General features: G+C 42.4%; 112 protein-coding genes and 1 riboswitch (1 of these 113 cut by a window edge). Of the genes, 82 read left to right on the top strand and 30 right to left on the bottom strand.

Annotation, left to right across the window (positions count from 1 at the left end; genetic code table 11):
• From MHZ95_RS11835 to paaX, 15 genes are all read left to right on the top strand, one after another.
• Positions 1-884 carry the 3' portion of a phenylacetate--CoA ligase family protein gene (locus MHZ95_RS11835; RefSeq protein ID WP_239390839.1) on the top strand. 448 nt of this gene lie to the left of the window's left edge, so the window shows 884 of its 1332 coding nt (coding positions 449-1332); its start codon lies off the left edge, out of view; the stop codon is at positions 882-884.
• A 26-nt stretch (positions 885-910) separates the two neighbouring features.
• Positions 911-1936 carry an NAD(P)/FAD-dependent oxidoreductase gene (locus MHZ95_RS11830; protein ID WP_239390838.1) on the top strand — a complete coding sequence of 342 codons (1026 nt, stop codon included), beginning with the start codon at positions 911-913 and terminating at the stop codon, positions 1934-1936.
• 32 nt (positions 1937-1968) lie between these two features.
• Positions 1969-2211 carry a ferredoxin gene (locus MHZ95_RS11825; protein ID WP_239390837.1) on the top strand — a complete coding sequence of 81 codons (243 nt, stop codon included), beginning with the start codon at positions 1969-1971 and terminating at the stop codon, positions 2209-2211.
• A gap of 121 nt (positions 2212-2332) precedes the next feature.
• Entirely contained in the window at positions 2333-3286 is a 954-nt protein-coding gene (paaA, locus tag MHZ95_RS11820) for a 1,2-phenylacetyl-CoA epoxidase subunit PaaA (RefSeq protein ID WP_239390836.1), read from the top strand.
• A 20-nt stretch (positions 3287-3306) separates the two neighbouring features.
• Entirely contained in the window at positions 3307-3654 is a 348-nt protein-coding gene (gene paaB / locus MHZ95_RS11815) for a 1,2-phenylacetyl-CoA epoxidase subunit PaaB (protein WP_239390835.1), read from the top strand.
• Complete coding sequence (gene paaC, locus MHZ95_RS11810) at positions 3651-4436, top strand: 1,2-phenylacetyl-CoA epoxidase subunit PaaC (RefSeq protein WP_239390834.1); 786 nt, start codon at positions 3651-3653, stop codon at positions 4434-4436. Before paaB ends, paaC begins: the two co-directional genes overlap by 4 nt.
• A 26-nt stretch (positions 4437-4462) precedes the next feature.
• A complete protein-coding gene (gene paaD / locus MHZ95_RS11805; RefSeq protein ID WP_239390833.1) occupies positions 4463-4963 on the top strand; it encodes a 1,2-phenylacetyl-CoA epoxidase subunit PaaD in 501 nt (166 codons plus the stop codon).
• Positions 4964-4979: 16 nt separating this feature from the next.
• Positions 4980-5282 (top strand): EthD family reductase, encoded by a 303-nt coding sequence (locus MHZ95_RS11800; protein ID WP_239390832.1) that lies wholly within the window; start codon positions 4980-4982, stop codon positions 5280-5282.
• A 1-nt stretch (position 5283) separates the two neighbouring features.
• Positions 5284-6060 (top strand): enoyl-CoA hydratase/isomerase family protein, encoded by a 777-nt coding sequence (locus MHZ95_RS11795; RefSeq protein ID WP_239390831.1) that lies wholly within the window; start codon positions 5284-5286, stop codon positions 6058-6060.
• Between the two features lie 14 nt (positions 6061-6074).
• A complete protein-coding gene (locus tag MHZ95_RS11790) occupies positions 6075-6848 on the top strand; it encodes an enoyl-CoA hydratase-related protein (RefSeq protein WP_239390830.1) in 774 nt (257 codons plus the stop codon).
• 14 nt (positions 6849-6862) lie between these two features.
• Positions 6863-8374, top strand: coding sequence for an aldehyde dehydrogenase family protein (locus MHZ95_RS11785; RefSeq protein WP_239390829.1), 1512 nt, complete (start codon positions 6863-6865; stop codon positions 8372-8374).
• 259 nt (positions 8375-8633) lie between these two features.
• Entirely contained in the window at positions 8634-9515 is an 882-nt protein-coding gene (locus MHZ95_RS11780) for a 3-hydroxyacyl-CoA dehydrogenase (RefSeq protein WP_239390828.1), read from the top strand.
• Positions 9512-10717, top strand: a complete 1206-nt coding sequence (locus MHZ95_RS11775) for a thiolase family protein (RefSeq protein ID WP_239390827.1) — start codon at positions 9512-9514, stop codon at positions 10715-10717. The genes MHZ95_RS11780 and MHZ95_RS11775 overlap by 4 nt, the downstream gene beginning before the upstream one ends.
• A 107-nt stretch (positions 10718-10824) precedes the next feature.
• A complete protein-coding gene (locus MHZ95_RS11770) occupies positions 10825-11601 on the top strand; it encodes an enoyl-CoA hydratase-related protein (RefSeq protein WP_239390826.1) in 777 nt (258 codons plus the stop codon).
• 77 nt (positions 11602-11678) lie between these two features.
• Positions 11679-12557, top strand: coding sequence for a phenylacetic acid degradation operon negative regulatory protein PaaX (gene paaX / locus MHZ95_RS11765; RefSeq protein WP_239390825.1), 879 nt, complete (start codon positions 11679-11681; stop codon positions 12555-12557).
• A gap of 106 nt (positions 12558-12663) precedes the next feature.
• On the opposite strand, the gene MHZ95_RS11760 is transcribed toward paaX, so the two are convergent.
• A complete protein-coding gene (locus MHZ95_RS11760) occupies positions 12664-13194 on the bottom strand; it encodes a gamma carbonic anhydrase family protein (protein WP_239390824.1) in 531 nt (176 codons plus the stop codon).
• A gap of 74 nt (positions 13195-13268) precedes the next feature.
• Between MHZ95_RS11760 and MHZ95_RS11755 the strand changes: the two genes are divergently transcribed.
• Positions 13269-14234 carry an NAD(P)H-dependent flavin oxidoreductase gene (locus MHZ95_RS11755; protein ID WP_239390823.1) on the top strand — a complete coding sequence of 322 codons (966 nt, stop codon included), beginning with the start codon at positions 13269-13271 and terminating at the stop codon, positions 14232-14234.
• 138 nt (positions 14235-14372) lie between these two features.
• Here MHZ95_RS11755 and yidD read toward each other — a convergent pair whose 3' ends face one another.
• Positions 14373-14603, bottom strand: coding sequence for a membrane protein insertion efficiency factor YidD (gene yidD, locus MHZ95_RS11750; RefSeq protein ID WP_239390822.1), 231 nt, complete (start codon positions 14601-14603; stop codon positions 14373-14375).
• Between the two features lie 100 nt (positions 14604-14703).
• Between yidD and MHZ95_RS11745 the strand changes: the two genes are divergently transcribed.
• The 5 genes from MHZ95_RS11745 to MHZ95_RS11725 all read left to right on the top strand — a co-directional run bounded on the left by MHZ95_RS11745 (position 14704) and on the right by MHZ95_RS11725 (position 17089).
• Positions 14704-15153 (top strand): Dps family protein, encoded by a 450-nt coding sequence (locus tag MHZ95_RS11745; protein WP_239390821.1) that lies wholly within the window; start codon positions 14704-14706, stop codon positions 15151-15153.
• Positions 15154-15214: 61 nt separating this feature from the next.
• The gene (locus MHZ95_RS11740) at positions 15215-15397 is read left to right on the top strand and encodes a putative motility protein (RefSeq protein ID WP_239390820.1); all 183 of its coding nucleotides are present in this window, start codon (positions 15215-15217) and stop codon (positions 15395-15397) included.
• An 85-nt stretch (positions 15398-15482) separates the two neighbouring features.
• Complete coding sequence (locus MHZ95_RS11735) at positions 15483-15791, top strand: transposase (protein ID WP_239390819.1); 309 nt, start codon at positions 15483-15485, stop codon at positions 15789-15791.
• A gap of 46 nt (positions 15792-15837) precedes the next feature.
• Positions 15838-16299, top strand: a complete 462-nt coding sequence (locus tag MHZ95_RS11730) for an NUDIX hydrolase (protein ID WP_239390818.1) — start codon at positions 15838-15840, stop codon at positions 16297-16299.
• Positions 16289-17089 carry an alpha/beta hydrolase family protein gene (locus tag MHZ95_RS11725; protein ID WP_239390817.1) on the top strand — a complete coding sequence of 267 codons (801 nt, stop codon included), beginning with the start codon at positions 16289-16291 and terminating at the stop codon, positions 17087-17089. The genes MHZ95_RS11730 and MHZ95_RS11725 overlap by 11 nt, the downstream gene beginning before the upstream one ends.
• 52 nt (positions 17090-17141) lie before the next feature.
• Here the strand turns inward: MHZ95_RS11725 and pckA are convergent, their stop codons facing one another.
• Positions 17142-18728: a phosphoenolpyruvate carboxykinase (ATP) gene (pckA, locus tag MHZ95_RS11720; protein WP_239390816.1), complete on the bottom strand. Its 1587-nt coding sequence runs from the start codon at positions 18726-18728 to the stop codon at positions 17142-17144.
• A 185-nt stretch (positions 18729-18913) separates the two neighbouring features.
• A riboswitch (SAM riboswitch) is annotated at positions 18914-19035 on the top strand.
• A gap of 185 nt (positions 19036-19220) precedes the next feature.
• Between pckA and metK the strand changes: the two genes are divergently transcribed.
• Positions 19221-20417 carry a methionine adenosyltransferase gene (gene metK / locus MHZ95_RS11715; protein ID WP_239390815.1) on the top strand — a complete coding sequence of 399 codons (1197 nt, stop codon included), beginning with the start codon at positions 19221-19223 and terminating at the stop codon, positions 20415-20417.
• A gap of 177 nt (positions 20418-20594) precedes the next feature.
• Here metK and MHZ95_RS11710 read toward each other — a convergent pair whose 3' ends face one another.
• From MHZ95_RS11710 to MHZ95_RS11700, 3 genes are all read right to left on the bottom strand, one after another.
• Positions 20595-22043: a CoA-acylating methylmalonate-semialdehyde dehydrogenase gene (locus MHZ95_RS11710; protein ID WP_239390814.1), complete on the bottom strand. Its 1449-nt coding sequence runs from the start codon at positions 22041-22043 to the stop codon at positions 20595-20597.
• 29 nt (positions 22044-22072) lie between these two features.
• Entirely contained in the window at positions 22073-23266 is a 1194-nt protein-coding gene (locus tag MHZ95_RS11705) for an iron-containing alcohol dehydrogenase (protein WP_239390813.1), read from the bottom strand.
• 329 nt (positions 23267-23595) lie between these two features.
• Complete coding sequence (locus MHZ95_RS11700; protein ID WP_239390812.1) at positions 23596-25395, bottom strand: sigma 54-interacting transcriptional regulator; 1800 nt, start codon at positions 25393-25395, stop codon at positions 23596-23598.
• A 304-nt stretch (positions 25396-25699) separates the two neighbouring features.
• Between MHZ95_RS11700 and MHZ95_RS11695 the strand changes: the two genes are divergently transcribed.
• Complete coding sequence (locus MHZ95_RS11695) at positions 25700-26854, top strand: iron-containing alcohol dehydrogenase (protein ID WP_239390811.1); 1155 nt, start codon at positions 25700-25702, stop codon at positions 26852-26854.
• A 146-nt stretch (positions 26855-27000) separates the two neighbouring features.
• Here the strand turns inward: MHZ95_RS11695 and MHZ95_RS11690 are convergent, their stop codons facing one another.
• Positions 27001-27513 (bottom strand): gamma carbonic anhydrase, encoded by a 513-nt coding sequence (locus MHZ95_RS11690; RefSeq protein WP_239390810.1) that lies wholly within the window; start codon positions 27511-27513, stop codon positions 27001-27003.
• Between the two features lie 118 nt (positions 27514-27631).
• On the opposite strand from MHZ95_RS11690, the gene MHZ95_RS11685 reads away from it, so the two are divergent.
• The 9 genes from MHZ95_RS11685 to MHZ95_RS11645 all read left to right on the top strand — a co-directional run bounded on the left by MHZ95_RS11685 (position 27632) and on the right by MHZ95_RS11645 (position 38399).
• Entirely contained in the window at positions 27632-28420 is a 789-nt protein-coding gene (locus MHZ95_RS11685; RefSeq protein ID WP_239390809.1) for an alpha/beta hydrolase, read from the top strand.
• A 139-nt stretch (positions 28421-28559) separates the two neighbouring features.
• Positions 28560-29144: a histidine phosphatase family protein gene (locus tag MHZ95_RS11680; RefSeq protein WP_239390808.1), complete on the top strand. Its 585-nt coding sequence runs from the start codon at positions 28560-28562 to the stop codon at positions 29142-29144.
• Between the two features lie 160 nt (positions 29145-29304).
• Positions 29305-31305 (top strand): methyl-accepting chemotaxis protein, encoded by a 2001-nt coding sequence (locus tag MHZ95_RS11675; protein WP_239390807.1) that lies wholly within the window; start codon positions 29305-29307, stop codon positions 31303-31305.
• A 163-nt stretch (positions 31306-31468) separates the two neighbouring features.
• Positions 31469-31996 (top strand): signal peptidase I, encoded by a 528-nt coding sequence (lepB, locus tag MHZ95_RS11670; protein WP_239390806.1) that lies wholly within the window; start codon positions 31469-31471, stop codon positions 31994-31996.
• Between the two features lie 126 nt (positions 31997-32122).
• Positions 32123-34279 carry an ATP-dependent helicase gene (locus MHZ95_RS11665; protein ID WP_239390805.1) on the top strand — a complete coding sequence of 719 codons (2157 nt, stop codon included), beginning with the start codon at positions 32123-32125 and terminating at the stop codon, positions 34277-34279.
• A gap of 52 nt (positions 34280-34331) precedes the next feature.
• Positions 34332-34709, top strand: coding sequence for a fluoride efflux transporter CrcB (crcB, locus tag MHZ95_RS11660; RefSeq protein ID WP_239390804.1), 378 nt, complete (start codon positions 34332-34334; stop codon positions 34707-34709).
• Entirely contained in the window at positions 34706-35065 is a 360-nt protein-coding gene (crcB, locus tag MHZ95_RS11655; RefSeq protein ID WP_239390803.1) for a fluoride efflux transporter CrcB, read from the top strand. The genes crcB (MHZ95_RS11660) and crcB (MHZ95_RS11655) overlap by 4 nt, the downstream gene beginning before the upstream one ends.
• 415 nt (positions 35066-35480) lie before the next feature.
• Positions 35481-37550: a catalase gene (locus tag MHZ95_RS11650; RefSeq protein WP_239390802.1), complete on the top strand. Its 2070-nt coding sequence runs from the start codon at positions 35481-35483 to the stop codon at positions 37548-37550.
• 108 nt (positions 37551-37658) lie between these two features.
• Positions 37659-38399, top strand: a complete 741-nt coding sequence (locus tag MHZ95_RS11645) for a thermonuclease family protein (RefSeq protein WP_239390801.1) — start codon at positions 37659-37661, stop codon at positions 38397-38399.
• A gap of 110 nt (positions 38400-38509) precedes the next feature.
• On the opposite strand, the gene MHZ95_RS11640 is transcribed toward MHZ95_RS11645, so the two are convergent.
• From MHZ95_RS11640 to MHZ95_RS11625, 4 genes are read right to left on the bottom strand one after another with little or no spacing between them, the layout of a single operon-like run.
• A complete protein-coding gene (locus MHZ95_RS11640) occupies positions 38510-39703 on the bottom strand; it encodes a hypothetical protein (RefSeq protein WP_239390800.1) in 1194 nt (397 codons plus the stop codon).
• Positions 39704-39718: 15 nt separating this feature from the next.
• Positions 39719-40549: a hypothetical protein gene (locus MHZ95_RS11635; RefSeq protein ID WP_239390799.1), complete on the bottom strand. Its 831-nt coding sequence runs from the start codon at positions 40547-40549 to the stop codon at positions 39719-39721.
• Positions 40546-41235 (bottom strand): ABC transporter ATP-binding protein, encoded by a 690-nt coding sequence (locus MHZ95_RS11630; protein WP_239390798.1) that lies wholly within the window; start codon positions 41233-41235, stop codon positions 40546-40548. Before MHZ95_RS11630 ends, MHZ95_RS11635 begins: the two co-directional genes overlap by 4 nt.
• A 13-nt stretch (positions 41236-41248) precedes the next feature.
• Positions 41249-41620 (bottom strand): GntR family transcriptional regulator, encoded by a 372-nt coding sequence (locus tag MHZ95_RS11625; protein WP_239390797.1) that lies wholly within the window; start codon positions 41618-41620, stop codon positions 41249-41251.
• A 567-nt stretch (positions 41621-42187) separates the two neighbouring features.
• On the opposite strand from MHZ95_RS11625, the gene MHZ95_RS11620 reads away from it, so the two are divergent.
• The 4 genes from MHZ95_RS11620 to MHZ95_RS11605 all read left to right on the top strand — a co-directional run bounded on the left by MHZ95_RS11620 (position 42188) and on the right by MHZ95_RS11605 (position 45955).
• Positions 42188-42436 carry a hypothetical protein gene (locus MHZ95_RS11620; protein ID WP_239390796.1) on the top strand — a complete coding sequence of 83 codons (249 nt, stop codon included), beginning with the start codon at positions 42188-42190 and terminating at the stop codon, positions 42434-42436.
• Positions 42423-42788 (top strand): type II toxin-antitoxin system VapC family toxin, encoded by a 366-nt coding sequence (locus MHZ95_RS11615; protein ID WP_239390795.1) that lies wholly within the window; start codon positions 42423-42425, stop codon positions 42786-42788. Before MHZ95_RS11620 ends, MHZ95_RS11615 begins: the two co-directional genes overlap by 14 nt.
• 417 nt (positions 42789-43205) lie before the next feature.
• The gene (gene nhaC, locus MHZ95_RS11610; RefSeq protein ID WP_239390794.1) at positions 43206-44603 is read left to right on the top strand and encodes a Na+/H+ antiporter NhaC; all 1398 of its coding nucleotides are present in this window, start codon (positions 43206-43208) and stop codon (positions 44601-44603) included.
• A gap of 242 nt (positions 44604-44845) precedes the next feature.
• The gene (locus tag MHZ95_RS11605; protein ID WP_239390793.1) at positions 44846-45955 is read left to right on the top strand and encodes a citrate synthase; all 1110 of its coding nucleotides are present in this window, start codon (positions 44846-44848) and stop codon (positions 45953-45955) included.
• 63 nt (positions 45956-46018) lie between these two features.
• On the opposite strand, the gene MHZ95_RS11600 is transcribed toward MHZ95_RS11605, so the two are convergent.
• The 4 genes from MHZ95_RS11600 to MHZ95_RS11585 all read right to left on the bottom strand — a co-directional run bounded on the left by MHZ95_RS11600 (position 46019) and on the right by MHZ95_RS11585 (position 49769).
• Positions 46019-46549 carry an isoprenylcysteine carboxyl methyltransferase family protein gene (locus MHZ95_RS11600; protein ID WP_239390792.1) on the bottom strand — a complete coding sequence of 177 codons (531 nt, stop codon included), beginning with the start codon at positions 46547-46549 and terminating at the stop codon, positions 46019-46021.
• 12 nt (positions 46550-46561) lie between these two features.
• Entirely contained in the window at positions 46562-47641 is a 1080-nt protein-coding gene (locus MHZ95_RS11595) for a type III polyketide synthase (protein ID WP_239390791.1), read from the bottom strand.
• A 300-nt stretch (positions 47642-47941) separates the two neighbouring features.
• Positions 47942-48388, bottom strand: coding sequence for a YaiI/YqxD family protein (locus MHZ95_RS11590; protein WP_239390790.1), 447 nt, complete (start codon positions 48386-48388; stop codon positions 47942-47944).
• 52 nt (positions 48389-48440) lie between these two features.
• Positions 48441-49769 carry a M28 family metallopeptidase gene (locus MHZ95_RS11585; protein WP_239390789.1) on the bottom strand — a complete coding sequence of 443 codons (1329 nt, stop codon included), beginning with the start codon at positions 49767-49769 and terminating at the stop codon, positions 48441-48443.
• A 110-nt stretch (positions 49770-49879) separates the two neighbouring features.
• Between MHZ95_RS11585 and MHZ95_RS11580 the strand changes: the two genes are divergently transcribed.
• Positions 49880-50113 carry a hypothetical protein gene (locus tag MHZ95_RS11580; protein WP_239390788.1) on the top strand — a complete coding sequence of 78 codons (234 nt, stop codon included), beginning with the start codon at positions 49880-49882 and terminating at the stop codon, positions 50111-50113.
• A 351-nt stretch (positions 50114-50464) separates the two neighbouring features.
• Positions 50465-51364 carry an Rpn family recombination-promoting nuclease/putative transposase gene (locus MHZ95_RS11575; protein WP_239390787.1) on the top strand — a complete coding sequence of 300 codons (900 nt, stop codon included), beginning with the start codon at positions 50465-50467 and terminating at the stop codon, positions 51362-51364.
• Positions 51365-51516: 152 nt separating this feature from the next.
• On the opposite strand, the gene MHZ95_RS11570 is transcribed toward MHZ95_RS11575, so the two are convergent.
• Positions 51517-52191 carry a DNA alkylation repair protein gene (locus MHZ95_RS11570; protein WP_239390786.1) on the bottom strand — a complete coding sequence of 225 codons (675 nt, stop codon included), beginning with the start codon at positions 52189-52191 and terminating at the stop codon, positions 51517-51519.
• A 110-nt stretch (positions 52192-52301) separates the two neighbouring features.
• Between MHZ95_RS11570 and MHZ95_RS11565 the strand changes: the two genes are divergently transcribed.
• From MHZ95_RS11565 to MHZ95_RS11555, 3 genes are all read left to right on the top strand, one after another.
• Positions 52302-52457, top strand: coding sequence for a hypothetical protein (locus MHZ95_RS11565; RefSeq protein WP_239390785.1), 156 nt, complete (start codon positions 52302-52304; stop codon positions 52455-52457).
• A 389-nt stretch (positions 52458-52846) separates the two neighbouring features.
• Positions 52847-54121: an RNA-guided endonuclease IscB gene (gene iscB / locus MHZ95_RS11560; RefSeq protein ID WP_239390784.1), complete on the top strand. Its 1275-nt coding sequence runs from the start codon at positions 52847-52849 to the stop codon at positions 54119-54121.
• 216 nt (positions 54122-54337) lie between these two features.
• Positions 54338-55879: a sensor domain-containing diguanylate cyclase gene (locus MHZ95_RS11555; RefSeq protein WP_239390783.1), complete on the top strand. Its 1542-nt coding sequence runs from the start codon at positions 54338-54340 to the stop codon at positions 55877-55879.
• A gap of 49 nt (positions 55880-55928) precedes the next feature.
• On the opposite strand, the gene MHZ95_RS11550 is transcribed toward MHZ95_RS11555, so the two are convergent.
• Both MHZ95_RS11550 and MHZ95_RS11545 read right to left on the bottom strand, forming a co-directional pair.
• Positions 55929-56870: a TRM11 family SAM-dependent methyltransferase gene (locus MHZ95_RS11550; RefSeq protein WP_239390782.1), complete on the bottom strand. Its 942-nt coding sequence runs from the start codon at positions 56868-56870 to the stop codon at positions 55929-55931.
• A gap of 14 nt (positions 56871-56884) precedes the next feature.
• The gene (locus MHZ95_RS11545; protein WP_239390781.1) at positions 56885-57343 is read right to left on the bottom strand and encodes a hypothetical protein; all 459 of its coding nucleotides are present in this window, start codon (positions 57341-57343) and stop codon (positions 56885-56887) included.
• Between the two features lie 174 nt (positions 57344-57517).
• On the opposite strand from MHZ95_RS11545, the gene MHZ95_RS11540 reads away from it, so the two are divergent.
• Complete coding sequence (locus tag MHZ95_RS11540) at positions 57518-58486, top strand: LCP family protein (RefSeq protein WP_239390780.1); 969 nt, start codon at positions 57518-57520, stop codon at positions 58484-58486.
• Between the two features lie 41 nt (positions 58487-58527).
• Here MHZ95_RS11540 and MHZ95_RS11535 read toward each other — a convergent pair whose 3' ends face one another.
• The 4 genes from MHZ95_RS11535 to MHZ95_RS11520 form a co-directional block, all read right to left on the bottom strand.
• Positions 58528-59427: a cation diffusion facilitator family transporter gene (locus tag MHZ95_RS11535; RefSeq protein ID WP_239390779.1), complete on the bottom strand. Its 900-nt coding sequence runs from the start codon at positions 59425-59427 to the stop codon at positions 58528-58530.
• A gap of 469 nt (positions 59428-59896) precedes the next feature.
• The gene (locus MHZ95_RS11530) at positions 59897-61486 is read right to left on the bottom strand and encodes a YndJ family protein (protein WP_239390778.1); all 1590 of its coding nucleotides are present in this window, start codon (positions 61484-61486) and stop codon (positions 59897-59899) included.
• On the bottom strand, positions 61473-62087 hold the full coding sequence (locus tag MHZ95_RS11525; protein ID WP_239390777.1) for a DUF4166 domain-containing protein: 615 nt from the start codon (positions 62085-62087) through the stop codon (positions 61473-61475). The genes MHZ95_RS11530 and MHZ95_RS11525 overlap by 14 nt, the downstream gene beginning before the upstream one ends.
• An 8-nt stretch (positions 62088-62095) precedes the next feature.
• Complete coding sequence (locus MHZ95_RS11520; protein WP_239390776.1) at positions 62096-62998, bottom strand: DoxX-like family protein; 903 nt, start codon at positions 62996-62998, stop codon at positions 62096-62098.
• A 202-nt stretch (positions 62999-63200) separates the two neighbouring features.
• Here MHZ95_RS11520 and MHZ95_RS11515 point away from each other — a divergent pair, with 202 nt between their 5' ends.
• From MHZ95_RS11515 to MHZ95_RS11505, 3 genes are read left to right on the top strand one after another with little or no spacing between them, the layout of a single operon-like run.
• Complete coding sequence (locus tag MHZ95_RS11515; protein WP_239390775.1) at positions 63201-64649, top strand: spore germination protein; 1449 nt, start codon at positions 63201-63203, stop codon at positions 64647-64649.
• 3 nt (positions 64650-64652) lie between these two features.
• Complete coding sequence (locus MHZ95_RS11510; RefSeq protein ID WP_239390774.1) at positions 64653-65735, top strand: GerAB/ArcD/ProY family transporter; 1083 nt, start codon at positions 64653-64655, stop codon at positions 65733-65735.
• A complete protein-coding gene (locus tag MHZ95_RS11505) occupies positions 65732-66835 on the top strand; it encodes a Ger(x)C family spore germination protein (protein WP_239390773.1) in 1104 nt (367 codons plus the stop codon). Before MHZ95_RS11510 ends, MHZ95_RS11505 begins: the two co-directional genes overlap by 4 nt.
• Positions 66836-66897: 62 nt before the next feature.
• On the opposite strand, the gene MHZ95_RS11500 is transcribed toward MHZ95_RS11505, so the two are convergent.
• A complete protein-coding gene (locus tag MHZ95_RS11500) occupies positions 66898-67677 on the bottom strand; it encodes an enoyl-ACP reductase FabI (protein WP_239390772.1) in 780 nt (259 codons plus the stop codon).
• Positions 67678-67908: 231 nt separating this feature from the next.
• Here MHZ95_RS11500 and MHZ95_RS11495 point away from each other — a divergent pair, with 231 nt between their 5' ends.
• The 12 genes from MHZ95_RS11495 (at position 67909) to MHZ95_RS20870 (ending at position 78539) form a co-directional block, all read left to right on the top strand.
• Positions 67909-68358, top strand: coding sequence for a MaoC family dehydratase N-terminal domain-containing protein (locus MHZ95_RS11495; RefSeq protein WP_239390771.1), 450 nt, complete (start codon positions 67909-67911; stop codon positions 68356-68358).
• The gene (locus MHZ95_RS11490; RefSeq protein ID WP_239390770.1) at positions 68355-68762 is read left to right on the top strand and encodes a MaoC/PaaZ C-terminal domain-containing protein; all 408 of its coding nucleotides are present in this window, start codon (positions 68355-68357) and stop codon (positions 68760-68762) included. The genes MHZ95_RS11495 and MHZ95_RS11490 overlap by 4 nt, the downstream gene beginning before the upstream one ends.
• A gap of 216 nt (positions 68763-68978) precedes the next feature.
• Complete coding sequence (gene argC / locus MHZ95_RS11485) at positions 68979-70013, top strand: N-acetyl-gamma-glutamyl-phosphate reductase (RefSeq protein WP_239390769.1); 1035 nt, start codon at positions 68979-68981, stop codon at positions 70011-70013.
• Positions 70014-70028: 15 nt separating this feature from the next.
• Complete coding sequence (gene argJ / locus MHZ95_RS11480) at positions 70029-71255, top strand: bifunctional ornithine acetyltransferase/N-acetylglutamate synthase (RefSeq protein ID WP_239390768.1); 1227 nt, start codon at positions 70029-70031, stop codon at positions 71253-71255.
• Complete coding sequence (argB, locus tag MHZ95_RS11475) at positions 71218-71997, top strand: acetylglutamate kinase (protein WP_239390767.1); 780 nt, start codon at positions 71218-71220, stop codon at positions 71995-71997. Before argJ ends, argB begins: the two co-directional genes overlap by 38 nt.
• Positions 71994-73145 (top strand): acetylornithine transaminase, encoded by a 1152-nt coding sequence (locus tag MHZ95_RS11470; protein ID WP_239390766.1) that lies wholly within the window; start codon positions 71994-71996, stop codon positions 73143-73145. The genes argB and MHZ95_RS11470 overlap by 4 nt, the downstream gene beginning before the upstream one ends.
• 248 nt (positions 73146-73393) lie before the next feature.
• Entirely contained in the window at positions 73394-74041 is a 648-nt protein-coding gene (locus MHZ95_RS11465) for a hypothetical protein (protein WP_239390765.1), read from the top strand.
• 16 nt (positions 74042-74057) lie between these two features.
• On the top strand, positions 74058-75053 hold the full coding sequence (locus MHZ95_RS11460) for a hypothetical protein (RefSeq protein ID WP_239390764.1): 996 nt from the start codon (positions 74058-74060) through the stop codon (positions 75051-75053).
• Between the two features lie 245 nt (positions 75054-75298).
• Positions 75299-76210 carry a stalk domain-containing protein gene (locus MHZ95_RS11455; RefSeq protein ID WP_239390763.1) on the top strand — a complete coding sequence of 304 codons (912 nt, stop codon included), beginning with the start codon at positions 75299-75301 and terminating at the stop codon, positions 76208-76210.
• A gap of 198 nt (positions 76211-76408) precedes the next feature.
• A complete protein-coding gene (locus tag MHZ95_RS11450; protein WP_239390762.1) occupies positions 76409-77959 on the top strand; it encodes an S-layer homology domain-containing protein in 1551 nt (516 codons plus the stop codon).
• 147 nt (positions 77960-78106) lie between these two features.
• Entirely contained in the window at positions 78107-78427 is a 321-nt protein-coding gene (locus MHZ95_RS11445) for a hypothetical protein (protein WP_239390761.1), read from the top strand.
• Positions 78411-78539 carry a hypothetical protein gene (locus MHZ95_RS20870; RefSeq protein WP_255726737.1) on the top strand — a complete coding sequence of 43 codons (129 nt, stop codon included), beginning with the start codon at positions 78411-78413 and terminating at the stop codon, positions 78537-78539. The genes MHZ95_RS11445 and MHZ95_RS20870 overlap by 17 nt, the downstream gene beginning before the upstream one ends.
• Before the next feature lie 31 nt (positions 78540-78570).
• Here the strand turns inward: MHZ95_RS20870 and MHZ95_RS11440 are convergent, their stop codons facing one another.
• The 4 genes from MHZ95_RS11440 to MHZ95_RS11425 all read right to left on the bottom strand — a co-directional run bounded on the left by MHZ95_RS11440 (position 78571) and on the right by MHZ95_RS11425 (position 83232).
• On the bottom strand, positions 78571-79233 hold the full coding sequence (locus MHZ95_RS11440; protein WP_239390760.1) for a 3'-5' exonuclease: 663 nt from the start codon (positions 79231-79233) through the stop codon (positions 78571-78573).
• Positions 79234-79255: 22 nt separating this feature from the next.
• Complete coding sequence (locus tag MHZ95_RS11435) at positions 79256-81178, bottom strand: DUF294 nucleotidyltransferase-like domain-containing protein (RefSeq protein WP_239390759.1); 1923 nt, start codon at positions 81176-81178, stop codon at positions 79256-79258.
• An 85-nt stretch (positions 81179-81263) separates the two neighbouring features.
• Entirely contained in the window at positions 81264-82805 is a 1542-nt protein-coding gene (locus MHZ95_RS11430) for a solute symporter family protein (RefSeq protein WP_239390758.1), read from the bottom strand.
• Positions 82806-82851: 46 nt separating this feature from the next.
• Entirely contained in the window at positions 82852-83232 is a 381-nt protein-coding gene (locus tag MHZ95_RS11425) for a DUF485 domain-containing protein (protein ID WP_239390757.1), read from the bottom strand.
• Positions 83233-83929: 697 nt separating this feature from the next.
• Between MHZ95_RS11425 and MHZ95_RS11420 the strand changes: the two genes are divergently transcribed.
• The 6 genes from MHZ95_RS11420 (at position 83930) to MHZ95_RS11395 (ending at position 91129) form a co-directional block, all read left to right on the top strand.
• A complete protein-coding gene (locus MHZ95_RS11420) occupies positions 83930-85177 on the top strand; it encodes a mechanosensitive ion channel family protein (protein ID WP_239390756.1) in 1248 nt (415 codons plus the stop codon).
• 215 nt (positions 85178-85392) lie between these two features.
• Positions 85393-85980, top strand: coding sequence for a LemA family protein (locus MHZ95_RS11415; RefSeq protein ID WP_239390755.1), 588 nt, complete (start codon positions 85393-85395; stop codon positions 85978-85980).
• 4 nt (positions 85981-85984) lie between these two features.
• Positions 85985-86968, top strand: coding sequence for a DUF3137 domain-containing protein (locus tag MHZ95_RS11410; RefSeq protein ID WP_239390754.1), 984 nt, complete (start codon positions 85985-85987; stop codon positions 86966-86968).
• A 232-nt stretch (positions 86969-87200) separates the two neighbouring features.
• Positions 87201-88832 carry an ATP-binding protein gene (locus MHZ95_RS11405; protein WP_370643017.1) on the top strand — a complete coding sequence of 544 codons (1632 nt, stop codon included), beginning with the start codon at positions 87201-87203 and terminating at the stop codon, positions 88830-88832.
• Between the two features lie 13 nt (positions 88833-88845).
• Complete coding sequence (locus MHZ95_RS11400; protein WP_239390753.1) at positions 88846-89550, top strand: response regulator; 705 nt, start codon at positions 88846-88848, stop codon at positions 89548-89550.
• Between the two features lie 265 nt (positions 89551-89815).
• Positions 89816-91129 carry a CitMHS family transporter gene (locus tag MHZ95_RS11395; protein ID WP_239390752.1) on the top strand — a complete coding sequence of 438 codons (1314 nt, stop codon included), beginning with the start codon at positions 89816-89818 and terminating at the stop codon, positions 91127-91129.
• Positions 91130-91150: 21 nt separating this feature from the next.
• Here the strand turns inward: MHZ95_RS11395 and yyaC are convergent, their stop codons facing one another.
• Entirely contained in the window at positions 91151-91759 is a 609-nt protein-coding gene (gene yyaC, locus MHZ95_RS11390) for a spore protease YyaC (RefSeq protein ID WP_239390751.1), read from the bottom strand.
• Positions 91760-92105: 346 nt separating this feature from the next.
• Positions 92106-92615: a ferritin gene (locus MHZ95_RS11385; protein WP_239390750.1), complete on the bottom strand. Its 510-nt coding sequence runs from the start codon at positions 92613-92615 to the stop codon at positions 92106-92108.
• A gap of 291 nt (positions 92616-92906) precedes the next feature.
• Between MHZ95_RS11385 and MHZ95_RS11380 the strand changes: the two genes are divergently transcribed.
• The 7 genes from MHZ95_RS11380 to MHZ95_RS11350 all read left to right on the top strand — a co-directional run bounded on the left by MHZ95_RS11380 (position 92907) and on the right by MHZ95_RS11350 (position 99907).
• Positions 92907-94535 carry a sensor domain-containing diguanylate cyclase gene (locus MHZ95_RS11380; RefSeq protein ID WP_239390749.1) on the top strand — a complete coding sequence of 543 codons (1629 nt, stop codon included), beginning with the start codon at positions 92907-92909 and terminating at the stop codon, positions 94533-94535.
• Between the two features lie 44 nt (positions 94536-94579).
• On the top strand, positions 94580-95356 hold the full coding sequence (locus MHZ95_RS11375) for an NRDE family protein (protein WP_239390748.1): 777 nt from the start codon (positions 94580-94582) through the stop codon (positions 95354-95356).
• Positions 95357-95457: 101 nt separating this feature from the next.
• On the top strand, positions 95458-95970 hold the full coding sequence (locus MHZ95_RS11370) for a ferritin family protein (protein WP_239390747.1): 513 nt from the start codon (positions 95458-95460) through the stop codon (positions 95968-95970).
• Positions 95970-96287: a spore coat protein gene (locus MHZ95_RS11365; protein ID WP_239390746.1), complete on the top strand. Its 318-nt coding sequence runs from the start codon at positions 95970-95972 to the stop codon at positions 96285-96287. Before MHZ95_RS11370 ends, MHZ95_RS11365 begins: the two co-directional genes overlap by 1 nt.
• Positions 96288-96410: 123 nt before the next feature.
• Complete coding sequence (locus MHZ95_RS11360) at positions 96411-97847, top strand: DEAD/DEAH box helicase (RefSeq protein ID WP_370643014.1); 1437 nt, start codon at positions 96411-96413, stop codon at positions 97845-97847.
• A gap of 53 nt (positions 97848-97900) precedes the next feature.
• Complete coding sequence (locus MHZ95_RS11355; protein ID WP_239390860.1) at positions 97901-98830, top strand: AEC family transporter; 930 nt, start codon at positions 97901-97903, stop codon at positions 98828-98830.
• Positions 98831-99142: 312 nt separating this feature from the next.
• Entirely contained in the window at positions 99143-99907 is a 765-nt protein-coding gene (locus MHZ95_RS11350) for an arylamine N-acetyltransferase family protein (protein ID WP_239390744.1), read from the top strand.
• A gap of 393 nt (positions 99908-100300) precedes the next feature.
• On the opposite strand, the gene MHZ95_RS11345 is transcribed toward MHZ95_RS11350, so the two are convergent.
• Positions 100301-100945 carry a Crp/Fnr family transcriptional regulator gene (locus MHZ95_RS11345; RefSeq protein WP_239390743.1) on the bottom strand — a complete coding sequence of 215 codons (645 nt, stop codon included), beginning with the start codon at positions 100943-100945 and terminating at the stop codon, positions 100301-100303.
• Positions 100946-101252: 307 nt separating this feature from the next.
• On the opposite strand from MHZ95_RS11345, the gene MHZ95_RS11340 reads away from it, so the two are divergent.
• The 12 genes from MHZ95_RS11340 to MHZ95_RS11285 all read left to right on the top strand — a co-directional run bounded on the left by MHZ95_RS11340 (position 101253) and on the right by MHZ95_RS11285 (position 115318).
• Complete coding sequence (locus MHZ95_RS11340; protein ID WP_239390742.1) at positions 101253-101855, top strand: Crp/Fnr family transcriptional regulator; 603 nt, start codon at positions 101253-101255, stop codon at positions 101853-101855.
• A gap of 1043 nt (positions 101856-102898) precedes the next feature.
• Positions 102899-104143, top strand: coding sequence for an acyl-CoA dehydrogenase family protein (locus MHZ95_RS11335; protein ID WP_239390741.1), 1245 nt, complete (start codon positions 102899-102901; stop codon positions 104141-104143).
• 160 nt (positions 104144-104303) lie between these two features.
• Positions 104304-105095 (top strand): SDR family NAD(P)-dependent oxidoreductase, encoded by a 792-nt coding sequence (locus tag MHZ95_RS11330; protein WP_239390740.1) that lies wholly within the window; start codon positions 104304-104306, stop codon positions 105093-105095.
• Between the two features lie 81 nt (positions 105096-105176).
• The gene (locus MHZ95_RS11325) at positions 105177-105479 is read left to right on the top strand and encodes a hypothetical protein (RefSeq protein WP_239390739.1); all 303 of its coding nucleotides are present in this window, start codon (positions 105177-105179) and stop codon (positions 105477-105479) included.
• Positions 105480-105518: 39 nt separating this feature from the next.
• Positions 105519-106559 carry a TRAP transporter substrate-binding protein gene (locus MHZ95_RS11320; protein WP_239390738.1) on the top strand — a complete coding sequence of 347 codons (1041 nt, stop codon included), beginning with the start codon at positions 105519-105521 and terminating at the stop codon, positions 106557-106559.
• A gap of 60 nt (positions 106560-106619) precedes the next feature.
• Positions 106620-107147, top strand: a complete 528-nt coding sequence (locus tag MHZ95_RS11315) for a TRAP transporter small permease (protein ID WP_239390737.1) — start codon at positions 106620-106622, stop codon at positions 107145-107147.
• A complete protein-coding gene (locus MHZ95_RS11310; RefSeq protein WP_239390736.1) occupies positions 107144-108433 on the top strand; it encodes a TRAP transporter large permease in 1290 nt (429 codons plus the stop codon). The genes MHZ95_RS11315 and MHZ95_RS11310 overlap by 4 nt, the downstream gene beginning before the upstream one ends.
• 89 nt (positions 108434-108522) lie before the next feature.
• Positions 108523-109959 (top strand): UbiD family decarboxylase, encoded by a 1437-nt coding sequence (locus MHZ95_RS11305; RefSeq protein WP_239390735.1) that lies wholly within the window; start codon positions 108523-108525, stop codon positions 109957-109959.
• A 39-nt stretch (positions 109960-109998) separates the two neighbouring features.
• Positions 109999-110583, top strand: a complete 585-nt coding sequence (locus tag MHZ95_RS11300) for a UbiX family flavin prenyltransferase (RefSeq protein WP_239390734.1) — start codon at positions 109999-110001, stop codon at positions 110581-110583.
• Positions 110584-110984: 401 nt separating this feature from the next.
• Entirely contained in the window at positions 110985-111476 is a 492-nt protein-coding gene (locus MHZ95_RS11295) for a VOC family protein (RefSeq protein WP_239390733.1), read from the top strand.
• A 242-nt stretch (positions 111477-111718) separates the two neighbouring features.
• The gene (locus MHZ95_RS11290; RefSeq protein WP_239390732.1) at positions 111719-113884 is read left to right on the top strand and encodes an arylsulfatase; all 2166 of its coding nucleotides are present in this window, start codon (positions 111719-111721) and stop codon (positions 113882-113884) included.
• Positions 113885-114073: 189 nt separating this feature from the next.
• Positions 114074-115318 carry an acyl-CoA dehydrogenase family protein gene (locus MHZ95_RS11285; protein WP_239390731.1) on the top strand — a complete coding sequence of 415 codons (1245 nt, stop codon included), beginning with the start codon at positions 114074-114076 and terminating at the stop codon, positions 115316-115318.
• Positions 115319-115343 lie beyond the last annotated feature (25 nt).

Raw genomic sequence — 115343 nt, 5'->3', positions numbered from 1 at the left:
TAGGCGCAGCTGTTGTTCCGATTTCAGGGGGAAATACGGAAAGACAAATTATGCTTATCAATGATTTCAAACCAAGAGGAATCTCAGGAACACCATCATATATTATGACGATTGCCGAAAAGATGAAGGAGATGGGCATTGACCCAAGAGAAACGTCCATTGAATACGGCATTTTTGGAGCGGAACCTTGGTCAGAAGAAATGCGCAAGAAGCTCGAAAAAACATTCAATTTGAAAGCGATTGATATTTATGGATTGAGCGAAATTATGGGACCGGGTGTTTCCATTGAGTGTCATGAAGCACAAGATGGCTTGCATATTCAAGAAGACCACTTCTATGTTGAAGTTATTGACCCAAAAACACTTGAACCAGTTGCAGAAGGGGAAGAAGGAGAACTTGTATTTACAAGTTTAACGAAAGAAGCATTCCCGATTATTCGTTACCGAACGGGTGACATCGCTTCCATTACAAGTGAAAAGTGTAAATGTGGTCGAACGACGACCAGAATGTCACGTATTAAAGGGCGTACGGATGACATGATTATTCTCCGCGGAGTAAACGTTTTTCCATCGGAAATCGAGCGTGTTCTCCTACAAGTCGAAGGACTTGTACCGAATTACCAAATTCATCGTTTGCAAAAAGGAACAATGGAAAGCGTAGAGCTACACGTTGAAATTACAGATGAATTATATAAAGAAATTGCTGGTGATCTTCGCCATCAAAAAATACAGACTTTATCTAAGGGAATTGTGAAAGCGATCTCATCCAATTGTTTAGTATCGATGGGTGTTATTTTTAATAAACCGAAAACGCTTCCAAGGTCGGAAGGAAAGGCGATTCGAATCCTTGATCTACGGGGAAAAAAAGTATTAGTAGAAGTTTGAAATGCTAATTATAAGGAGGAAAGTATATGTCTGAAAATCAGAAAACTTATGACGTAACCATTATCGGTGGAGGACCTGTCGGCTTATTTACCGCTTTTTACGCTGGACTGCGAAACATGACCTGTAATATTATCGAAAGCTTACCGCAACTAGGCGGTCAGTTATCCGCTTTATATCCGGAAAAATTTATTTATGACGTGGCTGGATTTCCAAAAATTACAGCACAAGATTTAATCAATCGCTTAAAAGAACAATTGGAACAGTTTGAACAGACGGTTAGTCTTGGTCAAATGGTTCAGCAGATTGAACGACAAGCAGACGGAACGTTTAAACTTACGACGGACAAAGCTACGCATTATTCGAAAGCAATCATTATCACTGCTGGAAATGGGTCTTTCCAACCAAGAAGACTTGAGCTTGAAGAAGCAACGAAGTTTGAAGACTCGAATTTGCACTATTTAATAACAGATTTAAATAGTTTTGGAGGAAAGAAAGTCCAATTATTCGGCGGCGGCGACTCTGCTGTGGATTGGGCACTTATGCTTGAACCGATTGCAGAAAAAGTGACAATCGCTCACCGCCGCGATCGATTCCGTGCACATGAAGCGACCGTTGAAGAAATGCATAACTCTTCCATAGAAGTATTGACGCCATACGTGCCAACGAAATTTATCGGAGATAACAAAATCGAGCAGGTTGTTCTTCAACAAGTAAAAGGAGATGAAGTGAAAGTGATTGATGTAGATGATGTCATCGTCAATTACGGATTCGTCTCTTCACTTGGACCGATTAAGGATTGGGAGCTTGAGCTAGACAAGAACTGTATTGTCGTCAATTCAAAAATGGAAACAAATATCCCAGGTATTTACGCGGCTGGCGATATTTGCACATATGAAGGAAAAGTTAAATTAATCGCCAGCGGGTTTGGGGAAGGCCCAACTGCTATAAGTAACGCGAAAGTATACATCGATCCGACATCGAAAGTCCAGCCAATTCATAGCACAACAGTGATGGCTAAAACGGAAGACTCAAAGGAAAAAGTTACCTTGTAACAATTAATAACACGAAAGAGAGGTAAATCGATATGTCAGCATACACAATTGTGAACCAAGAAACTTGCATTGCATGTGGGGCTTGCGGTGCAAGTGCCCCTGATATTTTTGCGTACAACGATGAGGGTTTTGCTTATGTTATTTTGGATGATAATGAAGGCTCTGCAGTAGTACCGGAAGATTTACTAGATGATCTTGAAGACGCATGTGATGGTTGCCCAACAGATTCTATTAAGATGAGTGAAGAACCATTGTTAGTGGAGTCATTCGATTGAAACACCTTATTTTTTTGATCGGAGTATTCGGAAAAAGGCTTGCTTTCCAATGTAACAATAATGTATGCTATCGTTATATAATCGTTACATAAGAGATGGGATAAGAAGGAGGAGTTAGAAAATGGTTTTGGCAGCTACAAGAACGGAAGAAGAAATGCAGACAGAATTTCTTGCACGTATTGAAGCAGGCGAGAAAATCGAAGCAGATGATTGGATGCCGGAAGAATATCGTGTGGCACTTATTAAATTGATTTCCATGCATGGCATTAGTGAGATTATGGGGGCACTTCCCGAAAAGGAATGGGTTCCGAAAGCCCCTTCACTACGCCGAAAGCTTGGCATTATGTCAAAAGTGCAAGATGAGATGGGACATGGACAGCTACTCTTGCGTGTTGCGGAAGATTTATTGAAGCCTTATGACAGGAATCGTGGCGACTTGATGCAAGATTTATTCAATGGAGATTTGAAGTTCCACAACGTGTTCCATATGGAAACAAAAACATGGGCGGATGCGGGGCTGATCGGCTGGCTCGTCGATGGAGCAGCGATCATCACACAAACAAACATGCTAGGTGCTTCATACGGTCCATATGCAAGAGCATTGCAACGAATTTGTGCAGAGGAAGTATTCCACGCACAGCACGGGGAATCAATCATCCTTGCTTTAGCAGAAGGAACGGCTGAGCAAAGAGCAATGATTCAAGAATCACTGAACGGTTGGTGGGAATCTCTACTTATGTTCTTCGGACCGGCAAGTAGTAATACAACGGGCTCTTCAAAACAAGATGTAACGATTAAATACAGAATCCGTACGAAAACAAATGAACAATTACGTCAAGATTTCTTTGATAAATACATTCCACGCATTCAGTCGCTCGGCCTGACAATCCCAGATCCAACTCTTCGTTATAACGATGAGGAAAAACTATGGGAATATGCACAGCCGGACTGGTCTAAATTTAAGAAAATCATTAAAAACGAAGGGCCGCGTTCACAGGCACGCCTGAACTTACGCCGTACTTCTTATGAATATAACGCATGGGTACGTGATGCATTGAGTGCAGTCATTGACTAACAGAAAGGAGACGTTAACAGATGGGAAAAGAAGCAACATTTTATCAAGAGTTTGAAGTTTTCAGCAAACGAACACCGTCAGCATCGTTCCAGCACCAGTTTAGCTTACTTGCTCCAAATAAGGAAATGGCACTGGTCATGGCACAGGAAAACTTCATGCGACGTGAACCGGTCGTTGATATCTGGATTGTGAACCGGAAAGATATACGTGGCCTGGAAGGTGAAGAGAAACTGATCCTTGGGCGTTTGAATAATAAGGATTATCGAGAGACAAAAGGTTACGGCTACTTGAAGAAGAAGTGGCGTCATTATGAACAGCAAATGTTGGATGAAAAAGAGATCTTATCTTGGGCAGGTGATAAAAAATGACAACTCATACTGAAGCATTGAAAGAGCTTTTATTCCAATTAGCGGATGATGACTTCTTGATCTCTTACCGTGGATCTGAATGGCTCGGCTTGGCTCCACACATCGAGGAGGACGTCGCTTCCTCTTCGATCACGCAGGATACGATGGGGCATGCGACGATGTACTATAACTTGCTTGAGGAACTCGGGGCAGGAAATGCAGACGCGCTTGCACATTTGCGCCCGTCAGCGGAAAGAAGAAATAGTATTTTGGCTGAGCGTGTAAATGGTGAAGGCTACTACATGGAAACCCCGATTTACGACTGGGCTTACGCGGTTGTACGAAACTACTTCTATACACAGGCGAAACGCGTGAAAATCGATTCACTTCGTGAAAGCTCATACGCGCCGCTCGCGGAAGGAGCTGTGAAAGTGAGCATGGAGCTTCACTATCACCTCATGCACTGGAGAACATGGTTCACACAGTTATTGAGTTCTACGGATGAAGCGAAAGAGCGGATGAACAAGGCAATTCAACTTGTGATGGAAGACTTTGGCGACATCTTCTCATATGGACAATATAAGGAAGCAATTGAAAGTGAAGGCCTCATAGCGAGCGAAGACGAACTGACAAAGAGTTGGCTTGCCGCGTTGACACCTGTTTTTGCATCACTTGGCTTGGAAGTACCCAAAATCCCGGCACCGACGAAAAACGGACGAAACGGCGAACATACGGAGGAACTAGATGCAGCGATTGCAACACTTTCCGAAGTGTACCGATTAGATACAGAAGCTGTTTGGTAATCGATAATTAAAGGAGGATTCCCCTGATGACATTACTTACACAACCAACGAACGAGAGCGTATACGGTGCGCTGATGAATGTGAAAGACCCGGAGATTGATACGGTGAGCATCCTTGATCTTGGGATGGTGGAGAATGTCACGGTAGAAGGGAACGATGTGAAAGTTGTTCTTCTGCCGACGTTCCTCGGCTGTCCAGCGCTAGAAATCATCAAGAAAAATACAGTCGAGGCCGTGCAGGAACTTCCGGATGTGTCGGAGGTGGAAGTAGAATTCATTTTCAGTCCACCGTGGACATCCGATCGAATTTCGGAACAGGGGCATGCAGGGCTACGGAAGTTTGGTATTGCACCGCCGCCACGCCATTTTGAGGAAGATGGCTCGTGGCACGTCGACTGTGCCTATTGCGGTTCTACCTATGTGACGATGGATAATATATTCGGGCCGACAGCTTGCAGAAGTATTCTTTACTGTAAAAGTTGCAAAAACGTTTTTGAGGCAATGAAGCCGGTTTCAACATTAATGTAAAGTGAGGAGATTTATGATGGCAAAACTTGTAGCGTTGTATAAACACCCGGAAGATGAAAAAGCATTCGATGAACATTACTTTAATGTCCACGGCCCAATAACAGCAAAGATTCCGGGCCTGCGTGAAATGAAAGTAACAAAATTCACAAACTCTGTAATGGGCGGAAAACCACCTTATTATTTGATGTGTGAAATGATTTATGATGATGCGGAAGCATTGAAAAACGGCATGCGTTCAGAAGAAGGGAAAGCATCCGGTAAAGACTTGATGAGCTTTGCGGGCGACCTCGTCACATTGATCATCGGTGAGGATGCGTAAAATGGATGGTTTTGAATTCATTGAAACATCCTTAGCGGACGGGATTGCAAGTGTCGTTTTGAATCGTCCACGTCAGCTAAATTCGCTGAACCGAAAAATGATCGGTGAAATTCTTACGGCAATGGAAGAATTTGATCGGAATTCAGATGCACGAGTCATCGTGCTTTCAGGAAAAGGCCGTGCCTTTTCGGCTGGCGCAGACATCGACGAAATGTCCGAAGATGATCCAATCCGCTTGGAATTGTTGAATCAGTTCGCGGATTGGGATCGAATTTCTAACATTAAAAAACCAATTATTGGTGCTGTGCAAGGCTTTGTTTTCGGCGGTGGGTTTGAACTTGCTCTTTGTTGTGACTCGCTCGTTGCGGCAAGTGGAACTGAATTTTCATTTCCGGAAGTGAATCTTGGTGTGATGCCGGGGGCAGGAGGTACACAACGGTTGACGAAACTCGTCGGACGAACAAAAGCGCTTGAATGGATTTGGACAGGAGAACGGATCACCTCAGAGACAGCCCTTCATCATGGCGTTATCAATCGGATTGTTGCACCTGAGCTCTTACTGGAAGAAACCATGAAGTATGCAGCAAAAATTGCTCAACAGCCACCACTTGCCGTACGCCTTATCAAAGATTCAGTGAACAAAGCTGTTGATTATACATTATATGAAGGCATGCAATATGAGCGTAAAAACTTCTACCTTTTATTTGCTTCCGAAGACCAGAAAGAGGGCATGAGCGCTTTCGTTGAAAAAAGGAAGCCGCAGTACAAAGGGAAGTAAAGGAGAATTGCTGTATGTACGAGACGATTCGATATGAAGTAACAGACGGAGTTGCTTGGCTTCGACTGAACCGCCCCGACAAACTGAATGCGTTTACGGAGCAAATGAACAAAGAAATAACGACTGCGATAAAATCCGCAGCGGCGGATGAACAAGTGCGTTGTATCGTCCTAACCGGTGTAGGAAGAGCGTTTTGTGCCGGCCAAGATTTGGCGAGTGTGGATGAACAGATGGATCATGGTGAAGTGTTACGTAACCAGTACGGTCCAATGTTGAAAGCGATTCGGCAACTTGAAAAACCGATTGTTGCAGCTGTGAATGGGGTTGCGGCTGGCGCAGGATTCAGCCTCGCATTGGCGTGTGATTTCAGACTTGTCTCAGAGCGTGCCAGTTTCTTAAATGCTTTCATACATGTCGGACTCATCCCGGATTCAGGGAATTTACATGTCCTTACAAAGCTCGTTGGACAGGCGAAGGCAGCTGAACTTTCGATACTTGGTGAGAAGGTTCAAGCGGCCGAAGCAGTACAATTGGGGCTCGCGAATCGCTTGATTGCGGTCGATGAGTGGGAAGCTGAAGTGTCGGCGTTTGCGGAACGTTTAGCTGCTCTGCCAACAAAGGCAATCGGATTGATTAAACGTTCATTGAATGTGGCTACTGAACTATCTTATGAAGAATTTCTTGAACAAGAAGCACAAGGGCAGCGCATAGCGGGTTTGACTGCTGACCATCGGGAAGGTGTCACAGCGTTCATGGAAAAAAGAAAGCCTGTTTTTATAGGTAAATAAAAGGAGTGTTCGATATGTCGACAATTATAGAGGAAACGAAATTAGAAGTTAAACGGGATTTTTATTCGCTACTCATTAATGGAGAACAAGTGAAAAGCAGTACAGGTGAAACGATTAAAGTTTATAATCCGGCAACAGGAGAGCTCGTTGCAGAAGTGGCAAAAGCTTCACAAGAAGATGCGGAACGCGCAGTTCAAGCAGCACGCGATGCATTTGATCATGGTAAGTGGAAAAAACTACCTGTAGGCTATCGGGCACGCACGCTGAACAAAATTGCAGAAATTATGCGCTCGCGTTTCAAGGAGCTTGTTGAACTCGAAGTGCTCAATACAGGGAAGACAGTAGATGCAGCACAAGGGCAAATTAACCAAGCCATTGAAGATTTCGAATTTTACGCGGGTGCAATTGTTGGCCACAGAGGTGTTGTAAATAACCTTCCTGGTCAGTTCCAAAACTACACAGAAAAAGAGCCAGTAGGCGTTTGTGCGCAAATCATTCCGTGGAACTATCCACTGATGATGGCGGCATGGAAAATTGCACCTGCCATTGCAGTAGGTTGTTCAATTGTTGTCAAGCCAGCATCATTGACACCGCTTACGGCAATTGTTCTCGGTGAAATCTGTCTTGAAGCGGGCGTTCCTGCCGGCGTGGTCAACATTGTCCCAGGATCAGGTGCGGACGTTGGAAATTACTTAGTTGAACACCCGAATGTAGACAAAGTGGCATTCACAGGATCTACACCAATCGGTAAAGACATTATGGGCAAAGCATCTCAAACATTGAAACGTGTAACACTCGAACTTGGTGGAAAGTCTCCGAATCTCGTATTTGAAGATGCGGACGTGGATGCAGCTGTTGATGGCTCTCTTTACGGTATTTTCTATAACTCTGGCCAATCCTGTGAAGCACGTTCAAGACTGTATATCCATGAAGCCATTTATGATGAGTTTATGGAAAAATTCGTGTCGAAAGCAAAACAAATCGTTTTGGGCAATCCGTTTGATAAAGGAACACATATGGGTGCCATCATCGACCAAGGTCAACTAGATACGATTGATGGGTATGTCCAGCGCGCGGTAAAAGAAGGTGCAGAAGTGTTGGTGGGCGGCAAAGAAGCGAAGCCTGAAGGATTTGAAAACGGATTCTGGTACGAGCCGACCATTATTGGAAATGTAACTCAAGATATGGAAATTGTTCAGGAAGAAATTTTTGGACCTGTTGTGACGGTCATGAAATTCAAAGACGAAAAAGAAGCAATCGCTTTAGCAAATGATACAATCTACGGTCTAGGATCCGCGGTTTGGTCAAAAGACGGTGCACGTGCGACACGTGTAGCGAACCAAATTCAAGCTGGAATTGTGATGGTCAACTGCCCGTTTTCCGCAATGCCGGGAACACCGTTCGGCGGCTATAAGCAATCCGGTTTTGGGCGCGAATTGTCCATCGAAACATTGGATCTTTACACGGAAACGAAGAGTATCGTCTCCTACTTCGGTAGCCGCCCATTGAACCCACTCGGCCTCTAAGATACCGATTCATTACGACGCGGACGGGGATGTTCTCTGTCCGCATTTTTACCTTTATTCAGCAGGAGTCTGCTACCTCTATAAGTAGTGGGATCAATGTTAAATAGGTATGCATTTCAGTGTGGTTCAAACAGCTGCTGAATAAAGGTAGCCTCCGGCGGATGTCACAGATTTTGAAGGGATATAATTGCGCAAGCGCAATTCAAAATCTGGACGCAAATACGCCGAGGCGTATTTGATTTATTAAGGAGGAATAAACATGATTGAACGTATCGTTGTCGTCGGTTCCGGCGTCATGGGAAGAGGGATCGCCTACGTTGGGGCATTGGGAGGTTATGCTGTTTCCATCGTTGACATTAACCCTGATGCACTGAAAAACGCAGAAAATGAAATTTCTGTAATTTTTGAAAAGGGAGTCGAAAGAGGAAAAGTAACAGCAGAAACAGCTACCACTGCCAAAGAAAAATTATCATATGTGACAGATTTAGCGCAGGCGGCAGCTAATGCAGATCTCATTATCGAAGCGGTGCCTGAGATAGCTGCAATTAAACAGCAAGTATTCGAAACGATTGAAGCACATGCTCCAGAAGCATGTTATTTTGCAACGAATACATCTACGATGAGCCCGACAGAAATCGCGTCATATGGGAAACGACCAGAAAAAACAATTGCCATGCATTTCTTTAACCCTGTACATAAAATGCCGCTCGTTGAAATTATTCGCGGGTTGGAGACGAATGATGAAACGGCTAAAGTCATCCGAGAAGTTGCTGAAAGAATGGGCAAAGAAACGGTTGTGATTAATGAATTCCCGGGATTTGTAACGAGTCGTATGAGTGCACTTGTAGGAAATGAAGCATTCCACATGTTACAAGAAGGACTCGGTACGCCAGAAGAAATTGATAAGGCTATTAAGCTAGGACTGGGCTATCCGATGGGACCATTTGAGCTCGTTGACCTTGTCGGGTTAGATGCACGGTTGAATAACTTGCGCTATATGCATGAAAAACTGGGTGAAAGATTCCGTCCGGCTCCTCTTTTGGAGCAGTATGTTCAAGCAGGACGTCTTGGAAGAAAGAGCGGTAAAGGTGTTTATGAGTATGCACAGCATGAAACAGAGAAAGAGTTGGTGAAAAAATGAAAGAAGTAGTGATTGTTGATGCCGTTCGAACACCGATCGGAAGGTACAACGGCGCGTTAAAGGACATTAGACCGGACGATTTGGGCGCTGTCGTTCTAAAAGCACTTGTTGAGCGGAACCCGGGTGTTCCAGTTAATCAGATTGAAGAAGTTATTTTTGGTAATGCAAACCAGGCAGGAGAAGATAATCGTAACGTTGCAAGAATGTCGACATTACTTGCGGGGTTGCCGATCGAAATTGGAGGGACAACGCTGAACCGACTATGCGGTTCGGGGCTAGATGCGGTCATTTACGCCGCGAGATCAATTGCAGTAGGCGAAGGAGATATTTACATCGCAGGTGGAACAGAAAGTATGACACGCGCACCTTTTGTTATGGCAAAACCAGAACGTGCAAATCCACGCGGCGATATGAAAATGTATGATACGACAATCGGTTGGCGTTTCACCAATAAAAAGCTTGAGGAAATGTACGGCGCCGATACAATGCCAAAGACGGCTGAAAATGTTGCCCAGCGTTTCGATATTAGCCGCGAAGCACAAGATCGTTTTGCACTTGAAAGCCAAGAACGTGCGAAAAAAGCAATGGAAGCAAACCGCTTTGCAGAGGAAATTGTTCCGGTCGTTTACAAAGACCGCAAAGGGAATGAAATCGTTGTCGACACGGACGAACATCCACGTCCCGAATCGACACTTGAAGGACTCGGTAAACTGCGCCCAATTTTTGAAAATGGTACGGTAACAGCAGGAAATGCTTCCGGCGTCAATGATGGAGCTTCTGCACTATTATTAATGAGCGCCGAAAAAGCGAAAGAACTTGGTTTGAAGCCATTAGCAAAGTACGTGGCGGGAGCAACAGCAGGACTTGAGCCAGCTGTGATGGGGCTTGGTCCGATCTATGCGTCCAGAAAGGCACTTGATCGTGCAGGTTTGAACAAAGACGACCTTGGTTTAATTGAATTGAACGAAGCATTCGCTTCACAATCACTTGAATGCATAAAACAGCTTGAACTTGATCAGGAAAAAGTAAATGTTAACGGTGGAGCAATTGCATTTGGACATCCACTTGGCGCGAGTGGAGCACGTATTTTGACAACGCTCATCCATGAAATGAAGAAGCGGGATGAGAAATACGGCCTTGCGACAATGTGTATCGGTGTCGGACAAGGCATTGCGGCTATTGTCGAAAATATCCGGGAATGATCGTCAACAAAAAGCTGTCCAGTAAATGTTGGACAGCTTTTTGGACTTTATTCTAACGGAGTATGCTAAATAAACCAAGCTATAAATTTGATAAAGGGGAGAGAAAAATGACAAATATTTTATTGACAAAAAAGAATGGAATTGCCACTGTCACAATCAATCGGGAAGAAGCGTTGAATTGTTTCAACTATGATACGCTACGGGAGTTACAAGAAGTAACAGACATAATCGCATTGGATACAGAAGTGAACGTTGTCATTTTCACTGGAGCGGGGGACAAAGCATTCAGTGCAGGTGCCGATTTGAAAGAACGAAAAACATTAACGGAGACTGAAACAAGACGGAATGTGCGGGCAATCCGGGATGTGTTCAACAGCATCGCCGATTTACCGCAACCAACAATTGCTGCTGTGAACGGATATGCGCTTGGCGGCGGTTTTGAATTGATGCTTGCGTGTGATTTTTCAATCGCGGTACAAGGAGTTCTTATGGGGCTGACCGAAACAAGTTGGGCGATTATCCCGGGCGCGGGTGGAACCCAGCGACTTCCTCGACTCGTCGGTGAGATGAAAGCGAAAGAACTGATCTTTACGGCAAAAAGATTCACAGCTGAAGAAGGACTTGAGCTTGGCGTCGTACTGAAGATTGTAGAAAAAGATCAGCTGTTGGGAGCATGTGAGGAGTTTGCATCCAATATAACGAAAAATGGACCGATAGCGATCAGACAAGCAAAGTATGCGATTATACAAGGGATGAATACCGATTTACAAACAGGACTTGCGATTGAGTCGAAAGCATATGAGCTTGTGATCCCAACGGAAGACCGTATTGAGGCGCTAAAAGCCTTTAGTGAAAAAAGAAATCCAGAATTTACAGGTAAATAAGTTCCCATTTAAACATATAACGATATAATGGAAAGGAAAGTGGTTCTTGAAATGCTGTAAGGAAAGAGTGATAAACTATGTCAAATACGCAATCGATGATTTTTACGATTTTTGGGGATTATATCCGGCATTACGGTAACAAAATTTGGATCGGTAGTCTCATTCGTTTGCTCAAAGAGTTCGGTCACAATGAACAGGCCGTTCGTGTAGCCGTTTCAAGAATGATGAAACTTGGCTGGTTTCAATCAGAAAAACAAGGAAATAAAAGTTATTACTTCTTGACAGACCGTGGTGAAAAACGGATTGAAGAAGCTGCTCGCCGTATTTACCAAGTGCAACCGCATGAATGGGATGGCAAATGGCGCATGTTGATGTATACGATCCCAGAGGACAAGCGGCACATTCGTGATGAGTTGCGCAATGAGTTGATGTGGAGTGGATTTGGCAGTTTCTCTAATGGCTGTTGGATCTCTCCAAATGACTTGGCGATTGAGGCTAGATTACTTGTGGAAAAATACGCGATAGATGACTACGTCGATTATTTCTTGGTTGAGTACCGGGGACCGCAATCGGATAAAGCGCTTGTTGAGAGAAGTTGGCCACTTGAGAAAATCGAAGCGAAATACGAAGAATTCGTTTCTGTGTACAGTAAAAAGTATATCATCCATGAAAGTATGATTAATGAAGGAAGCATGACGGATGCAGAATGTTTCGTCGAACGAACAAACCTTGTCCATGAATACCGAAAATTTCTATTCGATGATCCAGGTCTGCCAAAAGAACTGTTACCGGAAATGTGGAGTGGGACGCATGCGACTCTTTTATTCGAAAAGTATTATAAATTACTTGCCGAACCAGCGAGCCGATTTTTCGAAGAAGTTTTTGCAAAAGATAATGATTTGGGGCGAAAAGACAAAGGATATGACGCTAACGAGCATCCGCTAATCATCTCATAGTCCAGTAAAACAGAACACGCCCCTATTGGTCATAAAAAAACCTCGATGAGAAAAAGGGGCTGCTTTGCAAGTCGATTCAATTTACGACTTTTCAAGCAGCCTCACTTCATTTTACCGTAACGATGTCCGGGAAGATTTCACGGTATTCATATCCTTTTTGAACGTAAGAATCGATTGATAATTGAATAAGCTCCAAGTCTTTGTCCGTCAGTTCCCGGACGACTTTACCGGGTGAACCGATAACAAGTGAGCGAGGCGGAATTTTTTTGCCTTGCGGAATGAGTGTATTGGCACCGATGATGCACTCCTCTCCAATTTCTGCATGGTCTAGTATGGTTGAACCCATGCCGATAATGGATCGTCTACCGATCGTACATCCGTGCAAAACGACATTGTGCCCAATGGTCACCTCGTCCCCTACGGTAACTGGTGCGCCTTCGGATTGATGGATAGTAGAATTATCTTGGATGCTACATCGTTTACCGATAGTGATATTGTCTTCATCACCACGTAACACCGCGCTAAACCAAATTGTCGATTCTGCTCCGATTTGAACATCTCCGATCACTTTGGCACCCGGCGCAACGAACACGGTTGAATCGAGTACAGGTGTGTGATTGTTATGCTTAATAATCATGTAAATGTCCCCCAGTAAAGTTGATTATTTTTCTTGTTTTAACTATAACATAATTTCGTTAGGAGGATGAATAAATGTTACATATATGCGAAATACTTCAGATTAATTACCCGATCGTTCAAGGCGGAATGGGAAATATAAGCAACGCCCAATTGACAGCTGCTGTATCGGAAGCAGGGGGACTAGGAACAATCGGTTGCGGTACGATGACACCAAAAGAAGTGGAAAACATTATTTTGGAGACGAAAGGAAGCACAACAAAAAACTTTGCACTTAATATTGCGATCGGCGTGTCGCCCTATACGAATGAATTAATCGATTTAGCCATTCTACATAAAATTCCAGTCGTATCACTTTCTGCTGGTAACCCAGCACCGTTCATCCCCAAGTTACAGGAACACGGTATCAAGGTACTGGCGCTTGTCGCTTCCGTAAAGCACGCTCAAAAAGCGGAAGCGGCTGGAGCGGATATTTTAGTCGCGGAAGGATTCGAAGCAGCCGGTATCAATTCGCACTTGGAGTTGACAACGTTTACCCTCATTCCACAAATTGTGGCAAACGTCCAAGTGCCTGTCATTGCAGCAGGCGGTATAGGGGACGGTAAAGGACTTGCCGCTGCCTTCATGCTCGGTGCGAGCGGCGTCCAAATCGGTACCCGATTAATCGCAACCAAGGAAGCACCGTTTCATAAGACGTACAAGCAATCTGTTGTCGAAGCGGAAGATACGTCGACTGTTATCCTCGGTCGGAGTATAGGTCGTACGAGAAGAGTGCTAACGAATGCTTATGCGAAAAAGATTGTAGAGCGTGAAAAGGCAGGGATGACACTTGATCAATACATGAACTGGACAACTGAAGACCAACATATCAAAGGCGCCATCGAAGGGGATATGGACAACGGTTTTATCAATAGTGGTCTTATTGCGGGTTTGATCGATGACATGCCAAGTGTCGAAGAGTTGCTGCAGGCCATGATAGTCGAGGCGGAAGAAAGGATTCAATTAACCGCCGACAGGTTTCGAAAAATTAGCGGTAAGTAATAGACGGAAAGAATAGAGAAAAATGTTCATAATACAAGTGAACTGTTCGAGAAAATGAATTTAAAAGTACAGATCGATTCAAACAATAAGGCAGCTCAGCTCTCGGGATGATTTTGGATAAGCAAAACAGCTTTTCTATTATTTTTCCTTCTCACCCTTTTCCGGCACCGGATCAAAGCCGCCTTCATGAAAGGGATGACACTTCAAAATCCGACGTATTGTAAGCCACGAACCTTTTAACGCACCGTGTTTTTCAAGTGCTTCCAGTCCGTAATGAGAACAGGTCGGGTAGAAACGGCAAGAAGGCGGTGTCAGTGGCGAGATAATCTTTTGATAGATTTTGATGAATCCCATTAATATTTTTTTCATAACGATGACTCCCTATTTTCCTGAATATGTTTATTGTAGTGGCTTATGTGGTAAATGAACAGTGGGACGAATTAGATCAATATATTAGGGAGCGATTTTTATGTCAAAAGAACTTATTCAAGAATTGAACACGCAAGTATCCACATGGTCTGTTATGTATACAAAGCTTCACAATTACCATTGGTATATAAAAGGCCATCATTTTTTCACCTTACATGCTAAATTTGAAGAGCTTTATAATGAAGCGACTGCCCATATGGACGAGATTGCCGAAAGGATTTTGACATTAGGCGGAAACCCGGTTGCGACGCTGAAAGAGCATTTGGAACAATCGGTTGTCAAAGAAGCGTCAGGTGAAGAGAAGGAAGATCAAATGGTGAAGACGGTCGTCGATGATTTCGGGGAAATCATGAAATCGCTGAAAAAAGGGATGGAACTGGCCGCGAAGGATGGCGATGATATGACAGAGGACTTACTGAATGCCACTTATCAAAGCATTGAGAAACACCAATGGATGCTGAACGCATTCCTTGGTGAGGACAATAAATAATCGATTCCGCTTAAAATCGATAAGATACTGCCGATAGGAAGGGTATGGAGGGAGATGCGAAGTGGATATCAATTCCATCATGGCCAGCCAGCTGAGAAGTCTTCAATCGACAGTTCAGTTGAGCGTGTTGAACAATGCCCTTTCAATGAGCAGTACCGCCGCGACGGACATGCTGAAAAGCTTACCGGATCAGCCTGTCGCTGCCCATCCTCATAAAGGGGCTTCGATTGACGTCAAAGCATAATCATGAAAACATGCACTTCCATTTCTTTGGAGGTGCATGTTTTCATTCGAACGGACCATCCTAAAATGAAAAAGGATGTGTCCACATGCAAACGTATAAAATGTATGTATCCGTCGCTAATCAGCAAGTGTATCATCGCCCGCATGATTCGCCTTGGGAATATGAAGTCGAAGTGCCGAATGCTTATGTACCGATTTTCCATCGGTTGTTTGAGCAGATGTATGAGCTTGAAATCCGTAATTTTTATAGGGCTCATCTACCGTACATCCCTTATCATTACGATAAGGATAACCATGATATCGATTTGCGGACGATGAAAGTGTATGCGCTCATCCATGAATTTACCAATGACGAGTCAAAACGATTCATTGAGAAACTGCCGTATTTCCGTTGATTGGTTGGCCGTCCTTCGTTACACTTAGTGTAAGGACGTGATAACAATGTACCTCTTTGAGGATATAAATGGGGGACGTGTCGAGCTGACTTTCGGTGAAAATCGAATGGGCATGCCGGCTAGACACGTCCTTGTCATATTAAAACATAATGGGAAATGGTTACTTACCCGTCACTCTACCCGCGGCATCGAGTTTCCTGGCGGTAAAGCGGAAAAAGGGGAATCCATCGAAGAGGCAGCGATACGTGAGACATTTGAAGAAACAGGTGTGATCATTTCAGAACCTGCCCGGTTTGCGCAATATGTTGTACATAATGAACAGACATTTTGTAAGGCGGTCTTTACCGCAAAAGTGGTGGACATTGAGGAGCATCCGACATTGCATGAGACGGAAGGTGCTTTATGGCTGACAGACGAAGAACTGGAACGTTGCGAGACGTTAAGCTTTCATATGAAGGGAACTGGAATGGAACAGCTAAGAAAGTGGGTGGAGGACAATGACGCATAATGGAGTCATCGTTCATCGCAGACCGTATCCTTCCCCAAATCCGCATGTTGTTTTGGAGGAAATCACTTATTGGTCGGACGGCATAAAGGTCAAAGGGATGATGGCGGAACCGATTGCTGCAGGCAACTATGAAGGAATCATTTATTTGCGCGGCGGGATGCAGCATATCGGCATGGTCCGTCCAGCAAGGATTGCGCAGTTTGCTACTCAAGGGTTTGTTGTTTTTGCACCGTATTATCGGGGAAACCGTGGTGGCGAAGGACGGGACGAATTCGCTGGGGCCGATCGGCAAGATGCGATCTATGCCATTGATGTGCTTAAACAGAATCCGAAGACGAATCGGGAAAAAATCCACTTATTCGCATTTTCAAGAGGCGGCATCATGGCGCTTTGGACCGCCATTTTACGGGATGATATCACCTCTGTCGTCACATGGGCAGGCGTCTCGGATGTTGTATTTACGTATCAGGAACGGAAAGATATGCGGCGCATGATGAAACGTGTCATCGGTGGAACGCCGAATAATATGCCGGAAGGTTATCGAGAGCGGACGGCATTATTTCGGGTCGATGAAATCGATGCACCTGTCTTGATCATTCATGGCATGCTTGATACGAATGTTTCTTTTCAACAGGCTGTGTTACTGGAGAATGCCTTGCGTGAACATCAAAAGGATTATGAAACATGGTATTTTCCGCAATATACCCATTACTTCCCGCCGGTCCAAAATGCAGAGCTCGTCCGTGATTTATGTGACTGGATGAGAAAGCAGGGGGAACAAAGAGGTTGAAAATTAAAAATCGTGTAGCACATTTGATATGTGCTACACGATTGTTTGTTGATTAAGCGATTGGTCCGCCTTTAAGAACGATATCTTCAGAAACCGTTCCGAATTTCTTGAAGTTTTCACGGAACAGGTCTGCTAATTCTTTTGCTTTTTCGTCATAAGCTGCACCATCAGCCCATGCATTGCGTGGATTCAATACTTCTGTTGGAACACCTGCGATGGATGTTGGCATTTGAAGTCCGAATACAGCGTTCACTTCTGTTTCAACATCATTTAGTTGTCCTGCAAGTGCTGCACGTACCATTGCGCGCGTGTATTTCAGATCCATACGTTTTCCAACGCCGTATTCGCCGCCAGTCCAGCCAGTATTGACAAGGAACACTTGCGCGTTATGCTCATCGATTTTCTTGCCGAGCATTTCCGCGTATACTGTTGCATGGAGCGGTAAAAATGGCGAACCGAAGCAAGTTGAGAATGTAGCTTCCGGTGATGTGATGCCACGCTCAGTTCCAGCGAGTTTCGACGTGAAGCCGCTTAGGAAATGATACATTGCCTGCTCTTTCGTTAACTTTGAAATCGGAGGCAAGACGCCGAACGCATCTGCTGTCAAGAATACGATTGTTTTCGGATGACCGGCAACAGAAGGGTCAACGATGTTGTCAATCGCTTGAATCGGGTATGCTGCGCGTGTGTTTTCAGTCAAGGAGCCATCGTCATAATCAGGGATACGTGTTTCCGGATCGATAACAACGTTTTCCAAAACGGAACCAAATCGGATTGCACCGAAGATTTCAGGCTCTTTTTCTTGAGAAAGGTTGATGCATTTCGCATAGCAGCCCCCTTCAATATTGAAAACGCCATTATCAGACCAACCGTGCTCGTCGTCACCGATCAATTTGCGGTTTGCATCAGCAGAGAGCGTCGTTTTTCCAGTTCCTGATAGACCGAAGAACAAAGCGACGTCCCCATCCTCGCCGACGTTTGCCGAACAGTGCATTGGCATAATGCCATTTTCAGGAAGCAAGTAGTTCATGATGGAGAAGATGGATTTCTTCATTTCACCTGCATACTCTGTTCCACCAATCAAGACGATTCGTTTTTCCATGGAAACGATGATGAATGTCTCGGAATCCGTTCCATCGATTGCAGGATCCGCTTTAAAGGAAGGAGCTGAAACGATAGTGAACTGCGGGACATGCGTTTTCAATTCTTCTTCGTTCGGGCGGATGAATAACTGATGGACAAATAGATTATGCCATGCAAATTCATTGACGACCCGGATGGATAGACGTGAAGCGGGATCTGCACCTGCGAAACCATCGAAGACGAACAGTTCATCTCTCTCTTTTAAGTGGCGGATTACTTTTGTATATAAGGACTCGAAAATATCGGAAGAGATGGGACGGTTCACTTTACCCCAATCGATTTTATCTTTCGTTGACTCTTCCTCGACGATATACTTATCTTTAGGAGAACGGCCTGTATATTTACCGGTTTGAGCTGTGATTGCTCCATCCGCAGTCAGTTTAGCTTCGCCGCGTGATGTCGCCTTTTCTACAAGCTGTGGTACCGAAAGCTGCATATTCACATTTTTACCAGACAACAGTTCTTGAAGCTCATCGCCAATTTTCGCAGATATCATAATTTATTACCTTCCTTTACGTATAATCCCAATCTTCTTTGGGTAACATCACATTATGGAAATAGTATAACACATTTAACGGATTAGTCTATACTAATTCAAAGAACAATTACTTTGTACGCGAAAATTGAAAAAAGATTTGACATCAGTGACAATTTTCCGTAGGATGTATAGTTGAACGGATACTCTTATCCCGAGCTGGTGGAGGGGTCAGGCCCTATGAAGCCCGGCAACCTGCAATGACTTTTTTGTCAGCGCAAAGGTGCCAAACCTGTAGCAAGGCGTTTTTTGTCTTGTATGATAAGAGTGAAAGGTGCATTTAAAATCATGCCTTTCCTCATGTATTGACGTGAGCGAAAGGCTTTTTATATGAAATCGCCCTTAATCCTCGTGTATAGAGCTCGAAATGGCTTGAAGTCCGTTCTTCTGGAGGGCTTTACATGGGACATATGAGTACCGTATCAATCTCGTAGGATATAAGGAGGAACTGGAATGACAAACCGCCGACTGTTTACATCAGAATCGGTAACAGAAGGGCATCCGGACAAAATGTGTGACCAAATTTCGGACGCTATTTTGGATGCCATATTAGAAGAAGATCCCAATGCGCGTGTAGCGTGTGAAACGACGATTACAACTGGACTTGTCCTGATTGCAGGGGAAATCACGACGTCCACTTATGTCGATATTCCGAAAGTGGTTCGCGAAACTGTGAAAGGAATTGGCTATACACGTGCTAAATACGGATTCGATTGGGAGACCTCTGCAGTGCTAACTGCAATCGATGAGCAATCTCCTGATATCGCTGCAGGGGTTGACGAAGCGTTGGAGTCGCGTGAAGGCTCCATGACGGACGACGAGCTTGAAGCGATCGGAGCGGGCGACCAAGGGCTGATGTTCGGCTATGCTTGTAACGAAACACCTGAACTGATGCCATTACCGATCAGCTTATCCCATAAGCTTTCCCGTCGCCTTGCACAAGTGCGGAAGGACGAAACACTCGACTACTTGCGTCCCGATGGAAAAACGCAAGTGACTGTGGAATATGATGAAAACAATGTGCCAGTACGGATCGATACAATTGTCATCTCTACACAACATCATCCGGAAATCACACTTGAACAAATTCAACGCGATATTAAGGAAGTTGTTATTAACCCGGTCGTACCGGCTGAGCTGATCGATGACAACACGAAATACTTCATTAACCCGACAGGCCGCTTTGTCATCGGTGGACCTCAAGGGGATGCCGGTTTGACAGGCCGTAAAATCATTGTCGACACATACGGTGGGTATGCTCGCCATGGCGGCGGCGCGTTCTCGGGGAAAGATCCGACAAAAGTGGACCGTTCCGCTTCATACGCTGCACGCTATGTTGCTAAAAACATCGTCGCTGCAGGACTTGCAGATCGTTGTGAAGTTCAACTAGCATACGCGATCGGCGTTGCCCAACCCGTGTCGATTTCAATTGATACATTTGGGACAGGCACAGTTGCTGAAAGCGAACTAGTGGAATTCGTTCGTGAACTGTTTGACCTTCGTCCCGCAGGCATCATTCAAATGCTCGACTTACGTCGTCCAATTTACAAAGCGACAGCGGCTTATGGCCATTTCGGTCGCACGGATGTCGAATTGCCATGGGAACAAACGAACAAAGCAGAAGCATTAAAAAAACTAGCTGGACAATAATATATGAAGCCGGAAGAGCAGACGTGCATCTTCCGGTTTTTTTTCTGTGAAAAAACCTAATTGGGGGACCCCCTCATTCGTATTTTGCGGCTAGCGAGTGAAACAGAATAATGCATAAAAACAAGAAGTCACCCAATTCAAAGGATGACTTCCTGTTTTACTTTCCTATAAAAACACTTACCAACGCGCAGTTAACATTTTCCTTCTTGTATAAAATTCTATTCCGTCCGTTCCGTTCGCATGTAGATCTCCGTAAAATGAATTTTTCCATCCGGAGAATGGGAAGAATGCCATCGGGGCAGGTACTCCTAAATTCACTCCTAACATACCTACTTGGATATGTTCACGGAAGTAACGAACGTTGTGACCGCTTGCTGTAAACAAGCAAGCGCCATTGCCGAAATCGGATTTATTGGTCAACTCAATGGCCTCTTCAAGAGTTTCCACTCGGACGATTGAAAGGACAGGCGCAAAAATCTCTTCCTTCCAAATCCGCATATCTGTTGTGACATGATCAAAGATGGTTGGGCCGATGAAGTAGCCATCAGCTGTCATGCATGCGTCTTGACGTCCATCCCGAAGGAGAACCGCACCTTCTTCTTGCCCGGTTGCGATATAATCAACTGTTCGTGCCTTATGTTCCGGACGAATGACTGGCCCAAGGAAAGCCCCTTCATCTAAACCATTCCCGATAGTGATCGAATCTGCGGCTTCTTGAAGTTTTTCAATCAGGGGTTCTGCAACTTCACCGACCGCAATCACAACGGCACATGCCATACATCTTTCTCCTGCTGAGCCGTAAGCTGCACCAATAATTTCTTTGACGGAAGCATCCAAGTTTGCATCCGGCATGACGATGGAGTGATTTTTGGCACCGGCTAATGCTTGAACACGTTTCCCATACCCAGCACCTGTTTTATAAACATATTCCGCAACAGGCTGTGATCCTACGAATGAAATAGCAGGTATATCTTCATGGGAGAGAATTCCGTTCACCACATCATGTGCACCATGGACAATGTTGAAAACCCCATCTGGAAGTCCGGCCTCTTTAAAAAGTTCTGCTAAACGGTTCGCAAGCAGGGGTGTTCTTTCCGACGGTTTTAAGATAAATGTATTTCCGCATGCTATTGCGAGAGGGAACATCCAGCAAGGTACCATCATTGGAAAGTTGAAAGGAGTAATCCCGCCAATGACACCTACAGGATATCGATACATTCCGGATTCGATGTTTGTTGCAATATCAGGTAATTGTTTTCCCATCATAAGGGAAGGCGCGCCAGCAGCGAATTCTACACATTCAATTCCTCTTAGCACTTCGCCTTGAGCTTCCGTGAGGTTTTTCCCATTTTCGATGGTAATTAACTTTGCAAGTTCCTCACTCTGTTCAATGAGCAATTGTTGAAATTTGAATAGGATTCTAGCGCGTCTTGGAACGGGAGTTTGGCTCCAAGTGGAAAAAGCTTCCTTAGCTACTTTGGTAGCATCATTGACATCCTCGATTGTGGAGATGGGTACTTCAGCTAAAATCTCTCCGGTCGCAGGGTTTGGAACTGGAATATAATTGGTTGTTTTTGCTTCTACCCATTGGCCGTTAATGAAGTTTTTTAATCTATTTTCTGTCATCTATAGTTCCTCCTAGTTGTTCGTGGTTTTTAAGGACTGGTAATCTGAGTTGCAAACTGGTAATTATAAATAAGTTGGTACAGCTCTTCGATTTCTTTCTTAGACGGGACGCGAGGATTATTGGCAGGACTTCCACTACGAATTGCGTCCGTAGCCATTCTTTCAATATTTTTCAGATAGGTTTGTTGTTCAATTCCCAAGTCTTTCATATTCGGGATACCTAGTTCATAGCAAAGGCTTTTAATTTGTTTCACTGCAAGATCAGCCATTTCCCTGTCGCTGAACGATTGGGATTTTGAAAATATCCTTCCAATTGTCGCAAGCCTTTCTACGCACGAGTCTTTACTAAATTCCAGAACAGCGGGTAATAGCATGGCATTCGACTCGCCGTGTGCGACATGGAAAAGGGCGCCGATCGGACGGGACATCCCATGCACCAAGCAAACGGATGCATTTGAAAATGCCATTCCTGCGTACATGGATGCGGTGGACATCGCTTCTCGGGCAGCGAGATGAGTAGGCTCTTCATAGACGGTCTTGATATTTGAAACAATTAGCTCAATGGCCGATAATGCTAGCGAATCCGTCATCGGTTGGGCCCGTTTCGATAAATAGGCTTCAATTGCATGACTAAGTGCATCGATCCCTGTGGCAGCCGTCACTTTTTTAGGTGAGGATAAGGTCAGCACCGGATCCACAATAGCGACGGAAGGCATGAATAAGGGCTGCTTAATCATCATTTTTTCTTCATTTTGTGTGTTTGTAATAACAGTGACATCTGTCACTTCAGATCCTGTTCCGGCTGTTGTTGGAATGGCGATATGAGGAACCGGCAATTGTTCCACCTGTTTAGCGCTCCCCATATAGTCGCCGATGTAGCCGCTATTTGTAGCGAGAACAGCGACCGCCTTTGCAGTATCGATACAACTGCCGCCCCCAAGTGAAATAATCAGATCACATTTGCTTTTTTGGAATAAAGATAAAGCTTCCTGAACATATACATCCGTTGGCTCCGATATAACTCCCGTATAAATTTCTGCCTGAATCTGTTCATCTAGAAGATATTCGATACATTGATTGATATTCCCTAGACTTTCCATTATGGGATCGCTAACAATCAATGCTTTTCTTCCTCTTTGAACAGCTTCAGTTGCAACACGGTGAAATGATCCGCTTCCGTACAATACAACTTGCGGAGCTCTGAACACGTTGATGTTTACCAAACGACTCCCCCCTTTAGTTGATACACTACTACGTATATGCAAGAAACTTGCCATAAAAAAGACCATCCCGAATGTAACGGATGGTCCCAGATTGTAGACAAAGTTGTTTTTTACTTTGTCTACAATCTTTTTTAAAGTATATGCTGTAAATTAGGAATTCCCTCAGCCTGATTGAAAACGCTTGTCAGCCTAGGCGCGAAGTCGAGCGAAGACGCGAATCGAACTAGAGTTCATGAGTGGACGAGCGAGACGAGCAACAACGGATGCGAGCGTTTGTCAACAGGCTGAGACCATCCCGAATACAATGGATGGTCCTGTAGAGAAGAGGCTCATAAGCCATATTTTTTAAGTTTTTGATATAAAGTAGTTCGGTGGATGCCAAGCAGTTCTGCAGCTTTTGATTTATTGCCTTGTGCATTGTTTAAAGCTTGAAGGATCAGTACTTTTTCAACGTTATCATTTTTAGTTCTAAATTGATCGATCAAGGAATTCCTGTTTACATGTGCTATTTGTTGCGCATAGGAAGGGCTGTTCCTGATCATAGTTGGTAAATCGTCCAGTTCAATATGGTCTTTGTCTGTCATTGTGACGACATGTTCAACTGTATTGACGAGTTCACGAATGTTGCCTTTCCAATGGTAGGTCATTAGGGTCGCGACCACTTCCGAGGACAATGTTTTTTCAGGTAACTGATACTTTTTACAAATATCTTTTACATAATAAGCTAATAAGATCGGGATATCCTCCACTCGTTCACGAAGTGGAGGAAGGTGTAACCGGATAATATTCAATCGGTAATACAGGTCTTCGCGGAATTGACCGTTTTCCACCATTTCCTCTATATTTCGATTCGTAGCGGAAATGACGCGAACGTTGACTTTATACTTATTTACACTACCGACACGCTCGGCTTCCCTTTCTTGCAGGACCCGTAATAATTTTGTTTGCATGATTAAGGACAGCTCGCATATTTCATCGAGGAAGATGGTACCGTTTTGAGCAAGTTCAAACTTTCCCAGTTTCCCTCCTTTTTTTGCACCTGTAAATGCCCCTTCTTCATAGCCGAAAAGCTCTGATTCAAATAATTGTTCCGGGATGGCCCCACAGTTGACACTAATGAACGGACCATTGAAATAAGAGCTTTGTTGGTGAATATTTTTTGCAAACACTTCTTTACCCGTACCACTTTCACCGGTGATCAATACGGTGGCTATCGTTCTTGCGGCTTTCCTCGCAAGTCTTTTGATATCTTCTATATTTTCACTTGAACCGATAATTCGGCCAATCACCGTCGCATTGGTAGGCTGCTGTTTGGAAAGGGAAGGAGTGGAGGTGCCTTTCTCCTTTATTTTCTCGCTTTGCAATCGATCTAATATTTCATAGACTTCCGATACCCCTTCAAATATAAGCATGCCGATTGCGCCTACTACTACACCGTCTTTCCAAATAGGTATACGGTGGACAACCATTGGCTGACCTTGAATGATTTGCAATACCCCTCTATCAGGAGTTGCTGTTTTGACAGTCATATGCAGATTGGTATTTTCAATGACTTCTGTTACATGCCTTCCAATTGCATCTTTTCTTTTCACCCCGGTGAATCGACTATACGCTTCGTTAAATTCCAATAAAATTCCGTTCGAATCAACAACTGCTATACCCTCGTAAGCCCTTTCCAAAATAGCACTTAAAATCTCTGCATTGCTTTTTTCTTGTTGCAGCCGATGCATGTAATGGCTGATTGCGTTCAATACGTCATTTCTCGTTAAAATGCCAATCAGTTTATTGGAAGAATTGACGACTAAAAAACGTTGGTGTGAAATGGTTAAGAGATCTAAGATGTTCGTATTTTCCTGTATGATAGCGTGATTTTGTACATGCGCTGCGGAATTGATTGTCTGATGATGTTTTCCATGTAATAAGGCATGCATTAATTCGTTTACCGTAATGGTTCCCACCGGATAGCCTTTAGCATTGATAATCGGCAAGCAACTCAGTTCTAATTTTTCCACTAACCTTGCAGCTTCTTCATATGTTTTTCCGGTATCTAAGGTATGGGGAGGGGAGGTCATCCAGTTTCCCGCACAGAGTAGGTCCATTTTTGTATTGTCCATCGCTTGCGTTAACATAGTTGGTTTACTCATCCTTTCTATGTAATGAACGATCTGGAAGTTATTGAGTTTGGAATCATTTATTTGATTATTATAACATATCAATTTTTTATTCTTTCAATAGGGTAGGAGAGTATCCAATAAACTACTGAATTGTAGAGAAAAAACTACACTGTAGGGCTACATTGTGTTGTTTTTATGCTACAGAAAGGCAACTATCTCCTTAAACTTCGTTTGAATAGAATTGGCACGGTATTTGCATTTTAATTTTGAAGTACCCATGATTCGAGTTAACACTAAATCATTAAAAGGAGGAAATGTCATGTATGATTTTTTTATGCCGAATGTAAACTTTTTTGGCCGCGGTTGTGTGAGTGTGGTAGGGGAACGGTGTGAGATATTGGGAGGAACAAAAGCATTGATTGTAACGGATCGTTTTCTACGCGGCTTGGAAGACGGGGCGGTTTCGAGAGTGGCATCTTCATTGGAAGAAGCCGGCATAGCGTATACGTTTTTCGACGGAGTGGAACCCAATCCAAAAGATCATAATATTTACGACGGCTTGAAAATTTTCAAGGATGAGCAATGCGATTTGATTATTACAGTTGGTGGTGGCAGTGCCCATGACTGTGGGAAGGGAATCGGGATTGCAGCGAGCCATGAAGGGGATCTTTACGAAGACTACGCGGGAATTGAGAAGCTGACCAACCCACTCCCACCAATCGTTTGTGTGAATACGACCGCAGGCACGGCAAGTGAAGTGACTCGGCATTGTGTCATTACGCATGCTGAGAAAAAGATCAAATATGTGATTGTGAGTTGGAGAAACACACCGCTTGTCTCCATCAATGATCCAGAATTAATGGTAGGGAAACCACCTGCATTGACTGCAGCAACCGGTATTGATGCACTTACACATGCGGTCGAATCATATGTTTCGTTAGGAGCGAACCCTGTCACGGACGCAGTTGCCATTCAGGCGATTAAATTAATCTCACAAAATTTAAGACAAGCTGTTGCGTATGGACAGAATTTGGAGGCACGCGAAAATATGGCGCATGCTTCATTACTAGCTGGGATGGCCTTTAACAATGCCGGATTAGGCTATGTGCATGCGATGGCGCATCAGCTCGGCGGTTTATATGATATGCCACATGGTGTTGCGAACGCGATTTTGCTTCCACATGTAGAACGCTTTAATCTCATCTCCAATCTTCAGAAATTCGCAGACATTGCGGTATTCATGGGAGAAAATATTGAGGGGCTTTCACTTAGAGAAGCGGCAGATAAAGCGATTGAATCCATTAAAAAGCTTTGTCAAGATGTCAACATCCCATCAAGTTTAAGGGAGTTGGGCGTTAAAGAAGAGGATTTTGAATACATGGCAAAACTTGCCCTTCAAGATGGTAATGCGTTTAGTAATCCGATTCAAGGAACCGAGACGGATATTGTGAACATCTTTAAAGCGGCTTATTGAAATGAAACCTCGCCATTACAATTGTGTTAGCTTCGATTAGTTTGTTTGCATAGTCCAAAGTTCCTCCCTCTATTCTAGTGCAGCGCTGAACTAGAATAGAGGGATACCTTTGCTTGCCGCCCCTGATCAGGCGCTTACGCTTTTGTTCACTTCTGCAGACTCTTATAATACTGCCCTTTCTCCGCATATTCCCTAACAATTCGTTCCATATCGATTCGGTCCTCGTCGTTCAATTCACGGACGACTTTTGCGGGTGATCCCATCGCGAGTGAGTTCGAAGGGATTTTCTTGCCGGGTGGCACGAGGCTGCCGGCTCCGATGAATGCCCCTTCCCCGATTTCTGCACCATCCAAAATGATCGAGCCCATACCAATCAGAGCTCGTTTTTTCACTGTACAACTATGTAAAGTCACTTGGTGGCCCACTGTCACTTCATCTTCCAAGATGAGAGGGCGATTTGGACTTTGGTGAAGGCAACATAAATCTTGAATGTTCACTTTCCGTCCAATGATTGTAGGCGCTACGTCCCCACGGATGACCGTATTGAACCAAATGGATGATTCAGGACCTATTGTCACGTCTCCAGTAATGGTTGTATAATCTGCGATAAATACGGATGGATCGATTTTCGGTGTATGTTCATGAAATGGATAAATCATCGTGCCAACTCCTATTCGTTGAGTAGTGTATAATTATCTTAACAAAGTTCAAGTTTTTATTGAACGAATATCGGGAAAATAGCTAAACCGAGAATAAGGTGAGTAGGGGGAGAGCTCAATGTGGAAATGGGAAGCGGCAGGGCAACCGAAAGCAGTGGTAGCCCTTGTCCATAATGCGTACGAAGACCATAATCGATATGCGTGGCTCATTCAGAAACTGCGAAATAGCGGTTTTCATGTGGTGACTGGGGATTTGCCGGGTCACGGGGCCGACGCGGATCGGAAAATACACAATGAGTCATTTGATAAGTACGAAAAATATGTGAAGAAATTGATGACGGTCGGACTGGCGGATAATTTACCGCTATTTGTCATTGGCCATGGACTGGGTGCCACACTTGTCATGCATGCCTTGCAGAGAGGCAAGTTTGAGTGTGCAGGTTATATCTTCAGTTCACCATGGCTATCCCTTCTTCAACATCCGCCTAAATTTTCATCGGTTTTGACAAAATGGACTTCATCCATGAAATTGAATCATGAAATCGGCATTGAAATGCTGACACGGAATGTTGAGCTATATGTGGAAGCGGGCGAAAATCGGACGTATAATCCGATCGTTACAGCCACTTGGTATAAGGAATTGCAAACTTTCATGAAGACGGTCGTCCACCATGAAGGGGCTATCGACGATGTACCGATACTGGTCCACACGGCAGGCGAAGACAAAATTGCAGATATTACATTCGTGAAAAAATGGCTGCTACACCAGAATCTTTCCGAATTCCAGTATAAGGAGTGGAAATGGCTTTATCACGATGTTTATCAAGAGCCGGAACGTGAAGAAGTGTATTTGTATACGGAAGCCTTTATGCATAACGTATTAAGATCGCTTGGCTACGTCGTGTGAATAATAGGTTGAAAGTCCTGGTTCGCCGATTTTTCATATGCGAGCGCTGATATTTATCCTGTTAACGCTGATAACTTTCTAGAATAATGGATATCAAAAATTTTTACTGGAACAAGTGAACAATGGGAGGCTGTTTCTATTGACGACATTCGGATTTGTCAGACATGGCGTAACTGCCTGGAATAAAGAAAAAAGAGCGCAAGGAAGCTCGGATATCCCGCTTGATGAAGAAGGAATCGAGATGGCCGAGCGAGTTGCAGAGCGACTTTCCAGTGAACAATGGGATATCGTTTACACGAGTCCGCAACTGCGTGCAAAGCAAACTGCGGAGATGATCGCGGAGCGCCTGCCAAATTTGCCTTTCCACACCGACTTCCGTTTGCGAGAAGTGGGCGGAGGCTTGATTGAAGGGACGACAGAAGCAGAGCGCATTGCGAAATGGGGAGAGGCATGGAGGGAATTGGATTTAGGGACCGAACCGTATGAGGAGGTCATTGCCCGCGGTGCAGATTTTCTCGAGGAGATGAAAGAGAAGTATCCTGGTAAAAGGATCCTCGTCATCAGCCATGGCGGATTCATCTGGCGACTGTTAGGCGTGCTCATTCCTGAACGTGAATTTGAGAAGAATTTACAAAATACCTCCGTTACAGTAGTGGAAGTTCAAGAGGATGTAAACCTTTGCCATCTCTTTAATTGTACGAAACATTTAGACTCTAGTTTCTAATCTATATTATGGAAAGCGCCAGCTTTGGCGTTTTTTTTTATTTTTGCATAAATATTTTGTTTGTTGAAAATATTCTACCTTCTACTTGTTTTATCGCTTATAATAGGTACTATGATTCTTTTTTACCGTGAATAGATAGAACTAGGAATGAGGGGAGAAAATGAAGTCAATTAAAGGGAAATTGATTGTCAGCGTATTTCTGTTGCTTGTGATCGTTCTTTCGGTGGTGTATTTCTTAGTCAGCCATCAAGCGCAAAGACAGACGGAACAAGTGCTGATCAATCAAAGCAAAGTGGCGGTGGCGGAAATGAGCAGAGCCATAGAAAATCATATGTTGCAATATGAGAAAGCATTATATTTACTTACGGAGCACCCGTCAGTTATTGGGTTCATGGAGACACAGTATGGCGGAGGGAACGAAAGTGATTTAGATGAAGGAATTGAACAGGCATTCAACGAGTATATGGGACAATTGACGGATGCAGATTTGATGTATTTTGGGTTTGAAAATAAGTTTACGAAATTTGTTCCACATACAGAAATTCCGAATTTCAACCCGACGAGTCGTTTGTGGTATCAGACAGCTATTCAAGATCCAGATCAAGTCCATTGGTCATACCCGTATATCGATGCTGCTACAGGCGAGCATGTGATTACCGCGTCCAAAGCGATGAAAAGAAATCAAATCATCGTTGGTGTCATCGGGGTCGATATCGGTTTACGGAATATCACGGAACGAGTATCCACAAGTGATTTTGGATTCGATGGCTATCCGTTTTTATTTGACAGCAGGAATGGAGCAATGGTCCATCCTTCTCGACAATATGACGACAAAAGATTGGTCGATTTGTCTTATATGGAGGCTATATTTGATGTTAATAAAGCGGAAGGAGTCGGGTATTATCACGAAAATGACAATCAGATGATCGGCGTTTTTACTGAAGTCCCCCACTACGGTTGGACTGTCGGAGCTGCTTTCAACGAAGCATCCATTGTCGGATCATTTGATCAAGCAAAGCGCATCATCGTCCTTATATTCCTTGTTGCGGTGGTACTAATGATCGCTATTCTATGGTTCCTCATATCGGGGATTGTCAGTCCGATCCCTAAAATCCGCGAGGCGATGAACAAAGTGGCGGTTGGGGAATTGAATACGAAGATAGAAGTGAAAGCACAAGACGAATTCGGTCAACTAGCCTACAACTTCAACGAGATGACGGAAAAAGTTCGCAATGCGTTTACGGTCGTCCACCGTTCTGTCGATAAAGTCCGTTTTTCAGCAGAAGGATTAAGTGCTTCTGCGGAGGAAACGAATGCCGTCAGTGAACAAATAGCGGGTGCAATCGATGACATCGCTTCGGGTGCCACAACATCAGCCACTAATTCCGATGATGCCATGAAAACGATTCATTATTTGGACCATCAACTCATCAATATTCAGGAAAAAACAGACATGATGGCCAAAATCGCAGAAGACGCAGAAGAAGCCAACCAAAACGGGATTAGTCAAGTTGATCAGCTACAACATTCGTTTGATGATTGGAAATTGAATTTGCAATCGATGGCTGACGTCGTCAGTGATTTAGAATCGAAGTTTGGGGCAATCGGTGTAGTGATGGAAGCGATTACGCGAATTTCAGCCCAGACAAATTTATTGGCCCTGAATGCTAGCATTGAAGCAGCGCGTGCGGGAGAACAAGGGAAAGGATTTGCCGTCGTTGCGGATGAAGTCCGTAAATTGGCCGAACAATCCGCCCGTGCAACGGAGGAAGTGAAAGCGACGATCCAAGAATTGCAGAACGGTTCCCATCAAGTGTCTGTCCAAATGAGAGAAACCGGAGAAACATTTCAAACACAAGGAAAAGTCGTACAAGCAACACAGGAAACCTTTAGCAATATTTCGGACATGATGCATTCGTTGAAGCAATCCATCAACGCTGTATACGTTGAGGTGAACCACATTGTCGAACAGAAAGAAATTGCTTTAGAACCAATTAAAACATTGGCCGCGACCGCCGAAGAAACTGCGGCGGCGAGTGAAGAAATCAGCGCATCGTCGAATGAACAGCTCAGTGCGATCCGGCAAGTGGCAGAAGCCGCCGACGCATTGTCCAATCTGAGCGATGAATTATATACGACCATCAATCATTTTAAACTATGAACTAAAACGTCTTCCTGAAAAAGGAAGGCGTTTTTTCATACAGTAAGAAACTTTTTCGTATGGGCAAAAGTCCAGTATAAAGAATACAATACAATATCCTTTTTAGCCGAGTCCCGAATATATGGTAATATAAAAGATATCTAGACTGAACGGGGGATTTTCGATGAATGAAAAAGGGAAGCGTGAACTCATTTCTTGGATCCAATCGATTGCGATTGCTTTCATTATCGCCATTGTGATCCGCCAATTTCTCTTTACACCGGTCATCGTATCCGGTCAATCTATGGAACCGACATTTGAAAATGAGAATAAGATTGTCATTTCCAAAATCCATAAAGTTGACCGTTTTGATTTGATCGTCTTCCATGCACCTAACTCAGAGGACGATTTCATTAAACGGGTGATCGGTCTGCCTGGCGATGTCGTTATCATGAAAGATGACCGACTTTTCATTAATGGGGAAGAATACGACGAGGATTATATCCAAGCGAACAAAGATAAGCTTGCCGATGGGCAGAAATTGACGCAAGACTTTGAAGTGGAAGTGCCGGAAGGGTGTTACTTCGTTCTTGGCGATAACCGTCGGCATAGTACGGATAGCAGAATAATCGGTTGCATTGACGCAAGTTCCGTCGTTGGGGCAGTGAAATTCAGATTCTATCCATTTAAGGAAATCGGCATACCGAGATAAATGCCGATATGACACCTCTACACAGTACCCGTGTGGAGGTTTTTCTTCTTATGATAGGTTTGTTTCTTCAAATCGGCGTTCGTATGCTAAATTAGAAGAAGCGGAATTAAAAGGAGTTATAGCTGAATGATTGATTTTTTTGAACGGAAAAAGCAAGAACTGAATATAGAGTTGAATGAAGTCCAAAAGAAAGCGGTGCTGCAGACAGAGGGGCCGCTTCTTCTATTAGCATGTCCAGGTTCGGGGAAAACGACAACGATGATTATGCGAATCGGTTATTTGATCGAAGAGAAAAAGGTCGATCCGAAACGTATTAAAGCCATTACGTTTAGCCGGGCATCTGCGCGTGATATGGCGGAGCGGTTCACACGTTTTTTCCCGCAAAGCGAACCCGTCGATTTTTCGACGATCCACAGTTTGGCGTTCTCGATTGCGAGGACGTATTTAGAAAGAAGTGGAATGACCTTTGAACTGATCGAAGGGGGAGGAAAAGGGCGCCAGCCGGTAAATAAGGCTTTTTTGTTAAAAAATCTTTATAAAGAACTGCTCCATGATGATTGCACGGAAGATCAATTGGCGTCCCTATCGACTTTCATCAGTTCCATTAAAAACCGGATGATCCCATTAGCCGAGTGGGGAAAGCTGGATGGACCCGTTGAAAAAGCGGGACGGATTGCCAAGAAGTACGAGGAAGTGAAAACGCAGACAGCCGGACATTTACTATTGGATTTTGACGATATGTTGACGATCGCCGAACAAGCTCTCCGTGAGGATGAATCGTTGAATGAACGATTCTGCAATCGGTATGACTATGTGTTAACAGATGAAAGCCAAGATACGTCACTTGTCCAGCATCGGATTGTCGAGCATCTCGTCGCTTATCATGGCAATCTATGTGTCGTTGCGGATGATGACCAGTCCATATATACGTGGCGGGGAGCCGAGCCGGATTATCTACTCGATTTCAAAAAAGTGTATCCGGATGCTCAAGTGTTGATGATGGAACGGAACTATCGATCGTCCAAAGAAATCGTCGAAACAGCTTCAGCATTCATCAAACGGAATACGAAGCGCTATCCGAAAGAAATGCAGACGGAAAACGAAGCGAAAGGGCCTATTTTTATTAAACAATGGGATGATCCGAAACGGCAGTTGGAATATGTTACATACGAATTGCTTAGTGAAAAGGATTTAAGCGAGGTTGCCATTTTGTTCCGGAACAATTCCTCTTCTACGATGTATGTGAACGAGCTGCACCGTCGTGGCATCCCTTTTTATATGAAAGATGCGGATGATAAGTTTTTCTCCCATTGGATTGTGGAGGATATCTTGAATTTCATGCGCCTTAGCTTTAATGTGGAACGCAAAGATGTATTTTCTAAAATCATTATGAAAATGAATCTCTTCATTTCTCGGAATATGCTTAACAAATTTCAAAATACGGAAACAGCGGGAAATGTATTCGATGCATTTATTCAGACGGTGGATTTAAAAGAGAGCCAAGTAAAAAAACTGAAAGCCTATAAGGAAGGATACGCAATTATTCCGGAGTTGCGGCCGGATCGGGTCATCAAGGTGATCCGCCATGATTTAGGCTATGAGGCTGCCTTGAAAAGCAGAGCGGAAAAATTCGGGTTCCGTTTTGAAAGTTTGCTGGGTATTCTTGATACGCTCGAAGGAATTGCGGCACAACTACGGACGATGGTGGAGTTTGCCAATCGTTTGAAGGAACTTGAGCAAGCTGTCCAAAATGCGAAGTTCAATCCGCCGGACAATGCGGTGACCTTATCGACATTCCATAGTGCCAAAGGGCTTGAATTCCGTCGTGTCTTCATGATCGATTTGCTGAAAGGGATCATCCCATCGGAAGAAGATGAAGGGGATCGGGCGTTGATGGAAGAAGCGCGGAGGCTGTTTTATGTAGGCATGACGCGGGCGAAAGAAAAACTTGAACTGCTTTCTTACGGGCAAGATGACGGAAAAGCGAAAGAGGATTCACGCTTTTTGAATGAAGTGAGGGGACTGCTTCTGAAACCTGGAATGCAGGACAAAAGTGATAAGCCAGTGAAAATCACGAAAGCCAAACTTGCAATCAATCCGAATGGTATCCAAGACGGAAATGAGTTGAAAGCTGGGACGGCCGTCAAGCATCGCGTGTTCGGAAAGGGCGAAATCATCAAGCGGGAAGGCGATGAGATCCATATCCGATTCGGTGTCTCCGAAAAGCGTCTCGACCTGGATACTGTCCTTTCGCTTCGATTGCTTGAAAAGGTAGGGGGATGAAAGGGCTTATGGGTAATCCAAATACACGGCACAGTTACGGTAGAGTGGCAGTATGAAAAAGTTGCTATGGATCGGCTTGGCAGGTGTAGTAGGTGCGTGCGCAAGGACATTCATCGGACAGCTCGTGCACGTTGAAAGTGGTTTCCCTTTGGCTACATTTAGCGTGAATATGATCGGGACATTTTTATTGTGTTTCATTACGGCAGGGGCTTGTCGCAAATTGAATGTCTCCAAAGATTTGAAAGACGTTGTCACGACAGGGTTTCTCGGATCCTTCACCACATTTTCGGCTTTCGGGATGGAAACGGTTTTGTTCGTTGAAGCCGGTCGCTTATGGTTTGCGCTTTTCTATGTGGTCTGTAGCATCTGCGGAGGACTCGCCATCGGGATGCTCGGTTTTCAGCTAGGTGGAAAGCAGGTGAAAGAATGACGCTTTTGGATATGACAATGGTCGGTATCGGCGGATTCTTCGGTGCAATGATCCGCTATCTCTTTGCGAAACGATGGAACCGGGGTGACAAACTTCCAGCGGGGACATTGCTTGTAAACTTGAGCGGTGCGTTGTTGATCGGTATCGTTTTTGGCCTTGAATTACCGATGATGTGGACATTCTTGCTGGCATCCGGTTTTGCAGGTGCACTTACGACGTTTTCCACGTTGACGAAAGAGCTCATTGAAAATTGGCGGAATGGGAAAAAGAAGCAGGCTGTAGGTTATTTCCTGTCCACTTATGTAGGCGGAATGATGCTTGTTGTAGTCGGTTATACGATGGGAGGACACTTCTAGTATTGAAGCGTTTCGAAAATGCATATGACAATAAAGGAAGTCGGCGAATCATTTTTCGTGGACTTCTTTTTATCTTCGTTCAGCAGAAGACTCCCACCTCTATAGGTGGCGAGATGAATGCAGATTTGTATTCCTGTTCAGCGGGTGTCCAGACGCCCGCTGAACGAAGATAAAGCCTCCGGCGGATGTCACAGATTTTTTAGAGGAGCTTTTCGAGCAAGCTCGAAAAAATCTGGACGCAATCACGCCGAGGCGCGATTGATTTGCATATTGGACTCTAACGTTTGTCCATTGAACCACTGTGCGGTATGAAAAGACTTGTCTTGCCTCTGTCAGTCAGAAGTCCCTTTTTTAGAAAAAATCCGTTTGAGCGTACGCCGTTGGGGAAGAGTGTGATAGAACTCTAAAATTCTGAATGGAGGAAACGATATTGAATAACAACCATTCTTTTGATGAAACAAGCAAAGATAAGCAATTGGAAACGTTCCGTTCATATGAAAAAGGGAAAAAACTGACGACCAATCAAGGGTTAAAAGTAGCCGAGGACGAACATTCTCTAAAAGCGGGTTTGCGTGGCCCAACATTGATGGAGGATTTTCATTTCCGCGAAAAAATTACGCATTTTGACCATGAGCGGATTCCTGAAAGAGTTGTACATGCGAGAGGCTATGCAGCTCACGGTGAATTTGAACTGTATAAATCGATGACAGACTATACAAAAGCGGCATTTCTCCAAGAGCCGGGTTCGAAGGTTCCTGTCTTCACACGTTTTTCCACAGTGGCCGGCAGCCGGGGATCCGCGGAAACCGTACGAGATGTACGAGGGTTTGCGGTGAAGTTTTATACGGAAGAGGGAAACTTCGACTTGGTCGGCAACAATATACCGATCTTCTTTATTCAAGATGCCATCAAATTCCCCGATCTAATCCATGCCGTCAAACCCGAACCGCATAATGAAATGCCGCAAGCGGCCTCCGCACATGATACCTTTTGGGATTTTGTCGCCAATAACCAAGAATCCGCTCATATGATCATGTGGCATATGTCGGACCGGACCATCCCGCGAAGCTTCAGGATGATGGAGGGCTTTGGTGTCCATACGTTCCGTTTTGTGAACGCCGAAGGGAAAGCGCATTTCGTAAAATTCCACTGGAAACCGAAACTGGGCGTCCACTCTTTAGTATGGGATGAAGCACAGAAAATCAGTGGGAAAGACCCTGACTTCCATCGGAGGGATTTATGGGAATCCATTGAACGTGGTCAATTCCCTGAATTTGAGCTAGGCGTTCAGATCATTGAGGAAAAAGATGAATTCATGTTCGATTTCGATATTTTAGATGCGACGAAAATATGGCCTGAAGAAGTGGTGCCTGTTCAACTGATTGGAAAAATGACGTTAAACCGCAATGTCGATAATGTGTTTGCAGAAACGGAACAGGTCGCCTTTCACCCCGGACATGTCGTTCCAGGCATCGATTTTTCGAATGACCCGTTGTTGCAAGGAAGATTGTTCTCCTATACGGATACACAGCTGATCCGTCTGGGTGGCCCGAACTTCCACGAATTGCCGATCAATCGTCCGGTTTGTCCGTTCCATAACAATCAGCGAGATGGCTATGGCCGGCAGACAATCAATGTCGGGCAAGTCAGTTACCATAAAAATTCACTGGCGGATAATTCACCTTCCACAGCTACAGAAGAAGAGGGCGCCTATGTCCATTATGAGGAAAAAGTGGATGGGCGTAAAATCCAGGCACGCAGCGATTCGTTCAAAGATCATTTCTCACAGGCGCGACTGTTCTACAATAGTATGACATTGGCTGAGAAGAGGCACATTGTCGATGCGTTTAGTTTTGAAGTCGGTAAAGTGAAAGATAAAAATGTCAGACAGCAAGTGGTCGATATGTTTGTCAATGTCGATAAAGGATTGGCAACGGCTGTGGCACAAGCGATCGGTGTGGATCATCCGGATGGGGAAGAATCGGCAGTAGCGGAAACCTCGCCGGCACTGAGTCAGGAGACGACTGCCAAACTGCCGGAAACCCGTAAAGTCGCCGTGCTGCTCGGTGAACAATTCGATGGAAACGAACTGGAAGCAATTGTGACAGCGTGTCTAGATGCTGGGATGGTCGTCGATATCGTCAGTGATAAATTCGGCATCATTCATGCCCAAAATGGCTTGGCTGTCGAAGTGGATGAAACATTTTTGACCGTCCATTCCGTGTTATACGACGCGGTCTTGGTCGTCGGAGGCGAAGTGGACAATCCAACCAAGTTTAAAAAGGACATTATTAACTTTGTGAACGAAGCATTCCAGCATTATAAACCAATTGGTGTGGCATCAACTGGCGTTTCCTTTTTCGACGCATCCGACGCCGAAGCAGGACCGGGTATTGTGATGGCAGGCGAGTCATCTAATTTCAGTAAAGACTTCATCGCCGCGGTGGCTGCTCATAGACATTGGGATCGCAAGATTTATGGGTAAAATCAAATGGACAATGGCCGTCACATAGGTGGCGGCTGTTTTCAATTCACTATGAAACTGTTAACATAGGAAAGGGTCAAATACATAGTTGTAAAGGATGTAACGATAGTGAGTACTAGAAAATCAGATGCGCGTTCATGGATGAAAAAGCCGGCAAGTTTAATAGGCGCGGCTGCTGTCTTGTTAGCCTTATTTTTGTATAATACCTTTTTCCCGGAACAAGATCCAGAACCTAGCCGGGCGGGTTTGATCCCCGTCGAGTTGGTCAAGGTTATCGACGGTGATACGATCAAAATCAATTACGAAGGCAAGGAGCAGAATGTCCGCTATTTGTTGATCGATACGCCTGAAACGAACCACCCTCGGCTCGGAAAGCAACCATTCGGGGAAGAAGCGAAGGAACGTAACCGTGAGCTGATCAACAGTGGAAAATTGGAAATTGAATTCGATATCGGGGAGCGGATCGACAAATATGGTAGATTGCTCGCTTATATTTATGTAGACGGAGAAAGTGTGCAAGAAACGCTTCTGGAAGAAGGGCTTGCCCGCGTCGCTTATGTCTATCCACCGAATACACGCCATCTCGATACGTATGAAAAAGCGCAAGACAAGGCGAAAAAGGCGGGTGCCGGCATTTGGTCCATTGAGGATTACGCGACCGATCGCGGCTTCGATAGTCAAACGCATCCAGTAGAAAAGTCAAAGACAAAACCGACGACGGAAGGGACGGAATACTTCAAGAACTGTACGGAATTGCGCAAGAAATATCCAAACGGCGTCAAGAAAGGGCATCCTGCCTATTCGGAAAAGATGGATGGGGATAAAGACGGCTTTGCGTGTGAGCGGTGATGTGATTGAACGTTCCTATTTACGCAAAATGAAAGAGATGAGAATGCAAGCCATCATGCTGCTATTCTCATCTCTTTCTTATTTAAAGGTAGGTTGACCAAACAAACCTTTTATTGAACAAACTCGATGCCATGAAAATAAAGACTATAATCCTTTTGATCTTCATCTTTGTTCTTCACTTTTAGATGACCTTTATAGAGGGATTCTCCAGTTTCTACATCGCCTATAAAGAGGGTATGACCATTCGTTGTTGCGTAAATGAGATATAGTTTTCCATTCATGGCTTGCATATAAGGAGCTTCGTTAGCCTTCGCATCTCCTAAGTCAAATGCCGGTTTTGTGCCCCATTTGTCATTGTCAATATCATACTGGTTGATTTCCACACCATTCGCTGACTGTGATGAAATAAAGAGCGTTGAATTAAAGATAGACGCACTGCCTATAGAACCAAGTAATTCATCAGAGCCCACTATTTTTTTAGACTGATTATTTTCGATATCGTAAGCGATGAATTCATAAGCGGCATTCGGTTTGCCATCGCTATGTCCCATATCATCTTCAATAGTTTCTATTTTAATTAAAAGATAGTTGTTTCCATCATCATTGATAATTCTTAAATTAGACCAGCCATTTTCTATCCTCGGAGTGGAAGCAATCGTGTGATGGCTGACTAGTTTTTGCCCATCCAAGTCAAATGTATAGACACGGAATTCATCTCTACCGCCTATTCGGAAACCCCGTGTAATGACCTTTAACTCACTGTCTATTACTTGGACTTTATCTACATTCATCCAACCATAGTTTTCTTTTTCGGGAATCTCTAACTGGATGGATGTAATTTCGTCAGATTGTTTATGTAACACTTCAATTTCAAAGGTTAAATCTTTCATTGGGCGTTCATAGGGATTCCTAATTTGCACATAGGCTACTACATGTTCATCTTCAAAAAAATAATTCGGCTCTAAATCCTTACTGCGCATAAAATTCTTATGCTTTTTTACCAATTTTTCAAGAGGATAGGGAATGCCCCTTCCAGATAACTTTCGGAAAAAGGAATGGTTATTCGGGTTAATCGTTTCTTCACTCGTCATTTGTAAAGGAGTCTGCTGTCGGGACCAGTAATTATGATCCACAAAGTAATCACCGTATAGCATTAGATTCTGCACTTCATCCTCATTGCCATTCACTTTTTCAAATTCAACTGTTAAATGCTCGCTTGTAGCGAAACTGGATTGTATATAAAAAGTGCCAATCACCATTAACGTAATGAAACAAATTGATATGATTTTCCAATAGCGTTTCACTTGTGTGACCTCCCATCAAACCCTTATTTTATTCTTGATCAGAAAATTACCTGTCCAAATCGCACAAGCTAAAACGACAATCCCTGCTACTAATTCAATGAAAAATAATTCGATCGGGTAAAAGTAACTTCCTAAAATAAACTCATTCATAAGTATTGGTGCCATAAAGATGAAAAGAGAAATAGCACAATAGAGAACGCCGTAAATAATCCCTTTGATGCGAAAAGAACGTTCAAACAAAATTGCTGTAAAAACAATAAATACCGCTGTTATTCCACCGCCATAATAAAGAACAAACTCAATAAAAGTATGTGGAAACAAAATCCTTAAATCAGATAAGCCGGTAATTTGGCTAATGGTTAGATCGGTACGAAACTCACTTGGAACCATCCACTTTAAAACTTGACTTTCAATTGGCAATAAGATGAGCTGCAATGCAACGAGGCCTAAAACATAGAGTAAAATCGTTGTTGCCTTCGCTAGATACACATGAATGCGTGCTATTGGTAACATCAACAAACGGTAACTAAATGTATTTTTTCCAAGCCAATCACGATACCAAATAAAAAAGACATAAATGATTAGCGTAACACCGCAAATTACAATGGGCCCCATAAACCAAGCTGAATAGGAAATTTCAATTAAAGATATTGTCCGATAATTTTCGAGAAACTCTGCGATCGGCACTAGATCCTGGTAAATTACCCTATTTGCATGATTTAAATAGTTTCGCGACTCAACAATCACCCCAATGATTTGCGAAAGGATCGTAATGCCAAATAAAACGAGATAGAGCTTTAAAAAACGGTTAAACTCGAAATCGACTAACTTCAAATAACGTTTCATCCTTGATACACCTCTCTCATGACATCAATAACCGATTTCCCTTCGTTTTCCCTTACTTCTTCCACTTCGAATTCCTTTAACACGACGCCTTCATCTAGTAAAACGACTTTATCAACTAAATGTTCGATATCATTAATTTCATGTGTCGTGATAATAACACCACGGTTTTCAATTAAATGACTTGTAAATACATTGGCAATTTGCTCGCGACTGAAGATATCAATCCCTGAAAAAGGTTCGTCCATCAAGACATAATCGACATCCAAGGCTAAACCGAGTAGAAGGTTCACTTTTGCGGTATTGCCTTTTGATAGTTCAGAAATGCGATCCGTTTCGTTTAGTTTGAAAAACTGCAGCAGTTCAGTGGCACGTTTTTGGTTCCAACTGTCGTAAAAGTCAGCCATAAATACGAAGGCATCCCGTATTTTCATTTGCGGTAACATCGTGATGGTATCAGGAATAAAGGTGATTTTTTCATAGCTCCCTTTATGAATTTTTTCACCATCGATGAGGATTTCACCACTATTAATGGGGGTTAACGCCATAATTGCTTTCATAATGGTTGTTTTCCCAACCCCATTAATGCCGATTAAACAAGTAATCTGGCCTTTTTCAGCAGTAAAAGAAACGCCTTTTAACACTTTCTTTCTACCAAACTTTTTGGTTACATCTTTTATTTCAATCATGAAGATCCCCCCTTTAATTATTTTCCCTTTCGTACGTATCCTTCACTAAATGCAAGGCTTCCTGTACCGGAACATTGATGGATCGAACCGATTGAACAAACGTATCCACCGCCTCTAAAATCAATTCCTCTCTTACCATTTTGAGCGTTTGCTCATCCTTCGTAATGCGACTTGGCAAATTTCCCTCTGTAAAAATCAACCCTTGTTCCTCCATTTCTTTATACGCCCGCTGCGCCGTATTGGGATTAATCTTCAGCTGATTCGCGAGTTCCCTTCGCGATGGAATTTCTTGACCCGGTTCAAAGGTACCCCTTGCAATTTGCTCTTTAAAATGCCGGATCACTTGCACATAAACAGGATCACGATTGTTAAACTTTACACTCATTGAGTCAACTCCTAAAAAACATAGTGTACTAAGTGGGTAATACATCAGTGGCAAAAATAAGAGACGAAACGTCATTGACGATACCTGTATTAAGATCGTAATACAGGTACGATAAAAAAATACATCATGAAGGAATATTGTGTATCAAAGCCTTAATACAGTAATTGCGAAGAAAAACCACTTCATACAGTTACTTGTCGTTCAATTATAATGTATTAATCGCTTAATACGCATTGCATAATGTATTATATGCTTAATACACATTGGAAGTCAAATAAGAATTGAGGGTTCTTATGGAATTATGTTAGAACCTTCAATTTATTAATCGATTCAGTAAAGTTGCATATTAAAAGAATTGGACGGCGCACGGTACTCGGCGAACTTATGCGTACATTGATCAGTTTCACTGAAAAGGATAGGCACATACAGATCCCCATTCTTTTTTTAAAAACAAAAAAAGAAACTCCGTAATATGATTAACTTTTGTTTTAACAACAGCATTGCCTGTATAATATATATCATACAGCTGGGTCATGGAACGGTGTATTTTGAAGAGGAGGGATTGTTATGACTTTTTACAGGAAAGTTGCGAACAGTGATATTCTGAAAAAAGTTATTGATTTACCTGAAAGCCTTCAGAATAAGGAAGTAGAAATCCTTATTTTTCCGTATGAAGATAATAAGGATGAAGAAAAAGTAAGTGAGAAGAAAAAAAGTGCTAGGGGAGTATTGGAAAAATATAAGGATATAGATCTGTTAAAACAAGAAAACGGCGCATGGTCGAAAGCGGTGGAAGATAAATATGAAAATCGCTGATGCAAACGTAGTATTAAGATACCTACTAAACGACTCTGAAGAAATGTCGGAAAAAGCAGCAGAACTATTAGAACACCATGAAGTATATATACCTAACGAAGTAATCGCAGAGATTGTCTACGTATTACAAAAAGTATACAAAGTAAAGAATAGCGAAATTAGCGAAACATTAATGCTTTTTTTAGACACCAGTCAAGTCCAAGTAGACGACCCCCTAATTCTAAACACAGCATTAAATCTTTTTGCAGAACGTAAATTAGATTTTGTTGACACACTTCTTTATGCGTATCAAAAAGTAGGAAATCATGAAATATACACTTTCGATAAAAAATTGAACAATCTTCTCAAGTAATTTGCTTAAGACACTGGTATTTTTCACTATGTATGAGAAGTTTGGAAAAAAGGGCAATAGTTAATCTTTTTGTTAAACCCTTGACTTGTGAGATGAACATGTTAAGATTCAAATCAATTACTATTGCGCAAAAGTAGGCAAAGAATTTCAGTTGAATAATTACGAGAGATGGTGCAGTAGCCGGATTGTGGGCAGCAAGTAGAGACTGGATGGCAGGTGAAAGTTCAGGCAGCAATCACAGTGAAGTACGCCATCCGTTTTTCTCGTTTAGATATGAAGTGGATGGTCGGCTAAAGCCGGCTCATCAAGTAGGGTGGTAACGCGGAGAACTCCTTCGTCCCTTTCCAAGGGATGGATGGAGTTTTTTTGCGTGACAAAAGTTTTTTGGGGTATTCAATCATCAAGGAGGATTTCAGCATGTTTCGCATAAAAGCAGTCGTTTCGCCTACCTTTATCGAGTCGCTTGCGTTGATTGTGGCGATTATCGCGGCGATTAGTATAAGTATCACTCAATTGGGTGCGGTTCCACATTTGCCGATTTTAGGGTCTATATTATTATTATTTGGCTATGGTTTATTGAAAAAAGTTCCGTACCGTAAGCTTGAACGCGGGTTAGTAGAAGGGGCAGGCGCCGGCATGAGTGCGGTTTTCCTGTTTTTCTTTATCGGGATGCTAATCAGCAGTTGGATGATGGGCGGGACAATTCCGACGTTGATTTATGCAGGTTTTCAGCTAGTTACACCGCAGTTTTTCTTCGCGATCGTTTTTGTGATCACTGCAATTGTCGGCATCTCGATCGGCAGTTCACTGACGACGGTTGCGACAGTCGGTGTCGCTTTTATCGGGATGGCAACGGTCTTGGATGTCTCGATGGCCATCACGGCTGGAGCGATTGTCTCAGGTGCTTTTTTTGGTGACAAAATGTCGCCTTTGTCAGATACGACCAATCTGGCGTCTTCCATCGTCGGAGTTGATTTATTTGAACATATTCGCAATATGGGCTGGACAACCTATCCTGCATTCGCCATATCGTTGCTCATTTTCGGTTTCTTATCTCCGAACGTATCCCAGGGCGAAGTTGAGCAAATTACATTTTTCCAAACTGGGCTGTTGGAAACTGGGATGATCCATTGGTATACCGTCATCCCGCTCCTTGTCCTATTCGTTTTGACGATATTGAAAGTGCCTGCGCTTATGACATTAGCTTTAAGTTCCATCAGCGCGGTCCTCATTTCATTTTTCCATCAAAGCTTTACGGCTTCACAAGTGATGGGTATCTTATTTAATGGGTATACTTCAACGACAGGGATTGAAGACGTTGACACACTCATCTCCGGTGGCGGCATGCAAAGCATGTTTTTCACGATCGGTTTAGTGTTATTGGCATTGAGTATGGGTGGCTTATTATTCACGCTTGGGATTGTTCAATGTTTATTGGCCAAAATCGAAAGTTTGTTAAAGAAAGTGTCTTCCGTGATCGCGGCTTCCGCGTTAACCGCAATCGGCATCAATGTGTTAATCGGGGAGCAATACTTATCGATTTTATTGACAGGGCAAGCGTTCCAATCCCAATATGAAAAAGTGGGGCTGGCAGGTAAAAACTTGAGCCGGGTGATGGAGGATGCTGGAACGGTCGTCAATCCTTTAGTTCCTTGGAGCGTCTGCGGGATTTTCATCACAAGTGTGTTAGGGGTCGCAACCCTTGATTATTTACCGTTCGCATTCTTTTGTTTATTGTCACCGATTTTAACCGTGTTGTTTGGCTTTACGGGAAAAACATTGACGTATCGGACAGGGAATACTGAGAGTAAATGAAAAAAGAGCTTCTTCGTCAATTTAACTTGACGAGGAAGCTCTTTTTTAAGTCATTGGGGAAGATTAATTTATTCTTGATTGGCATAGTTTGTATTCCTATTATTCATTTTACACATAGGTGATTGTGATGTAAACTAAGGATTAACAACTTGTTGGAAATTTCTAAAATATGATAGCGGTTTCAACTTCGATTCGAAGTTCCCAAATTGCAAAGTAATAAGAATAGAAAAGGAGGATTTACTATGACAACAGCAGGGTTAGAAGGGGTCGTAGCCACACAGTCCGGGATTAGCTCCATTATTGACGGGGTACTTACGTATAGGGGAATTAACATTGATGAGTTAGCGATGTATGCTAGCTTCGAAGAGGTCCTCTATTTGTTATGGAATGATGAATTACCTACGGCTGAGGAACTCGCTAAGTTAAAGGAGGATCTTGCTATTCAAGGGGTCTTGCCTACTGAAATTATTTCTCTGATGAAGTCATTCCCGAAAGAGACTCATCCGATGGCCATACTGAGAACGGTCGTTTCAGCACTTGAGATGTATGATCCGGATGCATATGATATGTCCCCCGAAGCGAATCTTCGCAAGGCATTAAATATACAAGCAAAGATTTCGACAGTAGTAGCTGCGATTCAACGTGTAAGGGAAGGAAAGGAGATCCTATCTCCTAAAGCCGAGTTTACTTTTGCGGAGAACTTTTTATATATGTTAACGGGCGAAGTTCCAGATGAAATCGCTAGTAAATCGATCGATACAGCACTGATTCTTCATGCGGATCATGAACTAAATGCATCAACATTTGCTTCGCGCGTAACAGTAGGGACACTCGCTAATATGTATGCAGGTATTGTATCTGCGATTGGTACATTAAGTGGACCTCTGCATGGTGGTGCGAACGAAGCGGTGATGGAAATGTTGGAGGAGATCGGAGAAGTAGAAAATGTTGAAGCTTATCTATCCGAGGCTTTTCGTAGTAAGAAAAAAATCATGGGATTCGGGCATCGTGTCTATAAGACAGGAGATCCACGTGCTAAATTTTTAAAGAGCATGTCAAAAAGTTTGACTACGCTCAAAGGGAAGAAAAAAATGTATGAAATTTCCGTGAAGATAGACGAAATTATTACGAAAGAAAAAGGGCTTCTTCCGAATGTGGATTTTTATTCAGCCTCGACTTACGACAGTCTTGGAATTGCGAGAGATCTATTTACGCCCATTTTTGCCGTCAGTAGGACTTCGGGTTGGACAGCACATATACTTGAACAATACTCGAATAATCGCTTAATTCGCCCGAGAGCTGAGTATGTCGGATCTCAGTTACGGAGCTATGTTCCAATTGAAGAGCGTTAATGCGGGATAAATGAAAAAAGGAGCTTCTTCGTCAAGTCGGCTTGGCGGAAAGCTCCTTTTTCATTATTTTAATGAAAACTTTGCCTCATAATTTGTCGCTTCCCTCAATGCTTTTTCCTCAGCGGGAATGCGAACGGACAACATCCAAGCATTTAAAAGCCCAAAAACGATTGCTGTCCAATAAGCACTGAAGAACAACGGCAAAACAAGCAACTCAGTGGTCACGATCAAGTAATTCGGATGACGGATCCATTTATAGGGACCTTTCCGCACGACATCTGCACCTGGCAGGATGATGATCTTCGTATTCCAAAACTTTCCGAGTGAAGCGAGACACCAAATGCGCAGCACTTGTGCAACAACAAACAGCCCAAGGAAAAGCGGCCAAATCGAAGAGAGGGGACGATTAAACAACATGACTTCCAAAATAAGTGAAAAGAAAAAGGTACTATGCATCGCCACCATCCACGGATAATGGCCAGCCCCTACTTCATAAGCCCCTTGGCTACGCATCCATCTTTCATTGTCTCTCGCAATCAAGAGTTCAACGAGACGTTGCACAATAATGAATGAAATGATAAAGAGAAATAACATTTACAGCACCTCTCATTCCCATCTCAATAACAGTAATTCCCCGCAAAATCCCGGTCCAAGGGCAGCCATCAGTCCGTAATCACCGGCAACAGGCTTGTTTCTCATGAATTTCTCAAGGACATAGAGAACAGTCGGAGATGACATATTCCCATTTTCACGCAATATGTCGCGGGAAATTTCCGTTTTGGTTGGATCAAATCCAAGAGCCTTTTCATAGGCGCCCAGCACTTTTTTACCGCCGGGATGTGCAACAAAATGAGTCAGGTCATTTTTCAGTAGTCCATATTTCCCGATAAATTCATGGACGAATGGACCGAGCCAATTCGTAATAATGGCAGGAATGCTCTTGGAAAAGACAACGTATAAACCATTGTTTTTCACATCCCACCCCATAACATCTTCCGACTCCGGCATCAGTTTCGAAGTCGTTGCAATAATCGCAGGAGCAGTTATTTTCGACTTTACCGTAGACGCATTGCCGGCGACTAACGCACAGGCCACGCCGTCCGAAAACAGTGATACACCGACGAGATTACTTTTCGAATAATCATCTTTTTGGAACGTCAAGCTACATAATTCCACGGAAAGAACAAGGACATTCGCTTCCGGAAAAGCGCGACAATACTCTGACGCTCTACTGATCCCGGCAGCTCCTCCCGCACAACCGAGACCCCAAATCGGAATTCGCTTCGTATCATCGCGGAAGGGGATCCGGTTCATAATGCGTGCATCAATACTCGGCGTTGAAATCCCGCTGCTGGAGATGAAAAAGATTGCGTCGATCATGGACGGATCAATCGGTGCTTCCAGCATTCCATCACCTTGCAGGCAAGTTAGCACAGCTTGGATCCCAAAGTCGACTGCATGGTCGATATATAATTGGTTGCGTTCTTCAAAGGTATGCGCCTTCCCGTACCAATCAAGGGGCATGCAGACATTCCGAGTTTCGATCTCTCCATTTTGAAAGACTTTCAGTAGCCGTTCGATATCTTGAAATTTTTCGCTGAACAACGATCGTGTCAACTCGACAGCCTGTTCCTGTTTCACTTCATAAGGCGGTTTGAATGTACTGACAGAAAGGATTTTGGGCATAGAATACCTCCTGTGCGAATGATAAATTGACTGGAAACGTATTGGATAATAATTGACTTAAGCTAACTTACGCAGGTCTTGTACAAAAGATGCCTCTTAAATCAATTACGCCTTGGCGTAATTGCGAATCGAACGGCGAAGGGTTCGATTTGCCTTAATTTCTACGATCTGTGCAGAAATTAAGGCACTTTTCATTTAAGACGTCGCGCACTTAGACTGCCTTCTTTATCTTCATTCAGCGGAAGACTCCCGCTGAATGAAGATAAAGAAAGCCTGTCGATATGCTGACAGGCTTTTCATTTACTTATTTTTAAGGCTTGCACATAACTTTTTTAAACTTTCTTCAAATTTGATATTGCTTTCCTTCGATCGTTTTTTAGGCCCGCGCAATCTTCCGCCGGCCATTCGTACTTTTTGAGCGGTATGGCGTGCAAACAGCAGTTGGTCAATATTCTCCGATGTATAGAGCCTACCGTTTTGATCGATGGGATGCCCTTGTTTTGCAAGGACCATCGCTGCCAAACCGTAATCTTGTGTAACGACAATATCATCTTTCTGCACCCGATTGACAAGAACGAAATCGACGGCATCCGCCCCTTTGGAAACGATGATCGTTTCCGCGCCATCCCGGTGCATTTCATGTGCAGTATCGCAGATCAGCATACAGCGGAATCCGAAGTTCTCTGCGATTCGAATTGTTTCATTCACGACTGGACATGCATCCGCGTCGATAAGAATTGTCGTCATTCAGCCGCCCCCTTTATATACTCTATTATGTCGGTCCCGTCCAACATAGAACTCAGTAGTCCGTATTGTGAGATGCAGTCAGCTCCAAAGCCGATTTTCCAACAATTTTTGCTACGTTCAGCAGTTTTTCCTTACTGATTTTATCAATGGTATCGTCAGGGGAATGATACCATTCTTCCAGAGGATAATAAATGAAAAGGGCGGCATCGATTCCTGCCTTCTGAAAAGGTGTATGGTCACTTCTGGCTCCGGTATCGATTGAAACTGAATGACCATGCAACTCTTCATACGCTTTACTGGCGGCTTTTGTGACAGTATTAGCCGTTCCATCAACGGTCTGAATCGCCAATTTTCCAGCATCCGAACTGCCGACCATATCGAGATTGAACATGGCGACCGAATGTTTGCTATCCTTTTTGGACAACGTGCTGACATAGTATTCGGATCCTAAAAGTCCGACCTCTTCCGCTCCAAAGAATAGAAAACGGATTTCCTTATGTGTCGGGACATCTCTCAATGCGCGTGCAAGCTCAAGGACGACTGCTGTTCCACTGGCATTATCACTCGCGCCAGGCGCTTGTTGGACGGAATCGTAATGGGCACCAATTGTAATGATCTCTTTGGATTTGGCTGTTTTGAAATCAGGTTGTTTCAAAGCGATCAAGTTTTGTGACTCGGCTTTGTCAATTCGCGAACCTTCAATAGTTACCGTCCCTTTGATGGGGACATCGGTTTTCATATGATCCAGCACTGCCCTCCCTTCGTTATACGATAAAGCAAGGGCGGGGATGAATGCATTATCATGCTTCCCAAGTGACCAGCGATTGATTGGATAGCCTTTTGGGAAATAGATGATGATAGCGGCGGCTCCCGCATGCCCCGCATTTCGTACGAGCTCATGAAAGGAAGTGCGCTCGGCAGCGACGATCGCGATCTTTCCAGCAACGTCAATGTCATTGTAGTCCGATTCCAATCCGAAGCCTGCTTCCACGATTTCTCCCGTCACCTGTCCGGAAACTGAAAACTGAAAGGCGGCAGGAGAAAGCGTCCCGTTAAATCCATCGACCATTAAGCGTAAAGAAGTAGGGGCTCGATATTTTTCAAATTCAAATGATTGGACATTAACGGTATAACCATAGCTCTCCAATTGATCGGCCAAAAAAGAAGCTGCCTGTTTTTCAGATTCTGTCCCGGTCAGGCGTGGTTCTTTCGTTAACTCTTCAATCGAAGTGAACATATTCTCCGCGTCTAGCTCTTCGAAAAATGCTGTTACGGAATGTTCCAGACGAGGCGTTTCTGACATAGGTTCTTGTGGAGAACATGCAGATAGTAGGGTGGAAAATAATAATAGAGCCATAAAAATCCAACGAAAGGAACTCACAATATCCTCCCTTCACAAATTATGGAAAGCATACCCATGAAGTTTAACTCACACTCTAAAAGGATATACGATAGGAAAAGGCTTTATTCGGAAAGGGGAGAACTTGTAGCATGTTCAATAAACCTGAAGACGCACGAATGACAAGGGAAGAAGCGGAAAAGTACGGCAGGGAAATCGACGCCAAAAATGCCCGATTAGAAAACGTTGAAATTGCGGAGGAAATTACTCTTTCCACAGATGCAATTACCCCTCGCATATCAGAAGCTGAAGTGAAAAGACGCGTAGGCGAACAAAATTATGAAAACATGAAAGATGACAGTACGGCAAATTCCATCAATAGCTAAAAAGAGAACAAACAGGGTCTGCACGCAAATCGATATAAAGCGTACAGGCTCTTTTTTAGTGAGAATGTGTAGGTAGGCTATGATCGATTGTAGAATGATCAAATATGGTGTTGCGCGCTCAAAGTGGCTACCGAGTGATCAAACAAAGTTCGACGCGCTCAAAGCCGCTGTCGAAGTGATCAAACCTAGAGAGTTGCGCTCGAAGCCTCCAACAAGTGATCAAACACATTTCAATTTTGTGTTTGCATTCTTTTGAGGACTACATACTTATAAATTGAAAAATCAGACATGAATCTTGATGGGAGCGAACGTTCGTTTTATAATTAGGGTAAAAGGAATGGGAGTGAACACATGGTTTCTCTGTTACGCGAAAACAATGAAGTGTATGAAGTTGACTTGTTGGATCTCCGGAATGATGTCGTTTTTAAAACATTTTTTGGTGACAGGCGTAATAACAAGCTGTTACTCGATTTCTTGAATGCAATCTTGGGTGGGACAATATTGTCGGTAGAACTGACGGATCCGAATCTTGAGTTAACCCATGCAAACGACAAATTGTCAGTGATGGACATCCGGGTAGTCACAGATCAAGGTAAACAGATTAACGTGGAAATCCAGTTAAGGGGACACCAAGCATTTCCGGAACGGATGCTAATGTATTGGGCCAAAATGTATGCCAGCCAGGATGAAGTCGGTAAGGATTATATACTTCTAAAAAAAGCTATTCAAATTGTAATTACCAATTTTAAAATGTTGTCCAAAAAGCATTTCCATAGTATGTTCCAGTTAATTGATCCGGAAGATGGAACTGTTTTTTCGGATCATTTAGAAATCCACGTTTTAGAACTTCCGAAATTCCGGAAATATCAATTGCATGACATGAATGCCCTTGAAAAATGGCTGTTGTTTTTGAAGAGCGATAAGCAAACAAAGGAGGAGTTGGCAATGGAAAGTCCGATCATGAAAGAAGCATTTGAGGAAATTCAGCGTCTAAGCCAGGATCCTAAAACACGTGCCCTAGCCATTTCAAGAGAAATTCAATTGAAAGATCAAATGCAACGGGAATATGAAGCAAGGATGGAGGGAATGGCAAAAGGGATAGAACAAGGAATAGCAGACATTGTTATCAGTATATATCGGAAACCAACGCCTGTGCCTGTTATCGCAGAACTTACTGGCATATCGCCCGAAAAGATAATGACTATCATCGAAAGTAATACGAATATTGCGGATGAAGGTCACCAATTATAAGGAACTCCAGGAAAAGCTTTGAAAGAATAGCGGATAGGAAAAAACTGCACCTCCCATAGGTTTGAAGGTGCAGTTTCCCAATTTCATAAAATTTCAAAAATCACACCAACAATAGTATTCCACTCATTTTCGTAGCTCTTTAAAAGTTATCTTCAGCCAAAATGCTTCAACGCTTCCCTCTTACTTAGCGGTTTCAAGGGATGTTCTTCCACAAATGCTTTCACAATCTCGGGGTTAGTTTTCGCATACTCCCTCAACGCCCAGCCAATCGCTTTTTGGATGAAGAATTCGGTTGAAGCTGAATGTTGTTGAATAATGTTGAATAGCAGGTCGGTATCTGTTTCGTGCTTAAATTTTAACTGATGAAGAATCGCGGAACGATTTGTCCACATATTGTCCGAGCGTGACCATTCCATCATCACTGATTTTCCAAATGCCCGATCCATTTTCACTAGTTGACCGACAAAGTGGGGAGCGATGGAATCGACGCTATCCCACCATGATTTCGTTTCGATGAATTGGCGTAATACAGGAAAGTCCTCCATCGTTAGTTGTTTTCTCATTTTCTCGATCAACGCAATTCCTGCATATTGATACTCCCGTTCCGGCAACTCATATAGTTTCCAAACTTCATCAAACAGCTGATCAGGTTCCGGCAACACATATTCCGCGAAAAGTTCTTTCAATAATTGCTTACGAAGAGGACTTTTAATCCCCAGGAAAGGAAAATGGTTCTTCATATAGGCTTCCATCGGTCCAGCCAGCTCCTCATTGCGGTTCGCTTCAAACATTTCAATAATTCCTTTATGATTCCATGTTTTTTTCAAAGGGCATCCCTCCATTAGTTTTGTTAAAAGTGTAGCATAATCAAGAGGTGAAAAATGAATCTTTCCACTCTTAGAAACGTAATAGAAATAAGGGGAAGGAGTGATTTAAAATGGATAATGGCTATTTCGTAGGATGGGGCACACTTGCGCTGATCAATGCAGGCCTCGCACAAGGTAAAAACCGCAGTGGACTGAATTGGTTTCTCCTTTCACTTTTATTAGGTCCAATCGCTACATTCTGTCTCGTACTTGCCGAAAAAAGATGATGGATGCCTACAGTTGTTCTAAAACAATAACAAAAGTACTCAGCATAAAACTGAGTATTTTTTATTATCCAGCTGTCAATTGTGAATGGATGTATTTAACATTAGCAAAATGAGAAAAGAATGCTACTCTGTCAACTACCCACCACTTAACGCTCTCCGAGTTGTTTGAAGTGGGGCCTTGAAAAAAGCCATTAGTTGTCTAGCCTAAGTTCTTTAGGAACTACGTTGGTTTGGTTATCACACCCTCGGATGATACCCTAGTCCTAGGCTCTGTGCAGGCGCTGTAATAGTTCTGAATGGGTAGGAACGGTCAACCTGATTTGGCAGTATAACTGCAAAGCCTTACCAACATTGGCGAAGGGTAACAAACTCTAAGGATGGAGCACGCCATGATCGTGTTCGTCATCAATAAGCACGGAGAACCATTGATGCCATGTAAGCCTAGAAAAGCACGGTTACTCCTGAAACAAAAGAAAGCGAAGATTATTTCGTATCAACCGTTTACGATTCAATTGTTCTATGGAAGTAGCGGTTATAAGCAAGAGATCAACGTTGGGATTGACTTAGGTGCGAAACATGTCGGAATGGCCATCACAAGCGAAGAAAAAGTGCTTGTCAAAGGTGAAATTGAATTACGCCAAGACGTAAAACAATTGCTCGATATAAGACGTACTTACAGGCGTTCAAGAAGGAATCGAAAGACCCGTTACCGCAAGCCACGGTTTCAAAACCGTACGCGATCAGAAGGATGGCTGCCCCCAAGTATTCAAAGTCGGATAGGGAATACATTTTTTTGGATTGATAAGTTTTGTTCACTTGTACCCAATCCTAAACTGACGATTGAAGTTGGTAAATTCAATCCACATAAAATGATCAATCCAGCCATTCAAGGTGTCGACTATCAGCAGGGACAAGCGTATGGCTATCATGATGTTCGGTATTTTGTTTTCGCAAGAGACCAGTACACATGCCAAGTATGTAAAAAGAAAAACAAGATCTTGAATACACATCATCTTGTCTATCGTTCACATGGAGGAACGGATCGTGCCGATAATCTGATAGCGGTTTGTACAGATTGTCATACCGATGAAAACCACCAAAAAGGTAAGGTTCTTTGGAATTGGATGATGGATGGGAAAAGATTGCCAAGCTACAAAGAAGGACCATTTATGAATATATTTCGTAGACGAGTCTTTGCGAAATATCCAGAAGCAAACATTTCCTATGGCTCTATCACGACACCTAAACGAAAAGAGTTAGGGTTAGAAAAGAGTCATGCGAATGATGCGATTGCGATTAGCGGCATTGCTTCCATAAAACAGAATGTGAACACGATGTTCAATATCAAACAGTTTCGCAAAAAAAAGCGTTCTCTACATGAAGCAACAGCAAGAAAAGGTCGGAAAACCAAAAACACAACAAGTAAGCGCAACGTCAAAAATGTGAAGAAACTCAAAGGATTTTATTTGAATGATAGAGTGCAATTGTTTGGACAAGTGGGCTACATTACAGGATTCACAGGAGCAAGTGGTGCTTATGTAAAGTCCATTGACGGCGACTACATCACGATTCCAACTAAAAACTATAAACAAGTTGGACTAAACGTATTGAAGCGTACTTGTCATAACAATAATTGGCAATACGAACAAAGGAGTCTTGGTTAACGCCAACCGAAATTCATCTCCCACTTATCGTTGGGCTACGCCCTGCGCACGCTTGAAGTGGGAGACTTTTTTTCGGAGTGCTGTTAAAGATAGAAATTAAATATAGGAATAGACGTCAGCAACTTTTGGTGATAGTTGTTATTATGGGAATATGATCACCACTTTTCCATTCAATCATCAATATAACATAATCATTCAATAAAAGAGGTAATTTATGTGATAAGGACATTACGATTCTGGATTATGCTTCTTCTGACCTTCACTATGATTGGCATCCTGGGCATCACATCAATCGCCGGCTATTTTGTGGAAAAAGAAAATGTTGTTAATAATACATTAAAGATGAACAATGTGTATTCCGCAAAATTGGCACAATTGACAGAAGAGGTCTTTGAGGGGATGCAAAGTCAGTTACAAGTGAAAGCCTTTGAAGTAAGTGCTGATATAGACGACGCTACGAAATTAACTGAAGAACTGGATGTGTTACTCAGCAGCAACAAAAATTTCAACTCACTCTCAGTTGTCAATAGAGATGGAGTGGTACTGGCCACCTCGCCTGAAGTGGGAATCGTGGGAAGTAAATTAGAGACGCCTGGACCGAAAGAAGCGCTCTATGAGAGAAAAAATCTCATTTCAGCCCCTTACCAAGCACAAACTGGCAGATTGCTCGTTTTGATTTCTACACCTTTATGGAATGATAAAAATGAGTATCTCGGTTTTTTAAGCGGAACGATTTATTTGCAAGAAGAGAATACGATTCGTGACATCCTTGGCGATCATTATGCGCCGGACGATTCGTATGTTTGGGTGGTCGATCGAAATGGGATGGTGATTTACCATCCTAATGCTGAGAAGATTGGTACACATGTCGCGGAAAATGATGTTGCACAGAAAATCATGAGACATGAAAGTGGGGCGCAAAATGTGCTCAATTCGGATGGTCAGGAATATCTTGCCGGCTATACTTTTATTAAAGCGAGCAAGTGGGGAGTCGTGTCACAAACGCCAATTGCAGTGAGCGTCAAATCGGCGGCAGATGTTGTTTCCCGAATGTTGTTGTATGCTTTGCCATTCGTAATTTTTTTCTTTTTCGTAACGATTCTCTTGACCAATGGATTAGCGTCTCCTCTGCGGAAGTTAGCCTTATATTCAGCTAGTCTACGAGAAGGACAGCATATGCAGACGGCCATTCCGACGTGGTATTTTGAAGCGAAGCAGTTGAACGAAACGATACGTGAATATGCGGAGTGGCAACAACAAACTGTAGATGAATATAAAGAACGTTCCTATACGGATGCCCTCACTGGGTTGAAAAATCGAAGATATCAAGAGGAGCTGATAGCGAAATGGATACACCACAAAAAGCCATTTTCCCTCATCATGATTGATATCGACCATTTTAAAAAAGTCAATGACACATATGGCCATCAGGTCGGGGACGAAGTATTAGTATTCCTCGCTGAAAAAATGCGTGAAGTTGTTCGAAGTGAAGACGTTTGTGTTCGACTAGGGGGAGAAGAATTCGTCATGCTGTTGGCTGAAACGGATCATATGGAAGCATTGAAAGTTGCGGAAAGGCTTCGTCGAAATGTAGCTGCAGTTGTCTGTCCCACGAATGATATCATTACAGTTTCATTAGGTGTGGGCTATTACCATAACCCGGAAGAAACGGTGGACCACTTATTTGAGAGAGTGGACAAAGCGTTATATCGAGCAAAAGCAGAAGGAAGAAATCGGGTCGTCTTGGCGGATGAGTAAGGAAAGCTGTATACAAAAAGACTTCGCGAATGGCAGCGAAGTCTTTTTTTTATTCACAAATAAGAATTTGACGGGAAAATGTCCCTTTTTTGGCAATGCAGCGATCGGTAATGCCAAAACCGGCGTCGGCTACCAAATGATCAATCGTGTCAATTGTCACGACGATGACTTTCTTCGCAAACCGGCGTGCTTCTTTTAAAATATCGAGCTGTCCTTCTGGCGTAATATGGGTAAATAAATTATAAGGCATATCGATGATCGCCACATCGTAATGGTCTACGACATCTGCAATGGGGCCAATCGTCACATTGCCTTCCAATCCGAAATAAGCGATATTTTTACGTGAACCTAATACGACGAGTGGATTGATATCACGACCGACAATGTCTATGCCCATCGATAATGCTTCTACTAACACCGTACCGATGCCGCAACAAGGATCAATGACTTGAATACCTTCGGGTTGTGGGGCCGCAATATTGGCAACAGCCCTTGCGACACGGGTACTGAGCGCCGTTGAATACATATGCGGTTTTTGCTGATGCTGAAACCAGATTGCTTCACTTTCGACATACTGTCCAAAATACCAAGTGTTACCGAGCAGAACAATGCCGAAAACGAGTTCCGGATTATCCAAATCCGGTTCACCTTGGATACGCAATCCGATTTCCCGCTCTATTTTCCGCCGTTCAGCATGGCCGATTTTTTTTGTTGTGTCCAACTCTGTCGTATTCAAACAGACAACGCGAAAAGTTTTGTCCTCTATTTCAAGTTGTCCTACCTGTTCCTGAAGTCCTTCCAGGCTTGTGTCTTCATACAGGATATCCAGCCGTTCTTTCATGAATGGACTGCGGCTCGGATTGATTTCAACTGTACTTTTCAATACATTGGAAGGTGCGTCAAAACCAAAAAAAGCACGCATTTCCAACTTGCATAGATCTTGTTCATCTTTATGACGTACATAGGTGTATATAAATTCCGGATCTCTCAAACAATTCCCATCCTTTACTGCGCTTCCTCCATCGCTTCAACCAATTTGAAGACGAAGCGATAAATCAAATCATAAACTTGTTTAAATGACAATTCTTCGGTGAATCCTTCCATGGCATCTAACGCAAAATTGACGTCCCATAACCCGTCTTCCCCTGAAAACAGTATACTGAATTTCGCAACCTTACCATGTAAATGATCGTCCATATAAGATTGAATCGCCGCTCCAAATTTCTTTTGCAGTTTCAATCCGAACAATGCGACATTCGTTTCAAATACTTCATCAAATTCCATGGCAATTGCATCGACCCGAATAGCGTCGAATGCACCAGATTCTACATAGATGAATTCATTTGGATGCCGCTTTAAATATGAAATTGAAGAGTCTAAGAAGCTTGGCTCCTCAGCTTGGATGACGTCTTCCGTTTCTTTGTCACAACGTTCAATGAGATGAAATTGAAGGTTTTTCTCCATAACAGTCGCTCCTTCGCGCATTTATCTATTCTAACAGTATAACCTACATTGACAAATTGTCGATGCACGACTAGACTTTTTAGAGAATCCTTTTTCCATTAGAATGAAGGGCTTATGATTACACATAGATGAACGACTAAATGATATCTAGCTGAACGATAGGTGGATGAAGTGATGAAAAGAAGTGAAAGAAGAAAAAAGAAACGGAGAGGCCTACGGTTCGTGCAATTCACCATCGTTTCTCTCCTTATCATAGGGGTTGCCTATTGGGTCATCCAATACAATCATGGTTTATCCATCGCGGGAAAAAACGCCATGAAAGATGAAGTATTTGATCCATTTGAAGGTGCGGAGCCAGTATTTGGTGAGATTAATGTGTTGCTGTTAGGTAGCGATGCAAGGGGAGACGAGAAGGCTCGAGCTGATACCTTGATGATTGCACATTACAATCAAACGACAAATGATGTACGACTCGTTTCTATTATGAGAGACATTTATGTGGATATTCCGGGGCATGGAAAACAGAAAATGAATGCTGCATTCGCAATAGGCGGACCAGAACTTGTTCGAAAGACGATTAAGGAAAACTTTGATATCGACGTTCATTATTATGCAATGGTGGACTTTGCCGGATTTTCCAAAATTGTAGATGTCATCGCACCCGATGGGATAGAAGTAGATATACCTTATACGATGTCTCATGGAATCTACATGACACTCCATCCGGGAAAACAAGCGTTAAACGGTGAACAATTATTGGGGTATGTCCGATTCCGTCATGATCGGCTAAGTGATTTTGGACGGGTTGAGCGGCAGCAGGAAGTAATGACGAAATTGAAAGATCAAGCGATCAGTTTCCATACATTCGTGAACTTGCCCAAACTGCTCGGTGTCGTAGAGCCTTATATTGAAACCAATGTAGATAAGATGACGTTACTTTCGATCGGAAAAGGCATGTTGCTGAACAAAAATGCGACGATGGAAACGCTGAGGATCCCCGTAGCCAATTCTTACGTAGATAAGCGCGAAAGTGTCGGTGAAGTATTGAGCATCGATTTCGAAAAGAACAAGCAGGCGCTGAAAGAATTTCTATCGCCTACAGAAGAAGACAACAACTCTGAAACAGTAGAAAATCAACCATAAAAAAACGCGTAACGGGTTTTCGTTACGCGTTTTTTTTATAGTCAATCATCCTCATACCATGGATTTAAGTGAATAAGCACTTCATCCACATCACGATGCTGTTCCATGATCGTTTGCTTAATCTTTCGCGAAACATCATGTCCTTCCTGGATGGTCATTTCACCTGGAACACTCGCCCGTAGATCTACAAGAATATAATGACCATGTTCACGGGCCCGCAAGCGATCGATTCGTTTCACTTCAGGGATGGTCAGGATTAACAGCGCAAACTCATCCAACCGTTGTTGGTTTATATTTTTCTCCATCAGCACATCCAGTGCCTCTTTCCCGATATCGTAAGCAAGCTTCAACACCAACCCGGATACGATAATCCCAGCAAACGGATCCCCATATGCGAGGAAGTGGATGTCATATAAATCCCCAATCAGCGCAAGGCCGATCCCTAAAACAGCGGCAAGGGAAGCGTAGACATCTGCAAGGTGATCATAGGCCGTGGCGATGAGTCCTTTACTATTCGTCAGTTTTCCGAGTCTGATTGTATAGATGTACAATGCCTGTTTCCAGATAAGCGAGATGAAGGCGGTCAGTAAGGCCAGCAAGCTTGCTTTTGCCGGTTCTTCGAAAAAGGCCATTACGGCTTCGAAGGCGATATAAAGGGCAGCGATCCCTAAAATAAGCGCGACAATGGCGGAGCTAATGACTTCGGCTTTTCCATGGCCATATGGATGGTCATCATCAGCGGGACGTTTCGAAATGCGCATCGATGTCAGGGCAGCGCCTGTTGCGATGACATCTCCGGCATTATGGAAACCATCCGCCACGAGAACCGGACTTTTGAAAAGCACCCCTACAACGAGTTTCAGGATCGTTAACAGGATATTGCTGATTAAACTGATCCATACAGCCACGATTGAAGCACTTGCGTGACGATCTTTATTCATCTTCCATGACCCCCTATTTTATGTCTTTCCCCCGGGAAACAAAAATCCTTGACAGATTTCTGTCAAGGATTCAAACGTTCAAAATTATAGTGTTGGTTCAATATCGTTAGCATATCCATCACTCATTCAGTTTAGACGTCTCACTTGATTCAGCAGGATTCCCCCACTTCCATAAGTAGTGGGATGAATGTCAGAAAGCTTTTCAATCAGGGGGAGTTCAAACTCTCTGTAGCTGACGCTTCGCTTTCAGTACAAAAAAATTTGCTGATTCAAGTTAAGCCTCCGGCGGATGTCATAGATTTTGAAAGGAGTTAATTTTATTTAAGTGCCTTAATTTCTGCAAAAAGCTCAGAAATACGGCAAATCGAACCCTTCGCTGTTCGATTCGCAATTCAAAATCTGGACGCAATCACTCCGAGGCGTGATTGATTAAGTATAGCATTGGAAAGTTTCGTCAGCAAGTAACCATTCAATCCGCCCTGCGCTCGATCCAGTAGTCAATCGTCAAAAAGGACCATGCGAAAATCCACATCTGATGTTCTGCACGCAATGTCCCATCCGGATTTTCGTGGACAAGGAAGTTCTCCTCAATCGGTAGTTTAAACAACTGGTTTTCCCGGAAAGTTAGGTAGATGCCTGCATCCGAATTAGCTACACCCGTTGTCCGGCTCGTTAACTGTAATTGATCGCCAATCTGATTCAACTCCAAAATGCCGGTCATCGTAGCCAAAGGCAATGGGAGGGCAATGTTCATATAGGTTCGCTGTGCTGTTTGATGCTGTGAGTAAAGTGCAACAAAGACCGTATCCTCCTCGATTTTCCGCACCCAAGCTCGCACATGATCACGCCCGTCCACATCATCTTGAAGGGCAAGGATGTTGCCGGTCATTTCCACTTTGTCGTCATGAAACGGCAGATTGATCTGCTGCGTTTTTTGGCTAGCCAATGTATACAGGAAAGCGAACGGTTTAAACCAGTTCTGCCATTTCACACGGGCAACGAGCCGATAATCCTTCGTGTTTTCATAAAAATCGATGATACGCGGAGGTAAAGAGGAATGACCATATACTTGCATATCATCTACAAGTCCCCGATGTTCATTGTTCACAATTTGATTCAAAACCTGCTCACCAACTACCCATTTCCCACGTATAGTGCTAATCGGGAAGTGTGGCATTTCATAGGTTGGTGTCGGGATGGCTAATGACCAGCCGAGGATTCCAAGTAAGGCAAAAAGTACACAGTTTAACAGTCCATGGAAACGGAGCATAAAATCAATGTTGACCGATGTCAGCCCAAAGCCGTTTCCAAGTGCATACAATAAGGAAAAGATGATGGTCACCCCAAGCGCACTAAAGGAAATGCGGACGAGCCATTGTTGAAGCTTGTGAGCGAAAGGCGCCTTCCAAGCCATGCCGATTAATCCGCCGATCCCGATAATATAGAGCAGGACAGAAAGCAATTCAAGCCATTTGGAAAACGTAATGCCGATTGCCACGACCATTGGTGCCACAATGAGGATCAAACAAATCAAGGAATACTTGGCAGGCTTATAAATCCTTCCCAATAACCCGATGAATAGGGGGAGCAAAAATGACGAGTAATGGAAATGGATGGCTGTCAACCAAGTAATGAGCGGACTAAAACCTGTATCGATGCCCACTACATAGGCAAAAAACCAAGCGCCTCCCAAAGAAAGGTAAATCAGCCCTATATCAATTGCAAACTCTTCCATATGGGTGAATCCCCGGTTGAAAAAACGTGATAACCCGTACAGCGCCACAACAACTGTAAACGATAAATAAACAGTAGCCAATAGGATTTCCCATTTGGCCGAAGCAGTGAGCTGCAGCAATACAACTGCCATATACGCAGGAATGAAAATAAAAGGAAAGCATTTTGTAAACCAATCATCCTTTTTGACAATCAGTCGCAAGGCGATCGGAACATAGACAAGTTGGGCTACCGTCAGCATTAGGGAAGGCCATGGATTGACACTGAAATAAGCTACACCTAAAAACAGGACGACATAGAGTATGAGGAAATTACGATTCAGCATCAGCAGCAAACGTCCCTTCATAAGCAAAAACCGTGCCGATCAGAGGATTCCGTACGGTGACATAGATTTGATAAAGTCTTCGTACGTCATCATATTTCTCCTGGACCGTTGCCAAGCCTTGAAATAGTCGCGGCAATGGAATTTCAAGTTTCCCGAGTACAAGGCGTTGTTCTAATGATTCAATTGTCAAAAATCCGTCAGCATCCACATGGAAGGCCAAATCCGAGTAAACTAAATGCGGTTCTCCAAGATAATCCTGGATGATTTGTCGCTCGGCATTCAAGCTCATCAGTGCATTGAAATAGCGTCTTTTCTGTCCAAAATGAAAAATCCGTTCCCAATGTACTTGGCTTTCTCCACGATTCCCGACAAACGCGCGGTTTTGAATGGTGAAGGGAATATTCTTTCCATGCTCGGGAAACAGCAACTTCCAATAGATGCCAATCCGGAAGAGCGGATAAAGCCATTTCGGGCCACCGTGAATTTCTTTCATGATTCCTGATGCGCTAAAGACAGTCCCTTCCGGCAAGTCATACCTTTGTTGCAGCATCGGATGCAGCCGGTTGAAATCCTCGCCCATCACTTGTTTGTAAATCGACATCAGATCACCTACCTTTTCCGCTTACAGCTTGTCGCTGTCGGGACGTCTTTACTGATCAACAAACCGACGATCGAAAGTACAATAAGCGCAAGATTGAACGTCACCGGATTGAATGGATGAAGAACCGCCGTTGGAGCCGCAATCATCGCCGCAACGGTCAGAAGCGGGAATACAATGAGTTGCAGCATGAATAACTGCCGTTTCCGCCGGTAGAACAGCCAGCCGATTCCAAATAACAGTTCCGCAATCCCAAGTATCAGCACTGCAATTGGCATCTGATTTTCCGATAAAGACAAAGCGTTTCCAATCATCGCTTGTTCATCTGGATGCATGCCGATGATTTTTGGTACAAGTCCTTGATAGATCCATAAAAAGGCGAAAAACAAGGTCAATAGGTATGTACTAAAAAAGCGCATGTATTGCAAACGAGGGAGCTCCCCATGTTCCAGCCATCTCTTCAAAACGTCAAAGCTGAGCGCTGTTGCCCAACCGATTAGCGGGCGGAAAGTGAATTGATCAATCCATTTGCCGACCTTGCCAAAATTCACATCATAATCATATTGCGTCAAAAATTTCACATGATCTTCTTGTGGTACATAGTTCCAATAACCACGGCCTTCGCGGATGGGTGAAATCCGCTGATCCGTTCCAAAATGAAGGGAAGAGGAGCGGGTGCCATTTTCTCGGTGTATCGTTCCAACGCTCTTTCCCCAACCTTCCACTGTCAGAAAAGGTCCGACAGTCCGTGAATAGACGAATTCCTGTGGTTGTCCTTCTTCTTTCGGCAAATAGGTAATGGAAGAGAAGCGGAGATCCCATTGTTCGTGTAAACTTGGATCTTGTGAAGCCTCCCATATGTTGTCCATCTCTGTACGAATCGGCACTTCTACGTAGATCGGTTTCTGTTTCATTTTGTCACCTCAATTCTTACTTTCTATCAATGATCGAGCTTAAAAATGGCTATACTCTAGTATACAACGAAAATGATCGTAAACGGTCAGCTATTGGCAGTCTATAATCGAACAAGCCGGTTAACTGCCTTCGAGCGTATGAAATCCCATGCACTTGGTCAAACTTGCAGTAAAAATCGTTGTGAAAAGCGGGTGTATGTAGATGGGCATTGGGGGAGGAGACGAGGTAGGAAACGAAACACAAAACGTTTTGATTGACGAGGTTCAGCGGCAATTAGAAGGAATCGATGATGCAATCTACAAAAAGGTTATCGTTTCAGGTGAAATGGTGAGTATCCTTTATCTTAGTTCACTTGTAGATCATCTTAGATTCCATGAAACGGTCATCATTCCTTTGTTTAATGGTCATGAGGACTTGACTCAAGTTTGGGAAGAAGCGAGGCCGGCCAATCTCCACACCTTTCTTACGTTAATAACTGCAGGATACACCATCCTCTTTTTTCACGAGCGGAATCACTATTTAAAAGTAAATACATATAGTCCACCGACGGGAGCAATTGAAGAATCCGATACTGAATCTACGATTGCGGGCCCAAGAAATTCCTTTACCGAAGCGATGCAAACGAACATCTCCCTCATTAAAAGACGTATTCATAACAGTGGGTTAAAAAGTGATGAATACAGAATCGGTTCGGAAACGAATACGAAAGCAACCGTCCTTTATATGGAGCATCTCGTGAACAAGAACAATCTAGAAAAAATAGTGCAACGACTCCATTCGATTCGGACAACTGGCATTAATGATATTAATGAACTCAGTCAGTTAATGGAAGAGAGCCAATTCTCCCCATTCCCTCAATTTCATAATACAGAAAGACCCGACAGTGTTGTGACTTCGCTTTTGGACGGGCGTATCATCATTTTGTTGGACAATAGTCAAACGGCACTCATTTGTCCAAGTTCGTTTTTTGAATTTTTTACATCCCCGGAAGACCAGTATAGTCGTTGGCCGACGGCGACGCTTCTGCGGTGTATCCGGTTTTTTGGTTTCTTTTTAACAATCATGCTTACCCCTTTCTATATTTCGGCGCTTTCCCACCATCCCGAAATGTTGCCTTTCGAAGTATTGATCAACTTGCAGGAATCGAGGAGCAGAGTCCCTTTTCCACCGGTGATTGAAGTGCTTTTCATGGAAATCGTCATTGAAGTGTTAAGGGAAGCGGGATCACGGATGCCTACGAAAATTGGTCAAACGATCGGGATTGTGGGCGGTATTGTCATTGGGACAGCTGCCGTTGAAGCAGGACTGGTCAGCAATACATTGATTGTGCTCGTTGCGATTTCTGCATTGCTTTCATTTTTACCACCAAGTTTTGTTATGAGTAACACGAGTCGTATCATCCGGTACATCTTTATTTTATCGGCAGGCTTGTTCGGTTTATATGGTCAAATGATTGCTTTTGCTTGGCTCATATATCATCTGATTTCATTGAAGTCAATTGGAACGCCATATATGGCACCGGTCATTCCAAGGAAATGGACCGATTTGTTGGATGGGATTTTTCGAGCTCCCCTTACCCTTAGTCAGCACCGAAAAGGTATTTCAGGTGAAGTGGAAAATAGGACACTTCCTACGGATGGAGAGGAGTAAGCGATGCATATCCATCAATCCAAAACACTCAATGGCTATCATGTTGTTTTCCTCGTTCAGAATGTCATGATAGGGAGCGCCTTATTATCCTTACCCAACTTATTGAGTCCGGTAGGGTATAGCCAATGGTGGTTCCCGATCATGTTCGGTGCATTTGCAAACCTATTGCTGATTCCAATGATCTGGATTGCCCGACAGAACCATGAACTGACCTTATTCGGCATTCATCAAAAGCTATTCGGGAAATGGGTCGGAACATGCATCAATACAGCAATTATCGTTTATGCCATCATTTTGTTGGCGTCTGTTTGCGAAGGATATTTAGAACTGATTCAAGTTGTCGCACTTTCGGATCGCACCATTACGGGACCCCTGTTCATTTTCTTTTTATTGCTGATCTACATTGCGAACAATGGGATTAAGTCGATTGCCCGTTTTTGTATTGCCAGTTTTTTCTTGGTGACATGGCTTCTGTACTTTTTGACATGGGGATTTACGGAAGGGGATATCGGACATACATTGCCTCTCTTTAATTTCACAAGAGAGGAATTTTTGGCGGCGACGCAAAAAGGGTTTATCTCAGTCGTCGGCTTTGAGGTCATCTTATTTTATTTCCCTTATATTATTCAGCAAGAAAAGGCTTTTAGACATGCTTCGTATGGAATTTGGATTTGCATCTTATGCTATCTTTCAACGACCCTGGTCAGTGTCATGTATTATTCACAATGGCAGCTGGAGAATGTCATGTATCCGGTCCTCTATTTGTTCAATGCGGTGAAACTATCCTTTTTGGAGCGGATTGACGTATTGGCCATTACGCTTTGGGTCTTTTTCATATTAACGACAACGGCTGCCTATTTATGGGTCGCGAAAAAAGGCGTTGACTCAATCCGTGGGATGGAAAAGAAGAGCCATCTCTATATCATTGCATTAATCATCTATCTGATGATCAGCCTTCCGCTTCCAAAAGAATTTCAAAAAGAATTGTATGAACGTATCTATTATGTAACGTACGGACTGATGATTTGGCCGATCTTTTTATGTGTAGTGCAATTCGTTAAAAATAAAAAAGAGGGAATCCAATGAAACGATTATTATTCAGAACGTCAATTATAGCTCTCATGCTTTTGTCTGGATGCACGGAGAGAGGACAAGATGCTTATGTGGAAGATTTGGCCATGGTGAGTAGCATTGCCTTCGATTATATCGATGAAAAAACGGTGAAAATGACGGTGTCCATTCCACACCCGACAAGCGAGTCACAAGATGTGACTCAACATTATTCGGTCGATACGGAATTGATACAAGAAGGGTTTGTCCAAATCTCATCCAAAGCGGATAAAATGGTCATTTTAAACCAATTGCGAACCTTACTGTTCAGTGAGGAGTTTGCCAGGGAAGGCCAAGTTACAGAAATCATCAAGCATTTTTATCGAAATCCGAAGGTTGGAAACAATGTTCAGTTAGGGATTGTAAAGGGGAGTGCAGAGGAAATCCTTAAAAGTGAATTTCCTGACAAACCGAGTACAGATACGTATCTATATGATCTGTTATCACCTAAACTGCATACGGCATTCAGTCCGTTTACAACGATGCATGACTTTCTTTACACAGAAACGAATCCGATATTTTATTCCATGGTCCCGTATCTAGAGTTGGAAAAGGATTCGGTTAAAATCGAAAGCATTGCTTTGTTTGATAGTGGGAAAATGATAGCTACAATAGCGGAAAAAGAATCCTCCTATATCCAAGCATTAAAAGGAGTCGTCAAACTTGCGCCGTTAGAAATTTCATTTGGCGAACACAATGCCGAGGAACAAGTGCATATTGAATTGATCAAAAGCAAAGCGAAGATCACTAGCAATAAAAATATGGTATCACCGAAAGTGAAGCTTCAACTGAACTTGCAAGGCGCCTTATTTGAATATAAAGGGAAACGCGACTTGGAGAAGACGGGGGAGTACAAGGCGTTGGAGAAAGAAGTGAGCAAGCAGGTGAAAAAGGAAATCGAACAGCTACTTGCGCAACTTCAAAAATTGGAGGTCGATCCAATCGGTATTAGTGAGGAGTTCAGGATGTATTATAAAGGGAAATGGACAGAAGAGTTGACGAAAAAAATCATTCAAAATGTGGAATATGATGTACAGGTAGAATTTAAGTTACTGAATACGGGGATTTTAAAATAATGTAGTTGACGAGTAAAATTTAAAAAGCCGGAAGGACGTATAACAGTCCTCCCAGCTTTTTCTTAACCCATTATATGATAGCCGCCATCTACATAGATAACTTCTCCTGTTACCCCACGGGAAAGGTCACTTAAAATGGCGATGGTCATATCGGCCACTTCTTCTTGTGTCACATTGCGTTTCAATGGCGCGATCTCTTCGATTTTATTCAAAATGGTATTGAAAGAAGGGACGCCTTTTGCTGAAAGTGTACGCACAGCCCCTGCCGAAATCGCGTTGACACGGATGTTATCTTTACCTAAATCCGATGCCAAATAACGGACGGATGCTTCCAATGCCGCTTTCGCTACACCCATGACATTATAACCTTCAAGGACACGCTCAGCGCCCAGATAACTCATTGTTACAATTGTACCGCCATCTGTCATATATGGACGCGCTTCTTTCGCCGTCGCAATCAGTGAATAAGCACTTGTGTCTTGTGCAAATGCATAACCGCTACGTGTCGTTTCGACAAAATCGTTTTTCAAATCGACTGCATGTGCAAAAGCGAGTGAATGGACGACACCGTGAATCGTTCCGACTTCCGCACCGATTTTGTTGAATGCCGCTTGAATGCTTTCATCCTCATTGACATCACATTGTACAATCAATCTAGCCTCATAGCCATTCGATTCCAAAACTTTCTCAAGTTTTGCCAAAGAACGCTCTTTGCGGTAAGTGAAAATGACATTCGCACCTACTTTGAATAGCGCATTGGCCACACCCCAAGCGAGACTCCGTTCGTTTGCGACACCCATGACAACGATATTTTTACCCTTCAGTTTCAGTAGATCCTCCATGATAGCCTCCAATATACTTCATATTTTAAATAGTTACTATTAGTACCAGTTACTAATCCGATTATAACATAATCAGTTCTGCTAGAACAAACCTATTGAAAATCAATGGAGATGGGGAAATATATGAAAATTTACTTGCCAAATCATTTTGGGTGCGCTACCATGTATCCGATTATTCAGAATGTGTCATAAGCTTAACGAGATTATTAAAAATAGAGTAGGGGGAGTTAGATGATTAAAGAATTGATCGGAAAACAATCAGAACCCGTTAAAAATACGGTGGAACGAGGGGCCGTTAAAAAGTTTGCCCAAGCAATCGGGGATCCTGCACCGATTTATATTAACGAAGCAGCGGGACGCAATTCGAAGTATAAACGAAATATAGCGCCTTCCACCTTTCCGGTCACTTTCGACTTCGGAAGCATCTCTGAATTGAAGCTGCCGAATAAAGGACTCATCCACGGTGAACAATCGTTTCATTACAAACGTCCGCTTTTGGTCGGAGAAGATGTCTATTGTCATATGGAAATAAAAGATTATGTTGAAAAAAAGGGAAGTAATGGGTACCTGGGTTTTTTAATCCTTAATCAATATGGGATGGATACAAACGATGCACTTATTTTTAAGGAAAAAAGTATGATTATCATCAATGAAACGGTCAGAAAGGAGATGCTTGTGTGAGTCACATTGCTGAACTTCAACAAGGGGATTCCTTGAAAGCCATTCAACTTGATCCAGTTAGTAGGCTGGATTTGATTAAATATGCAGGCGCATCTGGAGACTTCAACCCGATTCATACAATTGATGAGGAGGCGGAAAATGCAGGACTGCCCGGAATTATCGCCCATGGTATGTGGACAATGGGCAATTTAGCTAAACTATTCACGCCTTATATAGAAGAAGGATTTATACAAGATTATACAATACGATTCAGAAAAATGGTATTTCTCGATGACGTGATTATATTGACAGCAAAGTTGCTAAACAACGATACAGAGCTGATGGAGTTCCGTGTTGCAGCGGTTAATCAACATCAACAAGAAGTGATGAACGGTGTTGTAAAATTTCAATGCTATCAGGATTAAGCTTAAGCCGAATTCATCTCGCCTTGGTAGAATACTCATGCAAAAGAATAATGATATCAAACATAGAAGTGCATCGTATCCTTGTGCGCTTCTATTTTTCTTTTAATTATGAAAACGTATCCAAAACTGTAATATTAGAAAATAAGTAAAAATACAGTTGACTTTATATTTATGCATACATATAATAAGTTTAACTTGTTAGAAGGGGTGACTGAAATGAAGGTTGGAATCATTGGTGCATCAGGGTATGGGGGACTTGAGCTCATTCGGCTATTACATAGTCATCCCGGGATCGAACATATTGAATTATTCACATCTTCGGAGGAAGGAACAGTGTTTTCGAATAAGTATTCACATTTGATGAATATTATCGATCAGCCGCTTCAGAAAATTGAACACGAAACATTAGCAAACTATGACGTTGTCTTTTCCAGTGCTCCCGCAGGTGTTGCGAGTCAACTTCTCGCTCCATTATTAGGCATTGGACCGAAGCTAATCGATCTGTCAGGAGATTTCCGGTTAAAAGATCTTTCATCATACGAGCAGTGGTATAAAAAAACACCGGCTCCGGCGTTTGCGGTCGAACAAAGTGTGTACGGTCTGACGGAGTGGAATCGGGAAGCGATCCAGCAAGCGGCATTGATCGCAAATCCTGGTTGTTACCCGACCGCGGTTCTATTGGCACTCCTTCCATTGGTGAAAGAAAATCTGATTGATGTTAGTCATCTAGTCATCGATGCGAAAAGCGGCGTCTCTGGCGCAGGCAATGGACTAAATCGCATGACACATTACAGTGAAACAAACGAAAATACAGCCATTTATAAAATAAACGAACATCAACATATACCAGAAATCGAACAGGCCTTTTCCATGTTTGCGCAGGATACACCGCCGATCACATTCAATACGCACCTCGTTCCGATGACACGGGGCATCATTGCCACTTGCTATGCACCTGTCATGGAAGGTGTGACGGAAGCTCAGCTTGTTCAATGTTTAGAAGAGAAATATGCCGAAGAACCTTTTGTCCGTGTGCTACACGAGGCTAATAAATTCGGAACGAACCAAGTGTATGGTTCAAACTATTGTGACCTGCATGTCAAAGTCGATCCACGAACAAACCGTGCGACGATCGTGTCGGTGATCGATAATTTAGTCAAGGGCGCTGCAGGGCAAGCGATTCAAAACATGAACGTACAATTCGGTGTTGAAGAGACATTTGGCCTGACACATGTCCCGGCATTTATCTAATTTAGGAGGAATAATATGACAACATCAGCTATTAACATCAAGCGCATCTCGGGGAATAACATCGTGTCTCCTATCGGTTTCAAAGCCGCGGGCATGCATTGTGGTATTAAACATAAGAAAAATGATTTAGCAATACTTGTCAGTGAGGTCCCTGCAAATGTAGCCGGTGTTTTTACGACAAATGTCATTCAAGCTGCACCGTTGCTTGTTACAAAAGAAGTCGTGCAACAGACGGGCAAAATGCAAGCCATCATCGTCAATTCGGGTAATGCAAATGCTTGTACTGGGAAACAAGGGATGAAAGATGCCTATTTGATGCAAGAAAAGACTGCAGAAAAATTAGGCATCGCACCGGGATTGGTCGGCGTGGCATCGACAGGTGTCATCGGAGAACAGATGAAAATGGAACCGATTGTCAAGGGGATTCAAGCGCTGGCACCAACTGCGAAATTGGAAAGCTCCATCCTCTTTTCACAGGCGATCTTAACGACAGATACAGTGACAAAAAATACAGCATATAGCTTAACCATCGATGGTAAGATGATTACGATTGCGGGAACAGCCAAAGGGTCTGGGATGATTGAACCGAATATGGCAACGATGCTCGGATTTATCACAACGGATGCGAATATCGAATCGATCCATCTGCAAGGGGCACTAAAAACGGTGACGGATTTGACATTCAACTCAATCACGGTCGACGGTGATACGTCAACGAATGATATGGTCGTTGTCATGGCAAACGGGATGGCGGGGAACGATTCGTTAACACCGGCACATCCGGATTGGGAAGCATTCGTCGCCGCTTTGCAAAATGTTTCGCAAGATCTTGCGAAAATGATTGCCAAAGACGGTGAAGGTGCGACGAAACTGATTGAAGTCGAAGTGAAAGGTGCCGTTTCGGACATGGAAGCGCGGAAAATCGCCAAAACAGTTGTCGGCTCACCGTTAGTTAAAACAGCGGTTTTCGGTACGGATGCGAACTGGGGACGAATCATTGCCGCTGTCGGATATAGTGGTGCGACCATTGATCCGAATACTATCACGATCGAGATCGGAACAACAAAAGTGGTAGAAAATAGCGAGCCTGTCCATTTTTCAGAAGAAGATATCATTCTTTATTTAAAACAGCCTGAAGTGAAAATAGTCGTCGATCTACATCAAGGAAATGGGAATGGTTTAGCATGGGGGTGCGATTTAACATATGACTACGTCCAAATCAACGCAACATACAGAACATAAGCGCATTGTCATTAAGCTCGGAGGAAGCATGCTGGAAGGATTGGAACCATCTTTTTTTAAGACGTTCCACGAGTTTCAGCATGCAGGCTATGAAATCATCATTGTCCACGGCGGGGGCCCCGCCATCAATCGGGAACTTGCCAAAAATGGCGTGACTTCCAGCGTGGTGAACGGGATCCGTGTCACTTCGAAGGAAGCGGTCAGCATCGTACAAGCCACTTTGGTCGGCCAAGTCAATCCGTCTCTTGTCCATCAGTTGAACAAAGCGGGGATCGAGGCAATCGGTCTAAGCGGTTATGATGGAAAACTTCTTTCTTGCACTGTATTGGACGAGGCGGTCTATGGATCTGTTGGTCAGATTCAACAGGTTCAGACTGAAATGCTAGAGAAACTAGTGAAGGCACAAATGGTTCCGGTCATCTCCTGCATTGGAGCTACAGAGGATGGAGCACCGTTGAATATTAACGCAGATACAGTTGCAAGTGAAATTGCACTCGCAGTAAAAGCGGATAGTTTGCTACTTGTGACGGACACACCAGGCATCCAAATCAATCAAGTTGTCCAAGCGACCGTTTCTCCGGACGCCATTACACAATGGGTGGCGTCTGGTGATATATATGGAGGTATGATACCGAAAGTGGAGGCGGCGCTTGCTTGCTTACAATCGGGAATCCCTTCCGTCCAAATTGTTGGACAACAATTAACAGGAACCGACATTACATTACAGGAGGTTTTGGCATGACGGCACTATTCCAAAACTACGCAAGACGTCCTGTCCACTTAGTAAAAGGGCAAGGGACAACGGTAACAGATGTGAACGGAAAAAATTATTTGGATTTTATCAGCGGAATCGCTGTCGTCAGTTTGGGACATGCCCATCCTGCCATCGTCAAAGCGATTCAAACGCAAAGCGAACAATTATGGCATGTATCCAACTTGTTCGAAAGCCCGGAGCAAGAACAACTAGCCTCCACTCTCGTGGAAAACTCGCCATTCGATCACGCTCTATTTTGCAACAGCGGTGCGGAAGCGAACGAAGCTGCCATTAAATTGGCACGGAAACATACACAGAAAAATGTCATTATCACTTTTGAGCAATCTTTCCATGGCAGAACTTTCGCAACGATGTCTGCAACAGGACAAGAAAAAGTGCGTCAAGGTTTCGGTCCGCTATTGGAAGCGTTCCGCATCATACCTTACAATGATCCACAGCAACTTGAAGCGGCTGCCGGCGAAGATGTGGCGGCGATCATGCTGGAAGTCATTCAAGGGGAAGGCGGCGTCAACCAGATCGATCCGGAATTTGCCCAATTGATAACAAAGATTTGTGAGGAAAAAGGGATTTTGCTCATCATCGATGAAGTGCAGACAGGAATTGGCCGAACGGGCAGTCGTTATGCTTTTGAGCAAGCCAATCTCAAACCGGATATTATGACATTGGCAAAAGGTTTGGGAGGCGGGTTCCCGATCGGTGCCATGCTCGGAACAAGTGCGCTTTATGACACATTTGGTCCCGGAACTCACGGCACGACATTTGGCGGAAATCCCCTCGCGGTGGCAGTTGCACAAACGGTTGTTGACCATGTTTTCCAAGAAGAGTTTCTGCAAGAAGTAAAAGCCAAATCGGATTACTGTGTGGAGAAATTGCAGGCTGTATTGCCGCAAGAACAATTTCAAGTACGCGGCTCTGGCCTATTGCTTGGCATCGAATGTGAGGAAGACGTCCAGTCATTCATCCAACAAGCGGAAGAAGCTGGTTTGCTCGTCGTCCAAGCAGGACCGAAAGTCATTCGTCTCTTGCCGCCATTAACGGTCTCCAAAACAGAAATCGATGAAGCAATCGCTATCCTTGCGCCTATCTTGTTAGCCGAAAAAACAGTAAGCATCTAAATGGTTTTGAATTAAGGCGTTCAGTGAAGCGCTATTCAAATGATACATTTCAAAAACAAACGGATTTTCCTATTTTGAGGGGAAATCCGTTTGTTTTGGTTTGTGCGAATGGTTAGGTCTTTCCTCTAATTTGAAATGACTCCAACTGAACCCTCGGAATCATTTTCTAAAATTAATGAAGCCAAAATTATGAAAATACCGTAAAATAAAGTGATTTCATCTGTAGATAATGAAATGGGGGATGCGGTATGGAGGCAAGTGAACGGGAAGAACTTTACAACGGAATCCGTAACTTCCGTGAAAAGGAAGTGACAATTGGATTAACGGAAGAAGAACGAAATGCGCTAGCTCAATTATTGAAGCAGGCAGAAGCCGATATGAAACAATCCGTCAACATTCAAGTTGACTACAATGAAAAACAATTGCAGGCGCCCGTTATTGTCGAAGCGATCCGACAAGTTACATTCATCGAAAGTCCAGTGAAACAAAAACTATTAGAGCGTATCATGAAAAAAGAACAACTTGTCTACTACGAGCTCCATGTCCCACAGAGGACGGACCAATTGTCTTATGAATGGTCTTATCAGTTTACATTGGAAGTGAAAAAGTTTATCGAGGAAATTGGATTGGGTGACAAGTGGTCTACATTACTGTCGGCTACGATGGAAATGTCTCCACGTCATATTTTGAATAAAGAAGAAATGGAATGGCTGAATCTATTGCCGGATCCCAATTGGTGCTTGCGTGTATTGGAGGAAGTGCCCGATTTGAAGGCATTAGCGAAAAAGCATAGTGAAGAGATGCATGATAGTATCCTTTGGTTAAAAGAACAATGGGAAGAAGGCTATCAGATTTACATTGATTGTACCGAATTGAATTATATTCAAATCGATTGAGAAGCAGGGGATTTGATTGAAAAAAAGAAAGCAAAATCGGGATTGGAAAAGGATCGGCTACGAGCTCTTGGCGTTTGCTTTTTTCGTTTTCTTGCTCTATATCATCTTCGTCAACTGGCAAAGGAACGAAGAGGTCAAAGAAGCGCAGAAATCGAACCCGACCGTTGCCATCGTTTATGATAAGACAGCGGAAAAGCATCTGTTCAGCGGAATATCTTATATTGTTCTACTCAAGCCGGGATTAGTGGATAAAACGATATCCAAGCTTTCGACAGGCGATTGGGCGACGGTAGCGAAAGCGGAATTCGAAGCACTGGAAATCGGTGATACGATTGATGGTTATTCGATCCAAGGGGTCTTTCATACACAAAACGAACTGGAAACCGATTCTAAATGGTTTTATATCGTTTTATGTATCGTAGGCATTTATCCGTTCGGCTATATTTGTTACTGGCTACTTAAAATTAAAAAAGTACAGGCTTTTATTACCCGATATGATTTTGGGCTAGGTATTGTCATGAACATCATTTTAGGAGCGGGACTACTGTTCCTCCTGTTGTTCATGTTCCGTGAAATGATTGCTGATTTGAAAAACGGTCATGAAAAATACTTCGGGGACCATCATATTGAAACGACTGCGATGGTTACGGATAATCATCGCGAACATAGAGGGAGCAGAAGAGCCCCGACCTATTATTATTTAGCAATCGCTTTTGAGGATGAAAATGGTCGACTTTATCATGTTACAAAAGAAGTGAAATATCATACGTATCGTACATACAAGGATGATGTACTAGCAATCAGCTTTAAAAAAGAGGATCCATACACGGTTTACGTCCAGCAGCCGTTTGCAAGAGATGTGTTCAATTTCTTGCTATCCCGAGATTTCTTCATGTATTGTCTAATGATCATTCTCACAGCGTTAATCGGCTACACCTTCTTTTTATTGAACCGGAAACGGCGGACAGGCAGTTATCTTCATTCAGCAGAAGACTCTCAACTCTCTAGGTAGTCGGTGAATGCGGTTTTATACTCTATTCAGCGGGTATTCAAGCGTCAGCTGAACGAAGATAAAGCCTCCGGCGGATGTCACAGATTTTGAAAGGAGTTAATCGAGCAAGCTCGATTCAAAATCTGGACGCAATCACGCCGAGGCGTGATTGATCAGGCTGCCCAAGATAAAAAAAGAATAAAAGTGTAACTTCTAGTAATCTATCTCGTCAAATTCGTTAAGTAAGGAAAGTGAGGAGAGAAGTTATGAAGAAAATTGGTACAATCGCTATGGCGGCCCTGTTGACAGGAAGTCTCGCAGGAGGGATTCCCGCATTTGCACAGGAGGAAGCAGCGCAAGTCATTAGCGCAAAAGAGGAAGACACGACGAACTATATGAAATTTACGGGTGTCATTCAGCACATCGAAAAAGGGGACGGCGAAATCCGACTGACCGTTGAAAACGAAGAGGAACTGATCATGATTTTACGCATCAATGATGATTCTCTTCTATTGAACAGTGGTACAACGGAAAAGATTCAAAAAGAAGATTTAAAGAAAGGTGCAACAATCGAAGGTTATTATGACAAAAACAAACCGATGATCCTCATCTATCCCGCAACGGTGACGCCTGAACTTGTTATTGTGAAGGATGAAGACATTTTCGGTGAAGTGAAAGTCAGCAAATTCGACGAAAATTTCTTGAGCTTGGACAAGGCGTTAAAATTGAACATAGCTGAAGAAACGATTTTGCTCAACCAACAAGGCGAAGCCATTGAAAAGAAAGACCTAAAAGGAAAAGAGCTAGTCGTCTTCTATACAGCTACGACGAAAAGCCTTCCACCACAAACAACGCCATCCAAAATTATTGCATTGGATTATGTAACAGAAGAGATGGCGCAAGTACAAGAAATCATTGCGGCAGATCACTACATGAAGGATGGCGTCAAGATGATTCCGCTTCGTAAAGTGGCTGAGCAACTTGGCTATACTGTGCAATCCCAACCGAAAGTGAACGGGGCACTCGTCACATTGGGAAATAGCTCCTTCACCATTACACGTGGCGACAAAACATACGGATACAATAAAAGTATTCGGACTTTCGAAGTCGCTCCAGAACTAAAAGGTATGAAAACCTATGTATCAGAGGATTTCTTAGAGCTTCTAGTTAGAAACTAACAACTGAAAACAGCGTGGCTATATGAACAGATGAGCTTGAGACGATGGGACTGTCTTTGTACAAGACAGACGTTTCAAGCTTTTTTGTATGGAACAGAAGAATAACGGTAATGAGAATTTCCATTAGCAAAATATAACTATACAGAATCTTCATTCTCCGTTAAAGTAGAGTTATTATGAATTTTGAGGTGGATGAGAATGTTAAAGAGATTACTAGTCAGCTTCATCGCGCTTATTGTCGTGTTTACGACCATGGGTAGTGCATCTGCCGCGCCATTATTCAAAGATGTCAGCGATAATTTCTCAGCAAAAAAAGAACTAGAATATTTAGCGAAACGGGGGATTATTACTGCGGATCCGACTGTAAACTTCGGAGTGCAGCAGGAAATCACCCGCTTAGAAGCATCTGAAATGATTATCAAAGCGCTTGGTCTTGAAACGGCTAACCGCCCGGCACCAAATTTTACAGATGTACGGCCTGAAGATGAGGGCTATGCCGTGATTGCAACGATTGCGGATGAGGGCATCATGAATGGCAATGCTGACGGGAAATTCATGCCTCACGACAAATTGACGAGAGGACAAATGGCTGCCATTCTTGTCAGTGCATTTGAATTGGAAGGGACAACTGACTATGTTTTCCGCGATGTGCCTGCCACTTATTGGGCATCGGGTGCTATTCAGACCCTTTTTGCAGCGAACGTCACAACAGGCTATCCGGATAATACATATAAGCCGACCGCTTTCATCACAAAAGCGAATTTCGCCGTTTTCATTGCCCGTATTTTAAAGCCGGATTTCAATCAAACAGCTGCCTGCTATCATCCTGATAACACGAAAAAGCATGTGGTCAATGTGCAAGTGACAACTTTATGGAAACAACCGGGGAAAGCCCGCGCAGTAGATCGACCTTCCTTGACGAGTCCGACAGACATTGAAAAGTGGGCAAAAAGCATGAGCATCAGCCAAAAACAATGGCTTGTCGGTAAAATCGATACACAAGCGTTGTATGGACAAGAGGTCGAAATTCTTAAAAGCAGCGGAGACTGGTACCAGATTGCGGTCAAAGATCAGTACGTTCCGCATCAGAAAGCCGGTTATCCTGGATGGGTCCCAAAATCCCATATTACGGAAGTCTATCCAAACTATCAAGATTGCCCGATAGCCATCATCGATGCAAATATCGCGAAACTTTACGATGCACCGAAGCTATCGGATAAATATAAGTTTATGGACATTAGCTATACGACTATTTTGCCGGTTGTCAAAGAAGAGAAGGATTGGTTACATGTTCAAACACCTGCAAACGGTGTGAAATATGTGCGGAAACAGGATGCCAAAGTAGTGAAAAACTATGCGGCAATTCCAAAACCGACCCAAAAGGATATCGTCGATAGCGCTAAACAATTCCTTGGTTTGCCTTATCTTTGGGCTGGGACATCCGGATTCGGTTTTGATTGCTCAGGAATTATCCATTCTGTCTATAAAAATCATGGAATCATCATCCCGCGCGACTCTTTCGTTCAGGCGGTCAACGGAACGCCGGTCGCCAAGAAAAACTTGCAGCCAGGCGACTTGATGTTTTTCGCCTATAATGGTGGAAAAGGGAAAGTCTATCATGTCGGGATGTATATCGGGAATGGCAAAATGCTCCATGCTCCGAATTCCAGTAAGAAAATCGAAATCATCTCCTATGAAGCCGGAATTTACAAAACGAATTATGCGGGCGCAAGGCGCTATTTGAAATAAAACCGAAAACCAGGTGTTGCATCCGTTTCTAGGATGTACATCTGGTTTTCTTCTATTTATTGATAGAACACATTCAGGCCCCAAGAAACATAAGATAAGCAATAAGGCGTAATCGTATGAGTACTTTGGAAAAGGGTGTGAGCAAGCGTGTCTCAAAAAAATTCCAATCATAAGTCACATGCTTCATACACACTAAGTGATTTATTAAAAGGAAAAGATATTGAAATTGTGGCGGCTTCATTGCTACTCCTTGGAAAACTCAAAGTAGATTCAATACAGCTATTCAGAGATCAGCCGGTTATAGCAGTTTCACTACTGGGTCAGTTTAAACAAATGGGCGATACAAAGGCCAACGAACTAGCGGATTTCTTGGAGAAGAATGGTGATATGACATTGGATGAAGTATTCGAAGGGATTAAGAAAAGAATGGCCAAAGATGGGGTGGATGAACGTGGAAGGAAAAAATGAATTTGATTCAATTAAATTTATCAATACAGTCATCTTGATTGTCTTTTTACTGTTACTGATTTTCGGTTCACGAAATTTAGGCGGGCTGACAGAGGTTGAAGATATCGGTTGAACCCGATATCTTCTCGCACAATCAAGGCAATTTAGATAAATATCGCTTTATTCACGCTGCCGTTTTTAATTCGCATTAAATCCGATATGGTTGTGATATTTTTCTTTTCCAACCGCTTGACCAATTCAACAAAGAGATGGGCAGTTGACAAAGCATCGCCAAGGGCACGGTGCCGTTGAAAACGTTTTGTTCCAAAAAGGCGGGCATACTCATCAAGATCAAGCTGGTCCGAAGTCGGATATAAATATCGGATCAAATCCATCGTATCAAAAGACAGCGGTTCCTTATACGTATAATTCGCCCGCGCCAATTCCTTTTTGAGGACGAGCTGATCGAAGCTAATGTGATGACCGATCCAACTAACGCTTTGGCATGTCCCCATAAATTCGAATAACTGTCCAATCGCTTCTAGAGAAGAAGGGGCATAATCGATATGAACTTGTTCGATAGAGGTCAAGTTTGTAATGTGATGCGGTATGGAGCGTGCTGGATTGACAAATGTCTGGAAGGTACTGTCTGTCACTTCAAGCTGTTCAATATGGACAGCTCCGATTTCAATGAGTCCGTCCTTGGCACCGATGGCAAATCCCGTCGTTTCTGTATCGATAACCGTAAAAGCCATGTCTTGTATCCGTGTATCCAATCGAATCGCATAGTCAAGTTGAATGTTTAATCGTTTCTTTTTACCGAACAAGCCCGATCCACTCCTAGCTAGGTCATAATTTCGCTGCCAAATGCGATTGCAATGAAGAAACCGTCGACAACATGGAGCGCAACTCATCTTGCTCCCATTGTCGGATAGCTGAGAATTCGATAGCAGTTGTAATTTCCTCTTCTCGTAAATGTTTCTTCCATGATAGTTTGATCCGTGTCCGCAGGGCAATTTCATAAGCGTGGCGAATGTCTTCCGCAAAACCGGAAGAAAACTCACCTACGCGGACTAAGCTGGCTAGCAACTGCATCGGGGTGGCATTGAGGATGTTCCGGTGCACCGCTAAAATTTGCAAGCAATGGTGAAGGGGAAACAAAGCATGTTTTTTAATATCAATCGTTTGGCGTTTCCCTTTACCTTTGAACAATGTCAGAAGGGATAGGTTGTACGGAGGCGTATCATTATCCAGTTCCTGTTGTGCCATCGCATACAGAAACGTTTGGGCATGTTGCAATTGTCTTTTTACCATGGTCGAAAAATGCCGATGGACGGTCGAGTCGCCGATTAACCATCGGAATGATAAAAAATTATAGCTGACTAAAATTTGGTTGTCAGTCATTTCCAATGCCCATGTGCGAATACGTTGTTGCCATTCGGAAACGGAACCTCTCCACATCGCTTCGCTAGCCATCATCTGACCTTTGCATCTGGTATAACCAGCTTGCTCCAAATGCCGGACAATCTCCTTGCCAAGCAATGAAAAATAGTTGCGCGCGTGGTCTTTCACTTCCCCTTCGCAATCCGCATAGACGAGAAAATGATCTTGATCCGTCAACATAAACTGTTCGGCTCTGGCTCCGCTGCCCATCAAATACCATGCATAAGGAACAGGTGGAATGCCTTTCCCTTGGCGTTCTAATGATTGTACGGCTAACTTGACACATTGACGGGCCAAGCGATCGTATAATTTTGTAATGATTTCAAGCGTCTGGATGGTGGAAATATCATCATCGATTAACGTCGAGAGGACGTCATAGATTGCAGTTTTAACAAAAGGAAGCGATTCAAATGAAGCCCCTTCAATCTGTTTTAAAATCCCCATTGATCCACGATCTCGTTTTGTCAGTAGATTGGAAAGCGTCACGACCCCCACTGGACGACCGGCTTCCACAACGGGTAAATGCTTCACGCCATAGTGATAGAACGTGGACAGCGCCTCGTAATAATAGTCATAGGGCGAAATTGTATGGAGATGCTTGGTCATAATATCTTTTGCGTTCAGAGGTCCGCATGCTTGTTGGGCAACTACCCGGCGAACAAGGTCTTTTTCGGTTATGATGCCTACCAATTGCCCATGCCGATCGATGACCAATACGGAACTGATCGATTTTTGTACCATCCTTTTAGCAATCTCTTGGCTCGATTCTTGTTCAGTTACCGTGCATGGCGGTGTAGTCATCAAATCTTTCACGCGATAGACATAAGGCTCACTCGTACCCCATTCGTCTGCCAACCGTACTTGTTCACCAAGCGAGGCGTAAACATTTGCCAAACGAAGGGACATCTTCTGCAATAGCATGTCGCGTACGCGCTCATCGACAAGTCGTTTCTTTACGACAGAAAAGGGGACTTGCAAACATCGTGTACTTTTAGATACAACGAGTTTCATTCGATGACGATCAAGTGGCCGGTTTAGTTCTCCCAGGAAGTAGGCAAGATTCGAAAAACCGATGATTTCCCCTTCCTGCAATAGTTCAAGTAGAGAGGACTGTCCGTCCACGTTTTCAATATAGATTTCTGTCAATCCTTCTAAGATGAGTAAAAGCCCTTCCTCCGGATTTTGGAAATAATCCACTTTTTCTACTGTACGATAGTTTTTCAAGGTACATTCAGCCAGCAAAGCCTCGAATTCAGCATCCGTCACACCGTTGAACAATGGAGATTGCTGAATGCGCTTGCGAATGTCAGAATCTAATTCCGTTTGCATTACCACTCCACCTTCCGTTATGAAGATGAAAATGAACTCCCCACCCTTAAAAGTTCAGGGTGGGGAGTGTATTCATCAATTTCACTTAGTTTTGAAGTTCGCGGTAGCCTGTTTCCGCTTTGAATTTAATCTCGGCGTAATCGACTTCTTCTTTTCCTCTAGAAGATAGAATCGTGCCGACATAGGCAGCTAGGAACCCGGCAGGAATCGAGACGATGCCCGGATTGGCCAGTGGGAAAATAGGGTTTCCGGTAATGAGAGCTGCGCCTTCGACAGGGCTCATAACGCTTGGACTAATTGCAACTAGAACAAGTGATGTGATCAATCCAGTTAGCATAGAAGCGATGGCGCCAGTTGTGTTAAAACGTTTCCAGTAAATAGTCATTAAAATCGTTGGCAAGTTTGCGGCTGCCGCGACACAGAATGCAAGCGATACTAAGAAGGCCACATTCAATTTTTCGGAACCAAGGGCAAGGATGATGGATAGAATTGCGACTGAAATGGCTGCGATTCGTGCAGCAGTCACTTGTTGCTTATCCGTTACTTTCCCTTTTTTGAAGACTTCGCCATACAAATCATGTGCAAGGGCGGACGCGCCAGTCAATACAAGACCAGATACGACAGCGAGGATTGTCGCGAATGCAACCGCGGCAACAAAGGACTCCAGCGCATTTCCACCTAAAACCGCAGCCAACATCGGTGCAGCCATGTTACCCGCAGCATTTTCGGCAACAATCGCTTCTTCACCAACAAAAATCGCTCCACCGAAACCTAAAATCATCGTGATGAAATAGAAGACCCCGATGATCCAAACCGCATAAATGACGGAAGAACGCGCCGTTTTTGCATCTTTTACCGTGAAAAAACGCATTAAGATGTGTGGTAGGCCGGCAGTACCTAAGAAAAGTGCCAGTAGGACAGAAATAAGACCGAGTGGATTGTCGTAAAGAACTCCTGAATGTAAGTAGCTTTCGCCATGCTTTGTTGCTGTTGAAACCTTTTCGAACAAAGATGTAAAACTGAAATTTGTGCGTAATAGAACAAGGAAAGCAATGACGATTGTCCCGATCATCAAGAGTACGGCTTTAATGATTTGAACCCAGCTCGTAGCTGTCATGCCCCCGAATAGTACGTACACCGTCATCATGACGCCAACAATAAGAACAGAAATCCAGTAATCAATGCCAAGCAATAATTTGATGAGCGCACCTGCCCCCACAAGTTGCGCGATCATATAGAAAAGAACGATGGTAATTGTATTCAAAGCGGCAGCTGCCCGAACTTTCTTAGCCGAAAAACGTGAACCGATCATATCGGCCATCGTAAATTTCCCAAGATTCCGAAGTGGTTCTGCAACGAGGAACAGTACTACCAGATAAGCTGCTAGGAAACCGAGGCTATAATAGAAACCATCATAGCCGTTCAATGCAACTGCCCCGGCGATTCCAAGGAAAGAAGCTGCGGATAAGTAGTCACCTGCAATTGCCAAACCGTTTTGCCATCCCGTCAACGACCCCCCAGCTGTGTAAAAATCACTTGCCGTCGACGTTTGTTTGGCAGCCCAATAAGTGACGCCAAGCGTTAGTCCGATTACTCCGACGAATATTGCAATAGATATGAAATCCATATATAAAATCCCCCTTTATCTCCCGAATAAGTCCCCTTTGTGCTGTTTACAATGTCTTTTTCAGTATTTCATCTACGTCTTTGTCAAAGCCAGCCGCTTTTTTCGTATAGATGGTTGCAAGTGCCCAAACCATGATGAATATGCCGAAAGAGTAGATCCAAGTCCATGTGATCATCCCGATCGCTCTGTTCTCAAGGATGGTCGTATAAGATGTAAGAATTGGCAACAAAGCATAGATAGCAGTAAAAAAAATCGTATAAGAAAGTAAAAATCCATTTTTTCGTTTACTTAACTTTTTAAATTCAGGTGTATTGATCAGCTTTTCATAATCCAAGGCGGCCGGGCCCTCTTGCAAAGCGGATGACTCGTTGTTTCGGTCATGGCTCGAACTTTCAAAAGTTACTTCTTCGTCAATTTTCACACTCATTTTGCATTCCCCCTTAATGTTGAAAATGAATGAAACACTAACTGCATGTCCCTTGTATTGTGTTCTAAAGATCAGTTAACCTCCAATCCGTTGAAATCGCTTTCACCAATTAGGTAAAACAGAGCAAAAATTTGAACCTTGATATAGAACACATATTCAAGATACCAAATCTTCTTCCAATAAACAAGATGTTTTTTCAGAATAATAGGAAATTTACTTTATCCTTATAAAGATAGAAAATAACAGCTAGTTTTTCCAGCTGTAGGAAGTTGGAAAAGTAAAGAATCAACAGATAGATAGACAGGAAATGCGGTAATATGACAAGATAAATCAGCAAGTACAAATCAGAATCCATATAAAAAGGGCTAAGTAATAGGAGGACAGAACACTTGGGTGGTATAACGAGGCTTCAATAGAATAGGTGACTCAAGGGTGGTCGGCCCATCCCCGAAAGAGAGGGGGGCTAGTGGCAGTTTTCGAATCATTGATGTTTGCGGTAGCATTCGCAACGTTAATTGTATTCAACATCTACATTTACTAGACAATTCAACTTTTTTATTGCAAGGAAGTGAAATCTAGTGCATATATGGACGTAAATAAGGGAAGTTCCTGATTGATGGATATAATCAAGTTATCCCACTCTATATGTTACAATTTAGGGCAGGATAATGCGCTAACAATAATGGAGGTTATCTAGATGAAGTTCATTCGCAACCAGCTGCTGAAATTTGAAATGGATCCAACCTTAGCTGGTTATCTTTCGATTCTAATTATGCTTCTTTTTATAATACTTATTTGTGTTATGGCAAATTTTATCACAAAACAGGTCGTCATCCGGATGATTACGAAAATCGTAAAAAATACAAAATACCAGTGGGATAATATGCTATTGGAGCGAAAAGTTTTTCATAAGCTTTCTCATATTGTTCCCGCTATTATTATTTATCACTTTGCTTCCGCATTCCCGACTTATCATAATGCGATTGAAAAGGGTGCGATTGCTTATTTGACCATTATGGGATTGATCGTTATCAATAGCCTTTTGAATGCGATGAATGATATTTATCAAACTTATGAAATTTCCAAGATCAAGCCCGTTAAAGGATATATACAAGTTATTAAAATTATCGTTGTGCTATTTGGGAGCATCCTGGTGATCGCAAATTTGATGGGGAAGAGTCCACTTCTCCTTCTAAGCGGGATTGGTGCTCTCTCAGCTGTACTGATGTTGGTTTTTAAAGATTCATTACTAGGCCTTGTCGCAGGGGTTCAGTTGACTGCCAATGATATGGTGCGCGTAGGGGACTGGATTGAAGTGCCGAATTACGGAGCGAATGGAGATGTTTTGGATATCTCTTTAAATACAGTCAAGGTGCAAAACTTCGATAAAACGATTACGATGCTTCCAAGCTATGCCCTGATATCCGAATCTTTTATAAACTGGAGAGGGATGCAAGCCTCTGGAGGGAGGCGGATAAAACGATCATTATTTGTCGATACAACGAGTATTTCGTTTTGTACCGAAGAGATGATCGAGAAATTTAAACACATCCACTTCCTGTCAGACTATATCATCGAGCGAGAAAAAGAAATTGTGACGTACAATAGCAAAAACAAAATTAACCAAACCAATCGGGTGAATGGTAGGGCTCTTACAAATATTGGTGTCTTTAGGGCCTATATCAGCCGTTATCTACAAAATCATCCGGGGATCAATCAGGAAATGACCCTCATGGTAAGACAGTTGGCGCCCAACGAAAACGGCTTGCCAATCGAAATATATGCATTCGCCAATAGTGTGCAGTGGGCTGTATACGAAACGGTGCAAGCGGACATTTTTGACCATCTATTTGCCGTAGCACCCGAGTTTGACATCCGCTTATTCCAAAATCCATCTGGAAGTGATTTTAGGGCATTGCGGATAAATTCAGAAGAAATCGGGTAATAAAGTAAAAATAAAGGCATACCATCCGAAGTAACGAGGACGGTATGCCTTTTTCATCGTTAAAAATGACTAAGTTTGGAAGTGAAATGCAATGGAAGGATGCAACGAATGTCCCGTAATCCATTTGCCTTAATTTACCGGAATCTGTCTAAAGATGAAACTCTCCGTGCTCACTCCCGTAAATATACATATATCAACTAGAGGAGCGTGATTCAATGGAACCGATCATTCAATTTTTATTGACACCGGCAGGGATGATACTTGCAGCTATTGTTCTCGTCGTACTGATTATTGGCGGGATCTATAACCGCTTTGTTTCACTTCGAAATCGGGTGGAGGAAGCCTTTCGGGCGATTGATGCTTACTTGGAGCAACGATTTGACCAATTGACGAAATTAGCAGATGCCGTTGCATCTTATAATGAACACGAAAGAAAGACGCATACGGAACTGGCAAAAATCCGTTCAGGTTATCGTACGATGAGTCCTGATGAAAAAATTGCCGCCGCCAATGAAGTGGAAGGGCTTGAATCGAGAATGCGTGTTCAAGTCGAAAGATATCCCGAGTTGAAAGCTTCTGAAATCTACAAAGATTTGACGAAGGCTATTACGGATATCGAGGAGAAATTGTCCGCAAGCCGTCGAAGCTATAATGCGAATGTCTACAAATTCAACACGAAGCTTGGACAATTTCCTACAAATATTCTTGGTTCGATCATGGGCTTCAAAAAAGCCGAAATGTTCAAAGCGACGGAAGAAAAAAGGCAGGATATCGATTTACGCGGCAGATTGAGGGGGGAGTAAATAAATGTTCCCGTCATTTGAAACAATCTTGCCATCTTTACAACCTGCACTGAAAGAATCTCAGCAATTCAGAAAGAAGGCGCAGCGGAAACTGTTACGCAATGTGTTGATCGGGCTAGTGTTATGGGGGCTTTTCTTCCTCAGTCTATTATTCAACCAGTCTTCAATGGTTGTAGGCTCACTGCTGGCCGTTGCTTTTTTTGGCATGTGCGTATTGCTCGGCTTGAGCTTGCGGGGCGTTATGGAATTCAGACGAAACTATTCACATCGTCTCGTAGGCGGACTGATCACTTCATTATTCAAGAATATTACACCGCCTCCAGAGGAATCTGATTATGAATATCGGGCTTCTTTTCAACCTGGCAGGAGAATTGGGAGCCTCAATATCCGAAGAAGTAAACTCGTCGGGGATTTTACACATATGAGTGGGGAAGATTATACGAGTGGTAAAATCGGGCTGACGACATTTGAATTCTCCGAAATTGACTTGAAACGTGAAGTAGAGTATAAAGACAACGATGGGAAGAAACGCAAAAAAATGAAAAAAGTTTTTAAAGGCATCGTTTTCATCGCAGATTTCCATAAAGATTTTAGGGGACAGACGTTTCTTGTTCGGAAGCAATTACTCGGAAAAGATAAATGGCGACTTCGTATGGATGGGATCATGACCATTGATATGGAAGATATGGAATTCAATAAGACATTCCAAACGATGACGACAAACGATATCGAAGCCCGCTATATTTTATCTTCCAACTTGATGGATAAAATTATGGAATTCAATCGCCGTGCAAAGGGCCCTATTAAAATCGCTTTTGTCAGGTCAAAAATGTATCTCTTTACAGAAACGAATAAAAACCATTTTGATGGAAAGTTTTTTGAAAACAACGACGAGAAAACATTGGAGCAAATCTACAATGATTTCAGATTGTATTTCGATATTATCGAAGAGTTCACATTGAACCGACGGATTTGGAGTAAAAAATAATATTGCTGGTCAACAGAGTGCGATAACCTTTGAGGTTTATCGCTTTTTTTATTGAGTCTAAAGTCCTGCGATGCAATCAACTTGGCAATAAGTGCAACCAAACAATCCACGAATGCAATCAAATGTAGTTCGAGTGCAAGCAAACCCTTCACGAGTGCAATCAATATGGCGAGGCGTATTATACCGTCCATTGAACAATCTGTATTATCGGGCTATAATGATTAGATACTTTTTGGCACAATTAGACGGAGGCGAAATTGAACATATGGGTGTTTTAGGAAAAAGAAAGAACATCACTTTATTAACCCAACTAACGATTCTGATCGTCCTCGTCATCTTTATTAGCTCTTTGTTAATCACCGTATTATTTTCCACCATGCTTGATGATATTGTTGAGAGTTATATGGGCGAACAAGCACTCACTGTTGCCAAATTAACGGCACAAAACAAAGACATTATCCAGGCGTTTCAAGATGAACAGCCATCTGAAGTCATCCAAACCATTTCTGAAACAATCCGCCATACGACGGGCGCAGACTATGTGACCGTCGCCAATGACAAAGGCGTCCGCTATTCGCATCCAAATCCGGAAAATATTGGTGAACCGACAATGACGAGTAATAAAGCCGTCTTGGAAGAACATCGATCGATCATTTACCGGGGAAATGGGGTTTCCGGTCCGGCCATCAAGGCGAAGGCCCCTATTTGGAATGAAAAAGGGGAAGTGATCGGTGTTTCATCTGTAGGTTTCCTTGTCGATCGGCTTGAAAAGCAAGTGCTCGATTACCGCAAACATATTTTTCAATTGTCCATCATCCCGCTTGTTTTTGGAATCGGTGGTGCCATCTTGATCGCAAGGCGCTTGAAAAAGCTTACTTTCGGATTGGAGCCTGAAGAAATTTCTTATCTATTCAAAGAGAAGGAAGCGACGTTGGAATCGATCCGTGATGCGACCATTACTGTCAACAATAGCAAGCAAATCACATCGATGAATAAACGGGCCAGGGAATTATTCGGCAATCAACACCTGTCGGTCGGAATGACGATCCATCATCGACAATTGACGACTACCATCGATCAAGTCGTCGATAAGAAGGAAAGTACTTATAATCAGAAATTACTGCTAGACCAGCAGTTATATGTTGTGGATGCCTCTCCGATCATAAAAAAAGAAGAAGTCGGAGGGATTGTCTTAACGATCAGAACCGTTTCCGAAATCGAGCAATTGACGGAAGAGTTTTCTAAAATCAAGAATTTTTCCGAGAATATGCGGGCGCAAAATCATGAGTTTTTGAATAAGCTGAACACGATTTATGGATTACTCGTCTTGAAACAATATGATCGCGCGATAAGCATTGTTTCTTCTGAAGTGAGTGAGCGGCAAGATATCATTTCATTTTTAATGTCATCTGTAAAAGATCCGTTGATTGCGGCGTGTCTACTTGGAAAAGTGAATCGTTCCAAAGAATTGCAAGTCCAGTTGGTCATCGATCCGGAAAGTCATTTGAGCAGCGAACTGGAAATGACGAGATCCAACCATTTCGTTCCAATTATCGGGAATGTCATTGATAATGCGATGGAAGCTGCTCGGAAAAAGAATCATAGCGAAGGGAAAGTGTATGTATCCTTTACAGATTTAGGAAAGGAAATCATCTTTGACATTGAAGATAATGGGGCAGGGATACCTGAGAAGATGACGGAAGTAATATTTGAAGAAGGCTATACGACGAAGAGTGAAGGAGACCATGGCATTGGGTTAGCCATTGCCAAAAATGCACTGAGCGCCTTGAATGGTCAAATGTATGTGGATAAAAGTGAGTTAGGCGGAGCGAGGTTTACAATTGTGATTCCGCAAGATCAGTAAAGGAGTAGTTTTCATGCATGAAGAAACGATAAGCGTCCTCATTATAGAAGATGATGCGGATGCGGCAAATATCTATAAGCAATTTACGGATCAAATGGAGCGTTTTCGCGTCGTTGCAACTGCAAGTTCCGGAGAACAGGCTTTGCAGTTGTTGAAAGTCATTCAACCTCAATTGCTGTTACTCGATGTTTTTCTGCCGGATATGAACGGCATTGACCTCCTCCGGGAGATCCGGAAACAGTACCGGGGGATCGATGTCATTCTCATCACGGCGGCGAATGATACGGAGACTGTGAGTGAAGCGATACGGGGCGGCGCTTTCGGATATTTAGTTAAACCGATCATTGTAGACAAGCTGATCGCAACATTGAAGGAATATGAAATCGTTAGAGGACAATTGCATCAGGAACAAGTTGTGAATCAGGATAAAATCGATGTCTATTTCCGAAAAAATCAACAATCAGCCCTGATTGAAGAAGTACCAAAGGAGACCTATCCGAAAGGAATCGACAAACATACATTGAAATTGGTGAGAGCCACGGTTCAGGAGATGCAGGGCAGCTTAAGTGCGGACGAACTCAGTCGTCAAGTAGGCATCAGTTATTCAACGATGCGACGGTATTTGGAATACTTGGTTTCGCTTGAAGAAATGGAAGTTGAAATCTTCTATGGCAATGTTGGAAGACCGGAAAGAAAATACAAAAGAACTGTCAAATGACATCCCGCGTTGCGTATGAGAGGCAACGCGGGATTTTTTCCATCTCCTTTGAAAATGGCTATAAAAAATATGGAAACAATGATAAAAACGATTAAAACAAACATTACGCTTTTAAACTATTCCTCTTAAAAAATTCTTGTTACGATTATTCCAACTTGTAAGCGGTGTCACCGGAATGCAGTTGCAAAAGCAGAAGAAATAAGTAGTTTTCGGACACCTTTGAAATAAGTTTACAACCTACATAGAAACAAAAGGGGGATATAAGATGTTAGCAATATTAGGATTTTCAATGGTTGCAGTCTTTATGTATTTGATCATGTCGAAGCGAATGTCGGCATTGGTTGCGATTATGGTCGTACCGATCGTATTTGGTATTCTCGGTGGATTCTTAACTGAATTGGGGCCGATGATGCAGGCGGGTGTCGAGAAAGTCGCCATGACGGCCATCATGATCTTGTTTGCGATTCTTTACTTCGGGATTATGATTGATACGGGGCTGTTTGATCCTTTAATCGCTAAGATTTTGCAAGTAGTGAAAGGCGATCCATTAAAAATTGTTCTTGGGACGGCTGTCCTTTCCATGATGGTTGCCTTAGATGGGGATGGAACGACAACTTATATCATCACGTGTTCCGCATTATTGCCACTTTATAAACGTCTTGGGATGAATCGTCTCGTGTTGGCGACTGTCGCGATGTTATCGATGGGTGTTATGAATATGACACCATGGGGCGGTGCATCTGCAATGGCGATGGCATCACTAGGACTTGACTCTTCGGAACTGTTCATTCCGATGATTCCTGTCATGGGGTTCGGCTTGATTTGGGTGCTGGTTGCAGCATTTTTGCTAGGGAAAATGGAACGGAAAAGATTGGGTGTTGTGGAACTTGAACCTGTTTCCAAGTCGGAGGCAGATCTTCAATTAGCAGCAACAGCTGCTGCTGGGTCCGCTGACTATAAGCGTCCAAAATTAGTTTGGTTCAACTTGTTCTTAACGATTGTATTGATGGCCTGCTTAATTATCGACTTTATGTCATTGGCAATCCTCTTCATGATTTTCTTTGGAATTGCTTTGCTCGTCAACTATCCGGAATTGAAACTACAGCAAGAGCGTATCGCGGTGCATTCCAAAAATGCATTGGCGGTTGTCTCGATCGTTATCGCTGCGGGAATCTTCTCTGGGATCATGGCGGGTACGGAAATGATTGACGCAATGGCTCAAACATTAGTCATCATTATCCCGGATGCATTAGGACCTTATTTGGCAGTTCTTGTCGCGTTCATCAGTGCACCGTTCACGTTCTTTATGTCCAATAACGCTTTTTACTTCGGTGTTTTGCCTATCCTCGCACAAGCTGCTGAAGCATATGGTGTGAGTGCAGTTGAAATTGGACGTGCATCATTGATCGGCCAACCGATCCACGTATTGAGCCCATTAGTCGCAGCGGCACATTTATTGATCGGCTTAGTCGGAACAGAATTCGGCGATTTACAACGCTTCGCAGTCAAATGGGCATTCGGAACAGTTGTTGTCATGACACTTGCCGCACTTCTATTAGGCGTCATCACAATCGCATAACTTTAAAATGGCGATGAATCATTATGGATTTATCGTCATTTTTGTCGTTGCGCCGTGTTTAACAGCATTTAAAATGACGGTGGATGCGATCTTCGAAAGATTCATGACCGTATCCAATCGTGTATGATTGAGAGAACTCGCGGGGAAATGGGGATCCAAATAATTCACAACCCCTTTCAAATGATAAATTCCGACTTCCGGTAACGGGTTATGGATGGCATATCCAGGAATAAGCGGTCCATCTTTTAATAAAATTGAACCGATTTCATGATGTTCTCCTAAGCAAGCATCTAAACTGATGATGGCGGGGTGTGAAAAGCGCCGATGGATTTCTTTGAGAACCGAGTTCAAATTCAATGCATGGACGGGTTCTGCGATGGTACCAAAGACAGGATAGGGACATTGATTCTCCATTAGGGTAGTGCCTACTAAAGGACCGAACGCATCTCCTGTAGATCGGTCTGTTCCGATACATAAAAAAACCAGTTCTTTTTCAAACGGTTGACATAATGTCTCAAGGATCATGGACATTTGATCCATATCTTCTTTTGTCGATGATGTTAGGGAATAGCGATAATACAATTTACTTGTCCTCGTTGGCACTAATTTATTTCTTCTGAATGGAAACATCCAATAACCCCCTTTGCAAAAAGATACAGTTATTCCTTACTTCTACACAAATAGTCGGAATCCTTTTAATTTTAAGTGGTGTTTTTATACTGGAAATGATAAAAAAGCAAAATCGACCTTTTTATAGAGTCGATTTTGCTTTTTTATTTTGCTGTGTATGAAGAAAAATATTATATCCAATCAATTAAACAACGCCCGTGTGAAAGGAAACAATATAATAAAAAAGTAGACAATGTCACTGCGATAGGAAACAACGCAATTAGAAAACTAGCCGACGTTTTCCCCTCAGGTGCAACTTCTTTTATTGTCAACAATTCAATTACTCCACTCCTGATACAAGTGCAAATCACTCGCCAGCTTCTGCCGAAAACTTACGTTGACCAAGTTCTTTTTCATAAATGAACAACGCATTCTTATCTTCACCGATTCGCTTCAAATATTCGATATGGGTATCGAAGGAAGCTTCCTCTTCCACTTGCTCGTCCAAGAACCATCTCAAGAAGGAAATCGTGGCATGCTCTTTCTCTTCCCAAGCCAAATCCGTTAGTTCGTAGAAGCTTCTTGTCACATTTTTTTCTTGGTGCAAGGCGGACTCGAATGTATCCAAAATCGATTCGAAATCAATTTTAGGTTGACTCGTAGCAGAAAATTTAGCATGGATTCCACGGTCATTCAAATAGTTGTAAATTTTCATCCCATGAAATCGTTCTTCTTCTGCTTGTTGCAAATAGAAATTGGCGAAGCCGCTGTAGCTATTGTGTTCACAGTAGGCAGCCATTGCCATATACGATTGGGCCGCTTCAAACTCGTTATTCATCTGACGATTGAGTGCATCTGCTAAATGTGGACTGATCATCGGATCGACTCCTTATCATTGAAATAGTTAGCTTTCCTCCATCATAGCGCAATTCACCTTTGCAATCACGTAATTTGTCCACCTATATGAAAAAATGTCCAATTATGTCGAAATTCATTGTGAAAATTAAAAGGATATATGAAATAAAAGACAGTTCCTATATGACGAAGCGGTAGGGGCTGTTTTTGAACCTACATAAAATTATAGATTTCGACATGTCATTTTAGACGGATTATGAATCTATATGGTAAAATAGTAGGACTAATCAGATTTCGGTGAGGTGTAAGATAGATGCATGGAACTCATGATAGTACGCTCATCCTATTATCTTTTATCATTGCATTTCTGGCATCATTTAGTGGATTGGATACGGTACGAAGGGTATTTCTTTCGGCAGGGAGACGTAAGCTATTCTGGCTCACTGGTGGGTCGCTCGCCATGGGGCTTGGGATATGGGCGATGCATTTTATAGCAATGCTTGCATTTCAATTACCCGTTCTGATTCACTATGACTTTTATCTAGTGAGCTTGTCCGTCATCATCGCAATTGCCGCCTCTTTCTGGTGTCTTTCCTTGATCAGTCTTTCGGAAGCGAATCTTGTAAGATTATTTACAGGAGGCATTATTCTCGGAATCGGCATCAGCGGCATGCATTTAGTTGGAATGGCTGCGATAAAAGAACTATTCATTCATTATCAAATGCTACCTTTGACGTTTTCAATTAGCTTTTCGATCGTCGTATCGAGCATTGCCCTTTTACTTGCGTTCCGATCTAGTGAAAGTGGAAAACGTATAAGGAACAGTGCGAAAGTCATTTCGAGTGTTGTTATGGCTATGGCGATCGTCGGTACTCATTATACGGCGATGACAGCGACAACATTTACCGGTTACCGGCCATTCCAAGTAGGAGCATATATGCTCAATTCACAAACGATAGTCATACCGGTTACAATCGGTGCGCTCATCATTCTCGGTGTTTTTCTTGTCATATCATTTATATCGGATCAAAAATGGGAAGATGAAATTACCTTTAAAGGAGCGATTCTTGAATCGGTTTTGGATTGCGTCATCATTATTGATCAATATGGAGAAATTATGGAGTGTAATCCGGCTGTGAAAACGGTATTCGGTTATGCTAGAGAAGAGATGATCGGTCAGCAACTGGAAAAGACATTATTGCTACCATCATCCATGAAAAATGGAGAGCAGACTTTTACCTTCAAGGCGATTGAAGGAAAGATGATTTGTGATGAACGTCTGGAAGTCACAGGTGTTAGGCAAGATCGCAGTACAATTCCGCTCGAGTTGACTGTCACTAAAATTAAAAAAGCAGGTTCGTCATTATACACGATTTATGCCCGGGATATTACGCCTCTCAAGCAGACTGAAGAAAACATTCGGCAGTTAGCTTATCATGATACACTCACCGGTTTACCGAATCGTCGTTTTTTCGAGGAATCACTTCGCAGGTCTTTAGAGGAAGCAAAGAAGGGGCATGCTGAAGTGGCCGTTCTATTTTTAGACTTGGATCATTTTAAAAAAATCAACGATTCCATGGGTCATTCCATCGGAGATCTGCTACTGAAAAGTGTTGCAGAAAGGTTAAAACAATGTCTCGATCAGAAGCATTTCGTTGCAAGAAATGGAGGGGATGAGTTTACCATCATCCTTAATAACACATCCGAACAAAAAGCGGAGAACATTGTGAAGCAAGTCATCGACTGCATCACATCCCCGTTCCATCTGGAGGGGCAGACGATCGAGATTACGACCAGTATAGGTGTGGCGCTGTTTCCGAAAGATGCGTCTGACGAGGAGACACTGGTCAAGTATGCAGATATGGCCATGTACGAAACGAAAAAGCGTGGGAAAAATAATTATACGTTTTATCATCATTCTGCAGGCTCCTCGTCGTCATGATGTGACCCTGCCCATGTATAATAGAAGAAAAAGGGGAATGCGAAATGTGTTTGATCACTTTTCATTATCATGAACATCCGAATTATCCGTTAATCGTCGTTGCGAATCGGGATGAGTTTTATGAACGTCCGACAGCACAAGCGCATTTTTGGGAAGACAACCCAGCCATTTTAGCAGGACGAGATTTATCACGGCTGGGCACTTGGCTTGGAATCACGAAGACCGGTCGTTTTGCCGCACTGACAAATTATCGGGAACCGGGAGAAGAGAGCATCAATAAAAAATCTCGCGGAGATATCATTCGCAATTTCTTGGCGGCTGATGGAACGACAATAGAATTTATGGAAATGCTGGAAAAAGCGAAAGACCAATACGCAGGCTTTAATCTTATTGCGGGCCGCTTGGGGGAATTAGTTTATTTTTCAAATCGACACGATGGGATAATCGGAATTCCAGCAGGAACGCATGGTTTAAGCAATCATTTGCTCAATACACCATGGCCTAAAGTGGTGAAAGGAAAGACGCGATTGCGTAAATATGTAGTACAACAAGAAGAATTGGAGACGGACTCACTTTTTGAGGTGCTTTCTGATGAAACGCCGGTGCCGGATGAAGAGCTACCGGACACAGGCATCGGACTTGAGCTGGAGCGGCAATTGTCTTCGCAATTTATCAAACTGCCGTATTATGGGACGCGTTCCTCCACTGTATTGCTCATCGATTCGAATCAATCTGTTACTTTTGTGGAGCGTACATACGTGAAGGGAAATCAGATAGATGAACGGAAGTTCCAGTTTCAAGTAATGGAACAAATTTGTTGAACAGGTTATGTTTCAGTTTTAGCAGGAAAAATCAAACGCTCCTGTATAGGTTTGACTAATGGCTTCATACTAAACGTAAACCGTGGAAGGAGCCAAAAATAGTGGAGCAACAAGATGATCTGCAACAACAAATTCAACAATTACAACAGCTGCAACAACTCAAGCAGTTGCAACTACAATTGGAGCAAATGGAATCTCAATTAAAACAAAACCGGGAACAGCAACAACAAGAGAAAAAGCCCGAGCAATCTGAGCAACCGCCTGAACAATCTTCGGAAAAACCACCGGAAAAACCGCCTGAACAATCGTCGGAACAACAAACAACTTCATCCGGCGAGGCGGATTCGGAAAGTCAATCGGAACCACCAGCATCGCAAAGTGTCCCACATGAAAAATTCCTGTATGCACTCCCTAAAGTTGTATCTGTAAGAGATGCCGCTTTTTTACAGGATATCCTTCGTTCGAATTTGCATGCAGTGAAACAATTTCGACAAGCTGCACAAAATTGTCAACTTCCCGATATAAAAAGTCAAATCGAAGAAGCGGGCAAAATGCATTTGAAACACGTAGATAGCCTGATTGCTTTTATTGATGAAGCGGGAGGGAAAGGCTAATGGCATCGAACAAAAAAATTGAGAATCCGAAAACCGAGCTTTCGAAAAAGGCGGCCATCACCGATTATGATATGATCCATATGGCCCGTGCAACTGAAAAAATGATTTGCAACTCCTATTTGCAGGCGATGGAAAATGTTAGCCATGAACAGTTATTTTCTCTCTATACCGTTATGTTGAAGGAGAGTTATCAACAACAACGGAAGTTATTCGATTTACAATTTCAACATGGATGGTGTTCTTTCACCCAAGTCGATGAGCAGGAACTCAAGTCGATGAAAGAACAATTTGCAAATGAGAAAAAATCCTTGAAATGAAAAGAGCCTGGTTCCTTTCTTAGGAATTGGGCTTTTAACGTTAGAGTAAAAATTCAATTTTCAATAAAAGGATAGATGCAGTGATTCATGCGATAATAAGGGAAGAATGTGAGGTTGAAAATGATGAAATTCGAACAATATCAATTGAGTCAAGAAATACTAAAGGCGTTGGAGGGGCTTGGCTATACTTCGCCGACAGACGTACAGGAACAAGTGATTCCTGTCGCCTTAAATCGCCAAGACTTGGTCGTCCGATCGCAAACAGGAAGCGGAAAAACAGCGGCCTTTGGGATACCGATTTGCCAACTGGTGAAGTGGGAAGAAAATAAGCCACAGGCGCTCATTTTAACACCGACTCGTGAATTAGCGGACCAAGTCAAACAGGATATGCAAAATATTGGTCGTTTTAAGCGCGTTAAAGCCGCAGCCGTCTATGGAAAGCATCCTTTTGCTTATCAAAAAGAAGAATTAAAACAAAAATGTCATATTGTCGTCGGTACACCGGGGCGTGTATTGGACCATATTGAACGTGGTACACTCGTGCTCGATCAGATTAACTATCTCGTATTGGATGAAGCGGATGAAATGCTCAATATGGGCTTCATCGAGCAGGTGGAAGCAATTATCCATCGTTTGCCTGAAAAGCGGATGACAATGCTTTTTTCAGCAACGCTACCAGAAAATATCGAAAAACTATCCCAACAGTATATGAAGGAACCGACACGGATTGAAATAGCTTCCACCGTCACATTGACCGATCGAATTGAACATTCTCTTTTCATCGTGAAAGAACAGCAGAAATTCGAGTTGCTACGCGATGTGACGGTCGTTGAAAATCCTGACAGCTGCATTATTTTTTGCAGAACAAAAGAACAAGTGGATCGCGTGACAGAACAGCTGGAAAACTTATTTTACACATGCGATCAATTGCACGGCGGCATGTCGCAGGAAGTCCGCTTCGATGTAATGGATGCTTTCAAGCGTGGCGAGTTTCGCTACTTGGTGGCAACCGATGTCGCGGCACGCGGCATTGATATCGACAGCATTTCACATGTCATTAACTATGACCTCCCTTTGGAGAAAGAAAGCTATGTCCATCGGGTTGGAAGAACGGGACGAGCTGGCAAGAGAGGCAAAGCGATTTCATTCGTCACCCCATTTGAAGATAAGTTCTTGGCGGATATCGAAGCCGCAATCGGTTTTAAAATCCAACACCGGAATGCACCTTCACAACAATCGGTCAATGAAGCAAAAGCTGCGTTCATTGAGAAAATGGAAATGCGGCCTAAGTTGAAAAAGGATAAAAGTGTTGAGTTAAACCGGAATATATTGAAACTCTATTTCAATGGAGGAAAAAAGAAAAAACTAAGAGCGCTGGACTTTGTCGGTACGATTACAAGCATTCCAGGTGTAACTGGTGAAGATATCGGTATCATTAAAATTCAGGATACGGAGACGTTTATCGATATTTTAAATGGTAAAGGGGAGCTTGTGCTGAAAGAAATGAAATCGAAAACGGTAAAAGGGAAACAGTTGAAGGTGCATAAAGCAAAGAGATAAGTTGCACAACTGCCCAAAGATAGCAGATTTTGCATGGCCAGGGGGAGAGTATCATCACATTTTTAGGACTCATTTTTTTACAAATCATTACGCCAATTTTAATTCTGATCGTAATTGGGGGAGCTTTGCAAAGGAAATTCGCGTTCAATTTGAGGGCGATTTCCAATTTGATTACCTATTGTTTAATGCCGGCTGCTGTTTTTATCAATGTGTACAAGACGGAAATTGAAATGCAAGTGTTGATGCAAATCATCGGCTATTTGATCGTCTTTTCTTTGGGTTTAATGGTCATGGCTTCGCTCGTCTGTAAACTACTGAATTTGGAAAAAGGGGATGCCACTGTTTTTAAAAATGGCTTTTCGTTAATGAACTCTGGGAATTACGGGATTCCCGTCAGTCAGCTTATCTTCCATGCGAATCCATTAGGCATCTCCATCCAAATCATTGTAATGATCTTTCAAAACGTGTTGACGTATACATATGGTTTATATAATTTGATCGCTGCAACGAAATCGGGATTGGAAATTCTTCGGGAGTTGCTAAGGTTACCCATCATCCACGCACTCATCCTAGGTAGCTTGTTAAATGGGTTCAATGTCCCTATTCCTTCATTCATCTGGCTACCGATTGAACATCTTTCCGATGCCTTTTTAGCGATTGCCCTTCTATTATTAGGTGCACAATTGGCGCAAATCCAATTGAAGGCGATGATCAATAAAATGGTCATCCTCACGAGCTTTGGGAGATTGATTATCGGTCCGGCAGTATCCTTGCTTTTCATCTATCTATTTGGCTTGGATGGCGTAGTGGCACAGTCCCTCTTTATCGCCAGTTCCTTTCCCACGTCCAGAAATAGTTCAACACTGGCCTTGGAATATGATGTCAAACCGGATTTAGCTGCCCAAACGGTGTTATTTACAACCATCTTAAGCAGTTTGACCGTGACGGTGGTTGTCTATGTGTCTACGGTACTCTTTTTATAAGATTGAGAAGGGATTAGGAACGGGAATAAAGAACAAGAGCAGAACCAACTTACGACTGGTTCTGCTCTTTTTTACAAATGGGTATTAGCTATCGATAGATAGAAGAAAACATTATTTTATCATCGGAATTCAGTTTATATATGTAGCAGTAGTGATTGAATGTAAGTATGATACTTTATCCATTCAGTATTGTGAAATATGCTTATGAAAAGAGAAAGTGTTATTTGATAGAATTAGAACATATTGTGAGTCAGGTAAAGTAGGCACTGTATTTTCAGGGTTAGATTTTATAACGATTAGTAGGTGATAAATATGGACATTAGAAAATATTTAGAGCGTATTCAAGCCGTGCAGGAAAATGAATTAACGATTGAGTATTTAACCCATCTACAAAAGAGTCATGTTCTTAATGTGCATTTTGAGAATCTAGATATCATCAATAAAAAACCCCTTTCCTTAGCTAAAGAAGATATCTATCAAAAAATCGTGCTCGCACAACGCGGCGGGGTTTGTTATGAGTTGAATGGATTATTTTATCATTTGTTAATGGATCTCGGATTTAAACCTTATCTGATGGCGGGGACCGTTTATATTGGTGATGGCGTATGGGCGATGGAAAATGCACACTTATTCTTAATTGTACCCGTAGATAAAAAGGATTATCTTGTGGATGTAGGGTTTGGCGGTAAATGTCCTAGAATACCAGTACCTATGAGTGGGCAAGAAGTGATCGATTCTGACGGGAAGTACAGAGTGAAAAAAGACGAAGAGAAAAAGTGTTTCTATTTGCAAAAAGAAGGCGTTGAGGGCTGGGAAATCTTGTATCGATTTGAAACACCCTTGCATAAATGGACGTTCGATCATGTAAATTCAGTGTGCGTACTTACGGAGACGTCTGTCCAATCCAAGTTCAATAAGAAATACTTTTTTTCTAGGGTGATGGAAGAGGGACGAATCACCTTGCTAGGAGATGCATTAATTATTGTTAAAGGAAGGGAAACAATAAAAGAAAAACTAGCACCCCATGAGATTGTTGAAAAAGCACATCAGCATTTTCAAATAAGTATCCCTATGTAAAATCTCTTACTCTTTGAGGTCAATTTTGTACCATGGTTACTAATAATTCAACAGAATTCCTTGCAAATTATTGATATATTATTAATAAAAGTCTTTTAGGTCAATCGAAATTTGGCAAATGGTAAGGGGTATTACGCTTAGAATGGAAGTTTTTTTATAGACAGTAAACATAGTGAAAGGGACTTTGACAAGGCGAGTATCAAAGGTAGCAATAGAATTCCGAATCCGTTTAGGAAAAAACAAACCCTTGAAATGAGAGAGCAGTAAATCTAACGATTATGATTTGATTCAATCAAATTATAAAAACTACTTATTATATTCATTCATAAACTACTTCTAGAGCTAACCGAAGTGAGGATTGACCTACACTTTCGTTAGCTCTAGAAAAAATGTCTAGGAAATTGGATGGTGAATTGCACCTTCAAAAATGCTTTTAAGCTTATTCACATCCAATAAATGTAGATTGCCTTTGTGATGTTCAATCAATCCTTCATCTTTCCACTCATTTAGTATCTTATACACGGTAATTCGTGACGTGCCTATAAATCTAGCAAGGGCGACCTGGTTAATCGATAGAGAAGGCTCATTTTCCTGTTTGTAAAGCTTATATAAAAAATGGGCAAGTCGATATTCGGCAGGGGCATTTAAAATGGTCGTGGCATCTGCCAATAATCGGATTTTATTAATTAAAGAGTCCATAAAGATGTTTGCAGCTTCAGGTATTTCCCCGCACAGTCGATCGAATTCTAGTTTCGAAAAAAAGTAAAGTGTAGACGGTACTGTAATAGTAGCCGTTGTAAAATAGGGACCATTATTAAAACCTTGTTCACCTAGTAAATTCCCGGGTGTTACGTAATCGATATCTCTTTCGCTTCCCTCCTTGGATAATAAGCTGATTTTTACAATTCCTTTTTTAAGGTAGTAAAATCCGTTTCCGATTTCACCTTGATGATACAAGAAAGTCTTTTTTTTGAAAATCATTTGTTTTCCATACCCTTTTGCTATGAAAGTTTCCCATGCATGATTTGTGTCATCCATTTCCTATCACCTCTACAATAAATTAGTAAACAATTCGTATAGATGTAATTTAAGCAATTAACTATCAGAGCACTTTTCAACATTTTATTTGATAATATTGATAATTTCAATAGCAGGAATTAGAATAACGTACTATTATGTTAACAGAGAATGTCTATAATCTAATTGCTTAAAATCAGAGCAGCTTAAAACATTGGAGGAGTATACTGAAATGGATTTAAAATAGTCGTAATATTCAAACTGAAATAACGTTGAAAAAATGTTTTGATTTCTTATAATGAAATATAAAAATGGTAGGAGGATTTCCATGGCACAGTTTAATGTAAAAGAGGCTAGAAGAATATTTGTGAAAAAGAATACAGTCATCTATGAGCAAGGACAAATGGGAGATGGTTTCTACTTATTGTTTGACGGTAAAATAAAAATCAGTATGAAAGTTTTTGATGAAAGAGAAAGGATTCTTGAGATTCAAGATTGTGGCCAAATATTTGGAGAACATTCTATGGGAAAAAAAACGTATATAAATTCGGCGGTAGCTTTGGAGAATTCTGTTATCTATTCTTTCACGGATCGACAATTTCAAGATCTTGTTATGGGCGATGAAGAAATCCGTTCTCTATTTTATAATTCAATGATCGACAAATTAAAACTGCTCGGAGGTATTATTCAACATAAATCTCTTTCTGTAGAAGAGCAATTGGCAAATTCTATTTTGGAAATAAGTCGCAAATACAATAGTTGTGAAATCCCTCTTAATCAGCAGCAATTATCCAACTATACAGGATTGACTCGGATTACTGTTTACAAGATCATGAAGATTTGGATGGAAAAAAAGCTTATATCAAAGACAAAGGGTGGATTTTTTATCCAATGTCGAGAAACCTTACAGAAATATGTAAGCGCTCTCTAATATAATGGTGTTCTTTATGTAATTTAACATTTTTTAAAATTACCTAAATGACAAGTTGACTTAACAGAAGTGCATGCCTTTATAGCTATTGGGTTGAGTAAAAAATGACTCGAAATCAGAGTAAGTCTATTATCTCCTATTGATTTGAGAATCTCAGATAGAGGTTACTGCAATTCAGAGCAACGCTTTTGTCGAGAGTTTAAGACTTTGGAAGAAAGTGTTATCTTCATTCAGCAGAAGACTCCCACCTCTGTAGGTGGAGAGATGAATGCGGTTTTGGTTTCCTGTTCAGCGGGTGTTCAAACGCCCGCTGAACGAAGATAAAGCCTCCGGCGGATGTCACAGATTTTGAAAGGAGTTAATCGAGCAAGCTCGATTCAAAATCTGGACGCAATTACGCCGAGGCGTAATTGATAAATCTTATGGTGAGTCTGTCGGTGGAAAAATAATTTACTCAATAATTATTAAAATAGTATTGACTATAACAAAGGTGGCATGTCGTTTAATGTTAAGCGGTATGTCGCTTTTTTGTTTATATTACTAGCTATCCGTTCGATCAGTACATAATTCCAATCCATAGACTTTGAAAAATCTTAACAAAAAATATCAGTAGCCGTATTTTGTAAGCTTAATTTTAGACTGAACTTTTTGTAAAAGTTTTTATGGTAATATTTCGAGATGTCGAATTTATAGTTAGAAAAATTAGAATAGGTGGAAATGTGAAAAATATGTTAATGGGTTAATAGTTTATATAGGCGATTACAATTAGAATTTATCTATACTTAAAACATTTACAGGAGGTGATTGTAAATAAGCGTTCAGACAATATTGTAAGGTGAATGCCAACAGTTTAATGTAACGCTTAAGATTATATCTCATCATGATCTACTGTTTCATTAAAGTGGGACCATTCTACAAGTATTATTGAAAACGCTTTCAACGATATTCAATATTAATTTGTTGTTGAGAAAGATATGCTTCAAAAGTTGAAAGATAACTTTAATCTTGACTTGTAGCTAATTTAAAAATAAGGAGGAGTAATGATGAATATTGAACTGAATGCAGAGCAACAGAGAGTGGTTAGTATTGGTAAGGAGTTGGCACAAGATTTTGCCACGAGAGCAGCCGAACATGATCGGGATCGTTCAGCTCCAGAAGAGAACTATGAAAAATTAAAAGAGTCTGGCCTGTTTGGTATTGCCATTCCGAAAGAGTATGGCGGTCTAGGCGTCGGATTTTTGGGATACTCAGCTTTTATAATTGAACTTGCACAGGGATGTGCTTCTACAGCGAACTCATACAATATGCATGCGAATGCAACTGGATCCATTATGCAACACCCTGATATTCCTACAAGTACAAAGAAGAAGATTGCAAAACTGGCTATTGAAGATGGCAAGCTAATGTGTACATCCGTATCTGAACCGAACTCATCGAGTCTATTGGCAAGCGCGTATACACCATCATTAGAAGCCAGAAAAGTAGAAGGGGGTTATACACTTCATGGAAAGAAAGCATTTTGCTCGATGGTTGAATCAAGTGATTACGTTTTCTTATATGCACACCCAGAGGGAGATCCGAATCTACAAGCGAGCATCGGCTTTTTAGTACCCATTGATAAAGGAAAGGCAGAGGGTGTAACGATTCATGACGTTTGGGATATGCATGGGATGAGAGCAACCAGAAGTAATACAGTTGAATATGATGGTACCTTCGTTCCTGACGAATTGATGCTCCATCAAACAGATGAGTTTTTGAACGATTTCATTATTAGAGGTGCAAATTGGTCATTTGGTGGTTTTGCCGCTGTTTACTTAGGGATCGGTGTAGGAATTTTGAATTTTGCTTCTGATTTCCTAACTAGTCGCTTGGCGAAGGGATACGCACAGCCTCAAGCATATCACCCTGATATTAGACGCAGAATTGGAAATATAGCCTCGGAATTACATGCAGCAGAGTTAGCGATGAAATATGCGGCGTGGCATAGTGACACACACGGAGCAGGAATTGAAACATTTTATGCATTTATCCGCGCGAAAAACACAATTGGACAAGCTGTAGCCAATACTGCAAAATCAGCAACCATCGCATGTGGAGCATCTGGTCTAATGAAGAAAGTACCGTTAGAAAGAATGATAAGAGATGCAGCTACAGCACCAATCATGCCACCCAACGTGGATGCAGCAGCTGATCAAGCTGGATTATTGACGATGGGACTTAATCCGGCGGATGTACTTCCACCGTTAAAGTCTACAGAAACCTTAGTTGCACCTGCAGTTCTTATTTAAATACAGTAAGAAGCAATAGGGATATGTGATTAATAACATCAGTGAAAAGGTAAGGTGAGCAAAAAAGCAAAATTGATTAATTGTCTAACGAAATACTAGCAGAAAAAGTACGTTAATTTCCCTTGGATTAATTTAAAAAAATTGATATGGAGTGAACAGATTGACTAACGATGCGTACAAACGTTTAGTAGGTAAGGTTGCTATTATTACTGGAGCGGGTAGCGGAATTGGAAAAGCAACAGCAAAGAATTTTGCAGAACAAGGTGCTTTGCTCGTTTTAAATGACTTACATGGAAATCGCTTAGAAAATTTGCTGGAAGAAATTAGGGATAGAGAGAATCATATTATTATTGCAGGTGATATCTCTAAAGAAGAAACCGTAAATCAACTAATTACCGCAGCTATCAAACAACATGGGAAAATTGATATTCTTGTTAATAATGCGGGCATCCATTATATCGAAGATATTGAAGATGTAACGCCAGATGATTTTGATCGCTGCGTTTCAATTAACTTGAAAAGCATGTATTTATGTGCAAGAGCAGTAATTCCCCATATGGTGAAACAAAAGAAAGGATCAATTATTAATCTCGGTTCTATTTCCTCGTTTGTTGGACAGGAAATGATGGGTAAAAGCACCTTCTTATACAATATTACAAAAGCAGGTGCTGTTCAAATGGCGAAATCGCTTGCGACACGGTATGCAAAAGAAGGTATTCGAGCAAATGCTGTTTGTCCAGGTGCGACGAAAACGGATCAAATTACGGAAGAGCATACGCAAGGTGCTTTGAGTCTGGAAGAATTTTGGGCTGGAGCTGCTAATGCTCAACCGATGGGAAGAGCAGGAGACCCATCAGAAATTGCGAATGCCATTTTATTCCTGGCTTCGGATGAATCATCCTTTGTTACAGGAGCTTCCTTAAATGTAGATGGAGGATATTTGGCACAATAAAGATAATGATTGTTAGCAGGAGGGAGAGTCGTAATCAAAAGAGAAGCGGTCTTCCTTCCTTTTCACTTTGGAGGGATTTTATTGAGTAAAATTAAAGTTTTCATAGAATACAAGGTCATACCTGAAAAAAGGAAACAGTATTTGAAGCTTGCAGAAAAGATTACAGACCAGTACAAAGACTTCCAGATACAAAATTTTTCGGTATATGAGGGAATTGAACAACCCAACTTGTTTGTAGAAGACTTTGTTATTACAAACTATGAATTTTTTAATCGACTGAAAAATTTTCGTTTAGAAGAGCAGATACCATTCTGGCAAGATTTGCATTCATGTATTTACGGTTCTGTTTCAAAGTTGAATATTTTTGCTTTTGAAGAAATTTAACTTAATTAAAAAAATCTAGGTTTATGGGGTGGCTAACAGTTGAAAAAAATCTATAATCTATTGCTTCTGATTACAATTGTAGGTCTAATTTGTACGGGTTGTGGAGGGGAGACGGATGCTTCCGGAAAGAATGGAGGCACAGGTGAAATTAAATTAAGTTATGCATTTTTTGCTCCTGAAAATACATTTCCAGGCGTTCAAATGGAAAAATGGGCAAAAGAATTAACTGAACGTACAGATGGAAAAGTTAAGGTAGACCTCTTCGCGGGAGGAACTTTGTTAGAAGCATCTAATATGTACGACGGAGTGAGGGACGGTATTGCCGATATTGGAATGTCGGCCACATCTTATGAACCAAATCGTTTTCCTTTATTAACCATTTCGGATTTGCCTTCCGATTATCCGAATTCTTACGTAGCTAGTCGTACAATTTATGATTTAATTCAAGAATACCCGCCAGAAGCTTTTGATGATTTTAAGATTATTGCCGCATTTGCTGGAGAGCCGTCTTATATCCAAACTAAAAAGAAAATTGAAACAATCGATGACATGCGTGGTCAAAGATTAAGGATTTCGGGATCGTTAAGTGATATTGCGACGAAATTGGGTGCTTCACCTGTTGGTATGTCTCAATCAGATGTACCAGAGTCACTACAAACCGGCGTTATTGATGGTTATATTACTTCTCGAGAGACGTTAAAAGACTTTCATCTAGGTGAAATGATTGGACATATTACGGACTATCCTTTACATGTCAATACATTTGTTGCGGTTATGAATAAGGAGACATGGGACTCACTTCCTGAAGATGTACAGGCAATTATTGATGAGTTGGGTGAAGAAATGGCAATCTTCACTGGCGAGTATCATGATACAAATGTTCAGGAATCGATTGAATGGAGTCAAACCGAGCATGGTACTAAAATAATCTCCTTATCAGAAGAAGAACGGAAAAAATGGGATGAAATAATTTCACCAATACAAAACGAATATGTCGAAAAATTGGAGAAAGAGGGTTATCCCGCTAAGGAATATCAAGCAAGACTTTTTGAGCTAATTGAGAAGTATAGTAACGAGTAATCTTGCACTACTGTATATTTAAATAATCCTGGCAGGAATTGAACAAAGGAGTGTTTATAAATGGAAGCAGTAGCTAAAGCGCCTACTAAAAGACTAACGGTAGTCGAGAAGTTGGACAAATTCGATTTATATCTAAACAATTTTTTAGCAACGATGGCCGGTATATCACTGTTTTCTATGATGTTCTTGATAGTAGGAAATTCAATCATTAGAAAATTTTATGTTCCTTTTATAGGAACGGTTGAAGTTGTAGGGTGGCTTGCCGCCCTTACAACGGCATTTGCTGTTGGACATACACAAAGACATAAAGGACATGTCGTTCTGGATATATTAATGGAAAAGTGTCCATTGAAATTACAAGCCGTAGTTAGTATTACAGTGAATTTAATAAATATCGTATTTTTCACAGTCGTCTTTTACTACTTGTTTTTATACTCCTTAAACTTAAAACAAAGTGATCTCGTATCGGAATCTTTAGCTATTGCATATTATCCATTCGTTACTATGTTATCAATAGGTTTTTTCGGATTACTATTTGCACTAGTTGTTGATTTAATCAAGGAGCTAAAAAAGGGGGATTCTGAATGAGCCCCACATTAATCGCAGTTTTAGGGATTGTTCTACTTTTTGTATTAATGCTCTTAAAAATGCCGATTAGTTTTTCTATGTTTGTCGTTGGGTTTATCGGATTGTACATGATGACTTCATCAAAAGCCGCAATCGGTGTACTGACGGCAGATTTGTGGATTCAGCTTTCTAGCTATAGTTTAAGCGTTATTCCACTCTTTATTCTTATGGGGGAAATTGTCTTTCGAACTGGAATAACCGAGAAACTGTTTCAATCGGCTTATAAGTGGGTTGGACATTTTAAGGGCGGAATGGCATCTACAACTATCGTAGCAAGCGCAGGGTTTGCGGCGATTTCTGGTTCGAATTCAGCTACAGCAGCCACAATGGGAACGATGGCATTACCTGAATTGAAAAAATATAAATACGATGACAAGTTAAGTACGGGAAGTGTGGCCGGCGGAGGGACATTAGGAATTATTATTCCACCGAGTACCGTATTAATTGTCATTGCCCTACAAACTGAACAATCGATTAAAGATCTTTTTCTAGCGAGTGTAATACCGGGTATTTTGTTAACTGTTTTATTTCTTCTGACGGTTATTTACATTTGTCAACGAAACCCTGAACTTGGGCCGGCGGGTCCTAAAGCCTCCCTCAAGGAGAGGTTTCTGTCGTTAACAGGTGTAATCCCAATTTTACTTCTATTTGTTTTTGTAATAGGCGGTTTATTTATTGGTTGGTTCACGCCAACTGAATCGGGTGCATTCGGAGCGTTTGGAGCGTTAATCATCGCCTTGGTCATGCGGAAATTGACGTGGAAGAACTTGGTCATTGCGACATCGAGTACATTACGATCTTCAGCGATGGTGATGATGTTAATCGTAGGGGCGATGCTTTTTGGACGTTTCCTAACAATAACCCGATTACCTTATAATGTTGCTGATTGGGTCGGATCGTTAAATGTTGCACCGGTCTTCATACTGGTAGCAATCCTATTCATCTACCTGATTGGTGGAGCGCTAATGGATGCAATGGGCTTTCTAATCATCTCACTGCCTATCTTTTATCCTGTGGCGATGACTTTGGGATATGACCCTGTTTGGTTTGCTGTTATTTTATGTATGGTGACGAGTATGGGGGCCATCACGCCACCAGTAGGAGTAAATGTTTTTGTTGTAAAAGGATTAAGAAAGGAGGTACCAGTCGAAAAGATATTTATGGGTATTGTTCCATATGTAGTCGCTTACGTAATTTGTATCGCTATATTAACAATCTTCCCTCAAATCGTACTTTTTGTACTGTGACTCCGTTCTAGGCTTTCTTATAATTTTTTAATCTCGGTTGAAAATTGTTTTACAAGCGAAATGTAATATAAGTTATAGGGGTGGCTGAAATGACAAAAATTATAGAAAAAGATACAGAGATATCAAGGAAATACAATGACCTAATCTACCAATCCGATTTAGCAAAAAGAAATGTTGCGGATTTACAAGGTATTATCGAGCTGCTGAAAAAAAAGGACATGCTCGTACGCGTAAAATCTGAGGTTCAGATGAAACATGAAATGGCAGGAATCGCAGCGAAATTTCATGGGGGAAAAGCTGTTCTTTTTGAAAAGCTTCATAATTCGAATGTTCCACTAGTAACAGGATTATATTGGAACCGGAAAGTCATTGCCGAAATTTTCAATGTAGAAGAAAGACAGCTACCATTCCTGACTGCAGATGCAATCCAAAAGTGGAGTAAAAAGCCGATTGACCCTGAAGTCATTGACAAAGGGCCAGCAAACGAAATAATTGTAGACACTCAAGATGACTTATTGAAGGATATTCCTATTCCCACGCATGGGCTTCAGGATGGCGGACCTTATCTGGACTCATGTGTGCTCATTGCTAAAGATCCGGAGACTGGAGTGCGAAATGCTTCCATTCAACGAATGATGGTTACGGGTCCAAATAGACTGACGATGCTCATGGACATGGGGAGACATTTACGGGATTATTATGAACGAGCTGAAAAAATAGGGAAACCATTAGAAATTACGATTAATAATGGTGTGGGCCTTGCTGTTCATTTTGCTTCCACTACACCGAGTAGTGCTGCCCCTTTAGATGCTGATGAATTAGGGGTTGCATCAGAATTATTGGGGGAGCCATTGAAATTGATTCGTTCACAAACGGTCGATGTTGAAGGTATTGCAGATGCCCAGTATGTAATAGAAGGGGAAATATTACCTCATATTCGAGAGAACGAAGGACCAGCTGCTGAAGTTACTGGATATTATGCTGCCGCAGGCGACCGATGGGTTGTGAATGTCAAAGCTGTGACGCGAAGAAAAAAACCGATTTTTCACACGATAATGCCGGGAAAAGAGGTTTATAATGCAGTCGGTCTAATGGCCGAAGCGAGTGTATACCAAAAAGTGTCGAGTATGGTTCCTGATGTACAGGATGTTCATTTATCCTATGGTGGGTGCGGGTTTTATCATGCAAATGTTCAAATTAAGAAAAGCATTGAAGGGGTTCAAAAAAATGCAATTATGGCGACGTTAGCTGCATTTCCACCATTACGGCGTGTTACCGTCGTAGATGAAGACGTTGATATCTATAATCCTGAGGATATTGAGTGGGCTTTGGCTACGCGTCATGATCCAGAACGGGATATGATTCTTATTCCGGACGCCAGAGGCCATGAGCTAAATCCAATTACTGATGATGGAATTGGAACGAAAATAGGAATTGATGCAACAGCTCCATATCCACGACCATGGGAATTTCAACGTCTTGATATGCAACAGGTCAAACTGCAAGATTACGATATTGAAGCATAAGACATGAGGAATAAATAATTATGAAAAAGAGGAGATGTTATGGTAGAAAAGCGCATTGTTATTGGGATTACTGGAGGTTCTGGCTCCATATATGGTATTCGGTTGTTAGAGAAACTGAAAGAATTGGAAGTCGAAACTCATTTGATCATTAGCAAATGGGGAGAAACGACCATGCGCGTGGAGACACCCTATAGTTTGGCTGAAGTGAAAAAGATGGCTACTGTATATCATGAAAATGATAATCTAGCGGCTTCAATTTCATCAGGCTCATTTCGTGTGGACGGAATGATCATTGCACCTTGTAGTATGAAATCATTAGCAGAGATTGCTACGGGAGTGACTTCCAACCTAATAACGAGGTCTGCTGATGTAATGTTGAAAGAAAGAAAAAAACTAATTTTAATGGCTAGGGAATCACCGTTAAATTTAATTCATATCCGTAATATGGAAACGGCAGCACAGGCCGGAGCGGTTATTTTTCCGCCGGTACCGGCTTTTTACAATAAACCTCAAACGATAGACGATATTGTTGATCAAACTATCGGACGTGTATTAGACCAATTTGACCTATCGCCTGATTGGATAAAACGGTGGGGGGTATCACCGAAAAAGCAAAGGGTATAAGTAATTTTAATCTCATAGCGGACGAGAGATGTTCATACACTATCTCTTTACAATACTGTTATGCAATTTTCCGTAGTAACAAAGAAAGTCCAATTTCTCAAATTAAAAGTTGAGAAATTGGACTTTTTTGTATTTAGTGTTTAAACGCAGGCCTATAATCACAAAAAGTTTGATTAGAGTAGTTAGAAACCCCGATAAAAGACTTTGACTAAAGCTTCCTGAAAATAAAATAAAGCAAACTTCGTTAAAATCTTAACAGTTCAAATAATCTAAAATCGGTATATTAAAGGAGAATCAAGCGGTTATAGACGAAAGGGTGGCGACATTAAAAATGTACTGTTTATTGATGTTTTATGAACTCATTATTTCTGAAAAAGTGCTAAATAAGGGAGGAAGGGACCATGAAAGTAATTCCTAGAGCTATTTCTCATGTTGGACTCAATGTAACCGACATGGAAGCGGCAATTAGTTGGTATGAGAGAGTATTTGGGTTTACCCTAATTGCACCGCCAGTAACATTTAAAGCGGATGGATCAGAAATGGGAGATGTTTTAGCAGATTTGTTGGGGGAGCAAATTAAAGAAGTGAAAATTGCACATTTAAGCGCTTCCGGTGGAGTAGGCTTGGAGTTATTCCAATTCATTAATCCGGAATCAAAACGTTATTCATCCCATGACTATTGGCAGGGCGGTTTCTTTCATTTATCGATTATTGATCCAAATATTGAAGAAGCAATTGAGAGAATCGTTGCAAATGGAGGGAAACAGAGGAGTGAAATCTGGTCGTCTGTACCAGGAACAGATTATAAAATGGCTTATTGTGAAGACCCTGATGGAAACTTAATAGAGATATATACGCATAGCGTTGAAAGAATGTACAGTAATTTAGGCTAATTATATATAGTTAAACTTGATTCAGCAGAAGTCCCCCACTTCCATAAGTGGCGGGATAAATGCCAGAAAGTATTTCAATTAGAGGGAGTCCAAACTCCCTGCTGATTCAAGTTAAGCCTCCGGCGGATGTCACAGATTTTGAAGGGAGTTAATTGCGCAAGCGCAATTCAAAATCTGGACGCAATCACGCCGAGGCGTGATTGATAAAATAACGACAAAATCTTTTTTGGGGAGGAAAATGAATGAAACCAAATATTGTTTATATTGTTTTGGACGATGTTGGTTTTTCCGACCTTGGATGTTACGGGTCAGAAATCAAAACACCGAATTTAGATCGACTTGCAGAGAATGGGCTCCGGTATAACAACTTTAATGTGACCCCTCTATGTTCGCCTACCCGTGCATCTTTGTTAACTGGGAGAAACTGCCACTCTGTCGGTATGGGATCCGTGGCTGACTTTGATTTGGGACCTGATCATCCAAGTATTAGGGGAAGAATCTCACCATCTGCTGCAACAGTTGCTGAAATACTCAAAGGAAATGGATACAGTACAATGGCCTCTGGAAAATGGCATTTAGCCCCTATCCATCAATTAACACCTGCGGGGCCATTTGAGAACTGGCCGCTAGCTAAAGGGTTCGAACGCTACTATGGATTTTTAGGGCCGGAAACAAATCAATTTTACCCGGAGCTTACGTACGATAACCATATGATCGACCAACCTAAAAAAGAAAACTACCATTTATCCGAAGATCTGGTGGATATGGCGGCTCAATTCGTTACGGATCAGGTATCTGTCACCCCAGATAAGCCATTCTTTTTATACTTGGCATTCGGAGCTCAGCATGCACCGCATCAAGCCCCACAAGAGTACATCGATATGTACAAAGGAGTCTTTGATAGTGGCTGGGATAGTATTCGAGAACAGAGATTGCAACGGCAAAAGGACTTGGGGATTATTCCTGAGACAACCCCGCTTACACCGCGGAATGACGGCGTCAAAGCGTGGAAAGAGTTATCTGAAGAAGAGAAACTTGTATTTGCCAAGTTTCAGGAAGTGTATTCGGGATTCCTTACCCATACGGATACACAGATAGGGCGCTTCCTGGATTTCTTGGAGAATATGGGAAAGCTGGATGATACGGTCATTGTCTTTCTATCCGATAATGGAGCCAGCCAGGAAGGCGGGTTTAATGGCTCTGTCAATCAGTCTATGTTCTTCAATGGTATGGAGGAAGAAGTGGAAGATCTGCTGCAAAGGGTGGACGAAATGGGCGGTCCGAAGGCTGGTACGAATTATCCAAAAGGCTGGGCTCAGGTTGGAAACACACCGTTCAGGCAGTATAAGCAGACAACGCATTTCGGTGGAACCCGGGTTCCATTTATAATGCATTGGCCAAATGGAATTAAGGAAAAAGGAGCTATTCGAACGCAGTTTCACCATGCCATAGATGTCACCCCTACTGTTTTGGATATTCTTCAACTTGAAGTACCAAACGTTAATAATGGAGTCCCCCAAATGCCGATGCATGGGACAAGCATGAGGTATTCATTTGAAGAAGCAAATCGTTCGTCTGAGAGAAATACACAGTACTTTGAAATGTTTGGACACCGTGCTATCGTCCACGAGGGTTGGAAAGCGGTTACCCACCATAAGAAGGGAATCCCATTCGAGGATGATGTCTGGGAATTGTATGACCTTAGGGAAGACTTTGCCGAAGCGAATGATTTGGCGGGGACATATCCAGAAAAACTCCAGGAACTTAAGGATCTTTGGCTGATCGAAGCAGAGAAATACAACGTCTTGCCGTTGAATGATAAGACTGTTGAACTATCTTCCTTTGTTCCACCGGATTCGGTTACGGCCCGAGATATATTCACTTATTATCCGGGAATGGCCCATTTAGGTACTTTTGCAGCACCACAAATAACGAATAAATCCTATACAATCACTATTCCAATCGAAAGAGCCGACAGTACTTCTGAAGGTGCTCTCGTAGCGCACGGAGATCATGATAGTGGCTATATCATTTATATAAAAGATAACCGATTGGTATTTGAATATAACTATGTAGGCACTGTTTATAAGGTTGAATCGAACTGTTTAGTACCTGTAGGTAAGACTACAGTCAGGTTTGAATTCAATCATATGGGCAATGGAGTTGGAACTGGAATTTTATCAATAGATGGAAATAAGGTAGGAGAAGCACCGATTGATCAAACACTCCCCTATCGCCTAGCACATGGAGGCTTAGACGTCGGCAGGGATGGCATGTCCCAAGTAAACGACTTATACTGTGATCAAGGATTCCCTTTTACTGGAAAAATAATGAAAGTGGTTTATGAACTGTATGACGGAGCGGAGAGCAAGGTTGTTAGACAAGAGAAAGAAGTAGCTAGAGTGTAGAAGCTATTTAACCATTCTTCCTAACTTATTTAGAGAAATCGTATTTTCTCTACAAGAATAAAATTCCGACTGTCCGGTTAACTTTAAAAATTCAAGTAATGTTAAAACCTTAACACCAAGATTATTGAATTTCTGATAAATTTTTACTCAGAAGGATAAAATTAACGAAAAAAACTGGAGGAATTAATCATGATGAACTTCACATTTACCGAAAAACAACAACGAGTAATTGATTTGGCCAAGGAGCTAGCAGCAGACTTTAGTACCCGTGCAGCGGAACATGATCGTAACCGGACAGCTCCAGAGGAAAACTATCAAATTTTAAAAGAAAAAGGTTTATATGGAATGAGTATACCGGAGAAATTTGGCGGATTGGGGATCGGATTTCAGGGGTATGCGGCGGCGGCAATTGAGTTGGCTAAAGGCTGTGCATCGACTGCGAATTCATTTAATATGCATGTCAATGCCTGTGGAACAATTATGCAACAGCCTCTCATTCCGGAAGAGGTAAAACATAAAGTGGCGGACTTGGTACTAAATCAAGGAAAATTGCTTTCTGCTTCTATATCAGAACCAACTTCTTCAAGTTTAATTATTACTTCAATGGTACCACAGCTCAAAGCAATAAAGGTTGACGGAGGATACAAGCTATATGGAAAGAAAGCATTCTGTTCCATGGTTGAATCCAGTGATTATGTATTCCTTTATTCCCGACCTGAGGGAGACTCAAATCCGGAAGCTAGCCTTGGGATGTTAGTGCCAATTGATAAAGGAAGGGCTGAAGGAGTAACAATACATGATGTATGGGATACACATGGTATGAGGGCGACTCGGAGCAATACGGTTGAATATAATGGAACGTTTGTGCCAGATGAGCTCGTATTGTTTAAGACGGAGGATTTTATCAATGACTTCATTATCAATGCTGCGAATTGGACAATTGCGTCCTTTGCTTCTGTTTATCTAGGAGTTGGAATGGGGATTTTGGAATACACTTCGGAGATGTTGAGCTCTAAGAAACCAAAAGGATTTGCTCAGCCTCAAGCGTACCATCCTGACAGCCGCCGAAGAGTCGGTGAAATGGCTGCAGAGCTTCATGCAGCATATTGGTCCAATATGTACGCGGCTTGGTATAGTGATACTCATGGTCCATCAGTGGAGACTTTCCATAACTTTATGCGCGCGAAATACATGATTGCTAGCGCTGTATCCAATGCAGCCCGTTCTGCTCAGATTGCTTGCGGAGCACATGGTATGTTTAAAGACCTTCCATTAGATCGCATGGTTCGTGATGCAGCTACAGCTCCTATTATGCCACCGACAATCGATGCTTGTGCGGATCAAGTAGGATTGCTGACAATGGGATTGAATCCTGCAGATACTGCACCTCCATTGAAGGCAGAAGAGCCCGTGAGAGAAGGGGTACTTCAATAAGCAAGTCCTGAATCGGGGAAAACTT

Source organism: Sporosarcina sp. ACRSM (assembly GCF_022346545.1).
Lineage (GTDB): Bacteria > Bacillota > Bacilli > Bacillales_A > Planococcaceae > Sporosarcina.
This window is presented reverse-complemented; position numbering and strand designations above follow the sequence as displayed.

Bases quoted from the DNA above. Each gene is read 5' to 3' on its own strand.
- MHZ95_RS11745 (WP_239390821.1), top strand. From the start codon at position 14,704: ATGTCAAAAGAACTTATTCAAGAATTGAACACGCAAGTATCCACATGG.
- MHZ95_RS11830 (WP_239390838.1), top strand. From the start codon at position 911: ATGTCTGAAAATCAGAAAACTTATGACGTAACCATTATCGGTGGAGGA.
- MHZ95_RS11505 (WP_239390773.1), top strand. From the start codon at position 65,732: ATGAAACGATTATTATTCAGAACGTCAATTATAGCTCTCATGCTTTTG.
- MHZ95_RS11595 (WP_239390791.1), bottom strand. From the start codon at position 47,641: ATGCCCAAAATCCTTTCTGTCAGTACATTCAAACCGCCTTATGAAGTG.
- MHZ95_RS11575 (WP_239390787.1), top strand. From the start codon at position 50,465: ATGGTTTCTCTGTTACGCGAAAACAATGAAGTGTATGAAGTTGACTTG.
- MHZ95_RS11515 (WP_239390775.1), top strand. From the start codon at position 63,201: ATGGGCATTGGGGGAGGAGACGAGGTAGGAAACGAAACACAAAACGTT.
- MHZ95_RS11380 (WP_239390749.1), top strand. From the start codon at position 92,907: ATGCATGGAACTCATGATAGTACGCTCATCCTATTATCTTTTATCATT.
- MHZ95_RS11510 (WP_239390774.1), top strand. From the start codon at position 64,653: ATGCATATCCATCAATCCAAAACACTCAATGGCTATCATGTTGTTTTC.
- MHZ95_RS11615 (WP_239390795.1), top strand. From the start codon at position 42,423: ATGAAAATCGCTGATGCAAACGTAGTATTAAGATACCTACTAAACGAC.
- MHZ95_RS11365 (WP_239390746.1), top strand. From the start codon at position 95,970: ATGGCATCGAACAAAAAAATTGAGAATCCGAAAACCGAGCTTTCGAAA.
- MHZ95_RS11540 (WP_239390780.1), top strand. From the start codon at position 57,518: ATGAAAAGAAGTGAAAGAAGAAAAAAGAAACGGAGAGGCCTACGGTTC.
- MHZ95_RS11500 (WP_239390772.1), bottom strand. From the start codon at position 67,677: ATGGAGGATCTACTGAAACTGAAGGGTAAAAATATCGTTGTCATGGGT.
- MHZ95_RS11350 (WP_239390744.1), top strand. From the start codon at position 99,143: ATGGACATTAGAAAATATTTAGAGCGTATTCAAGCCGTGCAGGAAAAT.
- argC (WP_239390769.1), top strand. From the start codon at position 68,979: ATGAAGGTTGGAATCATTGGTGCATCAGGGTATGGGGGACTTGAGCTC.
- MHZ95_RS11360 (WP_370643014.1), top strand. From the start codon at position 96,411: ATGAAATTCGAACAATATCAATTGAGTCAAGAAATACTAAAGGCGTTG.
- MHZ95_RS11650 (WP_239390802.1), top strand. From the start codon at position 35,481: ATGGAGGAAACGATATTGAATAACAACCATTCTTTTGATGAAACAAGC.
- MHZ95_RS11335 (WP_239390741.1), top strand. From the start codon at position 102,899: ATGAATATTGAACTGAATGCAGAGCAACAGAGAGTGGTTAGTATTGGT.
- MHZ95_RS11495 (WP_239390771.1), top strand. From the start codon at position 67,909: ATGATTAAAGAATTGATCGGAAAACAATCAGAACCCGTTAAAAATACG.
- pckA (WP_239390816.1), bottom strand. From the start codon at position 18,728: ATGATATCTGCGAAAATTGGCGATGAGCTTCAAGAACTGTTGTCTGGT.
- MHZ95_RS11530 (WP_239390778.1), bottom strand. From the start codon at position 61,486: ATGCTGAATCGTAATTTCCTCATACTCTATGTCGTCCTGTTTTTAGGT.
- MHZ95_RS11340 (WP_239390742.1), top strand. From the start codon at position 101,253: ATGGCACAGTTTAATGTAAAAGAGGCTAGAAGAATATTTGTGAAAAAG.
- MHZ95_RS11700 (WP_239390812.1), bottom strand. From the start codon at position 25,395: ATGTTAACGCAAGCGATGGACAATACAAAAATGGACCTACTCTGTGCG.
- MHZ95_RS11770 (WP_239390826.1), top strand. From the start codon at position 10,825: ATGACAAATATTTTATTGACAAAAAAGAATGGAATTGCCACTGTCACA.
- crcB (WP_239390804.1), top strand. From the start codon at position 34,332: ATGAAAAAGTTGCTATGGATCGGCTTGGCAGGTGTAGTAGGTGCGTGC.
- MHZ95_RS11825 (WP_239390837.1), top strand. From the start codon at position 1,969: ATGTCAGCATACACAATTGTGAACCAAGAAACTTGCATTGCATGTGGG.
- MHZ95_RS11665 (WP_239390805.1), top strand. From the start codon at position 32,123: ATGATTGATTTTTTTGAACGGAAAAAGCAAGAACTGAATATAGAGTTG.
- nhaC (WP_239390794.1), top strand. From the start codon at position 43,206: ATGTTTCGCATAAAAGCAGTCGTTTCGCCTACCTTTATCGAGTCGCTT.
- paaC (WP_239390834.1), top strand. From the start codon at position 3,651: ATGACAACTCATACTGAAGCATTGAAAGAGCTTTTATTCCAATTAGCG.
- MHZ95_RS11605 (WP_239390793.1), top strand. From the start codon at position 44,846: ATGACAACAGCAGGGTTAGAAGGGGTCGTAGCCACACAGTCCGGGATT.
- MHZ95_RS11780 (WP_239390828.1), top strand. From the start codon at position 8,634: ATGATTGAACGTATCGTTGTCGTCGGTTCCGGCGTCATGGGAAGAGGG.
- metK (WP_239390815.1), top strand. From the start codon at position 19,221: ATGACAAACCGCCGACTGTTTACATCAGAATCGGTAACAGAAGGGCAT.
- paaD (WP_239390833.1), top strand. From the start codon at position 4,463: ATGACATTACTTACACAACCAACGAACGAGAGCGTATACGGTGCGCTG.
- MHZ95_RS11620 (WP_239390796.1), top strand. From the start codon at position 42,188: ATGACTTTTTACAGGAAAGTTGCGAACAGTGATATTCTGAAAAAAGTT.
- MHZ95_RS11395 (WP_239390752.1), top strand. From the start codon at position 89,816: ATGTTAGCAATATTAGGATTTTCAATGGTTGCAGTCTTTATGTATTTG.
- MHZ95_RS11465 (WP_239390765.1), top strand. From the start codon at position 73,394: ATGGAGGCAAGTGAACGGGAAGAACTTTACAACGGAATCCGTAACTTC.
- MHZ95_RS11375 (WP_239390748.1), top strand. From the start codon at position 94,580: ATGTGTTTGATCACTTTTCATTATCATGAACATCCGAATTATCCGTTA.
- MHZ95_RS11415 (WP_239390755.1), top strand. From the start codon at position 85,393: ATGGAACCGATCATTCAATTTTTATTGACACCGGCAGGGATGATACTT.
- MHZ95_RS11300 (WP_239390734.1), top strand. From the start codon at position 109,999: ATGGTAGAAAAGCGCATTGTTATTGGGATTACTGGAGGTTCTGGCTCC.
- MHZ95_RS11625 (WP_239390797.1), bottom strand. From the start codon at position 41,620: ATGAGTGTAAAGTTTAACAATCGTGATCCTGTTTATGTGCAAGTGATC.
- MHZ95_RS11420 (WP_239390756.1), top strand. From the start codon at position 83,930: ATGAAGTTCATTCGCAACCAGCTGCTGAAATTTGAAATGGATCCAACC.
- MHZ95_RS11565 (WP_239390785.1), top strand. From the start codon at position 52,302: ATGGATAATGGCTATTTCGTAGGATGGGGCACACTTGCGCTGATCAAT.
- paaB (WP_239390835.1), top strand. From the start codon at position 3,307: ATGGGAAAAGAAGCAACATTTTATCAAGAGTTTGAAGTTTTCAGCAAA.
- paaA (WP_239390836.1), top strand. From the start codon at position 2,333: ATGGTTTTGGCAGCTACAAGAACGGAAGAAGAAATGCAGACAGAATTT.
- MHZ95_RS11315 (WP_239390737.1), top strand. From the start codon at position 106,620: ATGGAAGCAGTAGCTAAAGCGCCTACTAAAAGACTAACGGTAGTCGAG.
- MHZ95_RS11630 (WP_239390798.1), bottom strand. From the start codon at position 41,235: ATGATTGAAATAAAAGATGTAACCAAAAAGTTTGGTAGAAAGAAAGTG.
- MHZ95_RS11590 (WP_239390790.1), bottom strand. From the start codon at position 48,388: ATGACGACAATTCTTATCGACGCGGATGCATGTCCAGTCGTGAATGAA.
- paaX (WP_239390825.1), top strand. From the start codon at position 11,679: ATGTCAAATACGCAATCGATGATTTTTACGATTTTTGGGGATTATATC.
- MHZ95_RS11430 (WP_239390758.1), bottom strand. From the start codon at position 82,805: ATGGATTTCATATCTATTGCAATATTCGTCGGAGTAATCGGACTAACG.
- MHZ95_RS11685 (WP_239390809.1), top strand. From the start codon at position 27,632: ATGTGGAAATGGGAAGCGGCAGGGCAACCGAAAGCAGTGGTAGCCCTT.
- MHZ95_RS11580 (WP_239390788.1), top strand. From the start codon at position 49,880: ATGTTCAATAAACCTGAAGACGCACGAATGACAAGGGAAGAAGCGGAA.
- iscB (WP_239390784.1), top strand. From the start codon at position 52,847: ATGATCGTGTTCGTCATCAATAAGCACGGAGAACCATTGATGCCATGT.
- MHZ95_RS11725 (WP_239390817.1), top strand. From the start codon at position 16,289: ATGACGCATAATGGAGTCATCGTTCATCGCAGACCGTATCCTTCCCCA.
- MHZ95_RS11730 (WP_239390818.1), top strand. From the start codon at position 15,838: ATGTACCTCTTTGAGGATATAAATGGGGGACGTGTCGAGCTGACTTTC.
- MHZ95_RS11600 (WP_239390792.1), bottom strand. From the start codon at position 46,549: ATGTTATTTCTCTTTATCATTTCATTCATTATTGTGCAACGTCTCGTT.
- MHZ95_RS11785 (WP_239390829.1), top strand. From the start codon at position 6,863: ATGTCGACAATTATAGAGGAAACGAAATTAGAAGTTAAACGGGATTTT.
- MHZ95_RS11755 (WP_239390823.1), top strand. From the start codon at position 13,269: ATGTTACATATATGCGAAATACTTCAGATTAATTACCCGATCGTTCAA.
- MHZ95_RS11710 (WP_239390814.1), bottom strand. From the start codon at position 22,043: ATGACAGAAAATAGATTAAAAAACTTCATTAACGGCCAATGGGTAGAA.
- MHZ95_RS11385 (WP_239390750.1), bottom strand. From the start codon at position 92,615: ATGATCAGTCCACATTTAGCAGATGCACTCAATCGTCAGATGAATAAC.
- MHZ95_RS11435 (WP_239390759.1), bottom strand. From the start codon at position 81,178: ATGCAAACGGAATTAGATTCTGACATTCGCAAGCGCATTCAGCAATCT.
- MHZ95_RS11470 (WP_239390766.1), top strand. From the start codon at position 71,994: ATGACGGCACTATTCCAAAACTACGCAAGACGTCCTGTCCACTTAGTA.
- argJ (WP_239390768.1), top strand. From the start codon at position 70,029: ATGACAACATCAGCTATTAACATCAAGCGCATCTCGGGGAATAACATC.
- MHZ95_RS11635 (WP_239390799.1), bottom strand. From the start codon at position 40,549: ATGAAACGTTATTTGAAGTTAGTCGATTTCGAGTTTAACCGTTTTTTA.
- MHZ95_RS11535 (WP_239390779.1), bottom strand. From the start codon at position 59,427: ATGAATAAAGATCGTCACGCAAGTGCTTCAATCGTGGCTGTATGGATC.
- MHZ95_RS11520 (WP_239390776.1), bottom strand. From the start codon at position 62,998: ATGAAACAGAAACCGATCTACGTAGAAGTGCCGATTCGTACAGAGATG.
- MHZ95_RS11790 (WP_239390830.1), top strand. From the start codon at position 6,075: ATGTACGAGACGATTCGATATGAAGTAACAGACGGAGTTGCTTGGCTT.
- MHZ95_RS11290 (WP_239390732.1), top strand. From the start codon at position 111,719: ATGAAACCAAATATTGTTTATATTGTTTTGGACGATGTTGGTTTTTCC.
- MHZ95_RS11455 (WP_239390763.1), top strand. From the start codon at position 75,299: ATGAAGAAAATTGGTACAATCGCTATGGCGGCCCTGTTGACAGGAAGT.
- MHZ95_RS11545 (WP_239390781.1), bottom strand. From the start codon at position 57,343: ATGGAGAAAAACCTTCAATTTCATCTCATTGAACGTTGTGACAAAGAA.
- MHZ95_RS11295 (WP_239390733.1), top strand. From the start codon at position 110,985: ATGAAAGTAATTCCTAGAGCTATTTCTCATGTTGGACTCAATGTAACC.
- MHZ95_RS11795 (WP_239390831.1), top strand. From the start codon at position 5,284: ATGGATGGTTTTGAATTCATTGAAACATCCTTAGCGGACGGGATTGCA.
- MHZ95_RS11425 (WP_239390757.1), bottom strand. From the start codon at position 83,232: ATGAGTGTGAAAATTGACGAAGAAGTAACTTTTGAAAGTTCGAGCCAT.
- yidD (WP_239390822.1), bottom strand. From the start codon at position 14,603: ATGAAAAAAATATTAATGGGATTCATCAAAATCTATCAAAAGATTATC.
- lepB (WP_239390806.1), top strand. From the start codon at position 31,469: ATGAATGAAAAAGGGAAGCGTGAACTCATTTCTTGGATCCAATCGATT.
- MHZ95_RS11800 (WP_239390832.1), top strand. From the start codon at position 4,980: ATGGCAAAACTTGTAGCGTTGTATAAACACCCGGAAGATGAAAAAGCA.
- MHZ95_RS11285 (WP_239390731.1), top strand. From the start codon at position 114,074: ATGATGAACTTCACATTTACCGAAAAACAACAACGAGTAATTGATTTG.
- MHZ95_RS11450 (WP_239390762.1), top strand. From the start codon at position 76,409: ATGTTAAAGAGATTACTAGTCAGCTTCATCGCGCTTATTGTCGTGTTT.
- crcB (WP_239390803.1), top strand. From the start codon at position 34,706: ATGACGCTTTTGGATATGACAATGGTCGGTATCGGCGGATTCTTCGGT.
- MHZ95_RS11400 (WP_239390753.1), top strand. From the start codon at position 88,846: ATGCATGAAGAAACGATAAGCGTCCTCATTATAGAAGATGATGCGGAT.
- yyaC (WP_239390751.1), bottom strand. From the start codon at position 91,759: ATGTTTCCATTCAGAAGAAATAAATTAGTGCCAACGAGGACAAGTAAA.
- MHZ95_RS11525 (WP_239390777.1), bottom strand. From the start codon at position 62,087: ATGTCGATTTACAAACAAGTGATGGGCGAGGATTTCAACCGGCTGCAT.
- MHZ95_RS11305 (WP_239390735.1), top strand. From the start codon at position 108,523: ATGACAAAAATTATAGAAAAAGATACAGAGATATCAAGGAAATACAAT.
- MHZ95_RS11410 (WP_239390754.1), top strand. From the start codon at position 85,985: ATGTTCCCGTCATTTGAAACAATCTTGCCATCTTTACAACCTGCACTG.
- MHZ95_RS11345 (WP_239390743.1), bottom strand. From the start codon at position 100,945: ATGGATGACACAAATCATGCATGGGAAACTTTCATAGCAAAAGGGTAT.
- MHZ95_RS11735 (WP_239390819.1), top strand. From the start codon at position 15,483: ATGCAAACGTATAAAATGTATGTATCCGTCGCTAATCAGCAAGTGTAT.
- MHZ95_RS11690 (WP_239390810.1), bottom strand. From the start codon at position 27,513: ATGATTTATCCATTTCATGAACATACACCGAAAATCGATCCATCCGTA.
- MHZ95_RS11695 (WP_239390811.1), top strand. From the start codon at position 25,700: ATGTATGATTTTTTTATGCCGAATGTAAACTTTTTTGGCCGCGGTTGT.
- MHZ95_RS11760 (WP_239390824.1), bottom strand. From the start codon at position 13,194: ATGATTATTAAGCATAACAATCACACACCTGTACTCGATTCAACCGTG.
- argB (WP_239390767.1), top strand. From the start codon at position 71,218: ATGACTACGTCCAAATCAACGCAACATACAGAACATAAGCGCATTGTC.
- MHZ95_RS11775 (WP_239390827.1), top strand. From the start codon at position 9,512: ATGAAAGAAGTAGTGATTGTTGATGCCGTTCGAACACCGATCGGAAGG.
- MHZ95_RS11310 (WP_239390736.1), top strand. From the start codon at position 107,144: ATGAGCCCCACATTAATCGCAGTTTTAGGGATTGTTCTACTTTTTGTA.
- MHZ95_RS11675 (WP_239390807.1), top strand. From the start codon at position 29,305: ATGAAGTCAATTAAAGGGAAATTGATTGTCAGCGTATTTCTGTTGCTT.